General features: G+C 28.9%; 112 protein-coding genes, 1 tRNA gene, 1 other RNA gene and 1 riboswitch (1 of these 115 running past the window's edge). Of the genes, 19 read left to right on the top strand and 95 right to left on the bottom strand.

Annotation, left to right across the window (positions count from 1 at the left end):
- The 6 genes from T369_RS0100570 to T369_RS0100545 form a co-directional block, all read right to left on the bottom strand.
- Positions 1–153, bottom strand: the 5' portion of a protein-coding gene (locus T369_RS0100570) for a YggT family protein (RefSeq protein ID WP_031550293.1). The gene continues 123 nt to the left of window position 1, outside the view; the window shows 153 of its 276 coding nt (coding positions 1–153); it begins with the start codon at positions 151–153; its stop codon lies beyond the left edge, outside the window.
- 2 nt (positions 154–155) lie between these two features.
- Entirely contained in the window at positions 156–575 is a 420-nt protein-coding gene (locus tag T369_RS0100565; protein WP_006364345.1) for a cell division protein SepF, read from the bottom strand.
- A 355-nt stretch (positions 576–930) separates the two neighbouring features.
- Positions 931–2091, bottom strand: a complete 1161-nt coding sequence (locus T369_RS0100560) for an AI-2E family transporter (protein ID WP_031550288.1) — start codon at positions 2089–2091, stop codon at positions 931–933.
- Positions 2092–2109: 18 nt separating this feature from the next.
- A complete protein-coding gene (locus T369_RS0100555; RefSeq protein WP_031550285.1) occupies positions 2110–2316 on the bottom strand; it encodes a DUF1146 family protein in 207 nt (68 codons plus the stop codon).
- Positions 2317–2339: 23 nt separating this feature from the next.
- Complete coding sequence (gene corA / locus T369_RS0100550) at positions 2340–3293, bottom strand: magnesium/cobalt transporter CorA (RefSeq protein WP_031550282.1); 954 nt, start codon at positions 3291–3293, stop codon at positions 2340–2342.
- Between the two features lie 71 nt (positions 3294–3364).
- Entirely contained in the window at positions 3365–4120 is a 756-nt protein-coding gene (locus T369_RS0100545) for a TrmH family RNA methyltransferase (protein ID WP_031550279.1), read from the bottom strand.
- Positions 4121–4262: 142 nt separating this feature from the next.
- Between T369_RS0100545 and T369_RS0100540 the strand changes: the two genes are divergently transcribed.
- Positions 4263–4649 carry a rhodanese-like domain-containing protein gene (locus T369_RS0100540; protein ID WP_031550276.1) on the top strand — a complete coding sequence of 129 codons (387 nt, stop codon included), beginning with the start codon at positions 4263–4265 and terminating at the stop codon, positions 4647–4649.
- A gap of 112 nt (positions 4650–4761) precedes the next feature.
- On the opposite strand, the gene T369_RS0100535 is transcribed toward T369_RS0100540, so the two are convergent.
- The 3 genes from T369_RS0100535 to dnaG all read right to left on the bottom strand — a co-directional run bounded on the left by T369_RS0100535 (position 4762) and on the right by dnaG (position 8186).
- A complete protein-coding gene (locus tag T369_RS0100535; protein ID WP_031550274.1) occupies positions 4762–4947 on the bottom strand; it encodes a hypothetical protein in 186 nt (61 codons plus the stop codon).
- A 340-nt stretch (positions 4948–5287) separates the two neighbouring features.
- A complete protein-coding gene (gene rpoD / locus T369_RS0100530; RefSeq protein WP_031550272.1) occupies positions 5288–6376 on the bottom strand; it encodes an RNA polymerase sigma factor RpoD in 1089 nt (362 codons plus the stop codon).
- A gap of 10 nt (positions 6377–6386) precedes the next feature.
- Positions 6387–8186 (bottom strand): DNA primase, encoded by a 1800-nt coding sequence (gene dnaG / locus T369_RS0100525; RefSeq protein ID WP_031550267.1) that lies wholly within the window; start codon positions 8184–8186, stop codon positions 6387–6389.
- A 228-nt stretch (positions 8187–8414) separates the two neighbouring features.
- On the opposite strand from dnaG, the gene trkA reads away from it, so the two are divergent.
- On the top strand, positions 8415–9785 hold the full coding sequence (gene trkA / locus T369_RS0100520) for a Trk system potassium transporter TrkA (protein ID WP_031550264.1): 1371 nt from the start codon (positions 8415–8417) through the stop codon (positions 9783–9785).
- Between the two features lie 2 nt (positions 9786–9787).
- Entirely contained in the window at positions 9788–11260 is a 1473-nt protein-coding gene (locus tag T369_RS0100515; RefSeq protein ID WP_031550261.1) for a TrkH family potassium uptake protein, read from the top strand.
- Between the two features lie 24 nt (positions 11261–11284).
- Here T369_RS0100515 and T369_RS0100510 read toward each other — a convergent pair whose 3' ends face one another.
- From T369_RS0100510 to T369_RS0100480, 7 genes are read right to left on the bottom strand one after another with little or no spacing between them, the layout of a single operon-like run.
- The gene (locus T369_RS0100510) at positions 11285–11602 is read right to left on the bottom strand and encodes a hypothetical protein (protein WP_231124678.1); all 318 of its coding nucleotides are present in this window, start codon (positions 11600–11602) and stop codon (positions 11285–11287) included.
- Positions 11595–12425, bottom strand: a complete 831-nt coding sequence (gene rsmI / locus T369_RS0100505; protein WP_031550257.1) for a 16S rRNA (cytidine(1402)-2'-O)-methyltransferase — start codon at positions 12423–12425, stop codon at positions 11595–11597. The genes T369_RS0100510 and rsmI overlap by 8 nt, the downstream gene beginning before the upstream one ends.
- Positions 12425–12739: a GIY-YIG nuclease family protein gene (locus T369_RS0100500; protein ID WP_031550254.1), complete on the bottom strand. Its 315-nt coding sequence runs from the start codon at positions 12737–12739 to the stop codon at positions 12425–12427. The genes rsmI and T369_RS0100500 overlap by 1 nt, the downstream gene beginning before the upstream one ends.
- On the bottom strand, positions 12726–13460 hold the full coding sequence (locus T369_RS0100495; protein WP_031550252.1) for a tRNA1(Val) (adenine(37)-N6)-methyltransferase: 735 nt from the start codon (positions 13458–13460) through the stop codon (positions 12726–12728). Before T369_RS0100495 ends, T369_RS0100500 begins: the two co-directional genes overlap by 14 nt.
- Position 13461: 1 nt before the next feature.
- The gene (locus T369_RS0100490) at positions 13462–14301 is read right to left on the bottom strand and encodes a DNA polymerase III subunit delta' (RefSeq protein WP_031550249.1); all 840 of its coding nucleotides are present in this window, start codon (positions 14299–14301) and stop codon (positions 13462–13464) included.
- Positions 14291–14917, bottom strand: a complete 627-nt coding sequence (tmk, locus tag T369_RS0100485; RefSeq protein WP_031550246.1) for a dTMP kinase — start codon at positions 14915–14917, stop codon at positions 14291–14293. The genes T369_RS0100490 and tmk overlap by 11 nt, the downstream gene beginning before the upstream one ends.
- A 12-nt stretch (positions 14918–14929) precedes the next feature.
- Positions 14930–16108, bottom strand: coding sequence for an aminotransferase class I/II-fold pyridoxal phosphate-dependent enzyme (locus tag T369_RS0100480; protein ID WP_031550243.1), 1179 nt, complete (start codon positions 16106–16108; stop codon positions 14930–14932).
- A 263-nt stretch (positions 16109–16371) separates the two neighbouring features.
- On the opposite strand from T369_RS0100480, the gene T369_RS0100475 reads away from it, so the two are divergent.
- Positions 16372–17457 carry a branched-chain amino acid aminotransferase gene (locus T369_RS0100475; RefSeq protein WP_031550241.1) on the top strand — a complete coding sequence of 362 codons (1086 nt, stop codon included), beginning with the start codon at positions 16372–16374 and terminating at the stop codon, positions 17455–17457.
- A 50-nt stretch (positions 17458–17507) separates the two neighbouring features.
- Here T369_RS0100475 and T369_RS0100470 read toward each other — a convergent pair whose 3' ends face one another.
- From T369_RS0100470 to rny, 3 genes are all read right to left on the bottom strand, one after another.
- The gene (locus tag T369_RS0100470) at positions 17508–18299 is read right to left on the bottom strand and encodes a formate/nitrite transporter family protein (protein ID WP_031550238.1); all 792 of its coding nucleotides are present in this window, start codon (positions 18297–18299) and stop codon (positions 17508–17510) included.
- Between the two features lie 230 nt (positions 18300–18529).
- Positions 18530–19315 carry a formate/nitrite transporter family protein gene (locus T369_RS0100465; RefSeq protein WP_006364365.1) on the bottom strand — a complete coding sequence of 262 codons (786 nt, stop codon included), beginning with the start codon at positions 19313–19315 and terminating at the stop codon, positions 18530–18532.
- A gap of 223 nt (positions 19316–19538) precedes the next feature.
- Entirely contained in the window at positions 19539–21092 is a 1554-nt protein-coding gene (gene rny / locus T369_RS0100460) for a ribonuclease Y (RefSeq protein WP_031550235.1), read from the bottom strand.
- 436 nt (positions 21093–21528) lie between these two features.
- On the opposite strand from rny, the gene rplK reads away from it, so the two are divergent.
- Together rplK and rplA are read left to right on the top strand one after the other, a co-directional pair.
- Positions 21529–21954 (top strand): 50S ribosomal protein L11, encoded by a 426-nt coding sequence (gene rplK, locus T369_RS0100455; RefSeq protein ID WP_006364367.1) that lies wholly within the window; start codon positions 21529–21531, stop codon positions 21952–21954.
- 13 nt (positions 21955–21967) lie between these two features.
- A complete protein-coding gene (gene rplA / locus T369_RS0100450) occupies positions 21968–22660 on the top strand; it encodes a 50S ribosomal protein L1 (RefSeq protein ID WP_003144761.1) in 693 nt (230 codons plus the stop codon).
- Between the two features lie 114 nt (positions 22661–22774).
- Here rplA and T369_RS0100445 read toward each other — a convergent pair whose 3' ends face one another.
- Genes T369_RS0100445 through T369_RS0100435 form a run of 3 tightly spaced genes read right to left on the bottom strand, consistent with a single transcriptional unit; the run spans position 22775 to position 24588 of the window.
- A complete protein-coding gene (locus T369_RS0100445; protein WP_031550229.1) occupies positions 22775–23503 on the bottom strand; it encodes a hypothetical protein in 729 nt (242 codons plus the stop codon).
- Positions 23496–24212 (bottom strand): ATP-binding cassette domain-containing protein, encoded by a 717-nt coding sequence (locus tag T369_RS0100440; protein WP_031550227.1) that lies wholly within the window; start codon positions 24210–24212, stop codon positions 23496–23498. The genes T369_RS0100445 and T369_RS0100440 overlap by 8 nt, the downstream gene beginning before the upstream one ends.
- A complete protein-coding gene (locus T369_RS0100435; protein WP_031550224.1) occupies positions 24193–24588 on the bottom strand; it encodes a GntR family transcriptional regulator in 396 nt (131 codons plus the stop codon). Before T369_RS0100435 ends, T369_RS0100440 begins: the two co-directional genes overlap by 20 nt.
- A 160-nt stretch (positions 24589–24748) precedes the next feature.
- Here T369_RS0100435 and T369_RS0100430 point away from each other — a divergent pair, with 160 nt between their 5' ends.
- The 3 genes from T369_RS0100430 (at position 24749) to arsS (ending at position 26843) form a co-directional block, all read left to right on the top strand.
- Positions 24749–25432, top strand: coding sequence for a TIGR04283 family arsenosugar biosynthesis glycosyltransferase (locus T369_RS0100430; protein ID WP_031550221.1), 684 nt, complete (start codon positions 24749–24751; stop codon positions 25430–25432).
- A gap of 119 nt (positions 25433–25551) precedes the next feature.
- Positions 25552–25890, top strand: coding sequence for an arsenosugar biosynthesis-associated peroxidase-like protein (locus tag T369_RS0100425; RefSeq protein ID WP_006364372.1), 339 nt, complete (start codon positions 25552–25554; stop codon positions 25888–25890).
- Positions 25891–25898: 8 nt separating this feature from the next.
- Entirely contained in the window at positions 25899–26843 is a 945-nt protein-coding gene (gene arsS / locus T369_RS0100420; RefSeq protein ID WP_031550218.1) for an arsenosugar biosynthesis radical SAM (seleno)protein ArsS, read from the top strand.
- A 134-nt stretch (positions 26844–26977) separates the two neighbouring features.
- Here the strand turns inward: arsS and T369_RS0100415 are convergent, their stop codons facing one another.
- The 11 genes from T369_RS0100415 to T369_RS0100365 form a co-directional block, all read right to left on the bottom strand.
- On the bottom strand, positions 26978–27208 hold the full coding sequence (locus T369_RS0100415; RefSeq protein ID WP_006364374.1) for an acyl carrier protein: 231 nt from the start codon (positions 27206–27208) through the stop codon (positions 26978–26980).
- Complete coding sequence (gene plsX / locus T369_RS0100410) at positions 27208–28200, bottom strand: phosphate acyltransferase PlsX (RefSeq protein ID WP_031550214.1); 993 nt, start codon at positions 28198–28200, stop codon at positions 27208–27210. Before plsX ends, T369_RS0100415 begins: the two co-directional genes overlap by 1 nt.
- On the bottom strand, positions 28193–28828 hold the full coding sequence (locus T369_RS0100405; protein ID WP_031550211.1) for a class A sortase: 636 nt from the start codon (positions 28826–28828) through the stop codon (positions 28193–28195). The genes plsX and T369_RS0100405 overlap by 8 nt, the downstream gene beginning before the upstream one ends.
- Positions 28829–28839: 11 nt before the next feature.
- Positions 28840–30852, bottom strand: a complete 2013-nt coding sequence (recG, locus tag T369_RS0100400) for an ATP-dependent DNA helicase RecG (RefSeq protein WP_031550208.1) — start codon at positions 30850–30852, stop codon at positions 28840–28842.
- Positions 30845–31717, bottom strand: a complete 873-nt coding sequence (sdaAA, locus tag T369_RS0100395; protein WP_031550205.1) for an L-serine ammonia-lyase, iron-sulfur-dependent, subunit alpha — start codon at positions 31715–31717, stop codon at positions 30845–30847. The genes recG and sdaAA overlap by 8 nt, the downstream gene beginning before the upstream one ends.
- 18 nt (positions 31718–31735) lie before the next feature.
- Positions 31736–32404 carry an L-serine ammonia-lyase, iron-sulfur-dependent subunit beta gene (gene sdaAB / locus T369_RS0100390; protein WP_006364379.1) on the bottom strand — a complete coding sequence of 223 codons (669 nt, stop codon included), beginning with the start codon at positions 32402–32404 and terminating at the stop codon, positions 31736–31738.
- A 2-nt stretch (positions 32405–32406) separates the two neighbouring features.
- Positions 32407–34077 carry a ribonuclease J1 gene (gene rnjA / locus T369_RS0100385; protein ID WP_006364380.1) on the bottom strand — a complete coding sequence of 557 codons (1671 nt, stop codon included), beginning with the start codon at positions 34075–34077 and terminating at the stop codon, positions 32407–32409.
- Complete coding sequence (locus T369_RS0100380) at positions 34070–34288, bottom strand: DNA-dependent RNA polymerase subunit epsilon (protein WP_006364381.1); 219 nt, start codon at positions 34286–34288, stop codon at positions 34070–34072. The genes rnjA and T369_RS0100380 overlap by 8 nt, the downstream gene beginning before the upstream one ends.
- Positions 34288–35862 (bottom strand): aminotransferase class V-fold PLP-dependent enzyme, encoded by a 1575-nt coding sequence (locus tag T369_RS0100375; RefSeq protein WP_031550202.1) that lies wholly within the window; start codon positions 35860–35862, stop codon positions 34288–34290. Before T369_RS0100375 ends, T369_RS0100380 begins: the two co-directional genes overlap by 1 nt.
- Positions 35863–36126: 264 nt before the next feature.
- Positions 36127–37317: an NAD(P)/FAD-dependent oxidoreductase gene (locus T369_RS0100370; protein WP_031550199.1), complete on the bottom strand. Its 1191-nt coding sequence runs from the start codon at positions 37315–37317 to the stop codon at positions 36127–36129.
- Positions 37318–37358: 41 nt separating this feature from the next.
- The gene (locus T369_RS0100365; RefSeq protein WP_006364384.1) at positions 37359–37721 is read right to left on the bottom strand and encodes a HesB/IscA family protein; all 363 of its coding nucleotides are present in this window, start codon (positions 37719–37721) and stop codon (positions 37359–37361) included.
- A 168-nt stretch (positions 37722–37889) separates the two neighbouring features.
- On the opposite strand from T369_RS0100365, the gene T369_RS0100360 reads away from it, so the two are divergent.
- Positions 37890–38144 carry a NifU family protein gene (locus T369_RS0100360; RefSeq protein ID WP_006364385.1) on the top strand — a complete coding sequence of 85 codons (255 nt, stop codon included), beginning with the start codon at positions 37890–37892 and terminating at the stop codon, positions 38142–38144.
- Positions 38145–38310: 166 nt separating this feature from the next.
- Here T369_RS0100360 and T369_RS0100355 read toward each other — a convergent pair.
- The 19 genes from T369_RS0100355 to ssrA form a co-directional block, all read right to left on the bottom strand.
- Positions 38311–38384: transfer RNA gene (locus T369_RS0100355), tRNA-Arg, on the bottom strand.
- Positions 38385–38521: 137 nt separating this feature from the next.
- A complete protein-coding gene (rpsO, locus tag T369_RS0100350; RefSeq protein WP_003146386.1) occupies positions 38522–38794 on the bottom strand; it encodes a 30S ribosomal protein S15 in 273 nt (90 codons plus the stop codon).
- Between the two features lie 155 nt (positions 38795–38949).
- Positions 38950–39867, bottom strand: a complete 918-nt coding sequence (locus T369_RS0100345; RefSeq protein ID WP_051618944.1) for a bifunctional riboflavin kinase/FAD synthetase — start codon at positions 39865–39867, stop codon at positions 38950–38952.
- A gap of 16 nt (positions 39868–39883) precedes the next feature.
- A complete protein-coding gene (gene truB, locus T369_RS0100340) occupies positions 39884–40807 on the bottom strand; it encodes a tRNA pseudouridine(55) synthase TruB (RefSeq protein ID WP_031550193.1) in 924 nt (307 codons plus the stop codon).
- Positions 40807–41256 (bottom strand): Fur family transcriptional regulator, encoded by a 450-nt coding sequence (locus tag T369_RS0100335; protein WP_031550190.1) that lies wholly within the window; start codon positions 41254–41256, stop codon positions 40807–40809. Before T369_RS0100335 ends, truB begins: the two co-directional genes overlap by 1 nt.
- Before the next feature lie 18 nt (positions 41257–41274).
- Complete coding sequence (locus tag T369_RS0100330; protein ID WP_031550188.1) at positions 41275–42150, bottom strand: deoxyribonuclease IV; 876 nt, start codon at positions 42148–42150, stop codon at positions 41275–41277.
- Complete coding sequence (locus tag T369_RS0100325; protein WP_031550185.1) at positions 42150–43481, bottom strand: DEAD/DEAH box helicase; 1332 nt, start codon at positions 43479–43481, stop codon at positions 42150–42152. Before T369_RS0100325 ends, T369_RS0100330 begins: the two co-directional genes overlap by 1 nt.
- A 296-nt stretch (positions 43482–43777) precedes the next feature.
- On the bottom strand, positions 43778–45379 hold the full coding sequence (locus T369_RS0100320; protein ID WP_031550183.1) for a phospholipase A2 family protein: 1602 nt from the start codon (positions 45377–45379) through the stop codon (positions 43778–43780).
- A 748-nt stretch (positions 45380–46127) separates the two neighbouring features.
- Positions 46128–47822 (bottom strand): phospholipase A2 family protein, encoded by a 1695-nt coding sequence (locus T369_RS0100310; RefSeq protein ID WP_031550180.1) that lies wholly within the window; start codon positions 47820–47822, stop codon positions 46128–46130.
- Positions 47823–48228: 406 nt separating this feature from the next.
- Positions 48229–48867, bottom strand: a complete 639-nt coding sequence (gene deoC / locus T369_RS0100305) for a deoxyribose-phosphate aldolase (protein WP_006364392.1) — start codon at positions 48865–48867, stop codon at positions 48229–48231.
- Positions 48868–48876: 9 nt separating this feature from the next.
- Positions 48877–50181 carry a thymidine phosphorylase gene (locus T369_RS0100300; protein ID WP_031550175.1) on the bottom strand — a complete coding sequence of 435 codons (1305 nt, stop codon included), beginning with the start codon at positions 50179–50181 and terminating at the stop codon, positions 48877–48879.
- A 58-nt stretch (positions 50182–50239) separates the two neighbouring features.
- Positions 50240–50788 carry a hypothetical protein gene (locus T369_RS0100295; RefSeq protein ID WP_006364394.1) on the bottom strand — a complete coding sequence of 183 codons (549 nt, stop codon included), beginning with the start codon at positions 50786–50788 and terminating at the stop codon, positions 50240–50242.
- Between the two features lie 17 nt (positions 50789–50805).
- Positions 50806–51150, bottom strand: a complete 345-nt coding sequence (locus tag T369_RS0100290) for a hypothetical protein (RefSeq protein WP_031550172.1) — start codon at positions 51148–51150, stop codon at positions 50806–50808.
- Positions 51150–51620, bottom strand: a complete 471-nt coding sequence (locus tag T369_RS0100285; RefSeq protein WP_031550169.1) for a crotonobetainyl-CoA--carnitine CoA-transferase — start codon at positions 51618–51620, stop codon at positions 51150–51152. The genes T369_RS0100290 and T369_RS0100285 overlap by 1 nt, the downstream gene beginning before the upstream one ends.
- 22 nt (positions 51621–51642) lie before the next feature.
- Positions 51643–52632 carry a flotillin-like protein FloA gene (floA, locus tag T369_RS0100280; protein ID WP_006364397.1) on the bottom strand — a complete coding sequence of 330 codons (990 nt, stop codon included), beginning with the start codon at positions 52630–52632 and terminating at the stop codon, positions 51643–51645.
- A gap of 16 nt (positions 52633–52648) precedes the next feature.
- On the bottom strand, positions 52649–53275 hold the full coding sequence (locus tag T369_RS0100275; protein WP_031550155.1) for an NfeD family protein: 627 nt from the start codon (positions 53273–53275) through the stop codon (positions 52649–52651).
- 4 nt (positions 53276–53279) lie between these two features.
- Positions 53280–53999, bottom strand: a complete 720-nt coding sequence (locus T369_RS0100270; protein ID WP_031550151.1) for an MBL fold metallo-hydrolase — start codon at positions 53997–53999, stop codon at positions 53280–53282.
- A gap of 139 nt (positions 54000–54138) precedes the next feature.
- Positions 54139–54384, bottom strand: coding sequence for a hypothetical protein (locus T369_RS0100265; RefSeq protein ID WP_031550147.1), 246 nt, complete (start codon positions 54382–54384; stop codon positions 54139–54141).
- A 142-nt stretch (positions 54385–54526) separates the two neighbouring features.
- Positions 54527–54884: a transfer-messenger RNA gene (ssrA, locus tag T369_RS09055) on the bottom strand.
- A gap of 191 nt (positions 54885–55075) precedes the next feature.
- On the opposite strand from ssrA, the gene T369_RS0100260 reads away from it, so the two are divergent.
- The gene (locus T369_RS0100260) at positions 55076–56323 is read left to right on the top strand and encodes a replication-associated recombination protein A (RefSeq protein WP_031550143.1); all 1248 of its coding nucleotides are present in this window, start codon (positions 55076–55078) and stop codon (positions 56321–56323) included.
- 39 nt (positions 56324–56362) lie between these two features.
- On the opposite strand, the gene murB is transcribed toward T369_RS0100260, so the two are convergent.
- The 6 genes from murB to T369_RS0100230 form a co-directional block, all read right to left on the bottom strand.
- Positions 56363–57265 carry a UDP-N-acetylmuramate dehydrogenase gene (murB, locus tag T369_RS0100255; RefSeq protein ID WP_031550129.1) on the bottom strand — a complete coding sequence of 301 codons (903 nt, stop codon included), beginning with the start codon at positions 57263–57265 and terminating at the stop codon, positions 56363–56365.
- The gene (locus T369_RS0100250; RefSeq protein WP_031550126.1) at positions 57258–57779 is read right to left on the bottom strand and encodes a GrpB family protein; all 522 of its coding nucleotides are present in this window, start codon (positions 57777–57779) and stop codon (positions 57258–57260) included. Before T369_RS0100250 ends, murB begins: the two co-directional genes overlap by 8 nt.
- Positions 57780–57862: 83 nt before the next feature.
- A complete protein-coding gene (locus tag T369_RS0100245) occupies positions 57863–58429 on the bottom strand; it encodes a DNA-3-methyladenine glycosylase I (protein WP_031550124.1) in 567 nt (188 codons plus the stop codon).
- Positions 58422–61973: a transcription-repair coupling factor gene (gene mfd / locus T369_RS0100240; RefSeq protein ID WP_031550122.1), complete on the bottom strand. Its 3552-nt coding sequence runs from the start codon at positions 61971–61973 to the stop codon at positions 58422–58424. The genes T369_RS0100245 and mfd overlap by 8 nt, the downstream gene beginning before the upstream one ends.
- Before the next feature lie 80 nt (positions 61974–62053).
- Positions 62054–62611, bottom strand: coding sequence for an aminoacyl-tRNA hydrolase (gene pth / locus T369_RS0100235; RefSeq protein WP_031550120.1), 558 nt, complete (start codon positions 62609–62611; stop codon positions 62054–62056).
- 85 nt (positions 62612–62696) lie between these two features.
- Positions 62697–63647, bottom strand: a complete 951-nt coding sequence (locus T369_RS0100230) for a ribose-phosphate diphosphokinase (protein ID WP_031550119.1) — start codon at positions 63645–63647, stop codon at positions 62697–62699.
- Positions 63648–63918: 271 nt separating this feature from the next.
- On the opposite strand from T369_RS0100230, the gene glyA reads away from it, so the two are divergent.
- Together glyA and T369_RS0100220 are read left to right on the top strand one after the other, a co-directional pair.
- Positions 63919–65136: a serine hydroxymethyltransferase gene (gene glyA / locus T369_RS0100225; protein ID WP_031550118.1), complete on the top strand. Its 1218-nt coding sequence runs from the start codon at positions 63919–63921 to the stop codon at positions 65134–65136.
- A gap of 205 nt (positions 65137–65341) precedes the next feature.
- A complete protein-coding gene (locus T369_RS0100220) occupies positions 65342–65812 on the top strand; it encodes an S-ribosylhomocysteine lyase (RefSeq protein WP_031550116.1) in 471 nt (156 codons plus the stop codon).
- Between the two features lie 214 nt (positions 65813–66026).
- Here the strand turns inward: T369_RS0100220 and T369_RS0100215 are convergent, their stop codons facing one another.
- The 11 genes from T369_RS0100215 to lysS form a co-directional block, all read right to left on the bottom strand.
- Complete coding sequence (locus T369_RS0100215) at positions 66027–68471, bottom strand: YSIRK-type signal peptide-containing protein (RefSeq protein ID WP_051618943.1); 2445 nt, start codon at positions 68469–68471, stop codon at positions 66027–66029.
- A gap of 380 nt (positions 68472–68851) precedes the next feature.
- Entirely contained in the window at positions 68852–69115 is a 264-nt protein-coding gene (gene yajC / locus T369_RS0100210; protein ID WP_006364412.1) for a preprotein translocase subunit YajC, read from the bottom strand.
- A 75-nt stretch (positions 69116–69190) separates the two neighbouring features.
- Positions 69191–70345 (bottom strand): tRNA guanosine(34) transglycosylase Tgt, encoded by a 1155-nt coding sequence (gene tgt, locus T369_RS0100205; RefSeq protein ID WP_031550112.1) that lies wholly within the window; start codon positions 70343–70345, stop codon positions 69191–69193.
- Between the two features lie 22 nt (positions 70346–70367).
- Positions 70368–71396, bottom strand: a complete 1029-nt coding sequence (queA, locus tag T369_RS0100200; RefSeq protein ID WP_031550110.1) for a tRNA preQ1(34) S-adenosylmethionine ribosyltransferase-isomerase QueA — start codon at positions 71394–71396, stop codon at positions 70368–70370.
- Positions 71397–71547: 151 nt separating this feature from the next.
- The gene (locus T369_RS0100195) at positions 71548–72753 is read right to left on the bottom strand and encodes an FtsW/RodA/SpoVE family cell cycle protein (protein WP_031550108.1); all 1206 of its coding nucleotides are present in this window, start codon (positions 72751–72753) and stop codon (positions 71548–71550) included.
- Positions 72754–72755: 2 nt separating this feature from the next.
- Positions 72756–73037: a DUF1507 family protein gene (locus T369_RS0100190; protein WP_006364416.1), complete on the bottom strand. Its 282-nt coding sequence runs from the start codon at positions 73035–73037 to the stop codon at positions 72756–72758.
- A gap of 9 nt (positions 73038–73046) precedes the next feature.
- Positions 73047–73247 (bottom strand): YqgQ family protein, encoded by a 201-nt coding sequence (locus tag T369_RS0100185; protein WP_031550106.1) that lies wholly within the window; start codon positions 73245–73247, stop codon positions 73047–73049.
- Between the two features lie 11 nt (positions 73248–73258).
- A complete protein-coding gene (locus tag T369_RS0100180) occupies positions 73259–74698 on the bottom strand; it encodes a tetratricopeptide repeat protein (protein WP_031550104.1) in 1440 nt (479 codons plus the stop codon).
- 39 nt (positions 74699–74737) lie between these two features.
- Positions 74738–75241 (bottom strand): PTS sugar transporter subunit IIA, encoded by a 504-nt coding sequence (locus T369_RS0100175; protein WP_031550102.1) that lies wholly within the window; start codon positions 75239–75241, stop codon positions 74738–74740.
- A 146-nt stretch (positions 75242–75387) separates the two neighbouring features.
- Positions 75388–76446, bottom strand: coding sequence for a signal recognition particle-docking protein FtsY (ftsY, locus tag T369_RS0100170; protein WP_031550099.1), 1059 nt, complete (start codon positions 76444–76446; stop codon positions 75388–75390).
- A gap of 108 nt (positions 76447–76554) precedes the next feature.
- Positions 76555–78057 carry a lysine--tRNA ligase gene (lysS, locus tag T369_RS0100165; protein ID WP_006364421.1) on the bottom strand — a complete coding sequence of 501 codons (1503 nt, stop codon included), beginning with the start codon at positions 78055–78057 and terminating at the stop codon, positions 76555–76557.
- Between the two features lie 405 nt (positions 78058–78462).
- Here lysS and T369_RS0100160 point away from each other — a divergent pair, with 405 nt between their 5' ends.
- Both T369_RS0100160 and T369_RS0100155 read left to right on the top strand, forming a co-directional pair.
- Entirely contained in the window at positions 78463–79785 is a 1323-nt protein-coding gene (locus tag T369_RS0100160; RefSeq protein WP_031550097.1) for an APC family permease, read from the top strand.
- Positions 79786–79916: 131 nt separating this feature from the next.
- Positions 79917–80807, top strand: coding sequence for a hypothetical protein (locus tag T369_RS0100155; RefSeq protein ID WP_051618942.1), 891 nt, complete (start codon positions 79917–79919; stop codon positions 80805–80807).
- Between the two features lie 27 nt (positions 80808–80834).
- On the opposite strand, the gene T369_RS0100150 is transcribed toward T369_RS0100155, so the two are convergent.
- Positions 80835–81482, bottom strand: coding sequence for a GDSL-type esterase/lipase family protein (locus tag T369_RS0100150; RefSeq protein WP_006364424.1), 648 nt, complete (start codon positions 81480–81482; stop codon positions 80835–80837).
- A gap of 194 nt (positions 81483–81676) precedes the next feature.
- On the opposite strand from T369_RS0100150, the gene T369_RS0100145 reads away from it, so the two are divergent.
- Complete coding sequence (locus T369_RS0100145) at positions 81677–82576, top strand: cation diffusion facilitator family transporter (protein ID WP_035496228.1); 900 nt, start codon at positions 81677–81679, stop codon at positions 82574–82576.
- 44 nt (positions 82577–82620) lie between these two features.
- On the opposite strand, the gene T369_RS0100140 is transcribed toward T369_RS0100145, so the two are convergent.
- The 22 genes from T369_RS0100140 to T369_RS0100040 all read right to left on the bottom strand — a co-directional run bounded on the left by T369_RS0100140 (position 82621) and on the right by T369_RS0100040 (position 111864).
- Positions 82621–83301 carry a YjjG family noncanonical pyrimidine nucleotidase gene (locus tag T369_RS0100140; protein ID WP_031550087.1) on the bottom strand — a complete coding sequence of 227 codons (681 nt, stop codon included), beginning with the start codon at positions 83299–83301 and terminating at the stop codon, positions 82621–82623.
- Between the two features lie 93 nt (positions 83302–83394).
- Positions 83395–83913 carry an HdeD family acid-resistance protein gene (locus T369_RS0100135; protein ID WP_031550083.1) on the bottom strand — a complete coding sequence of 173 codons (519 nt, stop codon included), beginning with the start codon at positions 83911–83913 and terminating at the stop codon, positions 83395–83397.
- 181 nt (positions 83914–84094) lie between these two features.
- Positions 84095–84355 (bottom strand): hypothetical protein, encoded by a 261-nt coding sequence (locus T369_RS0100130; protein ID WP_031550080.1) that lies wholly within the window; start codon positions 84353–84355, stop codon positions 84095–84097.
- 150 nt (positions 84356–84505) lie between these two features.
- Complete coding sequence (locus tag T369_RS0100125; RefSeq protein WP_031550077.1) at positions 84506–85552, bottom strand: LLM class flavin-dependent oxidoreductase; 1047 nt, start codon at positions 85550–85552, stop codon at positions 84506–84508.
- 86 nt (positions 85553–85638) lie between these two features.
- Positions 85639–86049 (bottom strand): MarR family winged helix-turn-helix transcriptional regulator, encoded by a 411-nt coding sequence (locus T369_RS0100120; protein ID WP_031550075.1) that lies wholly within the window; start codon positions 86047–86049, stop codon positions 85639–85641.
- 238 nt (positions 86050–86287) lie between these two features.
- A complete protein-coding gene (locus T369_RS0100115; RefSeq protein ID WP_031550072.1) occupies positions 86288–86836 on the bottom strand; it encodes a DUF6609 family protein in 549 nt (182 codons plus the stop codon).
- 197 nt (positions 86837–87033) lie between these two features.
- On the bottom strand, positions 87034–88824 hold the full coding sequence (locus tag T369_RS0100110) for an ABC transporter ATP-binding protein (protein ID WP_031550069.1): 1791 nt from the start codon (positions 88822–88824) through the stop codon (positions 87034–87036).
- Positions 88817–90967: an ABC transporter ATP-binding protein gene (locus T369_RS0100105; protein ID WP_031550066.1), complete on the bottom strand. Its 2151-nt coding sequence runs from the start codon at positions 90965–90967 to the stop codon at positions 88817–88819. The genes T369_RS0100110 and T369_RS0100105 overlap by 8 nt, the downstream gene beginning before the upstream one ends.
- Before the next feature lies 1 nt (position 90968).
- A complete protein-coding gene (locus T369_RS0100100) occupies positions 90969–91421 on the bottom strand; it encodes a MarR family winged helix-turn-helix transcriptional regulator (RefSeq protein ID WP_031550063.1) in 453 nt (150 codons plus the stop codon).
- 199 nt (positions 91422–91620) lie between these two features.
- Entirely contained in the window at positions 91621–91851 is a 231-nt protein-coding gene (locus T369_RS09490; RefSeq protein WP_233417868.1) for a TipC family immunity protein, read from the bottom strand.
- 116 nt (positions 91852–91967) lie between these two features.
- Positions 91968–92210: a hypothetical protein gene (locus T369_RS09485; protein ID WP_233417867.1), complete on the bottom strand. Its 243-nt coding sequence runs from the start codon at positions 92208–92210 to the stop codon at positions 91968–91970.
- Between the two features lie 277 nt (positions 92211–92487).
- The gene (locus T369_RS0100090; RefSeq protein WP_081821885.1) at positions 92488–93942 is read right to left on the bottom strand and encodes an N-acetylmuramoyl-L-alanine amidase; all 1455 of its coding nucleotides are present in this window, start codon (positions 93940–93942) and stop codon (positions 92488–92490) included.
- Positions 93943–93944: 2 nt separating this feature from the next.
- Positions 93945–94397, bottom strand: a complete 453-nt coding sequence (gene dtd / locus T369_RS0100085) for a D-aminoacyl-tRNA deacylase (RefSeq protein ID WP_031550057.1) — start codon at positions 94395–94397, stop codon at positions 93945–93947.
- Between the two features lie 7 nt (positions 94398–94404).
- Positions 94405–96582, bottom strand: a complete 2178-nt coding sequence (locus tag T369_RS0100080) for a RelA/SpoT family protein (RefSeq protein WP_031550054.1) — start codon at positions 96580–96582, stop codon at positions 94405–94407.
- A 146-nt stretch (positions 96583–96728) separates the two neighbouring features.
- Entirely contained in the window at positions 96729–98222 is a 1494-nt protein-coding gene (locus T369_RS0100075) for an amino acid permease (RefSeq protein ID WP_031550051.1), read from the bottom strand.
- A gap of 90 nt (positions 98223–98312) precedes the next feature.
- Positions 98313–98490, bottom strand: a riboswitch (Lysine riboswitch).
- Between the two features lie 212 nt (positions 98491–98702).
- Positions 98703–100649: a fructose-bisphosphatase class III gene (locus T369_RS0100070; RefSeq protein ID WP_031550047.1), complete on the bottom strand. Its 1947-nt coding sequence runs from the start codon at positions 100647–100649 to the stop codon at positions 98703–98705.
- Positions 100650–100770: 121 nt separating this feature from the next.
- On the bottom strand, positions 100771–101934 hold the full coding sequence (locus T369_RS0100065; protein WP_031550044.1) for an ATP-grasp domain-containing protein: 1164 nt from the start codon (positions 101932–101934) through the stop codon (positions 100771–100773).
- 41 nt (positions 101935–101975) lie between these two features.
- Positions 101976–102716: an esterase family protein gene (locus T369_RS0100060; protein WP_031550042.1), complete on the bottom strand. Its 741-nt coding sequence runs from the start codon at positions 102714–102716 to the stop codon at positions 101976–101978.
- Positions 102717–102745: 29 nt separating this feature from the next.
- Positions 102746–103576: an alpha/beta hydrolase gene (locus T369_RS0100055; RefSeq protein ID WP_031550039.1), complete on the bottom strand. Its 831-nt coding sequence runs from the start codon at positions 103574–103576 to the stop codon at positions 102746–102748.
- Between the two features lie 192 nt (positions 103577–103768).
- Positions 103769–107620 (bottom strand): PD-(D/E)XK nuclease family protein, encoded by a 3852-nt coding sequence (locus tag T369_RS0100050; protein WP_031550036.1) that lies wholly within the window; start codon positions 107618–107620, stop codon positions 103769–103771.
- Between the two features lie 91 nt (positions 107621–107711).
- Entirely contained in the window at positions 107712–110741 is a 3030-nt protein-coding gene (locus T369_RS0100045; RefSeq protein ID WP_031550033.1) for an AAA family ATPase, read from the bottom strand.
- Positions 110728–111864, bottom strand: coding sequence for an exonuclease SbcCD subunit D (locus T369_RS0100040; protein ID WP_031550030.1), 1137 nt, complete (start codon positions 111862–111864; stop codon positions 110728–110730). The genes T369_RS0100045 and T369_RS0100040 overlap by 14 nt, the downstream gene beginning before the upstream one ends.
- 151 nt (positions 111865–112015) lie before the next feature.
- Here T369_RS0100040 and T369_RS0100035 point away from each other — a divergent pair, with 151 nt between their 5' ends.
- From T369_RS0100035 to T369_RS0100025, 3 genes are read left to right on the top strand one after another with little or no spacing between them, the layout of a single operon-like run.
- Positions 112016–112222 carry a hypothetical protein gene (locus T369_RS0100035; protein WP_006364449.1) on the top strand — a complete coding sequence of 69 codons (207 nt, stop codon included), beginning with the start codon at positions 112016–112018 and terminating at the stop codon, positions 112220–112222.
- Between the two features lies 1 nt (position 112223).
- Positions 112224–112562 carry a hypothetical protein gene (locus T369_RS09380; protein ID WP_210727746.1) on the top strand — a complete coding sequence of 113 codons (339 nt, stop codon included), beginning with the start codon at positions 112224–112226 and terminating at the stop codon, positions 112560–112562.
- Positions 112563–112588: 26 nt separating this feature from the next.
- Positions 112589–113215: a hypothetical protein gene (locus T369_RS0100025; RefSeq protein WP_031550021.1), complete on the top strand. Its 627-nt coding sequence runs from the start codon at positions 112589–112591 to the stop codon at positions 113213–113215.
- Between the two features lie 43 nt (positions 113216–113258).
- Here the strand turns inward: T369_RS0100025 and T369_RS09545 are convergent, their stop codons facing one another.
- The 3 genes from T369_RS09545 to T369_RS09355 form a co-directional block, all read right to left on the bottom strand.
- Complete coding sequence (locus T369_RS09545; RefSeq protein WP_267878956.1) at positions 113259–114449, bottom strand: cobalamin-independent methionine synthase II family protein; 1191 nt, start codon at positions 114447–114449, stop codon at positions 113259–113261.
- Positions 114450–114514: 65 nt separating this feature from the next.
- Complete coding sequence (gene yedF, locus T369_RS0100010; RefSeq protein WP_031550012.1) at positions 114515–114856, bottom strand: sulfurtransferase-like selenium metabolism protein YedF; 342 nt, start codon at positions 114854–114856, stop codon at positions 114515–114517.
- Between the two features lie 342 nt (positions 114857–115198).
- Complete coding sequence (locus T369_RS09355; protein WP_411431471.1) at positions 115199–115339, bottom strand: transposase; 141 nt, start codon at positions 115337–115339, stop codon at positions 115199–115201.
- Positions 115340–115343: the final 4 nt, after the last annotated feature.

Below are 115343 nucleotides of genomic sequence, written 5' to 3'. Positions count from 1 at the left end.
TTCACAAATAGCAGTTAAAAACTCTCCGATAAAAGTATTTCTAACTTGTGGCACCCAAGACATTATTACATACGCAAAAATAGCATAATAGTAAAATGAAAAGAGATAAGATACAAATTTATATACCCAATAATATTCTGCTATATTTAACAATATTAGTACTCTCCTTCGTAAAAGTCTCCAGAAACTTCTACACCGTTAGGAACACAAAGATAAATATCTTCTCCAATAGTTTTTAATCTAGCATCTAGAGCATATATTCCACCTGAAATAAAGTCTAATAATCTATCTGCTGTTTCAATATCTAACTTAGCTAGATTAATAATTACTACTTTATTTTTTTTGATATCATCAACAATATCTTTACTATCAGCAAAAACAAGTGGTTCTGTTAATACTACATTGTTTCCTCTGTTTAAAATTGGATTTACTGGTTGTTTACTGCTCACTGGCTTCTCCTTTGAAACTCTTTTTCTTGGTTCTTCTTGTACTTCTGGTGTGTTTTCAACTATTTCTTCATCTTCAAAATCTTCTTCGCTTACAAATAAATTATTAAATTTTTTCATCATACTCATAATTATCAAACCTCATTACTTTATATTTAACTACATAATTATATCATATTTACAGTAGTTTTTAAACTAATATACAGCTTTTTATACTATAAAAAATCATAATTTTAAAGTTTTTTTAACTTTTAAGTTATTTTTATTTTTTTACACAATTTTTACTATAAAATTTTATAGTATTTTTCATTTTGTGCAATTCAAAATTTCATATTCCTATTTTATTTTACAATTATTTTATAATAAATTTAGATTATTATTTGTATTTATTATTTAATAATGGTATACTAAGTATATTAATTTTTTTCTTTTGTTCACTAAACATTAAAAAACCTTAGAACTCTTTGTTCTAAGGTTTTTTCTTTTAATCATAATATTTGTTATATCTTTCTGTTACAGCCTCTTGGATTTTAGAACCAAGCACTTTTAAGATTGAGTATACTGGAATACCTAAGATTGCTCCAACTACCCCTGCAATATTAACACCAATTAAAATTACAAAAATAACTGTAAGTGGGTGCATATCCATGCTTTTACCCATAATATTTGGAGAAATAATATTTGCTTCTAGGAATTGAACTATCCCCCAAACTACAAGCATTTTTACAACCATTACCCAACTTGTTGATGCAGCAACTAACATTGCCGGTGTTATAGCTATAATTGGCCCTATATAAGGTACTATACTTAAGAATGCTGCAATCGTTGCTAATGAGAAACCGTAGTGTAGCCCTATGATAGTATAACCAATATATAACATTACTCCTATACAAAGTGATACTAGCATTTGCCCTTGAATATAAGACCCGACTTTATTATCTATTTGATCAATAGTATCAGCAACTGGTTTTTTTAATCTTTTCGGTAATAAACTAACTAAATATTCATTGAAATTAGATGCATCTTTTAGTAAGAAGAATAATACAAAAGGCATTGTCATTAATATAGTCGCTGTAGCTGATAATGATGAAGCAACTCCCTGTGCAACCGATGTTGCAATAGTTACAGCTTCAGAACTCATTTTTGAAGTATTTAAATTATTATTTATATACTCTATAACTACTTGCATATATGCATTATCTGAATATGCATCTAAATAATCTCTAACCATCTCTATATATTTAGGTATTGAAATGATCAATGTTTGTGTTTGTTCTACAATTATAGGTACCATACCTATAATAACTACTAGTATAACAACAAACCCTACTAACATAGCAAGTAAGCTACTAGCAAATCTAGGTAGTTTTTTCGAAAATAGATTAACTAATGGATTTAATATATAGTAAAATACATAAGCTAGGATAACAGGTGCAATAATACTAGAAACTATTGCATTTATCGGTGTAAATATATATGAAATCTCAGTATATAAATATATAGCGATACCTAGTAAAATAACTATAGTTAAAATATATAAAATTAACTTCCCGCCAATAAATTCTAGAAACTTGTCTTCTCTAGAATCTTCTAATTCTATAAGCTTTTTATTCTTTTCTAATTCTTTTTTTATTTTTTCTGACATATGTACTCCTCTCTACTTTTACTTAAATAGATTCAGTGACAATTCATAGATAGTTATAATTGTCATATAGCTAACAAATCCCAAAGCTAGAGACAGTATGCTTACAAAAATCTTTATTTCTTTTGTACTATTTTTTTTGAAAAATTTTCCAAAATCAACTTTTAATAAAGCAAAATTAGAAAGAAGTATCATTATAAATAGTACTGTTAGTTTGAATATATTCATATATCTTCCTTTTGGTCAATATGTTATTTAAACATATCCAACCATCCTTTTTTCTTAAATACCCACAACATACCTATTGCAATTAGAAGCATTATTGCACAGATTAAGAAATATCCGTATTCCCATTCTAATTCAGGCATATATTTAAAGTTCATTCCATAAAGTCCAACTATGAAGGTTAATGGAAGAAAAATAGTAGATATAACCGTTAGGGTCATCATAATATTATTAGACTTCAATGAGTTATATGTCATAAAGTTCTCTCTGATATCACTGGCTAATTCCCTATTTGCTTCAATAATCTCAGTCTGTTGAACTAAGTCATCATAAATATCATGGAAATATTTTCTATCGTTATCAGTCATTTCTACACGTCTTGAGACTAAAAATCTATGTATTACTTCTCGCATTGGACGTAGTCCACGTCTTAATTTTAATAGATCTCCTCTTAGCTCAAAAACCTCATCCATAATCTTACTTCCTGATTTATAGAAGTCAGATTCTTCAATCTCATCAAGACGATTTTCGATTTTAGAAATGATTGGAATATATCCTTCTACTATTTCTGAAACTAGCATATGCATAACGTGAAGGGGTGAATATTGTGATCCACGTTGTAAAATTTTTGGGACAATTTTGTTAACATATCTTATGTGAGAGAGGTGGAATGTTACAATATAATTTTTTCCAACAAACATATTAATAGTTTCGTAGTCATCATCAAGATTTTTTAATACATGTGACACTAAGAATATTTGTTGTCTAGAAATTTCTATTTTAGGTCTTTGTAAAAGTGTTAAACAGTCTTCAATTAAAAGTTCGTGGAACTTGAAGAATGTTGAAAGTAGATTAATTTCGCTACGTGTTGGTTGGTCAAAGTCGACCCAGAACCATGCTATATCTTGATCTTTGAGCCTTTGCAGACTTACATCAGTTAGAATATCTCCTCTTTTATCTACTGCTATTGTTTTTATCATTATTCTTCACCTCTCTTAATATTTTTCTCACAACTACAATGATAACATACTTAGAGAAATTAGTAAATTTTTTATTCGCATTTAGTTGCAATATAATGCATGACTATACCTGCTGCCACTGCCACATTTAAACTTTCTGCTTTACCTGTCATGTTTATTTTGAGTAAATTATTTACTTTATCAAGTATGTCTTCTGATACTCCAGAACCCTCATTACCAAAAATAACAGCTACTTTTTCCCCTACATTATCTATTTGTTCTAAATATTTATCACCTTTTAACGAAGTAGCGTATAAATCAAAGTCTTCCATTTCTGGAATAACATCCAATATATCTATATTATCAAAGCAATCTATATGAAAGTTACTTCCCTGTGTACTGCGTATAACTTTTTGTCCATAAATACTAGTTGTACCTTTACCTAAAATAATACAATCAAAAGAAAATGCATCTGCAGTCCTAATTATTGTTCCTAAGTTACCTGGATCTTGTACTTGATCTAATATTAGAACTCTACTATATTTAGAAATATCTAGTTGTTTATTCTCTATTTTACATACCGCTATTACTCCTTGTGTAGTTACTGTATCAGTAAGTGATTTAAAGACATTTTCTGATACTATAGTTACTTCACCATAGAAGTTGTCAAATACTTTTGAGTTAGTAAAGTTCTCTGATACTACTATCTCTTCTACTAAATCTGACTTTAATGCTTCTTCTACTAGATGTATACCTTCTATTAAATACTTCTTGTATTTTTTTATGTTTCTGTTTTCTTTTAATTTATGAATCTCTTTTATTTTTTTATTAGTTACTGATGTTATCATTTTTTCTCAACTTTCTTATTATATTATTATGTAAATGTTATAAGTAAAGATTTCTTCTATCATATTATAATCAATATTGAATAAAATTACAAATTATGGTATAATTCTGTTATTATAAACAATATTAGCAAAGGAGTATACCATGTCATCATTTTTAGTATCAAGTTTAATAATACTAGCTATTTTTGGGGCAGTTGGATTATTTAATTATTTCAGAATTAGAAATGCCGTTACTAAACTGCCATATGAAGAATTTAGAAAAAATCTTAGAAAAGTTCAATTAATCGATGTTAGAGAAAAAGAAGATTTCAAATATGCACATATTAATGGAGCTAGAAATATGCCTAGTTCACAATTTAACTTCCTTTACTCTTCATTAAGAAAAGACCAACCTATTTATCTTTGCGATAAAAACGGAACATTAGCTCCTAGAGCTGCATTAACTCTTAAGAAAAATGGTTATACTAACATTTACATGTTAAAAAATGGTCTTCAAGATTGGAAAGAAAATCTTAAAACAAAAAAATAATTTATTTTACCAGTATCAATCTGATACTGGGTTTTTTATTATTGTCATATCTTAATAACTATAAAAAAAGAGATGGTTAATAAACCATCTCCTTTAATCTTATCTTAAATTGCTATTTTAAACTTTTTGCATATTCAAATAGTTTTTTTGCAGTTTTTAGCGTCATATTTTCAATCTTTCTACTGCCGATTCTATAATTTTGAATCATACTTAAAGCAATACCAGTATCTTTTGCAATTCGATAGTCAGTTAAGTTACTATTAAATAAATCTTCTATTTCTTTAATTATCTTCTCCATTACGCTTCCTTTATACAAACATTAGAATTATTGAGATTATAGTAGCTATAATTCCTAGAATTAGTATTGTCTCTTGTATTTTTTCACTTCTCATAATATATAATATGAATAAAAGAAAGTTACTTATTTTTCTATTAAATCTGTTCCTTTTATTCACTTCCTCACTTTCTTTCTTTGTTATATATATTTATACCACAATTATCATAAAAAATCTATATTTATGCTAATATAAATACAATAAAAAATATATAATTAAAGAAGATATATAATATAAAATAAAATAATTATATTTAGAATAATAACCACCCCTTTTCTGGGATGGTCATTATTCTTTAAAATCCTATTCCATGAAACCTTTTAGCTTATTAAGCTTAGATGGGTGTTTTAGTTTTCTAATTGCTTTTGCTTCGATTTGACGTATTCTCTCACGAGTAACTCCAAATGCACTACCTACTTCTTCTAAAGTATGAGTTTTTCCATCTTTAAGACCAAAACGTAGTTTTAATACATTTTCCTCACGGTCTGTTAGAGTTTCAAGAATTTCTTCTAATTGTTCTTTTAATAACTCGTTTGCTGCATGTTCTACTGGAGATTGTGCTTCTTTATCTTCGATGAAATCTCCTAAGTGTGAATCATCTTCTTCACCGATTGGTGTTTCTAATGAAACTGGTTCTTGAGCAATTTTTAGAATTTCTCTTACTTTATCTGGTGTCATATTCATTTTCTTAGCAATTTCTTCTGGTTTAGGTTCACGACCTAAATCTTGAAGTAATTGTCTTTGAACACGGATAAGACGGTTAATAGTTTCTACCATGTGTACTGGAATACGAATAGTTCTAGCTTGGTCCGCAATAGCACGAGTTATTGCTTGACGAATCCACCATGTAGCATATGTACTAAATTTAAATCCTTTTTCATAGTCGAATTTTTCTACGGCTTTGATTAATCCCATATTACCTTCTTGGATTAAGTCTAGGAATAACATTCCACGACCAACATATCTTTTTGCGATACTTACAACAAGACGTAGGTTTGCTTCTGCTAAATCTTTTTTAGCTTGCTCTTTTTCTTCTTCAGTACCATTTTCTATTATTTTAGATAATTCTAATTCTTTTTCTTTTGATAAAAGTGGTACTTTACCAATTTCTTTAAGGTACATTCTTACAGGGTCATTAGTACGAATACCTGCTGGTACAGATAAATCTTCTAAGTCTAATTCTTCCTCTTCCTCTTCAACTTGGTCAACATTTATTAGGATAATATCTTCACGATTTAGTTCTTCGTAAAAATCGTCTACTGCTTCAGAAGAAACGTCTAATTTTGATAAAGCATCTAGTATTTCCTCTTGAGTAAGCTCACCTTGTTTTTTACCTTTTTCTATAAATTCTTTTTTTATAGTTTCAAAATCTTTTACCTTTTTATTAGCCATTCGTTTCTCCTTATTTCTTATATTTCTTTAATTGTTCTAATAGTTGTTTTTGGGCTTCTACGTCCATTTCTTGAATAGCAATCTTCAACATTTCTTTTAATTTTTCCAATGAAATCTCACGTTTTTTAAAATAATCTATATAATCTCTAATGACTTCTTTAGGTGGTTCATCTTCAATCAAAAAGTCTGTTTCATCTATATATGTTGCTAGTCTGACAACTTCTTCGTCTTCTGTATTTTCTATACTGTGAATAAAATTATGAATTCTGAAATCTAAGTTATTATTATAATATATAATTAAATAATCTATTAGTCTTTCAAATACTTCTTGATCAAACTTACATTGTTCTAGCTCTGTAAAATTATCAATAAATGCTGCACGGCTCACAAAAAAGTATTTAAATAACCTACATACTTTTTTATCATAATTTGTAGTTTTAAATAAATTAAGTGGTTTTTCCGGTGCAGTCCACTCTTGAGTAGTTCTTAACTTACGAGTTGGGAACTTGTTTAATTCTCTAGTTAAAACTTGTCTATCTATATCAAACTCTTCTGAAAGATATGTAAGAAGTATATATTTTAGTGACTCATCACCGATAAATGCAATATTTTTTAATATTTCATTTTTAAATTTTATTTTTTGTTCGATATTTGATTTTGATTCATTGTTACAATAATCTATTTTAAACTTTATAAAATGGTCTTTATTATTAGCTACGTAACTTTGTGTATCAAACTCACTATTTTTTGATGTTTTTTCAGTTAAAAATTCATCTAAGTCTTTAGCACCAGTAAACTTTAGCTTATACACATTATCAATTTTTTGGATAATTCTATTCCCAATATCTATTTGTGCTTCTGTTCCTGCTTTATCATTATCAAGACTAAGTGTTACTTTATCAACTAAATTTAACACTTCAACTAATTTGTTATTATCAATATTTGTTCCCATTAAAGCAACTACATTTTTTACTCCATTTTGATGAGCTTTTATTACGTCCATATATCCTTCACAGAGAACAATTTCTCTCTCTTTTGCGATAAAAGCACGAGCATCAGAAAAGTTATATAATACAGTTCTTTTTTCAAATATTTTAGTTTCGTGGGTGTTGTAGTATTTAGCTACTTGCTTATCCTGTGACATCGTTCTTCCCGAAAATGCTACAACTTGATTTTGATTGTTTTTAATTGGAAACATAATTCTATCTTTAAAAACATCGTAGTAATCATTATTATCGTTTTTTCCTAGTAGTCCCGCTTCAACCATTGCATCTAGATTTAAATTATTAGACTTAAAAAAGTTTAATGCAATATTATTATCTCTAGGTGCGTATCCAATATTAAAATGCTTAATTGTTTCTATTGACAGGCCTCTATCTATTAAATAGTTTAAAGCCCCTTGTGCTTCTTTTGTATTTAATAAAATATAATTATAATAGTCAGCTAATAATAAGTGACCATAATACATAGAATCTAGCTTATTGTTTAAATCATAACTTACTTCTTTATTATCATTTGACTCTAAGTTAAGTCCCAACCTTGTACCTAATTTAACAATAGCTTGATTATATGTTATATTTTCTATTAATGATACAAATTGAAATATATTTCCACCCTTTCCGCATCCGAAACAGTGGGCAATCTTTTTGTCAGGAGATACAGTAAAAGATGGAGTTTTTTCATTATGAAAAGGACACAAACCTAAATAGTTTTGTCCACGTTTTTCCAGTTTTATATACTCACTAACTAAACTGACTATATCTATATTCTCAAAAATATAATCTATATCTTGTTTAGAAATTTTTGCCACTTTACTCCTCCTTTAAACCAAAAATTATTAACTACAAGATGGAAAAGCGATAAAATTTCCCTTTTATAATTATATCACAAGAAGCCTATTTTTTCTATAGTTATAACTAATTATTTTGTTGTTAAAAAAGTTAATTTTCTACCTTTTATTTTGATTATTTTCCTATACGTTGACTTTATCTCATAATAATTCTATAATATTCATATCTATAAAAAAGGAGTTTTTTTTGTGAAAGTAGTAATTGTTGGTGGAGGAAAAGTTGGAGAATTATTATGTGCCGATTTTTCTAACACATTTGAAGAAGTAACATTAATCGATACTAATGAACAAAGAGTAGAAAAACTCGTAGAAACTTATGATATAAATGGACTTTTAGGTAATGGAGCAAACTATGATAACCTTGTTGAAGCAAGTGCTGGAGAAGCTGATATGTTTATCTCTGTTACTACTAGCGATGAAATTAATATGATTTCTTGTATTGCTGCTAAACAAATGGGTGCAAAACATACAGTAGCTCGTATAAGAAATCCGGAATATTCTAAAACGAAAGAATTCATTAAAAATTCGCTTGGGATTGATTTAATGGTTAATCCTGAATTTGAAGCTGCTAAACAGATTGTTTATATGCTTAGGTATCCTACAGCTACAAAAGTAGAGAGTTTTTCTGCTAATAAATTTAATATTCTAGAAGTTGTCATTCATCAAAATAGCATATTAAAAGGTGTTTCTTTAATCGATAGTAAAAAAATAATAGACTTCCCTTCTCTAGTTTGTCTAGTTGAAAGTAATGGGAAAGTTTTTGTGCCTCGAGGAGATTATATTTTCGAAGTCGGAGATAAGGTGCATATAACTGCAGCTAATAAAGATCTAAAAAGATTCTATAAATTATTAGGAAATAAAGATAATCTTGAGAAGAAAATAACATCTTCTTTAATTATTGGAGCAGGTAAAATCGCTCACTATCTTATCGAGTTCTTTATTAAAGCTAATATTTACACTAAAGTAATAGAAATAAACAAAGATAAAGCTATTGAACTTAGTGAAACTTATCCAGAAATAGATGTTATTTGGGCTGACGGTAGTGATCGTGACACTCTAATCGAAGAAGGTATTCAAACATTTGATAGTTGTATTTCACTTACTGGTCTTGATGAAGAAAATATAATTATTAACCTTTATGCGGATAAACTTGGAATTAAGAAAACAGTAGCAAAGGTAAACCGTGCTTCTCTTAAACAAATAGCTGAAGACATCGGGCAATATTCATATATTACTCCAAAAGAAATAGTTGGTAATATTATTGCGAAATACAGTAAATCTCTACAATGTAGTAAGGATTCTGAAATTGAAAACTTCTATCGTATTGCGAATAATCAAGCAGAAGTTATTGAATTTAAAGTTTCGCAAAATAATCTTAAGGTGCTTGGTACCAAACTTAAAGATATGAATATTCATTCGAATATGCTTATTGCTTTTATTGTTAGAAATAATAAACAAATATTCCCAAATGGTAATGATGAAATTAAACTTGGAGATAACGTCGTTATAGTTAGTTACAAACAAAAAATTGAACATATCGATGATATTCTTAGGGGGTAATTATGAATTATAAAATGATTTTTTATGTCCTAGGTAAAATGTTAAAACTTTTATCTGGTCTACTACTATTACCTACTTTATGTTCACTAATTTATAAAGAATCACGACACATAACATCTGCATTTATAATTACTATTATTATTTCATTTTCAGCATACTGCATAATTAATTTCTTTACTGATAAAGATGGCGATCGTGATTTTTATAAAAGAGAAGGTTACGTAATAGTTACGCTAACTTGGATAGTATTCTCATTACTTGGTGCCCTTCCTTTTTACATATCTGGTGAAATACCAAGTTACATAGATAGTTTATTTGAAACTGTTAGTGGTTTTACAACAACTGGTTCTACTATTCTTACAGATATAGAATCTATAGAAAAAAGTTTATTATTATGGAGAAGTTTCACTCACTTTATAGGTGGTATGGGGGTTATTGTCTTTGCGGTTGCTATACTACCTAGATCTCCACATACTATCCATATAGCTAAGGCAGAAGTTCCTGGACCATATTTTGGTAAAGTAGTATCATCAATGAAACAAACAGCAATATATTTATATTCTATATATATATTGCTTACTGTTATTCTGTTTGTTTTACTACTATTTGGAGGAATTGGAATTTTTGATAGTATAAATATTGCATTTTCTACAGCGGGAACTGGTGGTTTTTCAGTAAGAAATGCTGGAATAGCCTACTACAATAGTAAATATATTACTATTGTAGTTGCAACATTTATGTTGATTTTCTCTATGAATCTTAGCTTAATATACTTTTTAATATTTAAAAAATATTTTAAAATTCTAAAAAGTGAAGAACTACGTTGGTTTTTTGGAATGATTTCTATTCTATCAATAATCATGTTTTTAGATATTTATCGTTCTTACGACACACCAAATCATAGTTTACTAGATGTATTCTTTACAGTAGCTTCAGTTGTTTCAACAACTGGATTTACATATAATGACTTTAATATTTGGCCTGTATTTTCTAAAATGATAATACTTATTCTTATGATTGTTGGTGGTTGTACAGGAGGTACCGCAGGTGGTATAAAAATACCAAGGTTAATATTCTTTATAAAGAATGCTAAAAAATCAATTAGTAAGGCTCTTAATCCTAGAAAAATTATTATGTTAAAAATCGATGGGAAAGTTATCAAGGATACTACCCCTTTAGCAAACTACTTACTTTTATTTGGTTTTATCTTTGTAATAATATTATTCTTAGTTACATTCCAAATAAATGATTTTGAAGATGCAATATCATTAACCGTAACTTCAATAAGTAATGCTGGTCCAGCATTCAATCACTTTGGACCTATGAGTAACTTTTCTACTATACCAGATTTTACAAAAGTTATTTTGTCATTTTCTATGTTATTAGGAAGGCTAGAATTAGTACCACTAATTGTATTCTTCTCAGCTAAAACATGGAAAAAACGTAGAAAAATAGAAAGAAGTTCTACTAATTAAATAATACAAAAAGATGAGTTATACTTACTTGTATATCTCATCTTTTATTATATTTACTATTTCTTCGATTTCTTCATTTACATGTTTATCAAATTCTTCTTTAGTTATTAATTCATCTGAATGAGCTTCTGAGTAACCCATAATAACTGATAATGAATTTTTTACTTTATGAAGCATTATTTTTTTCTTTTGTTCATTTTTATCAAGAGCAGTACTTTTTATATATATTAGTAAAATATTAACTGGTAATAAGATAAATAATGGTATAAGTGAAATTTTATACCATAGTGAAAGAATTAAAAATATTATAATAAGTGCATTTACAATAAATAAACTAGTCATACTTTTCATGATATAAACTATAAACCTCTTTTTTATTTATTCCAAATTCTTTTGCAGTATTTTTTATCGCCTCAGATTTTTTTTCACCATTTTGCACTTTATTATAAATAATCTCTACTATGTCTTCTAGATTTATTTCTTTATCTTCTTCTACTTTGTTTGGTGAGATTATAACAACAAATTCACCTTTTTCTTTAATATCCTCACCTAGTCTATCTAATATATTTTCAGCTGATTGTGTTTCTATTTGCTCAAACATTTTTGTTATTTCACGAGCTACAGAAATTTCACGTGTTGGTTCAATTTTTGTTATTTCTGTTACTAGATTTTTAATTCTATGTGGAGATTCATAAATAATACTAGTAGTTTTTTCTTTTAAAATAAATTCTAGCTTTTGTTTTAAATCTTTTGATTTTCTTGGTAAGAATCCATAAAAAGTATAGTTATATGACTCTATACCACTTGAAACTAATGCTGTTAATCCCGCATTTGCTCCTGGTAATGCTGTTACTGATAATCCTTGTTCTTTTATCTTTCTTACTAGTGTATATCCTGGATCAGAAATACATGGCATTCCTGCATCAGTAACAAGTGCTACTTCTAGATTTTCCTGTAGATATTCAATTATTTTATCACTCATCTTATCTTCATTATGTTCATGATAACTTATTAATTTTTTTCCAGTTATTTCATAATGATTTAATAACTTTTGTGTATTTCTAGTATCTTCACAAGCTATTATATCAGCATTTTTTAATATTTTTAATGCTCTTAATGTAATATCCTCTAAGTTTCCTATAGGAGTAGCTACTAAATATAACATTACTTTTTCTCCTTTATTTTTTTATTTAATTCTTTAATTTTATCTTTTTTGTCATCTTTTAATTTTTCTTTTATATATTGCTCTTTTTGCAGACGAGTGAACTTTTTAAATGCACTCTCTGCTTTCGTCGCTTCACTTTTTGATATAAATTCTTCATAATAAACCAGCGATACAGGTACTCGTACTCGAGTATACTTAGCACCTTTTTTATTATTGTGCGCTTTAATTCTTCTTACTAAGTCTGTTGTATACCCTGTATAAAGTGTATTATCTATACATTTTACAACATACATATAACTATTAGTCAATTCCATATACCCTTTCCATCTCTTTAGTATAACTACCATCTTCATTATAAATATAAAATGGCTGTTCTACTTTAATATCACTTACTTTTGAAATACTTCCTTCTACTAAAACAATCTTACTATTTTCACTAGCTTTATTACTATACACAAAGCGTATTCTCTTTATTGCAAGTCCATTTTTTTCACATTCTGATATTATATCAGATATACGATAGGTTCTATGAACTAAAGAGAATTTTCCATTTTGTTTTAATAAGTACTTAATAGATTTAATAACATCACTAAGATTACATAATATTTCATGACGTGAAATATTATGATTATTTTTTTCACGCTGATTTGGCATATTTTCTACTGGAAAATATGGTGGATTACATATTACATAATCATATGATGAAGGTTTATAATAGTTTTTCACTTCTTTTATATCTCCACATTTCACATCAATATTATCAGCGATATCATTTAACTCTAGGCTTTTTTTAGTTAATTCAACTAAGTCTTCTTGTATCTCCAACATACTAATTTGAGCTCCACTTCTTTCACGTAAGATAATAGAGATCCCACCATTTCCGCTACATAATTCTATTATATTCTTCTTAGGACTAAGTGGCACATTTGCAAAATATGGTAATAAAAATGAGTCTGTTGACATACTATAGTGATCTTTTTTTTGAAGTATTTTATAATTTTTTGATACTGTATCTATTCTTAAATCTTCATTCATATTAACCCTCTTTTAAAAATTCTAAACTATTATTATCTAACACAACAGAAAAGAGGAATTTTTCTAACACAAGGACTGCCGAAACATTACCTTTAATATCATTTATCGCAAGTAATACTTTTTCTTGTACCGAACTAATATTTTTTACATCTTTGAATTTATCTTTAGATAAGTAACTTAGAGTAATTTTTTTATTTAGTAATATAAAGTATGATAAAATATCTTCTTTAGTCTTTAATTTTTCTAATAAATATATATTGGCAAGATGCGGTTTTCTAGAAAATCTTTTTAAAAATTCATTATGATATTCTAATAAATTCTCATCAATTTCCTCGGTAATTTCTTCACTACTACCTATTAATTTAACTTGTTGGCAACGTGATATTATTGTTGGCAGTACAGCACTAATATTTTTACAACTTAGAATAGCTATAATATCATCTTCTGGCTCTTCTAAAAATTTTAGCAAGCTATTTGAAGCTTGTTCTGTCATTTTTTCAATACCTTTTATCCAATAAATCTTTCTACCATAGAAAGATTTAACGCTAAGTTCTGATTTTAAGTTTTGAATCTCTTCTTTTTTTATAGAAGTCTCACTTTCTATAATATAAAAATCAACATAGTTATTATGCTCTATACTTTGACAAGCTTTACATTCTCCACAGTTGTAGAATTCTTTATCATTATTTTCTAAACAAAAAATAGATTTAACAAATTGCAAAATGAATTCATCACAATATAAACTATCCTCGCCTACCATTAGGTAAGCATGGGATAGTTTATTTGTTTTTAATGCATTTGTTAAAGATTTTATCGCAATACTATCTTTACTAAAGTTCATTTTTTAAAAATCCTTCCACTATTTCAAGTGCATCTTTTTCTACATTTTCATATGTTTGATTAGCATCAACTACTTTTATTCGATTACTATATTCTTCAGAAAGTTCATCATAACCATGTTTCACGCTCTTATAGAAACTTAAATCTTCTTGGTCCATTCTATTATTTTCATCTCTACCTTTTGTTCGACTTAAACCAACTTCTACATCGACTTTAAAATATAATGTTAAATCTGGTTCTAATCCATCTGTAGCGTATTTATTAATATCAATAATATCTTGTTTACTTAATCCTCTTCCATAAGATTGATATGCAATTGAACTATCAACAAATCTATCACAAATTACAATATAGCCATCTTCAACATAAGGAATAATTTTTTTTATTATATGATCTCTTCGACTTACACAAAATAATAAACTTTCAGTTTTAGCATCTATTTCATAAGTTTTATCAAAAAGTAACTCTCTTACTTTTTCACTAAATTCTGTTCCTCCTGGTTCACGTGTAGTTATAACTTTATATCCTTTATCCTTTAAATATTGTGTTAAAAAGTTTATAAAAGTCGTTTTCCCTGAACCGTCAGACCCCTCTACAGTTATGAATTTTCCTCTCATAAAATAACCTTTCTATTTATTTATAAACTGCGATATTCTTTCTACAGCTTCTTTTATATTTTCTATGCTTGTTGCATAACTAATTCTAAAATAATTGTCATAAGCTTTACCAAAAGCAGTACCTGGAATAACTCCTACGCGTGCTTCTTTAGCTAATAATTTACAAAATTCCATAGCTCCTAGATGTTGATATTTTGCAGGGATTTTGGCAAAGATATAAAATGCCCCGTCAATCTCTGGTATTTCAAAACCTAATTCTCTTAATCTAGGTACCATATAATCTTTTCTTTCTCTATATGTTTCAATCATATAATTATTATACTTGTCTACATTTTCATCCGATAATGCAATTACCGCAGCATCTTGAATAAATGTAGCAGCTCCAGAAACTGTAAACAAGTGGAATACTCCAATTTTTCTAATCATTGCTTGTGGTGCAGCGATAAATCCTACTCTCCACCCTGTCATAGCATGTGATTTTGATAATCCACTTATTAGGATAGTTTGTTCCGGAATAAATTCAGCTAATGAAGTATGCTTATAATTATATGTAATATCTCCATAGATTTCATCACTAATTACAAAAATATCATATTTAGCTAATACATCAGCAATAGCTTTCACTTCATCTCTAGTGTATGATACACCACTTGGATTATTTGGATAATTTATTAAAATTGCTTTTGTATCTTTATTTTTTTCTAAAGCTTTTTCAAGGACATCTGGTTGTAATTTGAACCCACTATCTACTGTATCAATAAATTCAATATTACATTTATTTAATATCCCTACCCCTTCATATGCAGAAAAGTATGGAGTAACTACTAAAATTTTATCACCTTCATTAGTAACTGCAGAAATAGAGTGTTCAATTGCTGCAGATGCTCCAATAGTAACAATTATTTCATCAGATGAATAATCTAAATTATATCTATCTTTTAAATTTTTTGCCCATGCACTACGCAGTGGTTCAATTCCATTATTTACTGAATAATGAGTTCTATTATTATCTAATGCACGTTTTGCAGCATCTTTAATTTCCTCAGCAGTATCAAAATCTGGTTCCCCTAATGTAAGTTTTATAATACCATCTATGCTAGAAGCAAATCTATCAAATTCACGAATTGGTGATCCTGTTAAATTTGCTAAAGATGTATTAAATTTATTTTCTAGTGATTTCTTAATTTCCATACTTAATGCCTTCTTCCTATATAAATTTTCTTTTTATAATTGTAACATATTTTATATTAAATTAAAAATACTATTTCAACGAACTTACTCTAATTGTACTTAATTTCACTATTTCAAGACATTATACAAAGAAGTATTCCGATTTTTGATATAAAATTTCAGAAAATTTAACTAAAAGTATTGAAAAAAACTTTTATTAATATTATAATGTACTGTATAGTAAAAAATATAAAACTATTAGATTATTCGAAGGAGATTTTAAAATGAGTAAATTAACAGTTAACGATATCAGAGTTGAACTTACATCAACACCAAAAGAAAAAACACCAGACGATAAATTAGGTTTTGGTACAGTATTTACAGACCATATGTTTGTTATGGATTGGACTAGCGAAAAAGGATGGTATGATCCTCGTATTGTTCCTTATGGTCCTATTGAAGTAGCACCTTCACTTAACGTGTTCCACTATGCACAAAGTATTTTTGAAGGTATGAAAGCATACAATGCTAATGGAGAAGCAGTTTTATTTAGACCTGAACAAAACTTCAAACGTTTAAATAAATCAGCAGATCGTATTGCTTTACCTGAATTAGATGAAGAATTTGCACTTGCTGCACTTAAAAAATTAATTTCTATCGATAAAGACTGGATTCCTAAATCAGAAGGTACTTCATTATATGTAAGACCATTTTTATATGGTGCTGAAGAAGCATTAGGAGTTCACCCAAATAATGTTGTTAAATTCTTTATTATCCTATCTCCTTCTGGAAGTTACTTTAAAGCTGGATTACAACCAAATAAAATCTATGTAGAGCATGAATATGTTCGTGCTGTTCGTGGTGGATTTGGATTTGCTAAAACTGCTGGTAACTACGCTGGATCTCTTAAAGGTCAGAAAAAAGCTCAAGCACTTGGATATTCTCAATCTCTATGGTTAGATGGAGTTGAACAAAAATATATTGAAGAAGGTGGAGCAATGAATATCTTCTTCAAAATTGATGGAACATTCGTTACTCCTGAGTTAAATGGTTCTATCTTACCAGGTATTACTCGTGCTTCTGTAATTGAATTACTTAAATCACTAGGTGAAAAAGTAGAAGAAAGAAAACTTCCATTAGAAGAAGTATACGAAGCTTACGATAATGGAAAACTTGAAGAAGTATTCTTATGTGGTACTGCAGCTGTAATTGCACCTGTAGGAGAATTATTCGATGGTACTAAAAAATTAGAGATCATTAAAGATGATAAACCAGGTGAATGGACTCAAAAACTTTACAACTTACTAACTGGTATCCAACTTGGTAAAGTTGAAGATAAATTTGGTTGGGTTGTAAAAGTAGAAGACTAATAAATACTAAAGAGAAAAGCTTGAAGTAAAAATACTTCAAGCTTTTTTAATTAATTTTTCTTTTTATAAGCAAGTGTGTAAAGACCTGCAACTAAAGTTACTGCACCAATAAAATTACCTAAGAATACAATTCCCATATTCTCAATAAATTGTAATACGGATATATTAGCACCTTCTAGCATAGCAGCTGGTATTGCAAACATATTCGCAACTAAGTGTTGGAATCCAATAGCAACGAATGTCATAATTGGGAACCATACACCAAACATTTTACCACCTACATCTTTTGCGCAAAAATTTAACCATACTGCCATACCTACTAACCAGTTACACCCTACTGCAGAGAACAATACTTGCCAAAATGATAAGTATATTTTTGATTCTCCTGCAGCTATTGTTTTCGCAGCAATAGCTCCTCCTGTTAAACCTGTAAGATGACCTAAGAAATAAGCAGCGAACAATGAACCGACTAAGTTTGCTAAAGTTATTATAAATAAGTTTTTAGCTAATAATTTCAAACTAACTTTTTTATTTAAATATGCGACCGTTACAGCCATCATATTACCTGTAACTAGTTCTCCTCCACCTACTAAAATACAAATAAGACCAATTGGGAAAACAGATGCTCCAAGTAATGATGCAATACCACCAAATTCTTTAGGTATAGATCCAGAAACACGAAGTAATGCTAAAAATCCTACTCCTATAAATGCTCCTCCTAAGAAGCCTAAACTTAGCATATATTTAAGATTTGCTTTAGCTTTTGCCTCACCTTTTTTACAGGCTAATTCATATATTTCTGGTGGCTCTAAATATGCTTTAGATTCTACAGTGTTTGACATAGTTAATTCTCCTTAATTTTTATTGAATTATTATTAGAAAAAATTATACTATAACAACTTCTTTTTTTCAATATAAATCATATACATATACAATATAAACACTATTATAAACTAAATCTCCTTAGTTAAAAAAATATTAATTAAATAAATTATCTTCTATTATTAAATTTCCTAACATTAATAATCGTGAGTATCAGACAAATACTCACGATTATCTATAATCTTATTTTTTAATCTTTCTTTTTATAAGCAAGTGTATAAAGACCTGCTACTAAAAGAGCACCACCTAGGTAGTTACCTAAGAATACACCTACCATATTATTTAGAAATTGGGCAAATGTTATATTAGCTCCACCAAACATAGCCGCTGGAATTACAAACATATTTGCAACAACGTGCTGGAATCCAATAGCAACAAATGTCATAATTGGGAACCATGTTCCTAATATTTTCCCGCTCACATCTTTTGCGCAAAACGCTAACCATGCTCCCATACCTACTAACCAGTTACATCCTATTCCTGAAAAAATCATTTCAGAGAAAGTAGCATTAATTTTAGCTTCTGCAGTGTGAACTGTTTTTTCAAAGACAACCCCTTCTGTAAGTCCTGTTAGATGTCCTAAACAGTATGCTACGAATACTGCTCCTACTAAGTTAGCTAATGTTATAATTACTAAGTTTTTCAATAATAACGCTGGTTTTAATTTCTTATCAAACACTGCTAACGTAACTGCCATCATATTACTAGTAATCAATTCTCCACCACCAACTAAAATACAGATAAGTCCTATTGGGAAAACTGCTGCTCCTAAAAGAGTTCCAAGGCCACCCCATTCATGAGGCATTGTTCCCGCTACTCTAATATAAGCAAGGTATCCTACCGAAATAAAAGCTCCACCTAGAAAACCTAAGCTTAGCATATATTTTAAATTAGCTGTAGCTTTTGCAACTCCTTTTTTACTAGTATATTCATAAAGTTCTTGTGGCTCAAGATATGCTTTTGTCATATTTGCCATAATATTTTCTCTCCTTATAGTTGTATTACTGATAATTATACATCATTAAAACGCTTTTTTCAATCTGTTTTATAATAACATTTTTTTACTTATACTCTGAAATCCTACAGTTATAGCAATAATTAAATATATAAAATAATATAAATAAATTTTTATAAACCTCTATGTTCTACAGTTTATTACAGAAAAAGAGTGATTAACTTTTGTTAATCACTCTTTTATCTTATCTTGCGAACTTAACTGCTCTTACCTCACGAATAACATTGACTTTAATGTTACCTGGGTATTGCATCGTTTCTTCGATTTTATTTTTAACTTCTTTGGCAATTTTATAAGTTTTTGTATCATCTACTTCCTCAGGATTTACTATTACCCTGATTTCACGACCAGCTTGAATTGCAAATGTTTTTTCAACACCTTTGTGTTCATTTGCGATTTCTTCAAGTTTTTGTAGACGTTTAATGTAATTTTCCAATGATTCTCTTCTTGCACCAGGACGTGACGCAGAAAGAGCATCTGCTGTGGCAACAATAACAGAAATAGGGTTAGTAGGTTCAGTATCACCATGGTGGGAAGCTATTGCATTAACTACTGTAGCATTTTCTTTATATTTAAGTGCTAGTGCTACACCAATTTCAACATGTGACCCTTCTACTTCATGGTCTAGTGCTTTACCTATATCATGTAATAACCCTGCTCTACGAGCTAAAGCTACATCAAGGTCTAATTCAGCGGCTATAAGCCCTGAAATATAAGCAACTTCCATAGAGTGTTGTAGTCCGTTTTGACCATAACTTGTTCTATATTTCAATTTACCTACTATTTTCACTAAATCAGGATGCATATTATGAATACCTAAATCAAATGTGGCTTGTTCACCGGCATCTCTAATAACCTGATCTATATTTCTACGTGCTTTATCAACAGCTTCTTCAATTTTCGATGGATGAATACGTCCATCATCAATAAGTGATTTAATAGCAGTTTTTGCTATTTCTCTTCTTATTGGATCATATCCAGAAAGAATAACTGCTTCTGGTGTATCATCAATAATTAAGTCTACACCTGTTAGAGTTTCTAGTGTACGAATATTTCTTCCTTCACGACCGATAATACGACCTTTCATATCATCACTAGGAAGATCAACAACAGAAACAGTAGTTTCACTTACTACATCTGTTGCAAAACGTTGTAATGATTGAACAATAAGTTCTTTTGCTCTTTTATCTACAACATTTTTCGCTTCTAATTCTTTATTTCTTATATATATTGCCATATCTTTAGCCATATCAGTTTCTACTGAGGCCATAATCTCTTCACGAGCTTGTTGTTCGGTTAAGTTTGCAATTCTTTGCAACTCCGTTTCTTGTTGAATTTTTAGCTGATTCACTTCATTACTTCGTTCATCAAGTAATTGTGATTTTTCTTCTAATTTCATCTCTCTAGAACTTAGTAATTCATCTTTTTTATTTAAAAGTTCCGTTTGACGTTCTAATGAAGATTCTTTTTGAAGAATTCTATCTTCTTGTCTTTGAATATCTTGCTTTTTAAATTCTGCTTCTTTATTTGCAATATTAATTATTTCTTCCGCCTCTTTTTTAGCGATGCTAGTCTCTTTATCAACTATATATCTCGCTTCTTTTCTTGCTTCCCCAATAATATGATCTGCATCTTGTTTAGATAGCTCTAATTTTTTTTGAATTGAATTTTTTGAAATAATATATCCAAATAAAAGTCCAACAAGCAAAGCTGCAACACTGATTATTCCATAAATCATCTTGCAACCTCTTTCTATATTTAAGTAATTTCTTTATGATAAGTTACATAAAACTAATACAAACATTAGTAAAATAAGCACTATATCATAAATATAATTCTACACCACTAGCGGTAAAAAGTCAATAGCAGTCTTGCCCTAACGAAACTTTAATTCTACAATTTTTAATAAAAAAATTTGTACTATTTTATATTTAAAAATTTGTTAATAATATCCTCTATTTCATTATAGTTGACATTGGTTTTAAAAAGATATATTATGAACAAATACATATTAATAATTTTTTTGAATTTATTTATTAAAATACTTGCAATCTAGTTATTGGTATGTTATCATAATCAAGTATGTAAAAATACAAAACATGTTTGAGTGGGAGAGCGAAAATTTTAATACGCTCAAATGACCACATCACGAAAAATAAATAGGAGGTTTTATCGTGGCTAAAAAAATAGTAAAAGTTGTTAAATTACAAGTACCAGCAGGTAAAGCTAACCCAGCTCCACCAGTTGGTCCAGCGTTAGGTCAAGCTGGTGTAAACATCATGGGATTCTGTAAAGAATTCAATGCTCGTACACAAGACCAAGCAGGATTAATCATTCCAGTAGTGATTTCAGTATATGAGGACCGTTCATTTACATTCATTACTAAAACACCACCTGCACCAGTATTACTTAAAAAAGCAGCTAAAATTGATAAAGCATCTGCGGTACCTAACCGTGACAAAGTTGCTACAGTATCAAAAGCACAAGTTCAAGAAATCGCTGAACTTAAAATGGCTGACTTAAACGCAGCTTCTCTAGAAGCAGCTATGCGTATGATTGAAGGTACTGCAAGAAGTATGGGTATCTTAATAGGAGAATAGGAGGATAATTATAATGGCAAAAAAAGGTAAAAAATATCTTGAAGCAGCTAAATTAGTAGATTCTTCTAGTCTATACTCTGTAGTAGAAGCAATCGAATTAGCTAAAAAAACAAGCACAGTAAATTTTGACGCAACTGTAGAAGTTGCATTCCGTTTAGGAGTTGACACTCGTAAAAATGACCAACAAGTACGTGGAGCAGTAGTTCTTCCAAAAGGAACTGGTAAAACTGCTAAAGTTTTAGTTTTCGCTAAAGGTGATAAAGCAGCAGAAGCTGAAGCAGCAGGAGCTGACTACGTAGGACAAGGTGAATACATCACTAAAATCCAACAAGGTTGGTTTGATTTTGACGTAATCGTAGCTACTCCAGACATGATGGGAGAAGTTGGTAAAATCGGTCGTGTATTAGGACCTAAAGGTTTAATGCCAAACCCTAAAACTGGAACAGTAACTATGGACGTTACTAAAGCAGTAAATGAAATTAAAGCTGGTAAAGTTGAATACCGTGCTGAAAAAGCTGGTGTTGTTCACACTCCAATCGGTAAAGTTTCATTCTCTACTGAAGATTTAGTAGAAAACTTCAACGCTGTTCAAGACGCTTTAGCAAAAGCTAAACCAGCTGCTGCTAAAGGAACTTACTTCAAATCTGTAGCTGTAACTACAACTATGGGACCTGGAGTTCGTGTTAACACAGCAGAATTCAAATAAGAATTTTAATTAAAAGAGTATTTCTTCGGAAGTACTCTTTTTTCTTTGTCTACAATTTCTGAAATAAAAAAGTAGAATAAGCTATTTTTTACAATACCTTACTCTACTATTTTATTATTTAACCCAATACATACCTTGATAAAACTGTAATGCCGTCGCTAGTGTTATTGCAATAATAAATATTGTTTGATAAACTTTACTTATTTCTTCTTTTCTTCTTGAATCAATTATTAATTTTGTACTAGATACTTGAAATATTATTGCTAGTATTATTAACATAATTATCTTCAATAAATTAAATTTTGTATTATCAAAAGTTGTTAGATATAATCCATTTAAAACTATTGAAATTATTTTTACTGCCAATGCATATATTAGTACATCTAGAGCTATGAAATTCCAAAATGAACGTCTAGTTAAAATCATTTGAATTATAGCTAAATTTGAAATTATTATTATTGTTAGCAATACATAAAGATATTCAATTATATTTGCTTGATAATAAATATACCTAAACGTAAAATCTAGTATTACAGATGGAAGTAAAAATATATATGTCGTTAAATATATTTGTCTTACTCTTTCTTTAAATAAAATAGGTAAGTATTCTGTTATAAGCCATTCCTTATCTTCATATTTTCTTCCATTTAAAACAAATACTATAGCTGATAATACCGATGCTACTATATAATTTTTATCGAAAAGTACTGAAAGTGCTATTAGGATTGTAAAAAAATAGTATCCAAAATAGAATATTTTATAAATTTGTGGTGTTGAATAATTTCTATTTGAAATAATATTTAACAAAGCTCCCCATTTAGTTTTATATTGTTCATTATTCATGTTTTCCCTCTCCTTTTAATATAGAAACCAATATTTCTTCAACATTTTTATTTTCGTATCTAGTTTGTAAGTTTACTACATCTTCACTTATTTCAACTTGTCCATTATTTAGTACAATTACGTAATCTGCTAAATTTTTAATTACATTTGGTTCTTCAGTCACTATTATAGTAATTTTATTCTCATCCATATATTCCCTTATCATTGATAGCATCTCTCTTTTAGCTATTAAGCCTACTCCAGCTAATGGATTATCTAAAACTAAAATATTAGAGTGTGTAGTAATACCAATGCCAAATAGTAAAATTTTTCTTTCACCTTGTGATAGCTCATATATTTTTTTATGTTTATATATATTGTATTTCTTTATATATTCATAGCAAGAACTTATATCAAATCTAGAGTCTAACTTCGAAATTTTATTTAATATAGTTTCTACACTTAGTTTATCAGAAAATAATGGTCTATCTGCTATATATGAGTAACTAGATTTTATCTCTACTTCATTATCGTAAAAATTAAATTCATCATATAGTACCATTTGTTTTTCAATATCTATACTTCCTAAAATACTTTGTAAAAATAATGTTTTACCACAAGCGCTATTCCCTGTTATGGCATATACATAACCTTCATCAAATGTATAATTTATTGGTCCTAGTTTAAAATTATCTTTATCTACCTGTAATTTATTTACTTTGATTCTCATAGTCTTTCTCCCCCAATACTATTTTTAATATCTCATTTATATCCCCTTTTGTTAAACCATCATCAGTCGCTTTTTCTATCATTTGTTTAAATTCAACAATATATTCTCTTTTTTTTATTAATAAAATTTCTTCAGTATTTACTTCATTTACAAAGTATCCTACAGCCCCTTTTGAATAAACAAGATTCTCCTGTAATAGTACTTCATAAGCTTTTTTTACTGTAATTATGCCTACTTCTAATTCTTTAGCCAAAGATCTAATAGATGGCAACTGTGTATTAGAAATATATTCTCTTGATAAAATTTTATTTTTTATGCTATTGGCTATTTGCTGATAGATAGGTGTTGATGATATATTAGAAATTTTAATTTCCATTAACTTCACCTCTTTTGTATCTACTGTTATTATACAATAGATACAGTATACAGTCAAGTAATCTTATAATAATATATTAAATATCTTTTCCTATGTTTTATTTTATAATTATAAATCAAAATGCTATAATAGAGATAACTTATTTTTTAGGAGTAATTTTATGATTTCTATTATTGTACCTATTTATAATGAAGAAAAAACAATTCGTGATTTTATATACAATTTATACTGTCTTCATGATATAGATAAGAACGAAGTCTTATTTATTGATGGTGGTTCTAGTGATAAAACTCATGAAATTTTAGATGAGCTTTCATATTTTGGTTACTCTTATCATATTTCTGATAAAAAAGGTCGAGCTAATCAAATGAACTATGGAGCCAAAATTTCTAAAGGAGATATATTATGGTTTGTTCATGCCGATAGCGTCCTTCAAAAGGATGTTATTCAAAAGATACTGAACTGCCCTACTCCTGTTGGTTGTTTAAAGATTAGATTTTATCCAAATAGTATAAAGATGAGAATGAATGCCTTAGTCTCAAATATGCGTGCTAGTATTACGAATCTTGCATTTGGAGATCAAGCTATTTTTATAAAAAGAGAGGTCTTCGAAGAAATTGGTGGATACAAGGATATGCCTTTAATGGAGGACTATAGAATATCTGAAGATTTAAGTGCAAAATCATATAAAATTACTGTAATTGATTCACCTATTACCGCATCTACTAGACGTTATAAAGGAAAACCATTATCAACAATGTGGCAAATGCAGAAATTCCAAAGAATGTATCGTCAAGGAGTTCCTGTTGAAGAATTAGCTAAGTTATATAAAGACATACGCTAAAATAACAATTTACTATTTTTTAGTAAATTGTTATTTTTTTCTAAACACTCTTTTATTGATTATTTACAGAAACTAATTTATAATAGTTTTAATACAGTTTAATAAAGGAGAGAAATATTATGGCTGATTATTTTAAAAAGAAACATTTAGTAGAATTTGGTGAAGGAAAATTTGGAGAAGATGCTCCTGAATATTGGAAAAACTTTATGAATTATTATGGTAATGTAATGGCGGAAGGAGAGCTTACTACTCGCGAAAAAGCTCTAATTGCTTTAGCTGTAGCTCACTCTGAAGCTTGTCCTTACTGCATAGATGCATATACAAGTACATGTTTAGAAGAAGGATGCGACCAAGATCAAATAGCAGAAGCAATCCATGTTGCAGCTGCAATGAAAGCAGGTATTACTTTAGTACACGGTCTTCAAAGTAAAGAATTATCTGATAAACTTTCTAACTAGGATGTATTATGACAGAACTTAATATTCCTAAATTTTTTGATCAAGTAGAAGAAAAACAATATCTACTTACTGAAGAATATCCAGAAGTTATGCAAATCAACGTAGGAAGCTTATGTAATATTACTTGTAGTCACTGTCACGTCGATGGTGGACCACATAGAAAAAATAATATGGTTAAAGAAACGTTTGAACAAATTATTGAAGCTTTCAAAGTTGGTAAGTATAAGACTATGGATATTACCGGTGGAGCCCCAGAAATGAATCCTAACTTTAGATGGTTTTTAAAAGAAATTTCTCAATATGCTGAAACTATCATTGTGAGAACTAACTTAATTATTCTGGCTGTTCCTGCGTATCGTGATATACCTGAGCTTTACCGTGATTTAAAAGTTCAAGTGGTAGCATCATTACCATACTACAATGAAAAAGTTGTTGCTAAACAACGTGGAAAAGGTGTTTTTCCAAAGTCTATAGAAGTACTTAGAAGACTAAATGAGCTTGGTTATGGTAAAGAAGATGATCTTGTTCTTAACTTAGTTTATAATCCAAATGGAGCTTATTTACCACCAAAACAAGAAGCATTAGAAAAAACATATAAAAAGAAACTTTATGATAATTTTGAAGTTGTCTTTAATAACCTATTTACAATTACTAATAATCCAATTGGTCGTTTTTCTGAGTTTCTTCATAGAGAGGATCTTTATGAAGGCTATATGAATAAGCTACATAAAGCATATAATCCAGCTACTCTACCTGGTTTAATGTGCAGAAATATGATATCTGTTGGCCCAGATGGAACTCTTTATGATTGCGACTTTAATATGATAGAAAAACTTCCAGTATCTGGTAAAGTAAAACATGTTAGTGAGCTTGCAAATGAACATACTGGAGTAAGGAGAATAGTTACTGGTATCCATTGTTATGGGTGTACTGCAGGAGCTGGTTCTTCTTGAGGTGGCGAAACTTGTTAGTATAGGTTATGCTAATTAATTACAAATTAAAGAAATACTAAGTTAAAATTATTTAGCTTAGTATTTCTTATATTAAAAAATCTCGAGGAGAACTTTTTCCTCGAGATTCTTATTTATTATTTTCTATCTTCTATAACTTTTACTAAGTCTTTGATTGCTACGATGTTCTCAGCATCTTCATCTGAAAATTCAAATCCGTATTTTTCTTCGATATCCATTACTACATCAGCAATATCAATAGAATCCGCATCTAAATCTTCATTTAATCTTGATTCTAAAGTTATTCTTTCTGGATCGATTTTAATATATTTTGTTATAATTTCTTTTACTTCTTCTAAAATAGCCATTATTTTTGTTCTCCTTTTTCCATTGTTTCTATCATTATATCATAAAGTTTAGTTTTGTGTATTTGTTTTGCTTGTTGAACTGCATAATAAAGTGCATTTTCATCTGAAGAACCGTGTACTTTTATACTTGGTTTTTTAATCCCTAGTAAAAATGCTCCGCCATATTCGCTATAATCAAATTTTTTCCTAAAAGCATTAATTCCTGACTTCACTAATAAGCCACCAATTTTTGTTTTAAGGTTTTGCATAAAAATACCTTTAATCATTTTTCCTAGTGAACCAGCTACACCTTCTATAGTTTTAAGCATTACATTACCTGCAAATCCTTCTGATACAACTATATCATTAGTGTGTTCAAGTATATTTCTTGATTCAATATTACCGTTGAAATTAGATATATTTGATTTTAAAAGTTGATGTGCTTCTTTGTATACCTTATTACCCTTTGTTTCTTCTACACCAACATTTAGTAAGGCAACACTCGGAGTTTCTATATTATATATATATTTCATATATAATTGACCAAGTTTAGCATAGTTTAGTATATCTTCCGGTCTAGCTTCAACATTAGCACCTAAATCAGTTAGTAAGAATTTATGATCTGAACGAGTTGGAAGTAATGATGCTAATCCAGGTTTTGATACACCTTCTATACGACCTAACATAAATATTGAGCTCGCCATAAATGCTCCAGTACTACCACCAGAAATGGCTACATCAATTACATCGTTTTTAAGATCTTCTAATAATCTAATCATTGAAGCATCTTTTTTCTTTCTATGCACACGAGCTGAATCGTCTTCCATAAAAACTTGTTCTGTACAAAGATTTTTTACAACATTTTCTGTCTTAGTAACCTTTGCTAGCTCTTTTTCCATACCATATACATATAATTCTACTTCATCATCTTTGTATGTATTAATGAAATTTATTATTTTTTCAGGAGTGTCTACTCCTAGTATATCTATTCCTATTTTCATAATTCTATGCACTTTCCTCTCCTATTAGTTTTGCTTCTACTACAAAGCGGCTATCCCACTCTCCTGTTTGAGGATTATAGTTATCACAAGTAAACAATGTTAGTATTTTATCTTTTCCTTCATGTTGATCAAGAATCTCTACTTGAGTCGGCATTACATCGTATATTCTACTAACTTCATAAGTTCGTAGTTTATCTTTTGAAATAATTTGTACTTTTGTACCCATTTTTATTTTATTTAGATTGTTAAATCTTATTCCAACACCTTGAACACTATGCCCTGCTATTACAACATTTTGAGCGTCTAATGTTGATGGTTCTTGTGCAGTTGCTACACCATTAATTAAATTAATTTCCGTAACATCTTGGAATATTGGTTCTTGTATATCGATATCATCGATTTTTAGAACTCCTAACATAGAATCTGTTAATTTAATTTTTGAATCATTATCTGTAAACATTTTTTTCCACCAAGGTACATCTACTTCACCTTGATTATTTCGATAAGCTGTTATAATTTTATCATTTACATCATTTGTAAAATATTCTCTAATTTGATTTTTAAATATTAATACAACTGATGTTGCTAATAATACTACTATTAGAATATTTATTAGCCAATTTTTTAGCTTTTTATTCATCTATATCCTCCTTAAATTATAGTTTCATTTAACCCAACGTATTGTAATAAACGCTGTTTATTATCTGTAACTTCAATAATTTTTAAAGCTAATTTTTTAGCTAAATACATAAGATCAACATCATTAATTAGATCTGCTACTTTAAAACTTGGTACTCCACTTTGTTTTGTACCAAAGAAATCACCAGGACCTCGCTGTTTTAAATCAAACTCCGCTATTTTAAAACCGTCATTTTCTAAACACATTATATCAATTCTTTCACTCTTAGAATCAGTTACTAATATACAATATGACTGGTAATTACTTCTACCTACTCTCCCTCTAAGTTGATGTAAAGTTGCTAATCCAAATCTATGAGCATCCACGATAATCATAAATGTTGCATTAGCTACATTAACACCCACTTCAATGACTGTAGTTGATATTAATATATGTATTTCTTTTTTTAAAAACTTCTCAACAATTTCATCCTTCTCCTTATTAGACATTTTACCATGAAGTACTGCAATTTGGTACTCATCCGGTAAATATTCTCTAATATTTTCATAAGTTTCTTCAACATTTTGAAGATCCATTTTTTCAGATTCTTCTATCAAAGGACAAACTACATAGCCTTGACGTCCATTATCTAGTTCCATTCTAATATTATCTAATACTTTATAAAAACTTTTATTATTTGCTTTATATGTTTTTACCTTCTTACGCCCTGCAGGTAGTTCATCTATTGTAGAAACTTTAATATCCGTTATTAATGTAATTGCCAGACTTCTAGGTATAGGGGTTGCCGTCATCATTAATGAGTTAACTGCTTCTCCTTTATTACTAAGAATCTGTCTTTGCTTTACCCCAAATCGATGTTGTTCATCAGTTATTACGTACTTTAAATTACTGAATTTAACATCTTCTTGAATAAGTGAATGAGTTCCAACAATTAATTCTATCTCTCCTGATTCAAGCAGACTTAAGATAATATTTCTTTCTTTCTTAGGTGTACTACTAGTTAGTAGTGCAACAGAGATATTTAAATCTTTAAAGAACTCAAAAAATGTCTCAAAGTGTTGGTTAGCCAATATTTCTGTAGGGGCCATTATTGCTGTTTGATAACCTGATTTTATTGCACCATATAAGGTTGCTGCTGCAACAGCAGTCTTACCACTTCCGACATCACCTTGTAAAAGACGATCCATCTTATATGGTTGCTCTAAATCATCAACTATCTCATCTATAACTCTATTTTGTGCTGAAGTTAGACTAAATGGTAAGCTTTCTTTAAACTCTTTGATATCCTGGTTAGATATTGAAATAGCATACCTATTATCTTCTACTCTGCTATTTATATTTTGTAATTGAAGTTTTAACTGATAATCAAACAATTCATGAAAAGCAAACATCTTTCTTGCTTTATCAAACTCTTCAGCGTTTTTAGGAAAATGTAATGTATGAAGAATTCTATCTAATTTCCAAATCCCTTTAAAATTTTCAGGAACTAAATCTAATATCACATTTTCATGATCTATCATATTAAAAGCTTCATCAACTAGTTTAGCAAATCTCTTTTGAGTTATGCCTTGTTTTAAATGATAAAAAACTTCTATTTTATCACCTGAAATCTGTTTTTTTTCATCAGTGTTAAAGGATATACTAGAAGCAGTTATAGTATTATTAGCAGAATTATATGTACCTTTAACTACTATTTCTCTTCCCTCAATAATATTTTTCTTTAAGTACATTTGGTTAAAGTATACTATTTTCACACTTCCTGATGGTGTTGCTAGCGAGAAAAAAGATCTACTTCTTCTATTCCCATAAAACTGAGTACTTACTCTTGTTTCAACTTTTCCAGTTGTTACTACTTTCTCATTATCTTTAACAGATAAAGAAAAATCAGTAGAACTAGACACTCTATAAGGAATATTATATAGAACATCACGAATAGTATAAATATCTAATTCGTTCAATGTCTTCAAATATTTAGCTCCCACGCCTTTTATAGTTCCTACTGATTTTTCTAATATATTAATCATTACCGAATAATAAACTCCTATATTTTTCTCCAGTTTTTGTTATTGCCAGACCACCTTTAGCTGTTTCTTTAAGTGTAGTTGACATTTCTAAACCTATTCTATACATTGATTCTAATACTTCATCCGCAGGAATACGGCTCTTAATTCCTGCTAAAGCCATGTCCGCAGCCATTAGCGCTATTGACGAACCTGCTGCATTTCTCTTAACACATGGCACTTCTACTAATCCTGCTACTGGGTCACATACTAGACCTAACATATTTTTCATTGCAATTGAGAAAGCATGAGCAGACATTTCTGCATCTCCTCCACGAGCTTCTACAATTGCGGCTGCAGCCATTGCACTTGCTGAACCTATTTCAGCTTGACAACCACCTTCTGCCCCTGCACACGAGGCATTATTAGCAACTACAAATCCAAATGCTCCTGCAGTAAATAGCATTCGTAGTTGAGTTTCTTCATCAATATCAAATTTTTGTTTTAATGCATGAACACATCCTGGTAATACCCCTGCTGATCCAGCAGTAGGAGTTGCACAAATTAATCCAAGTGAAGCATTTACTTCATTTGTAGCTATTGCTGCAGCAACACCTGTTAAGAAGTCGGCTCCTGTTATAGAGTTACCACTATCAATATACTCCTTTAACTTTTTAGCATCTCCGCCTGTTAATCCTGTTTTAGAACTAACTCCTGCTAATCCTTCTTCTACTGCTTGCATCATTACAGCTAAATTTCTTTTCATCAACTTTTCTACTGCAGCGCGGCTAACTCCATTGAGTTCTATTTCCTGCTCAATCATTAATTCAGAAACTGGTTTTTTCTCTCTTTTCGATTTTTCTACAATATCCTCTAAACTAGTAAACATATCCTAGTTCCTCCCTATCTACAATCTATTTGCAAATTTTATTTCATTAATATATTCTAGTTTATCAAATTTATTTAACGTTTCTTTATCAAGTTCGTCTAAAGCTTCAACAACTGCTAAGTTTGCTCCTTCTAAAATAGAACTTGAATAATTAACACTTACTTTTTTCTCACCGAAAATTTCATCAATATTTTTTGATAAATCTTCTTTATTTTTTTCATTGAAATTATAAAAAATAAAATAACTAGGGAAATCTCCGGAAATATTTACATCGAATCCTAATAATTCAAATATTACCATTTTCCCACCACCTATTGATTTTCCTACTAAATCAAGACTATGGCGACCAGTTTCCACCTCAATCATTGCAGTGTTAGGATGAATATGTTCTATTTCACTTTCAATAAATTCAAAATCTATTCCTTTTTCTTTAGCATCTTCCATACTAGTTCTAATTCTCTTATCAGAAGTATCATAACCTAGTAATCCCCCAATAAGTGCAATATCTGTTCCGTGTCCCTTATACGTTTCTTTAAATGATCCATATAAGGTAATCTTTATCTTTTCGGGTTCCATACCAAAGATATGTCTTGTAAATAACCCTATTCTAACAGCTCCAGCCGTATGAGAACTAGAAGGACCAACCATTACTGGTCCTATAATATCAAAAACACTTCTATATTTCATAATTATACCTCCAATATTGTTGGTAATATCACAGGTTTTCTGCCTATTTCATTTTCCAGAAATTCACCTAAAGATTCCACAATACATTGTCTCATGTGATAAACTCCAGTGTTTTCCTCTTTTAGAGCATCTAAAACTGCTGTTTTTATAATTGCTTTACATTCAGCAAATAGTTCCATTGATTCGTTTATATTTACGAATCCACGGCTAATAACATCAGGATTATTTAACAACTTTCTATTAGCAAAATCAATAGCTACAGAAACTACTACAACACCTTCTTCAGAAAGTTCTTTTCTATCTTTAATTACTACACTTCCAATATCACCGATACCTAAACCATCTACATAGACGTCTGAAGCATCGAATTTACCTGCTATTCTTGCACTATCACTAGTTAAAGCTAGAACGTCACCGTTTTCCATAATAAATGAATTTTCTAATGGAATATCACACTCTGCCGCAGTTTGTGCATGAATAACTTGCATTCTATACTCACCGTGAATTGGCATAAAGTATTTAGGTTTTATTAATCTAAACATTAATTTTTGTTCTTCTTTAGAACCGTGACCTGAAGTATGCACATTATTTACACTTGATGTAATAACATTTGCACCAAGTTTTGATAATAAATCTATATTTTTATTAATAGATAATGTATTACCTGGTATTGCAGAACTTGCGAAGATTACTGTATCAGTTGGCATTATAGTTATTTTTTTGTGTGTACCATTTGCTATTCTACTAAGAGCAGCTAGTTCTTCACCTTGTGTCCCTGTACATAAAATAAGTAATTTATTTGGATCTACTTGATTCAAGTATTTACTATTAACAAAAGTGTCTTTTGGAGCTTTAATATATCCAAGCTCAGTTCCTATTTTAATAGCTTTTTCCATTGAACGACCAAATACAACTATTTTTCTTCCATGTTCGATACAAGCTTCAACAACTTGTTTAACACGATAAACGTTAGATGCGAATGTAGCAAATATTACTCTGTGTTTTTCTTTACGAAGAATATTTGAAATAGTTTTACCTACTTCTTTTTCACTTTGAGTAAACTCTGATCTTTCTGAGTTTGTTGAGTCAGAAAGAAGACATAATACTCCTTTATCTCCTATAGCAGCCATCTTATGTAAGTTTGTACCTTGTCCAACTGGAGTAAAGTCAAATTTAAAATCTCCTGTATGAACAATATTACCTTGTGGAGTACCAACTATTACACCATATGAATCTGGTATAGAGTGCGTTGTATTATGGAATGATACTTTAAGATATTTATATTCTAAAACAGTATCTTCATCAATAACGTTTAATTCTGCTCTTCCTAATAAGTTATGCTCTTCTAATTTTGATCTAATCAAACCAATAGCCAGAGGACCACCATAAATTGGAAGACTAACTTTTCTTAATAAGAATGGTAACCCTCCAATGTGATCTTCGTGACCGTGTGTTATTATCAACGCTTTTATCTTATCTATATTTTTCTCAATATATGAATAATCAGGAATAACATAGTCGATTCCTAATATATTATCACCTGGGAATTTAACCCCTGCATCGATAATAACTATTTCATCCCTATATTGAATTGCATAGGTATTTTTACCGATTTCACCAAGTCCACCGATAGCAGCAACACCTACTTCATTTTTTTTAATGATCTTATCCATTAACTTTCTCCACTTTAAAGTCCTCAGATTGTTTTTCAAATTCTAAGTACGCTTCACTTAACTCTTGAACAAGTTCAACATTGTAGTTTCTATCATCTAGATATTTTCTAACTGCTGGAACTCCATCTGCTTCAACATACACTACTTGTGTATTCTCCCTTACTGGAATTTCTTTTGCATTTTCTTGATAAAATACTTTAAATACTGGCATTAGTTATCTCCTATCATTTTTTTTAATATATTTAATGTGTAATCAATTTCTTCTTTTGTTGTATTAATGTTAATGAAAGAAAATTGAATAATATTTCTTTCTACTAAGTATGAACTCTTATAGTGAATAAATATATTATTTATAGCTAAAGATGCTCCTACATTAAGTGAGGAAATATTCTCTGGAAGTTCAACTGTTATTATTACAGGAGAAACTTCTTTTTCCTTAATTTTCATTATAGGTAAATTAAGAGCTTTTAGCCCCTCTTTCATATATGTATATTTACCATAAATATTTTCGTATCTTTCATCTGTTTTAAAAGCATCTAACGCAGTGTTTAGAGCTTCCATTAAAATAGATGGTTGAGTAAAAGGTATTGATGTCATTTTGTTAGCATAATGTAAATCAAGATATAGAGGTGTATGTTCTAATGAAACTAGTTCACAATTAGAACCGACTATAGCTAATCCTGCTACAGAGCAAAATGCTTTACCTGATGAACAAGCGACATAGTCAACATTTCTATAACTATATTTAACTGCACCAACTGATGATACGGCATCAACAGCTAATACTAAACCTTTACTTTTAACAATTTTAGTAATTGAATCTAAATCGTTTAAAATCCCAACACTTGTTTCATTATGAACTAAATAAACAAAATCATAATTTCCTTCAGATAATTTTTTATCTAATAGCTCTAAATCAAAACTTTCCCCAAAGCCAACTTGATAATTATCAACATTCAAGTTGTGTCTTTTTGTTTCTCTTACCAACCTATTTCCAAACTCACCATTTGAAAGAACTAACCCATTGTTAAGCCCTCTTCCTTTTAGTTGAGCCATTATTGCCTCATTTGCTAATGTAGCTGAACCATGTAATATTGTAGCAGTTTTAACATCAAGGATTCTTTCTAATTTTGATAATGTATTTTTAGTTAAACTAACAAATTCATTACTTCTATGTGAGTAAAGCTGTTTAGTTAATTTTTCTTTAACATCATCTGCTAAATCTACCGGTCCAGGTAAGAAGTTAATTCTTTTTGCACGCGCTAATCTATTAAGAACCTTATTATCAGAATTCAAGTCAAGATACATCGGAATGTATTCAGCATCTTTTGTGCCTACATTTTCATGGAATCTAGTAAAACCAATATGTTTATATAATTTTTCTTGACGAGTAGTTCCTGAAATAAAGGCTATATCATATGCATTTTGAATAATATAGTTAAATGTTCTTTGAATTAATTCCGTAAAAACTTTAGTTTGTCTATATTTATGTTTAATAGACAATAATCTAATCTCAATCGGCTTTTTATAACTACCTTTATAGTATTTGTCAATATCATTAAGTTTTAAATCTAATGAAAATGGTCGTTCATCTGATAAAGCCATCATTCCGACCACTTCACCTTCTTTTTTAGCTATTATATAAATATTTTTATCGTGAAATTTGTCTTTTAATTTTTTAGTTTCATTTTTTTCGTGCTGAGGAATTTCGTCAACAAATGTTTCATAATTCAATTTGAAAATTTGTTCATATTCTTCTGCTGTATTTGCTATTTTATAAATCATAATATTTCCTCATAACTAATTTTAATTATATTTTCTCTACCCTATATCTTACCATAATTACATATTTTTTTCAATTACACGCGCTAGAAATCTTATGAAATAAAAAAAAGTAACTAATTTTTCTTTTATTTTCTAGTTTCAAGTACCTAGAAATATAATATCACTAGTTATATTTACCCAAAGTATCGAATAATATTTTTTTATATAGATTATATAAAAATAAGAGACTTAGTTATCCTAAGTCTCTTATAAGTTATGTAAATATTAAAGTACTCGTTGATTTTTTAATGCAGTTAAGAAGTCTGTTAATTCATAAATTGCTTTAGCTTCAATTATTTTTTTAAGTTTAGCAGCTTTGAATCCTTTAGCTTTCTTACCACCCATTACATTAGCGATACCGTCTTTTGATCCTAGAGAACAAACTACACCACGGTTAACATATTTGAAGTCTCCACTTTCTTTTCCACTAATTCTAGCTCCTACATAAGCACCCATTTGGTTTGCGATTTGAGCTGTTGTTGGATATGGTCTTTCTTGTCCTGTTTCGATAAACGCTGCACAGTCTCCAACGATATAAATATCATCGTGACCTGGTACAGTTAATTGTTGTGTTGTAACTAGACGACCACGTTTTGATAATTCTGGGAAAGTTTCATCCATAAGTTTGTTACCACGTACCCCTGCAGTCCATACTAAAGTACTAGCTCTTAATTCTTTTCTTTCTCCATCTACTTCGATAGTGAAGCTATCTTTAGTTGCACCTTTAATACCGGCACCTAAGATAATTTCAATTCCATTATCTTCCAAGTATTTTCTTGCATAATCACTATACTCTTTATCAAACATTGGTAATAATGTTGGAGCTGCATCTAATCCATAGATTTTAACTAATTTTTCATCAATTCCATATTTATTACATAATTCTTTTTTACGGTGTACTAATTCACCAAGAAATTCCATACCGGCTAATCCTGTTCCACCTACGATAACAGAAATATCTTTAACATCTTTTTCTTCGATAGTTGCATATTTTCTGAAGTTATCTTCTAAAGTAGTAGCAATTTTTTCAGCTGCTAATACGTCAGCGATTGGTAATGCATTTTCAGCCATTCCTTCAATTCCAAATGTTTCAGGTTGGAATCCTAAACCAATTACTAATACATCATAATCAAGTTCATGTTTTTTAGTTAATACTAATTTTTTCTCAGTATCAATTTTAATTACTTCATCTTGAACAAATTCTACCCCAGGTACTACTACATCTTTAATATCAATACAGATATCTTTTGCAGGAATATTACCTGCTGATACTTCATGTAAGTTTACTGTATCATAGTGATAAGAATTTTTATTAACTAATGTTACTTTAACCTCTCCTGCTTTTACTGCCTTTTTAAGACCTTTTAATGTTGTTAGTCCAGCATAACCTGCACCTAAAATTACTACATTTTTCATCGTAATCATTCTCCTTTATTTGTTATTTTTAAATAATGAAATTATCTACAACAGCAACCGCCACCACAGCAGCCACCATCTTCTTCATCATACATTTCTATCATATTTGGGTTATGTAGCGTAAATTCACTACCAAATTCATCTTGTACATAGTCTATTTCAAGACCTTTTAATAAAAGTTCATCTTCTTCGTTTACAAGAACTTTAAGGTCACCAAAGTTATATACTTTGTCACCTTCTTCTAATTCATCTTTAATATCAATAGCATAATGCATTTCTGTTCCCTCTAATGCAATAGATATTTTTAAATAACTATCCTTTTTATCAGCATCAAAAAGCATTTCTTGGAATTTTCCAACAGCTACATCTGTAATTAAGATTAGTTGTTCATTTGTATTTGCCATAAAATATTTCCCTCGTTTATATATTTATTTTCTTATTTTATTATAACTGTTTTTCTTTTAAATTAATAGTAGAATGCTTACATTTTAATAAATTATTTATAAACTTTTTGTGAAAGTTGATTTTTAAGAAATTTACAGGTATAATATCTATAGCGAGGTGTGGAAATTTTGAGTAAAGAATATTATGAGACAATTTCGAAAATTAAGATAGAACTAGAAAAAATTAGACCTAAGTTAATTATGGATGGCGGGGATATAGAATTTGTAAATTTCAAAGATGGAATTTTAAAATTAAGATTTAAAGGGGAATGTGCGCATTGTGAATTATCGCATATTACTATGAAGTTCGCTATTGAAAAAAATATATTAGAAAAAATTCCTGAAGTGAAAAAAGTAACTGAAGTTAAGATGAGTGTAATTTAGTTTACACTCATCTTTTTTATAAAGTTAAAGTTAAATTTAATTTTTACTTTTATAAAAAAAATATATATAAACTAATATTTCAGATAAAAAATATCTCTTATTATTTAGATAATACAAAATTATTTAAAACAAAAAAAGAGTAGAAATAAATTTCTACTCCTTATGACGTCCCAGAAGGGATTCGAACCCCTGACCGACGGCTTAGAAGGCCGTTGCTCTATCCTGCTGAGCTACTGAGACATTATATAAATGCTACTTGCAAAGTACTTTACTAGTATAACAATATTTTATTAGTATGTCAATACCTTTTCTAAAAAAAATTAGGAGTGGATACTAAACCACACGAATGGTTTTATTTCCACTCCTATAAAGCTAAATTATCTTCTTAATCCTAGAGCTTTAATTAATTCACGGTATCTTTGGATATCTTTTTTAATTAAATAGTCTAGTAAGTGACGACGACGGAAAACTTTTTTAAGTAATCCACGACGACCTGCGTGATCTTTTTTGTGAGTGTTTAAGTGCTCAGTTAAAGCATCGATTTCTGCAGTTAATACTGCGATTTGTACTTCTGGAGAACCAGTATCTGATTCATGAGTACGGAATTTAGCGATAATTTCTTGTTTTCTTTCTTGACTAATTGCTGCCATTGTAATTTCCTCCATATAATTTTATTTTGTGACCTTAATCCTAGTGAAGAATCTGGAGTGTTTCTATACCACGAATAAGGAACATTAGTTATTTTACACTATTTTTAAGAATAATTCAAGGAAAACAGAGCTAATATTATATTTTTTCCTAAAAATTATATATCTTTCTCTTCACATTTCTTTTTATCTTTTTGTAATTGCTCTTTTAAGTGATTAAAACTCTCAAATTTTTGCTCTTTTCGTAAAAACTCATAGAAAAACACTTCTATCTTTTCATCATAAATATCTTCATCGAAGTCTAGAATATGTGTTTCTATAAACTTCTTATCTTTCCCATCTGATACTGTAGGATTGTACCCAATATTAGTGATTGATTTATATACTTTCCCTTTCACTTTTGTTTTAGTTATATAAACTCCGTTTATATCAGGCAATAAATATTTTTCATCTAATTTTAAATTAGCAGTCGGAAAATTAATAGTTCTTCCTAATTGTCTTCCTTTTACTACTATACCAGTGATTGAATAATGTCTGTTTGAAAGATTATAATATTCTGTGAAGTTCCCTTCTTGAACTGCTTTTTTTAAAGCAGTTGTTGAAATTTTACCATCATTTAACTCTTTTTTTTCAAGAATATCAACTTCTATTCCACTATCTTTTATCAATTGTGGTGTCCCTATTCCTTTATTACCAAATCTGTAGTCATAACCACAGAATACCATTTCTACATTTAATTTTTTTAAGATCTCATTAATAAAATCTTCTGCAGATAATGTTTGTAATTTTTCATTAAACTCTAAATAATAAACTTCATCTACACCTAACTCTTCTAATAACTCGGATTTTTTATTTATTGGTGTTATTGCTTCTTCTGTTGTTTTTCCAAAGTACTCTTTTGGACTTTTATCGAATGTAATAACTATCGATAAAGCATCATTCTGCGATTTATCGATTGCACCTTTAATTATTTCTTGATGCGCTGTATGTAAGCCATCAAAAAATCCTAAGGCAGCTATTCTTCTCTTGCTATCTTTTTCTATTTCATTTATTTTAGAAATATTAAAAATTCTCATCGTTTTCTCTTACCTACTACTCTAATATTTTAGGAAATGTTGTTTTTACTGACAATAATTCATCATCCTTATCTTTTAAATAATAAATTGCTATTGCTTCATTATTATATGTAAAAACTATTCCATTCGAAAAATCATAATCTGGAAATTGATTTCTTCTAAACCTTAATCCATTCATAACCTGCTTTGCTCTAAATAATGGAACCTCCACAAATTGATATTCTTCTAATGCATATTCTTTCTTTAGTATTTTATTTTCTAAAGCATTTTCTTCAAGGCATTTTTCTACATCAGCTAGCTTCAAGCAATGATCTATTGTTATTTTACCACTACTTGTTCGTGTTAGCTTACTCATAGTACTTGGAATATTTAGCTTCTCTCCTATACTAGTTGCTATCGTTCTAACATAAGTACCTTTACCACAGTTTATATCTATTGTGAAATAGAATTTACCATCCTTGTAATACTCACTATTATCTATAAACTCTATATTATAAATATTAACTTTCCTCGAAGGTATTTCTACATCAAACTGTCCGCGTCGTGCATATTCATATAGTTTTCTACCATTTACTTTAACAGCTGAATAAATTGGTGGGGTTTGCTCTATTTCACCGACCATAGTTTTTAAAATACCTTTTATCTCAGATATATCAATACCTTCTACTGTTCTTTCTTCAAGGATTTCTCCTGTTAAATCTTCTGTTGTTGTCTTTATTCCTAAACACACTTCTGCTCGATAACTTTTGCCTAAATCCATGGCATAATCACTTACCTTAGTTGCTCCACCTAAAAGAAGTAACAATACTCCATCGACCTCGGGATCAAGTGTTCCCGAATGACCAATTTTTTTCATTTTAAGTATCTTTCTTGCTTTAAAAACAACATCATGACTAGTCATACCTCGTTCTTTATATATTGGCAAAATCCCATCAAACATTATTTAGTTTCCTCTTTTCTTAAGCAATCAGGGCATAGTCCATATACTTCAAACTTATGTCCATCTATTCTATACCCTTTAAGCTCTTCTATTTCTAAATTACCACATACATTAACATGGATAATTTTTGCTTTTCCACACTTCAAACAAATATGATGATGGTGGTGATGATCAGTTTCCAAACACCCTATTTTGAAATATTTTTCTCCCTTAATCTCTGTTGTCTCTAAAATACCTAACTCTTCATAGGTACTTAGATTTCTATAGATTGTATCAAAACTTAATCCTGGATAAACTTTATTAAGTGTTTCTGATACATATCTAGCATTTATATATCTATCTTCAGTCACTAGTAGTTCTACCATCGATTTTCTTTTATCGGTATATTTATAACCTTTTTCTTTTAAAAGTTTCATTATTTTATCAACTTTTTCTTCTACTAATTTCATAAGCAGCCTCCTAGATTATTAGTTTTTAAAATCTACAAATTCCTCTTTTCTTAGCATAGCTATTTCATCTTTGTATGGAGCTATATCTTTTTTCTCACCATACCAAGGTGTTTCTAAAATTTTAGGTAAATCAGCAAATTCTTTAAGATGTACTATACGGTTAATCGCATCAAAGCCAATTCCACCATAACCAATATTTTCATGGCGATCTTTATGAGCACCTAGAGTATTTTTACTATCGTTAATATGTAAAACTTGAATTCTATCTAAACCAACTATTTTGTCAAATTCTGTTAATACTCCGTCTAAATCATTTACGATGTCATATCCACCTTCAAATACGTGACAAGTATCAAATGTAACAGTTAATTTCTCATTTAGATTTACACCATCTATAATTTTTGCTATTTCATCAAAAGTTCTACCACATTCACTACCTTTTCCTGCCATAACTTCAAGAGCTATATTAGGTTTCATATCTTTTGTTAGTACTTCATTTAAACCTTTAACTATACTAGCTATACCAACATCTGCTCCCGCTTTAACATGTGAACCTGGGTGAAGCACTATATTTTTTGCTCCAATTTTTTCTGTTCTTTCTATTTCTAAACGTAAGAAATCTACAGCTAGTTGATAAATCTCTGGTTTAATAGTGTTAGCTAAATTAATAATATATGGAGCATGAACTACTATATCACTTATATTGTTTTCAGCCATAAGCTTATGAGCCTCATCTATTCTCAATTCTTCGATTAGCTTTCTACGAGTATTTTGAGGTGCTCCAGTATAAATCATAAATGTATCACTATTATAGCTAGCCGCTTCTTTTACAGATCCTAGCATCATCTCTTTCCCTGACATTGATACATGAGAACCAATTTTTAAATTTTTCATTACTTACCTCTATTTGCTCTATTAGTTCGCTTAGCAAATTTTCTTCTTTCTTTTTGTTTAAGTTTATCCATTTTATATTTATATTTTTTCTTATATCCTGGTTTAACTTTTTTAGACACTCTAACTTTAGATTTTAATTTTTCAGTTAAGTTGTGATCAGCTACAACTTTCTTTCTACTTTGACGTTTATTTCTATCTTTTACTTCAATAAACTCTCCGTTACGAATATCTTTGTGATTAAATTCTATACCGCGACTTTCAAGTGCTTGTAGTTTTTCTTCATCTTTATTATTGTATATAGTAATACAGTCCCCACTTAACCCGGCACGACCAGTTCTTCCAGCACGGTGAACAAAGAAATCTAGATCATTAGGTATATTGAAGTTAATAACATGACTAACACCTTCAATATCAATACCTCGACTCATTAAATCACTAGCAACAACATAAGTAAAATCTAAATTATTAATTCTACGTTGCATTTGTTTTCTTTCACGTGGAGTTAAATCACCATGAAGCACTCCTACATTTAGTCCTTGAGAAATTAAATATCTACTAATCTCCTCAACTTCTGTTTTTTTGTTAGCAAATATAAGTGCTAAATATGGATTAATAACTGTAGTTATCTCATATAATTTTTCTAGTCTTGTAGAACTTTTTTCTGGAATTAATATATATTCTATTTTCCCAAATTTTGCATTGTCAATTTCTATATATTGTGCATTTTTTAAATATTTTTTTAAGAAATGACTCATTTGAGTAGGGATTGTTGCCGAGAATACTAAGAACTGACAATTCTCTGCAGCTCTTTTTGAAATCTTATCTACATCTTCCATAAATCCAAGATCAATCATCATATCACATTCATCAATTACTAAAGATTCTACTTCTTTTATTGATAAGGCACTAGCTCTATCTAATTCAAGAACACGTGTTGGTGTTCCAATGATTAAATGTGGTGCATTTGATACTCTTTCAATATCACGATTTAAGTCTTGTCCACCAATACATAGCGTTATTTTTATATCTTCTTCGCTAAATTCAGCTATTTGTAGAGCCATATCATAAAGTTGACGAGATAATTCTCTAGTCGGCGCTAATATAATGCTTTGAGTTTTCTTTTTACTTAAATCTAATTTACTAAATATTGGTAATAAGAAAGAATGACTTTTCCCACTTCCTGTCTGTGATTTAGCTACAATATTCTTACCTTTTAAAACAGGAGAAAATACTCTCTCTTGAATTTTTGTAGGATTAGAGAATCCTAAGTCTACTATTGCATTATTTACAAATTCATTAAATTTATATTGTTCAAATGACTTTGGTAACATTAATAATCTCCTTTAAATTATTTTTACACTTTTTTTAATAACTTTCTATTAAAAATTTCTATTATCTACAAATCAATGACATGGTCAAAAATTCTTATTTCATGTCATAATAAACCATTCTCTATTATACTATAAATACCGTTATTTATCTATTAAAATTATTCTTGTATATGCTGCATAAAATATTATAAATACTTAGATTATATATATATAATTAATTGAATATAAAAAAAGTCTTTGATTCTATATTCAATTTGAATCAAAGACTTTTTTTATTTATAAATTTAACAAAGAAATTAACGAGCTAATCTAGGTTTTTTAAGCCATGGATATGAATCTTTACCATTGCTTCCTCCTCTATCAAAATTATTACTATTTTTATTTATTGTAGAAGTTCTATTACCATTAAATAAGTTACCAATAGATTTAGCTCCATTTGAGATGAAATTTGCAACAGCACTAAATGGTTTACTTGCTAGATTAAATGCTTTTGCTACTTCCTGTAAAGGAGTGTTATTCATACGTTTAAAACCTTCAGCAAAATAATAAGCTTTTTCTCTTTCTGCTGGTTTCATTTTAGATGCATATTTGTTTACTCCTGCTATGAATTCATTATTAACTTGTCTATTAAAATATCCTTTTTTCTCATAGCCAATATCATGTTGTCTACATAATCTATCTAGTATATCTACTGGTTTTGGACCTTTTTTAGTATCCCCAAAAAATGGTCCGCAGTAACATCCATGCAATTCATTAATCTTACTACCATTTCTATGTTGGTATACATATTTTAAAATAGACCAAGTTGACAACTTACTGATTTCTTGTTTTGTTTTATATTTTTTAGTAGCCACTTTTGGTGATAAGTTAGGTTTCTTTTTGGGATTTACAACTTTTCCTTTAGTTGCTAAATTATTATTTTTATAATTCTTTTTATTATTCTTTTTAGAATTTACGACTGTACCTTTTTTATTTTGATTTCGTTTCGATACCAAATTAGTTTTACTTGGGTTTTTTTTGTTATTTTTAGTCACTTTATTTGTTTTACTATTATTTCCTTTTTTAGAAGTTAATGACTGATTTTTATGATTTGTTGCTTTACCTTTAATATTTGCCTTATTATTTAAAGCATTTGATTTTTTATTATTATTTTTAGCTGAATTATTTTTAGCTGTATTTAATTTATTATTTTTATTGTTAACAGCTGTCTTTGCATTTGTACCTCTACCTTTAGTTGCTACATTACTAGGTTTTGAATTTCTATTACCTTTTGTATTTTTTCCTTTTGAATTAGATTTATTGCTTACAACAGCACCATGTCCTTTTGTATTTGAACTTCTTCCTGTAGTTGCATTATGCCCTTTTGAACTTGAATTTTTTCCAGTAGTTGCGCTATGCCCTTTTGAACTTGAATTTTTTCCTGCTGTTGCACTATGTCCTTTTGAACTTGTACTTTTTCCTACTGTTGCACTATGTCCTTTTGAGTGTGAGTTTTTCCCTGAGTTTGAACTATGTACACTTGAATGTGAACTTCTTCCAGAGCTTGCACTGTGTCCGCTTGAATGTGAACTTCTTCCTGAACTTGCACTGTGTCCACTTGAATGTGAACTTCTTCCAGAGCTTGCACTATGTCCACTTGAGTGTGAGCTCCTTCCTGAGTTTGCACTATGTCCGCTTGAATGTGAGCTTCTTCCCGAACTTGCACTATGTCCACTTGAATGTGAACTTCTTCCAGAGCTTGCACTATGTCCGCTTGAGTGTGAACTTCTTCCAGAGCTTGCACTATGTCCGCTTGAGTGCGATCCACTTCTAGCAAATGCTTGATTATGATTTTCTGTAATAGCTGCTGCACCACATAATATTGTTGTTAATGCAAATATTGTCATTCCTTTTTTCATACCAGAAATCTCCTTTAAGATAAATTAAAAATTAACCAAGTTAGTTAACTTTATATTACACTATATCAAAACAATATTCTTTTTTCAAGTATAAATTTAAAGGATTTCCTTGTTATTAATAACAATATTTTTATTAAATATACTATTGATATCTACATAATATATTTATATTTTTTAAATAAATATATATTTTAATCTTTAATTTTATTCTATATTAATTCTAAAGCTATTTACTGACAAATATCATTTAATATTTTTTTATAACACTTATGTTTTAACTCAGACTTCTTAATTTACATAATAATAATTATCTAAACAACAAAATAAAAAAACTTTTAAAATTTTTATAATTTTTGATTAACTAACTTGAAAAAATATTAATATAAATTATATTTATGATGCAAAATTAATCAAGGCATAATCATATTCTTAATCTTTCAGCTTAGCAACATTGATTACCATATCAATCTCACTAGCACTATTTTCTATTGCTTCTTTAGCTTCGAATACTTTTGATGTAGTAGTCATAGCTCTTAACGGAAAACCTTCTACAGCAGCTACTTTAAAATCAGATCTTTCTAATAAAATTATTCTTATCCATTAGCCAAAAGCACCTTTATTATCATAAATTTTAAAAAGCTTTGTTTCTATTTTTACTTAGAATCAAAGCTTTTTAAATTAATAAATATTAAGTTTTAAACATAGAGTACACTTCTTTTATTATAGTTATAAAATAATACCTTATAAACTAACGAGCTCTTCTTGGTTGATTTTGTAATAGAAATGGATTATTCCCACTTCCTCTGTCTCCTGCTCGTTCTATATTTCTATGCGGAACAGTTCCAAATGAAATAATTCTATTTGAATTAAAAAGACTTCCTATCGCCTTAACTCCTTTCGAAATTAAATTTACAGTTCCCTTAACTCCATCAGAAATTAAATTATACGCCATTCTTACTGGAGCGCTAATAACACTAGCTACTTTAGCTATTTCTTGTAAAGGAGTTTTATTCATACGTTTAAAACCTTCAGCGTAATAATAGGCTTTTTCTCTTTCTGCTGGTTTCATTTTAGAAGCATTTTTATTAACAAATTCAATAAATCTATTGTTTGCGTCTCTGTTAAAATATCCCTTTTGATCATAATCCTCGTCATGTATTTTGCAGCCTAAATCTAATAAATCTACAGGAGGAGGACCATTTTTTATATCCCCATGCCCTGGGCCACAATAATGTCCATGCAATTGAGTAATACCTTTACCTTCTCTATTTTTAATTATATCCTTTATTAATTGGCTGTTAGATAATTTACTAATTTCTTCTTTAGTTTTATATTTTTTAGTATCAACAACAGTCTCATTATTAGCTGTTAGTTTTGGATCTACCGCTTTTTCTTTATTAACTAAATTAACTTTTTCCGCGTTTTTATCAGTATTTTTTTTAGTAGATACAGCTTTAGAATTTAATGTTTTTGATATAAAAGCTTTGTCATGTTCTGCAACTATAGTATCTAAATTTGAAATTGCTATATTTTTAGAATTAGTTTGCTTTGTTGTTTTTTTTGTGAAAGCTTTGTTATGCCCTGCAACTATAGCATCTAAATGTGAATTTATTAGATTTTTAGAGGTAGTTGGTTTTGTTGATTTTTTTATAAAAGCTTTGTCATGTTCTGCAACTATAGCATCTAAATGTGAAATTGCTATATTTTTAGAGTTAGTTGGCTTTGTTGTTTTTTTTGTGAAAGCTTTGTTATGCCCTGCAACTAAAGTATCTAAATGAGAATTTGCTATATTTTTAGAGTTAGTTGGCTCGTTAGATTTTTTATTATAAGCTTTATTATGATTAGCAACTAGAGAAGTGGCACTATTTTTAGAATTAGCTACGTTTTTTGTGTTAACATTTTTCCCCTTTGTAGCTGCATTAGTAGTTTTTAAATTTGAATTTCTTCCTACTACTGTAGTATGTCCTTCTGTTGCACTATGTCCTTTTGAGTGTGAGTTTTTCCCTGAGTTTGCACTGTGTGCACTTGAATGTGAGTTTTTCCCTGAGTTTGCACTATGTCCACTTGAATGTGAACTTCTTCCTGAGCTTACACTATGTCCACTTGAGTGTGAGCTTCTTCCTGAACTTGCACTATGGCCACTTGAGTGTGAACTTCTTCCTGAACTTGCACTATGGCCACTTGAATGTGAACTTCTTCCTGAGCTTGCACTATGTGCACTTGAATGTGAACTTCTTCCCGAGCTTGCACTATGTCCACTTGAGTGTGAGCTTCTTCCCGAGCTTGCACTGTGTCCGCTTGAATGTGAGCTTCTTCCCGAACTTGCACTATGGCCACTTGAGTGCGATCCACTTCTAGCAAAAGCTTGATTATGATTTTCTGTAATAGCTGCTGCACCACATAATATTGTCGTTAATGCAAATATTGTCATTCCTTTTTTCATACCAGAATCCTCCTTTAATCCGATTTTATAACTATATATTAGTTAACTTTATATTTCACTATATCAGAATACTTTTCTTTTTTCAAGTAAAATTTTAGGATACTTTCTTGCGATATTTAATAATGTTCTTACTATATCTACTATAAATATCTAGATAATATATTTCTATTTTTAAAATAAATATATATTTTAACTTTTTCACATTTTTATTTTGAATTTATATTATTATACTAATATTTGTAAACATATTATTTTTAATATTCTTTTATAACACTTATATTTTAAATCTTACTTTTTTATTAATAATTAAATAAGTTTCTAAATAATAATTTAAAAATAATTTCTGTTTTTATTTAAACAAAATAAAAAAGAGGTATAAAATTTATACCTCCATTTAATTTTTTATCTATTCCATTATTGCAATACCTGAGCTTGTACCTAATCTGTCAGCACCAAGTTCTATATATTTTTCAGCAGTCTCTTTATCTTTTACTCCACCACTTGCTTTTACTTTTGCATTATTACCAACAGTTTCTTTCATTAGCTTAACATCTTCAAACGTTGCACCACCTGTTCCAAAACCAGTTGAAGTTTTTACAAAATCAGCCTTTGCAGCTAAAGCTAATTCACAAGCTTTAACTTTTTCTTCATCAGTCAGATAACAAGTTTCAATAATTACTTTAAGAACATTTTCACCAATTACCTCTTTAATTTGACGAATTTCTTCTCTTACATAATCATATTCTTGATCTTTTAATTTAGCAACATTGATTACCATATCAATTTCACTAGCTCCATTTTCTATTGCTTCTTTAGCTTCGAATACTTTTGATGTAGTAGTCATAGCACCTAGCGGAAAACCAACTACAGCAGCTACTTTCACATCTGTTCCTTCTAAGTAATTTTTAGCATCATTTACATAACATCCATTAACACATACGCTATAAAAATTATATTCTCTTGCTTCTTCACATAATTTTCTAATATCTTCTTTATTAGCTGTTGCTTTTAATACAGTGTGATCAATATATTTATTTAATTCCATTTTATACCTCTATTCTATTATTTCTAAAATATTTTTAATGTTTTCTACTTTATTTTTACCAACTACAAACGCATCTAAAATCATATTTTTACTAGATTCTATATTTTTTGAATCATTATAATGTATTTCAGCTATTAAATCACCTACTTGCACTTTATCCCCTACTTTTTTCTTAAGTATCAAACCTACTGCATGATCCACTTCATCTTCTTTTGTAGCTCGACCTGCTCCTATAACCATAGCCGCTTTACCAATCTCTTCAGCCTTTATCTTTGTAATATAACCTTCCTCATTTGAATAAACTTCTAAAACTGATTTTGGTGTAGGTAATAGGCTATAATCATTTACAACTTCACCATTACCACCGCTTAATTCAATAAATTCTTTAAGTAGTTCTAAAGCTTTTCCATTAGCTATTACATTATCAATTATTTTACTAGCTTGTTCAAATGTTTCTACTTCACCTTTATGTTTTAAAGCAAGATAGACAATTTCATAAACTACTTCTTTTAAATCGTTCGACCAGTTCCCTTTTAAGGCCTCTATCCCTTCAATTATTTCGTTGGCATTTCCAATACTATAACCTAATGGTTCTTCCATATTAGTTAGTACTGCTATAGTTTTTCTACCTACGCTATTACCAATCTCAACCATCCTTCTAGATAATTCTCTAGCATCTTCGATAGTTTTCATAAAAGCACCGTCTCCAACCTTAACATCTAAAATAATAAGGTTTGATTGAATAGCTAGTTTTTTACTCATAATACTACTTGCTATTAAAGGAATACTATCTACTGTTGCAGTAACATCACGAAGTGCATATATCTTTTTATCTAATGGTACTATATTATCACTATATCCCATTAAACCTACACCTGTTTTGTTAGCAATCTCTACTAATTCTTCTTTTGTTACACTAAATCTGAAGTTCTCTATAGATTCAAACTTATCTATCGTTCCTCCTGTATGTCCTAAACCTTTCCCTGATAATTTAGTTGTTGCCATACCTACTGCTGATAAAATTGGTCCAAGAACAACGGTAACTTTATCTCCTACTCCTCCTGTTGAGTGTTTATCAACAAGATAATAATCTAAATTATCGAAGAAAATTGTATCTCCAGAATCTCTCATTTTCAAGGTGAAATACGTCAACTCTTCTTTAGTCATATTATTAAAATATACAGCCATTAAAAATGAACTCATTTGATAATCAGGAATTTCTCCTTTTAAGTATCCTTCTAAAAGAAAGTCTATTTCTTCCTTAGTCAACTCCTGATTTTTCTTCTTCTTTTCAATTATATCGACAGCCCTCATGCTATATTCTCCTTAAAATTATCATATTAATTACTTTTTTATTATAAATATACTTAGTTTAAAAATCTTTACAATAAAAGTTAGTAATTGTATATTTTTCATTTTCTATATATATATTATCGTTTATCTCAATAATTTGAAGATATTTTTTACTTTTTAATATCTTATATAATTCGCTTTCAGTTTTTTTGCTATATACTATTTTATCACGAATTGTATACATTTGATAGCCTAATATTATTAAAGTATAACTTTTATATTTAAATGAAGTTTTATATAAAATTAAAAATATTATTAATAAGAACGCTACTTTGTATATAAATATTATCTTTTCATTAATAATTAGAAAAGTCAATATTATCATTAAAACTAAATAAATATAATCTATACCTTTTGTTTTTACTACTTCTTCTTTTGAACATACAAAAATATTAGTTGGACGTGTATTGCTTAAAGCTATCAAAGAAAAAATAGAACTTAGTATTAATATAAGAACTAAAATTACATCCTCGTTATCTTGCCTTACTAAAGTATAACCTAGTAAAGCAAAATAAAGAGGTATAAATGAATAAATGCAATAACTTATATAGTTAAAAGTCTTTTTCATCTTATACCTCCTATTATTTATCTCTTACTTTTTGGTTTCGATAATATTTCTGAAAAAATTATATCATTAACAATTTTATCTTTATCTACTATTTTCGAGTTAGAGTATATTTCTTGTTCTCTATCTACTATTTTTCTAGTTGTCTGTCTTACATAATTTTGTTTTTTCGCCTGTGGTCTTTGATAAGTATGCACAGTTTCAGTAACTTGCTTTTGATTTTGCTTTTTAATCGGCCCTAACTTAACCTTTGGTGTTTTTTTAATAGTTTTAGCTGGATCTTTTTTCTGATTTTTCTTTTTCTTATTGTCTAATAAAAAAGATGCTACAGTTATTATTATAAATATTATGGCTGAAGTACTCATTATTTTCTACCACCATATTTTTTATTTAAATATTCTTTAGCAATTAAACCTCTCACTAAATTTTCTTTTGAGAAAACTAAAGTTGGAGTATCTCCTGCTGCACTATTATTTATATTTTGAAAATTACGTTGTTGTCTAAACTTACTAGTACCTCTATTATAATGTTTATTATAATATTCTTGGTATGTATTTAAAGTAGATTGATTATTTTGTTCAGAAACAGTTTGAACTGATGTTCTAACCGTAGAACTTGCTGTAGAAGAAGTTCCATTAGAATAATTAGATTCATTTTTATTTCTTCTAATTTTTTCAACTGCCTTCAAAGCATTTTCTCGGGCTTCATCTAGTTGCATCTGTTTATTATTATCTAGATTTCTTCTATATTTTTTGCTATCAGAAGAAAATACTGCTATGAAGATAACAAAAATTATGATAAATATTATTGGTGCTGCGAAAATAAGAAATGACATTTCACATCCTCCTTTTATCTAATTATTTGTTTTCTCCTGCTTCTGGTTGAGACATACGTTTAATTGAATCTCTCATTCCTGTATCTGCTTCTAAGTTTTTATAGTTCATATAATCCATAACACCAAGATTTCCGTCTTGGAATGCTTTTGCCATAGCAAGTGGTAATTCAGCCTCTGCTTCTACTACTTTAGCACGCATTTCTTGGATTCTTGCTTTCATCTCTTGTTCAGCAGCTACAGCCATTGCACGACGTTGCTCTGCTTTAGCTTGAGCGATATTTTTATCGGCAATTGCTTGTTCAGTTTGTAGATTTGCACCAATGTTTTGGCCGATGTCTACATCAAGAATATCAATCGATAGAATTTCAAATGCAGTACCTGCATCTAATCCTTTATCTAAAATTGTTTTAGAAATTCTATCTGGGTTTTCTAATACTACTGTATGTGATTCAGAAGAACCAATTGTAGAAACAATCCCTTCACCTACACGGGCGATAACTGTCTCTTCTCCAGCTCCCCCTACTAAACGTTCAATATTAGCACGAACTGTGATTCTTGCTTTAGCTTTAACTTCGATACCGTTGATTGCAACCCCAGCAATGTATGGAGTTTCAATAACTTTTGGATTTACACTCATTTGAACCGCTTGAAGAACATCACGACCAGCTAAGTCGATAGCCGCACAACGTTCAAAAGTTAAACTTACTATATTAGCACGATGAGCTGCAATAAGAGCGTTAATAACTCTGTCTACGTTCCCTCCTGCTAAATAGTGACTTTCTAATTGGTTGATACTTACATCTAATCCAGCTTTATGAGCTTTAATCATTGGATTAATAACTCTACTTGGAATAACACGTCTTAAACGCATACCCACTAATGTAAAAATACTAACTTTTACACCAGCAGCAATAGCACTAATCCATAATCCAAGTGGGAAGAATGTAAAGAATACTGAAATAAGTATTAATACTACAACCAATGTAATACCTGAGAATACTAATTCTGGCATATCATTTCCTCCTTAATTATATTTTTCTAACTACTATACGCATACCTTCTACACGTACAACCTCAATTTTATTACCTTTTTCTATAAAATCTCCATCAGTAACTACATCAAACTTTTCTTCGTTTAATACAGCTACACCGGCTGGTCTAAGGTCAGTATAAGACATCATAATACTGCCTACCAGATCACTTCTACTTTCACTAGCAACATAGCCATCTTCAGTAGAAATTGCATCATTTAAAACTAATTGATTTAAAAAGTTTAATTTTTTATTTAGCACTTTTCTATTGAATAAAAATAAAGCCACTGAAAGCATAAATGAAATTATAATTATAAATGCAATATTATATGTTGATTCATTTACATATATGATTGCATAGACTAAGGTAATCACCCCTACAGTTCCTACTATACCTCCAGGTATAAACATCTCTAGTGCTATAAGAGATACTCCACCAACAAATAGCAAGAATACAAAAATACTTATCCCTGTTTTGTAAGAATGTAAGGCAATATATATCGCTAAACTGATTATTGACGTTATTCCAAAGAAACCAAATTTCTTAAAAAATAACTGTTGACAAAATGCCAGCGACAATATTAATAAAAGAATCCAATCGAGATATAAATATAAATCAGTCATTTTATCACCTCATTTTTGCATATTCTTTTTCTAAATAAGTTAGCAATTCATCTCTTGTAAAAATATTCCCATGACCTGGGATAGCATACTCAAAATCAATTTGCGTTATCTTATCGATATAATCACGAAGCTTAACTTTATCGTAGCTCATAGGTTTAGTATAATAATTTTTAGCATGGCTATCTCCTAAAAATAATACTTTCTCCTCAGCTATATAAATTAAAAATGCATCATCAGAATGTGAATTATCACTAGCTATGCAATTCAACTTTATCCCACCTAAATTCAAAGTAATATCACCTACTTTAGGCATATCAGGAATTCTTATTTTGATATCATGATTTTCATAAACCTTTTTTAGTACATCCGCACTATATTTAATTTCAGAACCTTCTTCAACTCTTTTGTATAAACTTTCATCATCCCATTTTAAATTAGAAAATTCAACAAGGGCATCTCTTGCTCGTTGCGTTGATATAATCGGAATATCCAAATATCCTGCTCCAAAACTGTGATCCCAGTGATGATGAGTAAGTATTATATAGCTAGGTAATGGTAATTCATTTTCTTTTAATTCATCAAGAAATTGTTTAACTTGTTCAGGTCCATTTCCTGCATCAAGCATAACAGAAAAATATTTACCTTTTACATAACCTATTGCAGGTTCTAGATACATATAACGCTGTTTTGTATAATATAGATTTTCTGAAAATTTAATTAGCATTTATTTTACTTCCTTTTGATTATAGGTATATTATAGCATAATTAATAATTATTTACAAACTAGCTTTCTTTATAAAAAACAGCTGTAAAAGAGTGTTTGTAGACTCTATTACAGCTGTTTTTATTATAATATGTATTACTTAAAATAGTGCCATTGCTACTTGATAAATATAGTAACCTAAAAGTCCTATTCCTACTAATACAAATATAAAATAGATTAACCAAGTTACTAAATATAAAGTATACCCTAATGCTTTAACAATATTAGTAACACTTAACCACAAGTGTCTACCTATCGCTACAAGTATAGTAGGTACTCCACCTTTATAGACTTCATCTTGATTATCTAAATCCCCAAATTTAAATATTGACATTAATTTCATCATAATTATCTCCTCCCAAAATAATTATTCTTTTTTCATCTTCATTATACTATATATATATATATATATATATGCAAGCAATTACAATATACTTTTTTAATGCCAATTATAAAAAAAATACTAGAGTATTACTACTCTAGCATCGATATGGAGATGGCGGGATTTGAACCCGCGTCCAGAAATACCTCCCCTTAGCTTCTACATGTTTAGTTTACCTATTAAATTTAATTTTTCACTTAAGCCGATAAACAGGCAATGAAAAACGAGTTTGATTAATCTCTTATTTTTCTCTACAAACGGAAGAGAAAAATCGTAGACTGCTAATTAATGAACCGATTAGCTTTGTCACAGTCAAACAAAGTAATCAGCCTTTAGCTTATTAAGCTGCTAAAGCGTAATTTGTATTTTCGCCAGTTATATTTAACTGATGTGTTGTTAAAGGAGCCAACCCTCCTACATGCCACTAAGAAGACTAGTATCCCTGTCGAATCCTAAACATCCCCTTAATTTATTATTTATTTAGTTTATCATATTTTCATCATTATGTAAAATTTTACAATTAATTCTAAAAGTTGTTCTTATACTAAAAATTTAGTGTTTTATACCTTTTACTTGAAGATGTTATCTTAATTCCCAAGTATAGCATAAATATGTTATAATCTATGTACTGAATAAATTTTACGGTGGAGGTTATATGGAAACTCTTATTAATAGACTACGTCCTAAAAAAATAGATGATATTATAGGTCAACATCATCTTATAGGAGAAAATAAAGTATTAACGAAAATAGTTACAAGCAAAAAAATGTTTTCTTTTATTTTATACGGACCTCCTGGTACTGGAAAAACATCAATTGCAAATGCACTTGCGAATGAACTAGATTATAAGTTTAAAATATTAAATGCAGTAAATTGTACTAAAAAAGATCTTACTACTGTAATCGAGGAGTCTAAAAGATTCAAAAAAGTTATTTTATTACTAGATGAATTTCATAGACTTACGAAACCTATGCAAGATATTCTACTACCTGAAATAGAATACGATAATATATATGTTATAGGGTGTACAACGAATAATCCCTATCATACTGTTAATCCTGCAATTAGATCAAGATTAATAATATTTGAATTAAAACAAGTATCAGAAAATGATATTTATGAATATCTTAAAAAAATATCAAAAAATAATGAAATATTCCCTAAAAATCTAACTATCGATGATGATGCACTTAAAACTATAGCATTAAATTCATCTGGAGACCTAAGATTTTCACTTAATACATTTGAAATTTTATACAATCTTTCTAATGAAGGTGAACATATAACTAAAGAAAAACTTTTAAGCCTATCTTTAGGAAACTTTAAAAACTATGATAAAGATGGCGATGCTTTTTACGATATCATTAGTGCTTTTCAAAAATCAATTAGAGGAAGTGATGTTGATGCATCCCTTTATTACTTGGCTCTTCTTATTGATAGCGGTGATTTAGATACTATATATCGTCGTATGAGTGTAATTGCTTATGAAGATATTGGACTAGCTAATCCTAATATTGGTCCTTTTGTACATGCAGCTATAGAATCTGCAAAAATGCTCGGACTACCTGAAGCACGTATACCATTAGCTAATGCAGTAATACAGTTAGCTCTTTCAGTAAAATCTAATACTGCAATCACGGCTATAGATTCTGCACTTAGTGAAATAAAAACAAATCCTAAATTTGTTATCCCTGATCACCTTCGTGATAGTCATTACTACGGAGCTGATAAGCTTAATAGAGGTGTTGGGTATAAGTACCCTCACAGTCACCCAAGTGGTTATATAAAACAACAATATTTACCTGATAATCTAGTGGGAAGAGCATTCTATACTCCAAAAACAAATAATAAAAACGAACAAAACCTTGCTCAATATAAAAAATTTGTAGACAATTCTAAATAACAAAAAAAGTTAGTTACAAAAGCGTAACTAACTTTTTTATTATTCTCCTAGAATTTTAACTTCACATTCAAGCTCGACACCTGAGTTTTCTAGTACTCTTTCTTGAACTTTTTTAATTAGATTTTTATAATCTTCACAAGTTGCATTGTTAACATTAACCATAAAACCAGCATGTTTTTTAGAAACTTGTGCTCCACCTACTGTTAAACCTTGTAATCCAGCATCTTGAATTAATTTGCCAGCAAAGTAACCTTCTGGTCTTTTGAACACTGAACCACATGAAGGATACTCTAAAGGTTGTTTATCTGAACGTTGTTTATTTAAGTCTTCTACTTTAGCAACTATTTCTTCTTTATTACCTTTATCCATTTCAAAATAAACTTTTGAGATAATTTCTTTTGTTTCTTGTATTACTGAATGACGGTATGAAAATTGCATTTCCTCATTTGTATATGTTTTCTTTTCACCACTTCTAGTAAATACTTCTACTTTTTGAACAACATCTTTCATTTCTCCACCATAGGCACCAGCATTCATAAATATTGCTCCACCTACACTTCCAGGTATACCACATGAAAATTCAAGATTTGTTAAACTATTTTCTATACAAAAATCAGCTAATTCTTCTAAAGTTGTTCCTGCATAACAAGTTAGTACATTATCTTCAGATAAAGTAATATCGTTTAATTCACTTGTAATTACTACAATTCCTCTAATACCAGCATCTGAAATTAAAACGTTAGAACCATTACCTAGTATAGTTAAATCTATATTATTATCATTACTGTACTTGATAATGTTTTGGAAATCTTCTTCTGATTTTACTCTTACTAGTATATCAGCATTTCCTCCTGTTTTTGTATAACTATATTGTTTTAGAGCTTCATTCTCTAAAACATCACTATTTTTTAAAATATTTTTTATAGCTTCTACTTTAGACATCTTCCTCAATCCTCTTTATCATTTTGTTTATAAATTCTAATTTATTAAGTGAATACTCCTTGTAAGAACTATCACAGTTTTCACTTTTAAATTTATTGTATTCTTTTATTAAATTTTCGTTATTAAATACTTCCTTGAATTTCAAGAAATCTTGATGAATATCAGTCCCTCTTTGAACAATATACAATACCACATCATAACTCATTGAAAAATAATCTGTTAATCTTGCATACTTGATTATACCTTTTGTTCCATTATGAGCAATTCTATGATAATTAATATTATTAAGTCTTTTTTCATCAAATGTTGTTATTTCATGTAAGTTCTCTACAACGACAAGAATATCTAATATTTTTTCTCCATATAATCCTTCTTTACTTGTAGCACCAATATGGGTAAATTCACAATTAGGCATTTTAGGAATTTCTTGTATTTTCTTTATTTCATTCTCAAAAGTATTAACATACTCATTTATATTAATAATCTTTTCAATTTTAATTGTTCTCTTATTCATTTAAAAAATCCAATCATTAAATTAAATATCTTTTATATTATAGACGTTATTCGTTATAAAGTAAAGTATTTATAGTATTCTATTTATTCACAACATTCTTTATGACAAAAACAATCTATAGTATGATCATTTATCATACCAATTGCTTGCATGTAGCTATAAATAATTGTACTGCCTACAAAGGTAAATCCTCGCTTTTTCATATCTTTACTAATAGCATCTAACAATTCGGTTTTGCTTGGGACATCTGAAGAAGTTTTATGATTTAAATTTATAGTTTTATAGTTTGTAAAATTCCATATATATTTATCGAACGATCCAAATTCTTCTTGTATTTTTATAAAAGCTTTAGCATTCTTTCTTACACCATATATTTTTAATTTATTTCTTATAATACCTTTATCACTACGTAATGATTCTAAGTATTCATCACTATAATTAGCACAAATATTATAATCAAAATTATCAAAGGCTCTTTTAAAGTTCTCTCTTTTCTTTAAAATTAATGACCAGCTTAATCCTGCTTGCATTCCTTCTAAAATTAGGTACTCAAACAATTCTCGTTCATCATGAGTTTTTCTTCCCCACTCTGTATCGTGATATGCTATATCTAATTCACCTTTTGCCCATGAACATCTCACTTTATTCATCAACTTCCTCCATATTTTCATTTACAATAGCGATCATATCACGTATTCTTCTAATACTATATTTTTCTTTTTTATCTATTTCTAAGTAGAATCCATCTTTAGCAACTATTCTAACATCTTTATGTGGTGTTAATGCTGCGAATAATTCTTTACCTTTCAACCTTGAAAGTATAGTTTTATCGAAACTAACAACTACCTTATTGGCCAGCTCTTTAACACTTTCTACTTGTGTATTTTTGGCCATAACTTTTAAATAACAAATATCTACTAAATTATTAACTTCTTGTCCAAAATCAGAAAATCTATCAATTAAATCTTCTACAATAATATCTATTTCCTCATCCGTTGTAGCATTATTGAATCTCTTATAAAAGTCAATTTTATCCGCATCACTGCTGATATAGTCTTTTGGAATAAATGCATCAACATTTAACTTAATTTCTAAAGTTTCTTCTTCTACTTCAAAAACATCTTTAGTTAGTTTTGGAGCTACTTCTTTAATAATATTTTCGTAGTATGATATATCTTGAGTTTTGTCTTTTTCTAGTATAGGTTCTAAAACACCTTTTTTAGCTTGTATTTCTTGTTCCAACATTTGTGAGTACAGAGTGTATCCAACTGAATCAATAAACCCATGCTGTCTACCTCCTAATACATCACCAGCTCCACGAATTGACAAATCTTGCATTGCAATTTTAAATCCACTTCCTAATGTAGTGAAGTTTTTTATCGCAGATAATCTTTTTTCCGAGTTTTCTGTTAACGACTTGAATGGTTTATACATTAAATATGCATATGCTTCTCGACTACTACGACCTACACGACCTCTTAGTTGATAAAGCTGACTAAGCCCGAATTTATCCGCATCTTCAACAATAAGTGTATTAACATTAGATATATCTATTCCTGTTTCTATAATTGTTGTTGTAATCAACATATCGTATTTTCTATCAATAACATCCGTCATAATATTTTCTAATTCACGTTGTGTCATTCTTCCATGAGCATAAGCTATATTTACATCTGGTAAAAGTTTTTTTAGTTCTAAATATTTTTCATCTATACTTTCTACCTTATTGTATACATAAAATACTTGACCTCCACGAGCTACTTCATTCATTACCGCTTCTTTAATTACCATATTATTTTGTGAAGTCACAAATGTTTGAATAGGCTGACGCTCTTTAGGTGGTGTTTCAATTACTGATAAATCTCTAATTCCTATTAAACTCATATGCAACGTTCTAGGAATTGGTGTTGCACTTAGTGTTAAGACATCTACTGTATTTTTTAGATGTTTAATTTTTTCCTTATGTTTAACACCAAAACGCTGTTCCTCATCAATTATTAGTAAACCTAAATCATTGTACACAAACTTATCATTTAGTAGTTTATGTGTCCCAATCATAATATCGATTTTACCTTCTTTAAGACGTTTACATATATTGGTAATATCCTTAGCTGTATTGAACCTACTAACTACTTCTATGTTAATAGGGAAATTTTCAAAACGACTAACAAAATTATCATAGTGTTGTTCAGCTAAAAGAGTAGTTGGCACAAGTACGGCTACTTGCTTACCATCCATAACTGCTTTAAAGGCAACACGCATAGCCACTTCTGTTTTACCAAAACCTACATCTCCACACAATAAACGATCCATCGGACGCTCTTTTTCCATATCTCGTTTAATCTCTTCTGTAGCTTTCAATTGATCATCTGTTGGAACAAATGGAAAGTCCGCTTCAAATTCATACTGCATACTTCCATCTTGGCTATATGCATACCCTGAACTAAGTTCTCTTTTTATATATAACTTAATTAAATCTTCTGAAATATCTTCAATTTCTCGGCGAACTTTATTTTTAACCTGTTGCCATTTTTTAGTACCAAGCTTATTTAAAGCAGGTTTTCTGTTATCTGTAGAAGCAGTGTATTTTTGAATATAGTTCATATTATTTATATCAACATAAATAATATCTCCACCGTCATAAACTATTTTTAAAAAGTCTTTATATACTCCTCCTACTTCTACATTTTCAATTCCTTCGTATAAACCAATACCATGACTAACGTGAACAATATAGTCACCTACATTTAATTCTTGATAATTTCTAATTTTTTCAGAGTTAGTATATTTAAAATTTAAACGACGTTTTTTTCGCTCTTCTTTTGTAAATAGTTCTCTAGGTGTTAATAAAAATATTTTATTTTTCTTATCTTCAAATCCTTTTAAACGGAATTTATTGATATCAATAAATATTTTCCCTTCTTTAATACCATAGTAAATATCATCATAAAAATAATTATCAAACAGTATTTTCTCTACATAATCTTTTTGTTTTTGAGTATTCAGAGAAATAAGCACCTTATAATTTTCATTTAATTTTTCTCTTATTTCTTTTGCTAAAAATTCTTCACTAGAATAATATGCTAAATCTCTAATATCTAAATTATAGTTTTTTTCTATTATTTTTTCATTTAATTTTAACGTTGATAAATAGTACTTAACGGTATTTATATTTTGAAGTTTTTCAAAAGCGTGACTATCAATTACTTCTTGGAATATATAATTTCTATTAATCTCCTGCAAATTAGTTAAGAAATATTCTCGAAGCCCTTCTATTTTCTCCAATATTTTATGGTAATTATCAAAGAAAATAATTGTATTCTCATCAAGATAATCAATTATACTAAATGGTGATTTATATATTAAATTAGAAAAACTCTCTAGACTACTAAAGTCACCTGTAGCATGATATAATTCAATCTTTTCCTTTAAATACTGATTAATATCTTGATAATTTTCTAATTCCTTGAGTTTTTCATCATTAAGTTTTTCTTGTAATTTTTCTACAACTACATCTTTTTCCTCATTAGTTAAGAAAAAGTCACTTGTAGGATATATTTCTATCTTATCTACTTTTTTTAATGACTTCTGAGTACTTTCATCAAATAGTCTTATACTGTCAAGCTCATCATCAAAAAAGTCTAATCTAACTGGTTTTTCACTTAACGGGCTGAAAATATCAACAATACTTCCTCGTTTAGAAAACTCACCTACTACATCAACACTCTCAACCTTTTTATATCCCATATTTACAAGTTTCTTTTGTAAGTCATTAAAACTAATTTCCGTATCTAAATTAATCTCAAAACTATTATCTTTAAAGTCTTTAGGATTTTTTACAGTTCTATAAATAGCTTCAATTGGAATAATTATAATACTAGGTGTTTTAGATACAATATTTTCTAAAACTTTTATTGAGTTTTGCATTAAATCATTACTTTTTGTAGTATATCGTTTTAATATATCTATTTCAGGATATATATATGTCTCTTCTTCAAATTCGCATATAATAGAAAATAATTCTTCTGCTTCTGCCTTGTTTTGTGTAAATACTGTAGTGATTTTATTATTTTTCTTAAATTCATTATAGATTTCTAAAGCACGTGTAGTAATATTTTGCCCAAAAACTCCTATATTTTTTAATTTTTTATCAAAATTTAAATCAACTATATTTAATAGAGTTTCTTTTAACATGATACCTCCTCTTTCCAACGACAAATAGCAGGAATAAACCTCTACTAGATAGTATTAGTTTATTCGCTGCATTGTCCATATTAATTATATTTATTCATTAATTCCACGAAGTTCATTTTTGAAAAGTCTTCGATACAATTAATACTCTTTGAATATATTTTTTCGATTTCAGCCATTTCATCTTTCGAAAAGCGACCAAGTACATAGTCAACTACTTTCATCGGTGGAGTTGGTCTATCTATTCCAATTTTTAAACGATTGAACTTCTCTGTTCCAAGATGACTAATAATACTCTTAATACCATTATGTCCTCCACTACTTCCTTTTGCTTTTAACTTGAAGTTTGCAGTTTTTGTATCTAAATCATCATATATTACTAAAATATCGTCAATATCTATCTCAAAATAATCGTAAAACTTTCTTAATGCTTCACCAGATAGGTTCATATATGTAGTTGGTTTAACTAATATATATTTTTCCCCATTATAGTGTGTCATAGCATACTCAGCATTAAACTTATTTTTATCAAAACTTACACCCCATGATTTTGCTAATTCATCAAGAATCATAAAACCTATGTTATGTCTAGTATTCTCATATTGCTTACCGGGATTACCTAACCCTACTATTAGTTTCATTTAATTCCTCTTTTCCTTTACTATCGAATATAAACAGAAGGCAACGACCTCGCTGCCTTCTTATATAATATATTAATTTTAAGTATTACTCAAATAGAACACTTACTGGCTCATTGTGGTGAATTCTATAGATAGCTTTAGCTATTAGATCTCCTACACATAATGGAACCATTTTATCTAATTTTTTCTCCTCTGGGATATGAATAGTATTAGCGTAAACTAATTCTTTAATTGGAGATTCTTCAATTCTTTCTAATGCTTGTCCACTTAATACAGCATGTGAGCAACTAGCGTAAACTTCTTTCGCTCCTCTTTCTTTAAGAGCTTTTGCTCCAAGAGTTATTGTTCCTGCTGTGTCGATTATGTCGTCGATAAGAATACAAGTTTTCCCTTCAATGTTACCAACAATATTCATTACTTCGGCTACATTTGGTTTTGGTCTTCTCTTATCGATAATAGCGATTGGCGTATTTAACGCATCTGCTAATTTTCTCGCACGTGTAACACCACCATGGTCTGGTGAAACAACTACTACATCTTCCATATCAGGAATTTTGTTTTTAAAGTAGTTCGCAATAATAGGTGCTGCCATTAAATGATCTACTGGTATATCAAAGAATCCTTGAATTTGAAGTGCGTGAAGATCAAGTGCAATTATTCTATCTGCACCTGCAACTTGTAATAAGTTAGCAATTAGTTTAGCAGTAATTGGCTCACGGCTTCTTGCTTTTCTATCTTGACGAGCATATCCATAGTAAGGGATAACTACGTTAATTGTATCTACAGATGCACGTCTTAATGCATCAATCATAATTAATAAAGTCATTAAATTGTCATTAACTGGATCACTAGTTGATTGAATTACGAAAACTTCGCATCCACGAACACTTTCCTCTATATTGATAGAAACTTCGCCATCACTGAACTTTTTAACGCTACATTTGCTAAGTTCTACACCTAATGATTTTGCTACTTCTTTAGCTAACGGGATATTAGCATTTAATGAAAACAGCTTTAATGGTTTATCTACAAGCATATTAAATTTTCTCCTTAAAATTTGGTTCGATAGTAATACATGTGTATTCCGTTAATAATTATAGCATAAAACGTTGTAAATATCTACTATGTACACTAAAGTGTCAATAAATATGTAAAAATTTTTTTCTTATTTTTTATATAACTTCACTATATTATAAATTTATCTTTTATTTTGTTTTAATATTATATCTATGATATTATATACAAAATGAGAATTATTAAATCAAACTTTACTTTTTCTCTAAATTATAATTTAAGGAGTGGGTTTTATGGATAAAATTTTTGAACTTATTAAAAAAGAAAAGCATAGACAAGACACAAATATAGAACTTATCGCCAGTGAAAACTTCGTTTCAGAAGATATATTAAAAGCTTCTGGAAGTATTTTAACAAATAAATACGCTGAAGGGTATCCTGGAAAAAGATATTATGATGGTTGTGAAGTAGTTGATGAAATAGAAAGTATTGCTATCGATAGATTAAAAGAACTATTTGATGCAAAATTTGTTAACGTCCAAGCACACTCTGGTTCTAGTGCAAATATTGCTGTGTATATGGCTTTACTTACGCCTGGTGATACTGTATTAGGTATGAGTATGGATGCCGGCGGACACTTGACACATGGAAGTAAAGTTAACTTCTCTGGAAAGCTTTTTAACGCTGTTTCATACGGTGTAACAAAAGATACGCACACTATAGACTACAATGAAGTTTTACGACTTGCTAGAGAATATAAACCTAAAATGATTATAGCTGGAGCTAGTGCTTATTCTAGAATCATTGATTTTGCTAAATTTAGAGAAATTGCAGATGAAGTTGATGCATATCTAATGGTTGATATGGCGCATATTGCTGGATTAGTTGCTGCAGGATATCATCCGAATCCCCTACCTTATGCTGATGTGGTGACATCAACAACTCATAAAACTCTAAGAGGTCCGCGTGGAGGTATTATCCTAACTAACAATGAGATAATCGCTACTAAAATCAATAAAATGATTTTCCCCGGTGCTCAAGGTGGCCCACTAGAACATATTGTAGCTGCAAAAGCTATTTGTTTTGGTGAAGCTCTAAAACCTGAATTTAAAATTTACCAAGAACAAGTATTAAAAAATATGCAAGCTATGGTAAAAACATTTAAAGAAAATAATATTCCTGTAATAAGTAATGGAACGGATAATCACCTATGCCTTATTGATACTTATACTACATATAATGTTACTGGACATGATGCCAGTAACATACTAAGTAAAGCGCAAATTACATGTAATAAAAACGGAATTCCTTTTGACACTTTACCTCCAATGAAAACTAGTGGTCTTCGACTTGGTGCTGCTGCCATGACTACTAAAGGATATATTGAAGAAGATTTTGTAGAAATTACAAATATTATTTGCGATTTATTAAAACAAGGTGAAGAATACTTGCCTACTGCAAAATCACGTGTTAATACATTAGTTTCTAAAAATAGAAAAGAGTTTAGATAATATTTTTTTAAAAAGCAATAAAGTTAATTTTGTTTTCTTTATTGCTTTTTCGCTATTACAGAAAATCTCTAAAAATTTAATTTACTTTTCCGCTTATCGTCACAGTGTAATAGTTCGATAGAAATATTTTCTTCTTCTTTTATATTTCAATTAAATATAGTATAATATGAATAAATAATTTAATTTAAAGAATTGAGGTATATCAATGACTGAGAAAAAAATGAATGTAGAAAGCTTTAACTTAGATCATACAAAAGTTGTTGCACCATATATTAGATTAGTTGGTGTATATTCAGGAGAAAATGGGGATGAAATTTATAAATACGATATTAGATTTTGTCAACCTAATAAAGAGCACTTAGAAATGCCTAGTCTTCACTCGCTTGAACACCTAATTGCTGAACTTATTAGAAATCATCTTGATAATGTTCTTGACTTCGGTCCAATGGGATGTCAAACAGGATTTTATTTATCTGTAATTAATAATGATAGTTATGAAAGTGTTGAAGAAGCTCTTGCAAAAACTCTAGAAGATGTTCTAGTTGCAACAGAAGTTCCAGCATGTAATGAAGTTCAATGTGGATGGGCAGCCTCTCACTCGTTAGAAGGAGCGAAAAAAGAAGCGAAAAAATTCCTTGACAAACGCAGTGAATGGAAGAATGTATTTAGTAAATAATATAAAAATAACACCTAGTTCATATATACTAGGTGTTATTTTTAACTTTATAAACTTCTCCGTAATATCAGAGGTTTTATTTTCATATTTACATATATTATTTCTTTTTTTGAAAATCGAAATTTTATAATTTCTTTATGTAAGGTACTTTCTTAATTTCCTTACAATACAACCTCTTCAATAGTTATATTTCCTTCATAATACTTACTATATCTTATAGTAAATCTCCATATCCTCTTCTAATTAATATTGTTGCTAGAACATCTGATAATTTATTACTATCACTAACTTTTGTTTCAGCTAATTCAGATCTTTTAACACGTTTTCTATATCTTTTTTTTCTTCTTTCTTCAGCTTGTTTTGCTTTTTCATCTTGAGTATTTGTTTGTTCAGTTTTTTTATCTTCCACAGGCTTTGTAGTTCCTTCGTGTGAATTTTGTTGATCTTGCTTGTTTCCTTCTACTGGTTTAGTTGCTTCTTCTTTTACAGTAGAGTTTGTTTCGTTATTATCAGTTGGAACAGTAGTTACTGTATCTCCTAAGACCAATCTACTATCAATTAAATTAATTCCAAGATTAGCTAATTTATTAGTAATTTCATTTACTGTATTTTGGAATGCTAATTTATTTTCTAACAAGCTATTTGCTTCATTTAGAACTTTTAAGATTTCTTCTTTATTTTGTGTATAAGATTTAACTGAAGCTTCATTTTTTCCATTTAAATCTACTGATGCATTAACTAATTTTGTTGCTGCATTTACTACAGATGTTAACTGTAATTTATTTGCTTCATTTACTAAAATAGGTACAGTTATATTATTTGTAGTATTATCATCTAAATATAAAACTTTAACTACCGCTTGTTTTGAACCTAACCCAGATAGTAAATCATCTTTAGATACAATTGATAATTTAACATTAACTGGAAGTTTTGAAGTATCAACACGTCTTAAAATTTCGCTATCAGTGACACTATTTCCAAACATTACTGATAGTGGTTTATTATCAACCAATGTAGGTAAGAATGTAGCACTTAGAGTACCCTTCTCTGCTGATACTAGTTTTAATTTTTTCTGTAATGGATCAATATAACCAACTCCACTCATTCCTTGACGTTTCCCAAAGTTAAAGTCTTTGTGATTATCCATTCGTTTCTCAAAGTAAGAACTATTTGCGTGTGCTCCAAAGCTATTTCCAATATTTATATTATGCTTAGTTTGTAAAAATTTAGGAACTACATTATCGTTATTAGTTACGTAGTTTGTTATTTCATGATTTAATGTCATTTTATCAGTTAAATCACTAGCTTTCCCCATCTTACCTCCACCGAAGAAATTAAATAATCCAGTGTAGATTCTTGGAGCATTAAACGTATAGCTTCCTCTATAGGCTTCAAAATTCTTTTGTCTTGCTTCAGCAGTTGCACGTAAAGTCAGATATCCACCTAGTGAATGTCCAGTAATATATAGATTAGTTATACTTTTATCGTTTCTTAATGAATTTAATAAGTCTAATGTTGCTATACTTTCGTTTGATTCATTTCCTAATACTAATGCAGCATCAGCTTTTAAGTCACCTGCTTGTGTTACGTTAGTTCCCGCTATAGCTAAAACTTGAATTTTTTCTCCATTTAAAAATGGAAGATTATTTTTTGTTTCGAATAATGCAGCATCTAATCCATTGTCTTGGTGATATGTTTTCTTAAGAGACCAGAATGGGGCTAATTCATTATTCATCATTTTATGTAGATTAGATTTTAATGCTCCTTCAGGAAGATCTTTTGTTAATATATTTTCTATATTATTATCATTTTCATAAACTAAACTCATAAACATTGCCATATCACGAGCTGATACATTCCAAAGTAGTTTATCTTTATCTTCATTATCTGCAATACCATCTCCATCAGTATCAGCAAGTTTTGGGTGTACATTATATCCTAAATATGTTTTACCATCTTTTTTATAAATATATAATTCATCTTTATTTAAAATACCATCTCCATCATCGTCTGCATCTGGATTTAAAACAGCATTTTTATAAAGTAAATTATCATACTTTCCACCTTCTAAACCAATATATCCTTTAGAGATTGCTTCTGCATATTCGGGCGTTAATTTAGAAATAATTTGAACACCTTTTTCAACATTCTCAGCTTCTACTTCTACCTTATTTGTAGCTTGTTTAGCATTCTCTTCTTCATTTTTCTTAATGATATTAGTTAATAAGTCTTTAATATTACTACTATCTGTAGTACGTTTATCTAATACATTTAGTCCAGATGCTGTTGTTCTTTCTTTTTTATTAGATTCTACTTCTTTAGTAACCGTAGTATCTTTCTTAGTTACTTCTTCTTTTTTATTAGTATTAGCTGGTTGAACTGCTTCTACTTTTTTCTCTACTGTATTATTAGAATTTGTAGTTAAGCTATTTTCGTTAGTATTTTGTTGTTTATTCACTTCTACTTTATTTGTAGGAACAGCAGCAGTCGTTGGCTGAGCATTGTTTACTGTAGTAGCTACTTCTGTTTTATTTTCCTCTACTTTATCGCTGGCTTGCGCATTAGACCCTAAGAAAAGTATAGACCCAATAGCTACAGAGGCAATTCCTACTGTAAATTTTTTGATTGAGTACTTCATAATTCTATCTTTTTTGAACATATATTTCTCCTTGATTTTTATCTTCTATTTTTATTCAATTTCAACAAATAGTTATTTATACATATTATATTTTTACATTTTTATAAATAACTTTTCTTATTATACATAAATACATAATATTTTACAAACTAATTTTTGAAATATATTTTCATTATAAAGAAGAAGATGATATGTTTTTTTCAAAAAAACTTTTATTCAATATATATAAAATACTTTATTTATCTCTAATAGACTATAAATTTACTTAAAACTTAATTTTAACTTAATTTTTAGTATATTAAAATTCTAAAATAATTCTCTTCTAATGGATTTATAAAAACTCTCTAATTTTTTTAAAAAAATTTAAAAAAGCAGATTGAAAAATTTCAATCTGCCTTTTATTATTTAGTCGCTAAGCTACGAATTGCGTTTCTATCTAATTCGATTTCTACTTTTGGTGCTATTCTTACTTTTACAGTTACAGTTCCTACTTCTACGATATCACCATAAATCCCTGCAAAAGTTACTATTCTATCTCCTTCTTTTAAAGAGTCTTGAAGAAGTTTTAATTCTTTATTTCTTTTAGATTGTGGTCTAATAATCATGAAGTACATGAATCCAAAAAGAAATACTATCATTAATATATTAATGTATTGTGCTTGCATATTCTACCTCCTATAATTCTATAATATTAATTCTACTATATACTAGCTAAAAAATAAACCGTTTTAAATAATTTATTAGAAATTTTTAGGATTTTCTTTGTTTAATCCATATTTTTCAAAGAATTCTTCTTTATAATCTAATAATCTATCTTCCATTATTGCTTGACGTATATTTTTCATCATATTGATTAAGAAATGAATATTATGAGTTGTTGCTAAACGAGCTCCAAATACTTCATCTGCCTTAAATAGATGGCGAAGATAAGCCCTTGTATAATTTTTACAACAATAACAAGAACACTCAGGGTCTAATGGAGTAAAGTCTTCTGCGTATTTAGCATTTTTAATTACAACACGTCCTTCTGATGTCATACATGTTCCGTTACGTGCTATACGAGTAGGTAATACACAGTCAAACATATCAATACCTCTTAATACCCCTTCGAATAAGGCATCCGGTGAACCTACTCCCATTAAATATCTAGCTTTGTTTGCTGGTAATAATGGCGTTACATGCTCTAAAACTCTGTACATCTCATGTTTCGGTTCTCCAACGGATAATCCACCTATAGCGTAACCTGGAAAGTCCATACTTACTAAATCTTTAGCACTTTGTTCACGTAAATCATTGTATCCTGCTCCTTGAACTATCCCAAAGATACTTTGTGTTTTTGGATTTTTATGAGCCTCTAAACATCTTTCAGCCCAACGACTAGTTCTTTCTACAGATTGACGAATATATTTATAATCATGGTTAAAATCAGGACATTCATCGAATGCCATCATAATATCTGAACCTAATGAATTTTGAATGTGCATTGCTTTTTCTGGTGATAAAAATAATTTTTCTCCTGAAAGGTGGTTTTTAAAATGCACACCCTCTTCTTCAATTTTTCTAAAATCACTTAAAGAGAATACTTGGAATCCTCCCGAATCAGTTAGGATGCTTCCATTCCAATTCATAAATTTGTGCAATCCACCAGCTTTTTCTACTATCTTTTCTCCTGGACGTAACCATAAATGGTAAGTGTTTGATAAGATTATATCTGCCCCCATAGCTTTTACTTCTTCTGGTGACATTGTTTTAACAGTCGCTTGAGTTCCAACAGGCATAAATACTGGTGTCTCAAAACTACCATGCGGCGTATGAACAATTCCTAATCTTGCACCAGATTGCTTACAAGTTTTTATATGTTCATACCATACTGCATTTTCTTTTACATCTCTCATATAAAATTTTTCCTTTCTTTTACTAAATTATTATCATTGCGTCTCCAAAACTGAAGAATCTATATTTATTTTCTACTGCAATTTTATATAGTTCTAGTACTTTTTCTCTATTATAAAAAGCACTCACTAACATTATTAATGATGATTTTGGTAGATGGAAGTTTGTTATTAAACCATCTACACATTTAAATTCAAAACCTGGATAAATAAAAATATTTGTCCAACCCGATACAGAAACTATTTCCCCATCATTATCTCTTGCAATTGTCTCTAATGTTCTTGTAGAAGTCGTACCTACAGAAAATACTCTTCCACCATTCTTCTTAGTTTCATTTATAACATTAGCAGTTTCTTCATCAAGCGTATAATATTCAGAATGCATATCATGATCTTCTATATTTTCAACAGAAACTGGTCTAAATGTACCTAATCCAACATGAAGAGTAAGATATACTATATTAACACCTTTTTGTTTTATTTTATCTAATAATTCATTTGTAAAATGTAATCCGGCTGTTGGAGCAGCAGAGCTTCCTACTTCTTTTGAATAAACTGTTTGATAACGTTCTTTATCAGTTAGTCTTTCTTTAATATATGGTGGTAAGGGCATTGTTCCTAATTCATCTAAACGCTCTTGGAAAATTCCTTCATACTTGAATTCAAAATATCTAAAGCCATCGTCAAGAACTTTAACACATTCAGCCTCCATAATACCGTCACCAAATGATACAATACTTCCTACTTTTATTCTTTTAGCAGGTTTTACTAAGCATTCCCACATATTATGTTCTTTATTTTTTAAGAGCAGTACCTCTATAGCAGCTCCTGTATCTTTTTTTTGCCCATATAAACGTGCTGGCATAACTCTAGTATTATTTAAAACTAAAGTATCTCCTGGATTGAAATAATCAATAATATCAGAGAATACTTTATGCTCATATGTATTTTCTTTTCTATTTATCGTAAGCAACTTACTAGTATCTCTTTTTAACAAAGGTGTTTGAGCTATAAGTTCCTCAGGTAAATAAAAGTCAAATTCTTCTAATTTCATTTATAATCTCCTTTAAAAGTTACCTTTAATATTATAGCTTGAATATCAAAACTTAGCAAGTTAACAGTTGAATTTTATTAATATTTTCTATGCTTTATTATAATAAAAAAGAGATACCTTCAATAAATGAAGAATACCTCTCTAAAATCTTTTATTTATTTCCTCTTATATATTTCACATGAGCTAATACATTAGTTGCTATCCCTAATCCTATACTCAATATAAACATCGAACTTCCCCCATTACTTACAAATGGTAAAGGAACCCCCGTCATTGGTATAGAAGCTGTAACCCCACCAATATTTACTACTGATTGAACAACTAATAAGCTAGCAAATCCTATACAATACATAGCAGCAAACGTATTGCGCGATTTCGTTCCTGCAATAATAACGCGACATATAAGCGCTGTTAAAAGCCCTATTACGAATAATACTCCTACAAGACCTAGCTCTTCAGCTATAATAGCTAAGATAAAGTCTGTATGCGCCTCTGGCAAGTATCCTAGTTTTTGTATCGAGTTTCCTAACCCTCTACCAAATAATCCACCATTACCAAAAGCAATATAAGAGTTTATAACTTGATCAGCTGCTGCACTTAAATCTTCTGAGAATGGATTTAAGAATACTTTTATACGATTTGTTCTATATGAAGAACCACTAGAAAACGCACTTTTTACAAAAAGTAAAGCAACAACAATAACTATTGCCATAACTGCTAAAGTTAGCAATCTTTTTATATTTTTAAAATGCATATTAGAACATAGTGTCATAATTCCTACTACTGATAACGTGATTAACATCATACCTGTATCATTCTGGAAGAAAATTATCGCTATTAAAAATAACGGAATCCAGAAAATATTTATTAATTCATTACTTGTACAAACTTTTCTAAGTTTATCTTTTCTGGTTTCTAATATGAACGCCATGTATATTATAATAAATAATTGTGCCAATGTAGACGGCTGGAAACTAAGAGCTCCTAACCTTATCCATGATCTAGCACCGTTAATTGATGAAGATGCAAATGGAATAACTAATAATATAACCATTGCAAAAAATCCATATTGTAGAATGTTTTTATCTCTAAAAACTTCAAATGGAATTGCAACAGAGATAAATATAAATGTTATAAATGATAATACAGCCCATATTGCTTGTCGTTTTAAAAAATAAGTAGTTTCAACTGGAACTGAAGATGTAAAAATTCCATACTTATTTCCTATCATACTAGCACTATAAACCATTATACAACTTAATGTTAGTAAAACTAACAACACTAGTGTATTGGTAATATCTAACTTAGTATGTCTTTTTTCATGTTTTACTGATTTTAATGCTTTTCTATATACCATTATTAGTTCACTTTACTCTGTAAGTCAGTAGAATAGATTAAGCTTGCTTTTTCTTCTAACTCTGCAAGGATTTCTTTTCCTGCTTCATTAGTCATACATCCGATTTCTACCGCCAAATTTATCTCCTTAGATAAACCATATATTTGCGTATCAATTACGTCTTGGTATAACGGGCATTTTTTATCACCTTTTATTGATAAACATGCTAATATCATTTCTTCAATTTTCATAACATCTTCTTCTATTCTTTTTCGAACTTTCAAAAATATAAGACTGTTGTCCATTCTTATCTCCTACCCTTCTACTAGTTCCAGATTAATTTCATGTTTAATTATTACCATAGCTCTTAGAAATTCTTCTTTAGAAATTAATTCTAGTCGTCTTAATTCTCTTACTTCATATTCTACCATACTTAACGTATGTTTTCTATCTTTCATGTATATTAATATACCAAAAGATTTTAAAAATTGTTGTAAATCATAAAAAGTTTGCATAATCTTCACCCTTAATATTTACTTAACTCATCCACTAAGTTTTTATATTTATCAATTTTATTTAGTTCATAAGCTTTTTGAGCATACTCTTTAGCACTATTATAATTACCACCTTGACGCTCTATAAGACTTAGATTGTAATAAAATGGTGCAAAAGTATTATCGAAATCTTTACCTTCATTAAAAACTTTCTTGGCATCTTGAACAGATGATTGAGACATTTTTATCATACCTAATTCATAGTAAGTCAGTGCTGACCTGTTTTTTGAATCAAGTTCTTTTTCTAGACTAAAAATTTGCTCATCTGTATAAGTATTTTGCAATCTCTTTTCTATTCTTCCTAATCTATAATTATTTATTGCATTCTTTGTATTTACGCCTGCTAAATTTAAGCCAAGCCCTAAAATGCAAATACCTAAAGCACTTGCTAGTATTATATAGAGATTACGTTTTTTCATTAGTGCTAGCTGTATAAATACCCCTATTATAAATGCTAAAAGACTTAAAACTATTGATATTCTAAACAGCGCAACCATACAGGCTATATATACTATTGATATTGCACTTACATACATAAACTTCTTATTGTCATTTTTCTCACTTAGTTGACTAATAAATAAAGAACCTAATGCCCCAAAATAAGAAACTACTGCTATATTAACATCAACAGAGAATCCTATTATTAGGAATAAATTAAGTATTAGTGATACTACTAAAATCGTAATTACCGAATTTAATAAATTTAATGATTTGTTCAACAATACTGAACATACCGCAGTTATAAGGACAATCAATCCAAGGCTTTTTATATCATCTATTACAAATGCACTTGTAAAAACTCTATAAAACTGTCCACTTATGATATTTTGATATCTATATTCTAAATATTTATAAATTGATTTTTCACCATGAGTTACATAAAGTAAAAAATAATGTAATATAAAGAATAGTAAATATATTCCAGTTAAAATATTGTATTTTAAATTAAATACACTCCTATTTACTGTATTTCTTTTATATAACTCTATAACTCTAGTTTTATATCTTTCAGTATCAGGAGTCTCATCAATAAATTGTAAATCTTTTTCTTGAACAAAAATTTTCTTGTTTTTATCATTATATAAAAATCTTTCAATAAACAATTTACTAGATATTCTATATTTTTTATAGTCAAGAACTATATCGTCAAATTCTGGGGAAACACATAGAACTTTTATCTTCAAACTATTTAGTTTAAACATTTTTTTCAAGCGTTCATCATTTCTAATTATGTTTGATATAACACTATCTATTTCTGTTGATCTAAAGTATTCGCTATAAATAAATCTTATTATTTCATTATCTTCATTAATAAGCCAAACATCTTTTTTTTCAGGTCTATAGTATAAAATACTGTACCTATACTTTGTAATATAAAGATAAATTATCTTCCAAAATTTCTTGTCATTCATAATTTCATACTAATATTTAAAACTTAAATAGACGAAAGTCTATTTAAGTTTTAAATTTGCTACTTCTTGTGAAAAGTCTACATTTTCATTAAGTTTTAAAACATTGATACTTTCTATTGCATCCATATTTGTAACAACACAAGGAGTAATAATATCCTTAGCTTTTTCTTTTACTAATTCTAAATCATAAGTTAGTAATGTTTGACCTACTTCAATTTTATCCCCAGCAGATACTTTTACATCGAAACCTTCACCTTTCATTGCTACAGTTTCTAATCCAACGTGAATAAGTAATTCAATATCTCCTGATTTAATACCAAATGCGTGTTTAGTTGGGAATACTTGAATGATTTCTCCAGCTACAGGTGATACTAGTGTTCCTTCTTCAGGAATAATAGCAAATCCATCTCCCATCATTTTTTGAGCAAATACTGGGTCTGGTACTTCAGTAATATCAACTACTTTCCCTTTCATATAAGCTTTAAGTACTAACTCTTCTACTTTTTCTTCTTTATTTCCAAATAATTTTGATAAAAATCCCATTTTAATCCTCCATTTATATATACCTTCTTGATATTACTATTATATACTTTTATTACGCTTTTTTCAATTATTTTTCTCAAATTATTACATATTAATATAAAAATATCTTTACAAAAAAAGTCGCAGATAAATCTACGACTTTTATATTATACTTCATTATTTTTTTCTTCTTCAGATTTTTCTTTATAGAATAATCCATAGATATATTGTTCAGGATCAAACACTTCTAAATCATCAATATTTTCACCTAATCCTACTAGTTTTACTGGGATATCTAATTCCTTCTTAATTGCTATAACTATACCACCTTTTGCAGTACCATCAAGCTTAGTTAATATAACTCCTGTAACATCACTAACTTCTTTAAATGTTTTTGCCTGAAGAATACCATTCTGTCCTGTTGTAGCATCAATCGTTAACAATACTTCATGTGGACCTTCTGGAACTTCTCTTTTTATTACTCGAACTATTTTTTCAAGCTCTTTCATTAAATGATCTTTATTTTGTAATCGCCCTGCTGTATCACATAATAGTACATCATATCCTTTAGCTTTTGCTGATTGTATTGCATCAAAAATAATTGCGGCAGAATCAGCACCTTCATGTGATTTTACAATATCAGCACCACTTCTTTTTGCCCAAACATCTAATTGATCAATAGCACCAGCTCTAAATGTATCACCAGCAGCTATAAGGACTTTTTTCCCTTCTTTCTTTAAGTTATGAGCTAACTTACCTATTGAAGTTGTTTTACCTACCCCATTTACTCCAACAAATAAGAATATTGATAACTCTTTATCAGGTGCATAATTTAATTCAGATTTAACAGTTCCCTCCATATACACTTCTACTAATTTATCAATAATCATATCTTGAAGTTCACTAGGTTCTTTTAAGTTTTGACGTTGAGATTCTTCTTTTAAATAATCAACTAACTCCAATACCGTATTATAACTTACATCTGACTGAATAAGTAGTTCTTCTAAATCCTCAAAAAATTCTTCATTAATTTCTCTATATGAACTAATTAAGTTATTAAGTGCATTTGAAAAATTATCACGTGATTTTTTAAGACCTTTTTTAAATTTCTCTGTTACAAACTGACTTTCGACAAACTCCTCATATTCATCAAGGGAAATTAATTCAGTGTTTAACTCTTCTTTAGCCGAAAATTTTTCTTTTAATTTATCAAAAAAACTTGCCATTATGTACTCCTTACATCACTTTATTTTTCCATAGAAAAAGGGAGAAACTTCTCCCTTTTAATTAAATTATCAAAGCTTCCTAATAATTAGGGAGTTTTTTCTAATATTTTATTTATGCTTCATGTATGGGAATAGTAGAACGTCACGAATTGAAGCTGAATTAGTAAGTAACATTACTAATCTATCAATTCCTATTCCTAATCCACCTGTAGGTGGCATACCATATTCAAGAGCTTCTACGAAATCTTCATCCATTTCGTAAACTTCTTCATTTCCTGCATCTTTCTCATCCATTTGAGCTAAGAAACGTTCTTTTTGATCGATTGGGTCATTTAACTCACTGAATGCATTAGCATGTTCACGTCTTACGATAAATAATTCAAAGCGATCAGTAAATCTCTTATCTTCAGCATTAGTTTTAGCTAATGGAGATACTTCTACTGGATGACCATATATAAATGTTGGTTGTACTAATGTTTCTTCTACAAACACTTCGAAGAATTCATTAATAATATGACCAACTTTCATATCTTTTCTTACAGGAACATTGTGTTCTTTCGCTAAAGCATGAGCTTGTTCATCTGTCATTTCTTGCCAAAAATCAACACCAGTTACATCTTTAATTGCATCTACCATATGGATACGAGCCCATTTTGGTGTTAAATCAATTTCATCTTCACCGTACATGATTTTTGTTGTTCCATGAATCTCATTACAAATATAAGCAATCATAGATTCTGTTAAGTCCATAATATCATTATAATCAGCATATGCTTCATATAGCTCAATCATTGTGAATTCCGGATTGTGTCGTGTTGATACACCTTCGTTTCGGAAAGCACGACCAATTTCATAAACTTTTTCTAAACCACCAACTATTAGACGTTTTAATGGTAATTCAAGAGCGATACGCATAAATAATTCCATATCTAACGCATTATGGTGAGTTACAAATGGACGAGCAGCAGCACCACCTGCAATAGTATGCATCATTGGAGTTTCCACTTCTAAATATCCACGCTCATTTAGGTAACTACGCATTATTTGAATAATTTTTGAACGAAGGATAAATGTTTCTTTACTATCTTCATTCATTATTAAATCAACATATCTTCTTCTGTATCTTTCTTCTACATCTTTAAGACCATGGAACTTATCTGGAAGTGGTCTTAATGCTTTTGTTAAAATTTCAAATTTATCTGCTTTTACTGATAATTCTCCTACATTTGTTTTAAATAGAACTCCAGTAACACCTACTATATCTCCTAAGTCAAGAGTTTTGAAATATTCATATGAATCTCCTACTCTATCTTGACGAACATAAATTTGAATTTGTCCACCTAAATCTTGAACATGAGCAAAACCTGCTTTTCCCTTTCCACGTTTTGTCATTATACGTCCTGCAATTGTAACAGTTACAGATTTTTCTTCTAATTCTTCTTTACTAAATTTATCGAATTCTTCTACTAATTCATTAGAAAGATGTGTTCTTTCAAATTTTGTACCAAATGGATCTAGTCCATGCTCACGCATAGATTCCATTTTTTCACGACGAACAAGCATCTGATCGTTAAGTTCTTGTACATCATTAACTTTAATTTCTTCTGTCATGTTGTTTTCCTCTCTAGTTTTATCTAGTATTTTTCACATACACAATATTATATCATATTTATCAGTTTTTTGTTAAATCTTTATTTAGTTTTTTAAAAATTTTTTCTTTTAGCTTAAATTTGAAAATAGTATATCTCCAGTAGATTTATACTATTTTTATGATTCTATAAAATTAGAAAATAATTACATTTGAATTTTTAATATTTTTTTGTCAAATTTACGTTAGAAAATTTAACATTTTTTTACTGAAAACTATTGTTAATTCAATTAAAATAATATATAATAAGAATGCAAGAAAACATTTTCAAAGTAGAATGCATTAGTGTAAAGGGTAATATACTTTACACTATTATATTCTCAAAAAAGTTTTTATATACGCATTATTATATTAAAGGAGTTATTATTATGCATGGTTTAAAAAAAGAAATCGGCTTTTTTGGAGCCTTCTCTACTGTAGTAGGGGTAGTAATTGGTTCGGGTGTATTTTTTAAAGCTGCAGTAATTTATAAAACAACTGGTAATGTAAGCCTAGGTCTATTAGCATGGGTATTAGCAGGTGTTATTAGTATTTGCGCAGGTTTGACGACTGCTGAATTAGCAGCTGCAATCCCAGAAACTGGTGGTATGATAGTTTGGGTAGAAAGAGCATATGGAAAAACAGCCTCATTCTTACTTGGATGGGCACAAGCTGTTATTTATTATCCAGCTAGTATTGCCGCTGCTGCTGCAATCTTCGCAACACAATTCACTAACCTTTTCCAAATAGATAAAAAATATTCTATTTTAGTTGGTGCTTGTGGTGCAGCAACAGTAACTGGTTTAAACTTACTTGGTAGTAAGGCAAGTGGTCGTATTCAAACATTTGCTACAATTTGTAAATTAATACCTATTATAGCAATTATTCTATTCGGGTTAATTCAACCAAATCCGACTACAATTGAACTATTCCCTTCATCTGGAAGTACTTCTACTGCTAGTGGCTCTGCTTTAGCGGCCTTAGGTACTGCTATGTTAGCTGCAATGTATGGTTACGATGGATGGATTAATGTTGGTACAATTGCTGGAGAAATGAAAAATCCTAAACGTGATTTACCTAGAGCAATCTTATACGGTCTTTTATTCATCACAGCTGTTTACTTACTAATAAACGTAGCTTACCTTATGACAATGCCTATGGAACAAATAGCTGGTAACGGAAATGTTCCAAATGATGTTGCTAGAAAATTATTTGGACCTAATGGTGGAAAAATTGTTACTATAGGTATCATGATAAGTGTTTATGGTACAATGAACGGATTTACAATGACTGCTATGCGTGTTCCTTATGCAATGGCAGCAAAAGATCAAATACCATTTAAAAATGCTTGGATGAAATTAAATAGCTTCCACGTACCTTACGTATCTGCTATTGCTACATTAGTTCTTTCAATCGCAATGATGTTTACTGGAGAATTCGATACATTAACTGACTTCTTATTATTCACTATCTGGATCTTCTTCATCTTAACATTCTTTGCAGTATTTGTTCTTAGAAAGAAAGAGCCAAACTTACAAAGACCATATAAAGTACCTTTATATCCAGTAGTTCCATTAATCGCTATTATTGGTGGTGCTTATATAGTATTCGCTGCTATTATTACTCAATTTGTATTAGCAATAAGTGGTGTAGCACTTACATTAGTAGGATTACTTTTCTACACAGAAACACACAAAAAGTTTAAAAAATAACAAAATATAATTAAATATAGAGATGCATTTATATGCATCTCATATTTTATCTATTTACATATACATATTTATTTATTTTATTTTTAATTTATGATAATATGTATTTATAGTTAAAAGATAGGAGATAATTTATGGTTAATTTAAAAAATAATAGATTAAATATTTCCATCGTTATTTATAGCTGTATATTTGCAATGGTTATTTGTAAGACAATGTTCTTTTATTTCAGCAGTAAATTTTCTTTTGTAAATTTCATTCACACTGCTTTAGTCTTTATGATTTTATTCAATAGTTGGAATATACAATTAATGCATATAAATAGATACGGTCGAGATAGTTTAGTCAATCTTATATTTGTTTGGTTACAAATAATTCCACTAGCTGGCTTTTTTGTATATAGACCACTTAAATTAAAGTTCTTATTAGGACTTTTAACAATTTTAGCGGTACTATTAGCTATTCAACATATTGTTGAATACTTTGCTACAAAAAATGAAGATCTTATGATTAAAAAATTAACAGAGCCTTTCTGTTATATTCTTCTAGGTAGAGCAGCTGCGTTGGCATTAGGTTTTGTATTTACAAAATGGGCTTTTTGGTTTATTTTCCTAGCTCTTATTGTAAGTCAATTACTACCAAGCTTTATTTCTAGAAGTTTACATGTGAAAGATATCAACTTCTCACATTTAGTTGCTAACACTCATGTAATGATTATTATATCTGTAATAGCTATTATTATTGGAAACTTTTTATACTTTGGTTTCGCAATTAAAACATTACTTTTAGATATAATGGTGATAGCTTTACTTTACATCTTCAACAAAAAAATTCTTACTGTTGATATAGGAATCAATAAACAATCAGGTAATGATTTTATTTTAGGTTCTTATTGTATTATATTTGGTATATATCTAGTGAACTTTTCACTTGGATATAGTCATTTAATACTATATGTAATCATTGCAATTATTTCATTAGTTGTTGGACGTAGAAAATATGATATATACAAAATAGAAGACTAGTTTAAAACTAGCCTTCTATTTTTTTTATTATCTTGCTTCTTGATAATCTAGAATTTCTGAAATTTTACTAGAAATATAACGTCCCAGTAATTCATGATTTTTTTCATCTATATGGATGCAATCGACCACTGAAGTTTCTGCTACTCTAGAAGCATTTAAGAAATCAACTCCATATTTATCTGTTACTTCTTTATAAGTTTGAGCTAAGAATCTAGATTGTCTTAAGCTGTTTTCATCATATTCACCAAATGAATTCTGTCTTTCTAAAATTTCATCACGAAGGTGAACTGGTGATACTACAAGAATTTTAGGAGTTTTATAGTTCTCTACTAAGTGAGGGTTTCTAATATATTTTATAAACTCTTCAATTCCTCTTGCCAAATGTTTTGCACTTGGATTAAATTGTTTTTTCAAATCATTTGTTCCTAGCATAATTATTACTAAATCCACTGGAACATGACTTAACATTAATAGTGGAAGTGTATCTACTCCACAACGAACAGGTACAATAGTATCTTTTGCAGTAATTGTTCTTCCGCTCAACCCTTCTTCGATTATTTCATCATTTGGACGTAATTCTTGAAGAACTTTTGTCCAACGTCTCTCCAATCTTAAACTGTCTTCACCTGGAGTTGCCCCCCATGTATTGCTATCTCCTATACACAAAATTCTCATTATTATCTCCACCTTTAAGTTTTCTTATATATTTTTATATTAATTTTATCAAATAGCTAGTTAAAAATCAATAATAAGCCTATAGTAAAAACCTAATAAAAATAATAAGAATTACTATCAGTGCATATGTTTTGTAAATATATTTTCTGTAACATATAATTAGTAAGTCAATATAAAGGAGGTATTTAATAAAATTGATTAAAGCAGATTTTCATCATAAACAACACTATAAAATTCAAGCTTATTCAAAAAAAATACTTTATATCACTCTATTTTTAACATTAAGTTTTGCCTTAATAGAGTATATTGGAGGTATACTTTCCAATTCATTAGCACTATTAGGAGATTCATTCCATATGTTTTCTGATGTAATTGCTCTTGGATTTAGTTTGATAGCTCTTATTTTTAGTTCAAAAAAACCTAATCAAAAATATACATTTGGCTATGTTAGACTAGAAATCATTGCTGCTTTTATTAACGGGTTAATGTTATTAAGTATTTCAATTTACTTAATATTCGAAGGAATTATGAGATTTTTAAACCCCAGAGATATAGATTTCAAATCAATGTTTTTAATAGCAACCATAGGACTTATTTTCAATATTATTATTACTATTATTTTAACTAAAAGCTTAAAAGAAGAAGATAATCTAAATATACAAAGTGCTTTATGGCATTTTCTAGGAGATTTAATTAGTTCAATCGGTATTATAATATCATCAACTATAATATATTTTACAAATTATCAAATAGTAGATGTTATTATGAGTATTTTTATAAGTATTATCCTATTTAGAGGTGGTTATAAAATAACTAAGTCTTCATTCATTATCTTAATGGAAGCTACAACACTTAATACTGAAGAAATCTATAAAGAAATAGAAGCGATTGAAGGAATTAAAAATATACATGAATTTCATGTTTGGCACACAGATACTAATGAAACAAATGCAGCAATGCACATACTATTAGATGAGTATCACGTTACAAAAGATTATACGATAGTAGAAAATGTGAAAACACTACTAAAAGAAAAATATGATATTGAACATTGTTTTGTCGCATTAGAAAATATTAAATACAATAATCATTAAAAAATATAGAGACTTCTTAATATATTTTAAGAAGTCTCTTTTTATTAAACTAAGTCTGTTACTTTTTTCACAACGTATGTAGGCTTAATATTATTATCAATAGGTAGCCCTTTAGGATTTATCCAGCAAGTATCTATTCCACTATTTATTCCCCCTAGTATATCAGACATTAAGTTATCACCAACAATTATTATTTCTTTTTTATCTATATTCCCTAACTTTTCAAATATTGCATTAAAGAATTCAACATCTGGTTTTTGATATCCTACTTCTTCTGAAATAAAAATATGTTTAAAGTACTTATTCAAATCATTATTTTTTAGACGAGTGTGTTGTGTCACTCCTACACCATTTGAAGCTATACAAAGAATATGTGTTTCAGATAGTTTTTCCAATAATTCTATAACTCCATCAAATAATTGATTTCCCATTGCTAAATAACTACGAAAACTAACGTCATACTCTCTTCCATCAACTTTTTTTCCTAAAAGATTAAAAAATTCTTCAAATCGTAGCTTTGTAACTTCTTTATTAGACATTTCACCTAGTTCAAACCTTCTCCATAAACCTTTATTAATTTCTTTATACTTATTAAATAGCTCTTCATTAAATTGAATATCACAATCTTCTAAAAGTTTATTAAATGCTATATGTTCTGCTTTTTCAAAATCTAATAATGTATCGTCTAAATCAAATAATATATACTTATACTTTTCTAAAATCATTATTTTTCTCCTTAATTACTATACACCTTATTCTACCATAAAAAAAATAAGCATGAAATACATTTATAAATATTTCATACTTATTAATTAAATTTATTTTATAACCATATATGTACTGATAAACAGTATTCCTTGGAAAATGAAAATAGCTGCTATTAGTATTGTTAGTAAAGTTGCAACTATTCCAGGAACAATCCATAAGATTATTCCTAATACTATTCCAGTAGTTCCAAATGTTACTAATCTCTTCGTTAAATTAGTTTCTCTTTGTAATGTTTTCTTCAAAGCAAGTCCATCAATTAATCTTGCTATACCAGAACAAAAGATCCATAGAGCTAATAAATTTGGAATTAAAGTAGCCTTACTTACATCATCAGCACTTAATAACCAAATTGCCAAAATTACAGTAATCACACCATTTAGTAAGTACCAAAGTTCTCTTCTATTTGAGTTAAAATATCCAACTATTTCCGAAATACCAGCTAATAGCATAACAATAGAAAATAATACACTCAAAGTAATCATATTTCCTACAGGATTTGCGAGTATATATATTCCAAGGACTAAGAAAATAATCCCTACGATTAATGAAAAATATTTAGTATTATTCATTATATCATCTCCTCATCTAAAATAATATGTTATTTATTATAGCATAGTTCCAGAGGATTTTCATATTTTATTTAAACTTTTATTAAAATGTGCTCTTACTTTTAAAGCTTTTTCGACACCTTCAATTTTGTAGTTTCTCCTTAGTTAAATTATTTATTATACCATAGAAAATAATTTATACTTATCTATCTCTTTTATTATTTTTTTCTTTTATAAAAAGTATAACATCAACGATTAGAAAGATAAGAACTATCTTAATTAATTCTGGAAATAATATGCACAATAGTATAATTATCAAATAGTGAATAATTAATCCTACTTTACTAAAACTGCTGAAAATACTTTTCTTACTAAGTAAATAATATGAAACACCTACCATTATAGAAGCTACTACAATACCTGATATACTATCTATATCAGCTACTATATTTAAAAACATCATAACATCTTACCTCCATAATATTAAAACTTATATTTAAGATATATCCCTTTAAGTTAATTATACTTTATATGTATTTTATTAGTAAAGTAATTATGTTATTTTCTCTTACAAAAAAACTCTTGATTCTATTCGTATTATTATCAATAAAAATTATTTACATCTATTAAAATGTGCTCTTACTCTTGGTGCTACTTCTTCACCAAATAGTTTTATAGCTTTCATAATATCTTCGTGTGGCATTGAGCCTAACGGAAGATGTAATAAGAATCTATCTAAGTTCAATGTTTCTATCATATCGATAAGTTTATTTGCTACAGTTTCAGGACTACCTACTAACATACTCCCTTCTGGACCTACACTATTTAAATATTGTTCAAATGTAAGTGGTCTCCAAAACGGTCTATCTTTTGATATTGCATCTACTACTTGTTTTGTTGGATGGAAATATTTATTTATAGCTTCTTCATCAGAATCAGCGATGAATCCCCAAGAGTGTGAAGCAACTTTTAGTTTATCTTCACTATAACCTGCATTTCGTCCAACGGCTTTATAGTAATCTATTAACCCTTTAAATCTTCTATACTCACCACCTATAATGGCATAAGCTATTGGAAAACCTTTTTGAGCAATTTTTACTGTAGACTCCACATTACCGCCAGTGGCAACCCAAATTGGAAAATCCTCTTGAATAGCTCGAGGATATACTCCTTTATCTAATACAGATTGAGTATGTTTTCCTTCCCAAGTTAACTTCTCATTATTTTTAATTTTATCAAGCATTTCTAATTTTTCATCAAATAACTCTTCATAATCAGCTAAATCATAACCAAATAAAGGAAATGACTCAGTAAATGAACCTCGCCCAACCATTATTTCACTTCGACCATTTGATATTGCATCGATTGTTGCATATTGTTGATATACTCTAACTGGATCTGAAGATGATAGTACTGTTACTGCTGAACTTAATTTTATATTTTTAGTTATGGATGCACCTGCAGCAAGTAATATCTCTGGTGCTGAAACTGCAAAGTCTTCTCTATGATGTTCTCCAATAGCATACATATCTAGCCCTACTTCATCAGCTAGTTTCATTTCTTCTATCATATCGCGTATACGTTGATCGTGTTTTGGAGCTACTCCAGTTCCTTCAATTTCTGTTGTTTCTCCAAATGTACTAATACCTAATTCTATCATTATTTTTCCTCCTAAATAATTTTAATTTAATCTCGAATTTGAGATATATTATGATTTTTAAAGAGAGTTTTATCTCTCTTATTGATTTACCTTTTTATTTTTAATAATATGTTCTTTAGAGTCTTGATTTCTTCATCCGTAAGTTCTGAGAATATTTCTTTTGTATTTTCTTTATGAATTGGAAAGATTTCAGTCATTAAGTCCTCTCCTTTTTTTGTTAACTTAATTAATGTAACTCTCTTATCACTATCACATACTTTTCGTACTACATAACCTTTTTTTTCAAGGTTATCTACAACGTAAGTTGCACTTCCACTAGCAAGTAGGATTCTATCCCTAATTTCTTGAATATTCTTTTCCCCTTTACTATAAAGAAATTCTAACACTGAAAACTCTGTTGAATTAATTGGATATTGTTTTAAAGTTCTTTTTAAATCGTCTACAAGTATATTACTTGTTCTCATTATTCCTATTACAGCTTTTAGTTCATTACTCATAATAACACTCCTACCATTAATCAAATATCTCAGTTTCTAGAAATTATTATATCGAATTCGAGATATTCTGTCAAAGAAAAAAACTATGGATAAATTTTATATTCATAGTTCTCTTTAATTATTCTGCAAATTGGCTTTGATACAATTCTGAATAGAAACCAAAAACAATACCTCTATTATTTTGTTAATCCTTCATATCTCCCTAGTAATCATGAAGCAGTTCACTATACAATGTATATTATTTTTGTTTCGATGGTTTTGAAAAAAATAGTAAATATATTCCAAATACTAGTTTAATCAATGAGTCAATGTACGCTATTACCTCTAATGGAATATTAGTAAAAAAATATCCTGCAAAAATATTAATGGCACAGATAATACCTAAATATATCATTGATTTTCCATGTACAAAATAATATGGAAAGAAGTGGAGTGCAGTTGCCATTAATGCCCCTAACCAAATTAATCTCCAATTTTCAGTTGCAAAAAAAGGTCCACCTAGTAAAAACATTAAAATAAATAATAAGATAATAGCATATGAGGCTACTTTATTTTGAAATTCATTTGAAGAACCACTCGATAATCTATTCAATACTTTTTTATTCATATTGATTGAGAAAAAACTAATAACATATCCAATACTAAACACTTGCATATTTATTATTTGTTTTCCTCCTATTAAGGTAGCTACTGAGATAACCAATGCTACTACAATTAGCCATAGCCCACATGCTCTCTTATAATTAAATTCTAACTTTTCATCTTTATTATAATTTAAAAAAGCCATAAATACCTCCAACAATCTATAATAAAATTATTCTCTTATTATACCACTAAATTGTTACTATTTAAAATAAGTTTTGTATTTCTTCCGACGTTTTTCTAAATACTAGGTTAATTTTTTCAAAGACTTCGCTTACCAACTCACTTATCACATTAAAATAAAAAAAACTATGGATAAATTTATATCCATAGTTCTCTTAATTATTCTGCAAATTGGCTTTGATAAAGTTCTGAATAGAAACCTTTTTGTTCTAGTAATTCATCATGGTTACCTTGTTCAATAATATCTCCATCTTTTAGAACAAGAATTTTATCTGCATTTCTAATTGTTGATAAACGGTGCGCTATTACGAATGTTGTACGACCTTCCATTAGCTTATTCATAGCTTTTTGGATTAGTACCTCTGTACGTGTATCAACACTTGAAGTTGCTTCATCCAAGATTAAAATTGGTTTATCTGCTAAAATAGCACGAGCAATTGTTAACAATTGTTTTTGACCCTGAGAAATGTTTGAAGCATCTTCATTAAGCTCCATATCATAACCACCAGGTAATGTTTTAATAAAATGATGAATATGTGCAGCTTTAGCAGCTTCGATTACCTCTTCGTCTGTTGCATCTAATCTACCGTATCTTAGATTTTCCATTATAGTTCCTTTAAATAACCAAGTATCTTGAAGAACCATTGTAAAGTATGAACGTAATTCTTCTTTACTTAATTTAGAAATATCTTTACCATCTATTGAAATACTACCACCATTAAGCTCGTAGAATCTCATAAGTAGTTTTACCATTGTAGTTTTACCTGCACCAGTTGGTCCAACAATAGCAACCATCTCACCTTTTTTAACATCACTAGTAAAGTTTTTGATAATAATTTGGTCTTCTACATATCCAAATCTTACATGATCAAATATTACATTACCTTCTTTATTTTCAATAACTTCAGTAGTTCCTACTACTTCTTCATCTTTTGCGTCTAAGAATTCAAATACTCTTTCTCCTGCAGCTGCCATTTTTTGAATTTCAGTCATAGATTGAGCTATTTGACCAATAGGTTGAGTAAAGTTACGGATGTATTGGATAAATGCTTGGATATCCCCTACTCCAATAGTTCCTTTAGCAACCAATAATCCACCTGAAAATACTATACCAACATAACCTAAGTTACCTACAAAGTTTATTACAGGGAACATTAATCCAGAGAAAAAGTTTGCTTTCCAAGATGTTGCATATAATTCACCATTTTTAGCGTTAAATTCTTTAATACTTTTATCTTTATGATTGAAAGCAGCAATAATATTTTGACCCGCATAACTTTCCTCAACTTGACCATTAACATCAGATAAAGATTTTTGTTGACCAGAAAAATATTTTTGACTAGCTTTTGTTAATAATCCTAATAGTACACCTGATACCGGCAAGATTACTATAGCTATTAATGTCATTAGAGGACTAATAGTAAACATCATTACTAGTACACCTAATACCATAGTAGTATTAGCTATTATTTGAGTAAAACTTTGGTTTAGTGATTGACCTAGAGTATCTACATCGTTAGTTACTCTTGATAAAGTTTCACCAACTGTACGTTGTTCAAAATATCCCATTGGTAAAGTATTTATCTTCTTACTAATATCTTTTCTTATATCATATGTTAAGTTTTGAGAAATATTACTCATTAACCAACCTTCGATAAACATAAACAAGGCTGATAATAAATATAGACCCAATACAGTTAATAGAATTCCTGCAATTTTTTCGAAGTTTATACTTCCAGTATTATTAATTTTTGCTACTAAACCTTCAAATAGTTCAGTTGTAGCACGTCCCATTATTTTAGGACCAACAATACCAAAAATTGTACTTACTAAGGCAAACACTACAACAAGAATTGTTGAAACTGTGTATTTTTTAAATAATAGTTTAATTATTCTTCTAAGAGTTTTTCCAAAATTATCTGATTTTTTTATCGCTTTTTGTCTACTCATTGTGCTTACCTCCTTTTGCCAATTCTTCTTCACTTAATTGACTTTCTGCAATTTCTAAATATGTTGGACAAGTTTTTAGTAATTCTTGGTGCTTACCAATACCTACTACTTCTCCTTCATTCATTACTATAATCTTATCTGCATTAAGAATAGTTGCAATACGTTGTGCTACAATAATAGTTGTAGTATCTTGCATTTTTTCTCTTAATGTTTTTCTTAATTTAACGTCTGTTTTATAATCAAGTGCTGAGAAACTATCATCAAAAAGAAGAATTTTAGGATTTTTAGCTAAAGCTCTTGCTATTGATAGACGTTGTTTTTGTCCACCAGATACATTAGACCCACCTTGTGATATCTCACTATCAAACTTATCTTCTTTTCCTTCAATAAACTCTAAAGCTTGAGCTATTTCTGCAGCTTTATACATATCTTCATCACTTATATTTTCATCACCAAATTTAATATTTGATGCGATAGTTCCACTAAATAACACACCTTTTTGTGGTACGAAACCTAGCATATCTCTTAATTTACTTAAGCTAATATCTTTAATATTAGTTCCATCTATTGTAATTTGACCCTCAGTTGCATCAAAGTATCTTGGAATTAAATGAAGTAATGTTGATTTACCACTACCTGTACTTCCGATAATTGCAGTAGTTTTTCCGGCTTCAGCTTCAAAACTAATATTACTTAATACTGGGCTATCAGCTCCATCAAATGTAAAGCTAACATTTTCAAATTTTAATGTTCCTTTAACATCTTTTATTTTGTCATCTTGTAAATCATTTCCATCTACAACCGTAACAGGCGCTTCTAATACTTCGTTAATACGCCCTGCAGCAACCTCTGCACGTGGAAGTTGCATCATTAAGAATGTAAAGAATAAGAATGACATAACTATTTGCATAGTGTAAGTAATAAACGCCATCATATCCCCTACTTGAATGCTACCAGCATCAATATTTTTTCCACCAATCCAAATAATTAATAATGATATACCATTCATTATAAGCATAATCATTGGCATTAGGGCAGACATTGTTCTATTAACAAACAGTTGATTATCTCTTAATATTACATTTTCTTTATCGAATCTTTTTTCTTCATGTTTTTCACGACCAAATACTCGAATAACTGAAATACCTGTAAGTAATTCACGTGTCACTAAGTTAACTTTGTCAATTAATTTTTGCATTATTTTAAACTTAGGCATTACTAAGAATGTAATAACGGCAAGAACCAGTGCTAAAATACCAACACCTAGCGCTATTATCCACGTCATTCCTGTATCTGTTTGAGTAACTTTATAAATACCCCACATTGCCATCATTGGCGCGAAGAATGCGATAAATAAAAACATATTTAAGGCATTTTGAATCTGTTGAATATCATTTGTACTACGAGTTATTAATGAAGCTGTTGAAAATTTATCAACGTCTTCCTTAGAAAATGATAGTACTTTATTATAAAGTTTTTCACGTAAATTGTATGCAACTTTTGCTGATACACGACTCGCAATAAAGTTTGAAATAATACTGGCAATACCTGAAATTAATGTAACGATTATCATCATGAATCCTACTTCTTTTAGATAATTACTTCGAATCTCATTAGTATTAATTCCAATCTGTTTATATTCTTCTTTTACAAACCTTATTCCACCCTGTTTGGTCATCATATCAGCTGAATTTCCTAAATCACTAACAGCTTTTTTTCTTTGCTCTGTTAATGTATCTTTTGAAACAACACCAGCCTGTACACCTTGAGCAACTTGATCTAAATCAGTATTATTAGATTTTGCTCCAAGAACAACAGTCGTTGTTTCTTTAAAGATGTCATTTAATTTAATACGAGTTTCATCAGAAACATTTTTTAAGATATAAGTATCCCCATCTTTTGTATAATTTTCTGTAACTTGTTTTATTTCATCGTCTGACATAAACAGCTCCAGAGTATTTAGTGATTTTTCACTAATTTTACTAGGTACAGCATCTTCAATACCACTTTGTTGAATACCTGTATCTACTATATTACTGGTATAAGTTGGTAGTGCTAATTCTGCAACAACACGTACACCTAAAATTACTACTAGACTTAGTATTGCAATTTTAAAGCCTTTTAAATATTTTAGTAATTTCACTCTATTCTTCCTCCTTTTCCTCTACTTCTTCTTTTAATATTTGACTCATCTTAGTTAGAGTTATATTAAATGCTTCTTTTTCCTTATTATCAAGCTTACTCCATAGACTTTCTACCCATTCCTCATGTCTTCTACGATGTTCTTCTATATAGTCAACACCTTTTGGAGCTAATGTTAGAAACTTTTTACGCTTATCTTTCTTATCTACAGTTTGTTTAATAAAATCATTATTTACTAACTCTGTAACTAAAGCAGTGACTCTAGGTTTGGTTACACATAATTCTTCGCCTAGTTCTTGCATAGTTACTTTATTTTTTTCTGAAATCAGCATCATAGCCTGAAATCCTGGTTTTCTATAAGGAACATCACTTTTTTTATGTACCCTCTTCATTATTAATCTAAGTTCTTCTAACTTATCAATCGCATCTAAATACGTTATACCTTCAGCATTCATTTTCTCACCTCCAACAAAAAAATAGTTCACAACATTAACTTTTTAGTTAACCATGTGAACTATTATATTCCAAATATTAGTGAATGTCAATAATATTTTTATATTTTTTTAATAAATATTATCTATATTCTTTCTTTTCTTTTTAAAAAATAGAGGTAGTAAATAAATTACCACCCTTATCTTTTATTCTTGCTATATATTAACTTAAAAATTCATCTTTCTCAATCGTTAGTCTTCCCATATTATCTTTTGAATATGAGCTGCTACAATAGTTCTTCCAATCTGTCAATACAATATCTAATAGTTTATCTGATTTTTCTTGTAAATATTCTTTTGAGATATTATATTTTTCTAGTAACTCTCTTGTTTGTTTTTGATCATCTTCTACTGTAGGAACATTTTCACCACGGAAAGTCACAGTATTCCGCAATTCATGATTATCCATATCATATAGGTAGTTTATTTCTAAATATACCCCTTCGGTGATTAATGATTAGCTAATTATAAATATTTTCTTTTCATCATCAAAGTTTATTAAAGAAAATTCTATATTACTTCCATTAACTTGTTCTTTATAGTAAAATTTTTTACATCGAAGCCTTGATCATCTCTGTGTATAGGTTTTAACTGTCCCATATTATCTATAGCTCTAAGTGATAATACGTTAAAATACGAATTATACATCTCCTCAAAAACATTTTTTATAATTACTTTATGATAAGTATAATAACCAGCTACTTTAGTCACTATTACTATTAAAGTTACACAATATGTGTTTAGCTTTTTCATACTATCACCTACTATTTCTCTAGTTTTTGATACTTAATTTTCAAATCTTCTTCAACTTTAACTAATGAAAATTAGTTTCTTTTATATATTGCTTTTTGTATATTATCCTATAGATTATAATTTTTATCAAAATTAAATTATATTATATTATATTCTTAATAATTGTACCGATTTTTTAATTATAATTTCAATTATTAAGGAAGGTTGTTTACTATTTTTGTTGCTAATTAAAAAAAGAACTTTAAAGTAGTACAATACTACTTTAAAGTTCTTCATATTATTTACTTATTGCCCAAGCTTGTGCAATATTATTTTTAACATCATTTTCTGTGAAACCATTGTAACTAGTTAACTTAACATCATCGTCATTTGGATCATTAATGTAGAATTTCTCATCCTCGTAACCACGTATTACCTTATAAGTTACTTTATCTCCAAACAATCCAGATTTTAGTCTTATTAGTACTGGTTTATTTTCTTTTAAGGCTTTTTCAATATTTTGAACAGTATTATCTGTATCTATCTCATCAGCTTTTACATTATATTTTTTAGCAAAGGCAGAAACAATTGTTGGTTGAGTACCTTGGTTTTTAATATAATACTTACTTCCTGCCCAAGATGCAATGTCCTCAACACTTGCCCCTTCTAGTCCAAGATAGTTAGAAATCATAGCTAATGATACTATTGCATCACCATTTTCTTCTATTGTTTTCTTACCGTCTGTACCGTAACTTATATTTTTATAAGCATCTTGCTTCATATAATACATAGGAATTGTTAATCCTTTTTGAGGTAAGTTTAATAACTGTTCTTTACGTTTTGCATTATAGTTATCAATATTAATTTGATAATATAGGTAACCTTCTATTCCTTCTTTTAATGCAGAAATATATTGTTTTTGAGCCACACTATCATTTAATATATCAACATCTACTTTATCATGTATATTACCTGATACTACTCTAACTTGTGGAAGCTTATCACTCAATTGACTAAAGTTTCCTTGTTTTTCTGAAGCAGATACTTTTGATATGTAATTATTAGAAAGATGTTTTTCGATACTTTTAGCTATAATCGCTGACTCTGTAGTACTATAGTATACTTTAGCACCAAAGGTACCTTTAGTATCTGTATTAACAACATCAAGATCAACTAACATCTCTGCTTTATTATCAGCAACAAGTTTTTTTATAGAATCTTGTGAAGGGATATTTTCATCATTATCTCTTGTTAAAAATACCTTTATTCCATCCGCTTCTAGTTTTTGTTTCAACTCTTTAGCAATTCTAAGATTGTAAGTTTTAGGATAGACACCTTTATAATCCGGTGTTTCATTTTGCTTCATTACAGGATTTAGAACTACTGCATATGATGATAGTTTTTCTTTATTTTGGTCTTCTGGATTTTTTTGACCACTACCTAAAATACTCCATCCTGGAACCCAACCAACATAGTTATCACTCGTTTCAATTTCATACCATGAATCAGTTTTACTTAATACTTCTATTACATCCCCTGCAGGAACTTTTTTCAAAACTGGATATGAATCGTCCGGTCCTGTTCTAACCTCTACTTCTTTAGAGATTGTCATTTGGTCGTCAGCATTTGCAGATGGATTAATCTTAGAATTAATATAGTACATACCACCTGCTAAAACGAATAATACTAACATAGTTGAGATAAGCCATAATATTGTATTATCACTTCTTTTTCTCTTTATTCTCATATTCATTTCTATTTTCTCACTGATATTTTTTCATAAATTATTGTAACTGGTCCATCGTTAACTATATTTACTTTCATCATAGTTTGGAATATTCCAGTTTCTACTTTAATACCTTCTTCTCTAAGGTGTTCATTAAATTCTTCGTATAACCTGTTTGCATCTTCTGGTCGAGCTGCACTAGTAAAGCTAGGTCTTTTACCTTTTTTAGTATCAGCATATAATGTAAATTGAGAAACCGATAATATACTACCACCTACATCTTTTAATCCTAGGTTAAGTTTACCATTTTCATCTTCAAACAGTCTTGCTTCAGCAATTTTCTTTGCCAAGTATTTAGCATCTTCGCTTGTAGAATCTTTATGAACTCCAACAAGAAGGCAATAACCTTTATCTATTTCACCAACTATTTTGTTATCTACACTAACACTAGCTTTTTTTACTTTTTGTAATACTACTTTCATACTTCACCTATTTCACTATTCTTTCTACACTATATACATCAGGAATTTGACGTAATTTCTTAATCATAAAGTCACATTCACTGACATTTTTAACATATATACCTATTGTAGTCACACTAGTTTTATCTGACTTAGCTTCTGAATGTAATTTTTTAATTTCTACTCTACTTTCACTAAGTGTTAACAGTATATTTTGAAGAAGTAATTCTCTGTCAAATGCATGTAATTGCAATGTAACGCTATATCTTCTAGCATTCAAGCTTTGTACCCATTCAACATCTAATAGTCTTGCTTTATCTTCCTCACTTAAGTTAGGACAATTACTTCTGTGTACAGTAACTCCTCTACCTTTTGTAATAAATCCTACTATATCATCACCAGGAATTGGTTGACAACATTTTGATAATCTTACAAGAATATTATCAACACCTTTAACATAGACACCAGTTTCTGTGACTATTTTTTTCTCTTCTTCAGCATTAACTAGTTTTTCAAGTTTTTCTTGTGTTTGTTTTTCTTTTCTTATTTTTTCTGTAAGACGAGCAAATACTTTGTTTGCTGAAATTCCACCATAACCGATTGAAACATATAGCTCCTCTAGAGTGGCAAATTTATATCTATTTAATGCTATTTCGATATTTTCTTCAGTCAAAACTTCATCAATATCAAAGTTATTAGCTTTTATCTCATCTTTTAAGAGAATTTCACCTTTAATTAAGTTTTCTTCTCTAGCTGCTTTTTTGAAGAATGCTTTTATTTTCGATTTAGTTTGTGATGATCGTGCTATGTCTAGCCATGAACGTTTTGGTCCTGTAGAATTTTTACTAGTTCTTATATCACAAATTTCGCCAGTTGATAACTTATAATCAAAAGCTTCTATCTTATCATTTACAGTAGCCCCTATCATTTTATTACCAACTTCTGAGTGAATAGCATAAGCAAAATCGACTATACATGAACCTTTAGGTAATTCTATAATATCACTATTTGGTGTAAATACATAGATTTTATCACTTAATAAATCTACTTTAAGAGATTCCATGAAACTTTCTGCGGTTGCTTCAGTTTCATCATTTTCTGCAATTTTTTGGAACCAGTTAAGTTTTTCATAAAAATTATTATCTTTATTTACTTTTTTACCTTCTTTATATGCCCAGTGTGCTGCGATACCTTTTTCTGCAATTTCATGCATCTCGTATGTTCTTATTTGAACTTCTAAAGTTTGCCCATCTGGTGCAATAACTGTTGTATGTAATGATTGATACATATTAGGTTTTGGCATTGCAATATAGTCTTTTATACGACCTGGAATTGGAACCCATAAATTATTTACAAGCCCTAATGTTGCGTAACAATCAGCAACAGAGTCTACAAGAACACGTACAGCTAGTAAATCATATATTTGGTCAAAAGTTTTATTTTGCTTAACCATTTTTTTATAGATACTATAAATATGTTTTGGTCTACCATTAACCTGTGCTTTAATATTATTTTCACCTAATAATGCAGTAATACTTTCACAAGCTTCTTTTATACTTTCTTCACGAGCACTTCGTTTTTGTTTCATCATACCAACAATAGAAAAATATTGTGCTGGATGTAAATATCTAAGCGAAGTATCTTCTAACTCCCATTTTACAGAACTAATCCCAAGTCTGTGAGCTAGCGGTGCATATATTTCCAAAGTTTCACTAGCTATTTCTCTTTGTTTTTCTTCTCTCATATACTTCATAGTTCTCATATTATGAAGTCTATCGGCTAATTTTACGAATATAACACGTAAGTCTTTCGCAATTGAAACAAATAATTTTCTATGATTTTCTGCTTGTGATTGTTTTTTAGAACGGAATTTTACTTTATCTAACTTTGTAACACCATCTACAATCACAGCAATATCATCGCCAAATCTCTCTTTTATATCTTCAAGTGTATATTTTGTATCTTCTACTACATCATGTAGAAAACCTGCACAAATAGTGGCATAATCTAATTTAAGCTCAGTTAAAATTCCTGCAACTTGAATTGGATGTAATATGTATGGTTCCCCAGATTTTCTAAATTGTCCTTCATGTGCATCTTTTGCCAACTCATAAGATTCTTTTATAATCTTAATCTGTTCTTCTGGTAAATATTTACTAGCCATATCTTCTACATTTTGATAATTATATGGATATTCAAGATTCACAGAAATTCCTCCTTTTTATAAATTTTACTCTACCCTTTATAATACCACAAAATACAGAAAATTTCTTGTATTTTATATAATTTATTAATATGAAATATCAATTCATAAAAAAATCCTAGCTCAATAATGAACTAGGATTTTTTATATTATTTTACATCCACATCTTGAGATAAATCAACTTTATCTAATGGGATTAATTTTGTTTTATATCTAATTTTGTGATATAGGTAGAAGAATAAGAATATTGGTACTCCCATGTAAGTAGTTAATACTCCACTCCAATTTACTATACCTTTAGTTATAAGTTCTGTATCTTGACCGATAATTACAATAATACATAACACTAACGCAATAATTGGGCCTACTGGGAACCATTTAGCACGATATTTAAGATCGTTTAAATCTTTACCTTGTGCTACATAAGCTCTTCTAAATCTGTAGTGGCTTAGTGCGATACCTAACCATGCGATAAATCCAGTTAATCCACTTGCTGCAACTATATAAGTATATGCGTTAGCACTTGTTAGCTGAATTAAGAAGATTAAAAATACTACTACTGAAGTCGCTATTAATGAAACAACAGGTGTTCCATATTTTGTTACACGTCCAAAGATTGGATATGCTAATTTCTCTTTACTCATAGCGTATAGCATTCTTGTTGAAGCATATAAACCAGAGTTACCAGCTGATAATATTGAAGTTAAGATTACTGCATTCATAACACTAGCTGCTAAAGCAAATCCAGCATTTTTAAATACTATTGTAAATGGTGATTTAGCAATTTCTTCGGCACTTTCAGCTCCTAATAAATCTGGAGAAGTGTAAGGAATTAATAACCCAATTACTAAGATAGCAAGTACGTAGAAAATTAAAATTCTCCAGAAAACTTGTTTAACAGCTTTTGGAATACTTTTTTCTGGTTCTTCACTTTCCCCAGCAGTAATACCAATTAATTCAGTACCTTGGAATGAATATCCAGCGATTAAGAATACTCCTAAAGTCGCAAGTATTTGACTTGATAATGAAGTATCTTCACCTATGAATGGTGCATCTCCAACTGTTAAGTTTTTAAATCCAATATATTCTCCACCTAGGATACCAAAGATAGTTAAGCATCCAACAATTAGGAAAATTATAACAACTACTACTTTGATAAGAGCAAACCAATATTCACTCTCACCATAAACTTTAACACTAAGTGCGTTTAATCCGATAATAATAACTAAGAATAATAAACTCCAAGCCCAGTGTGGTAAAACGCGCATTGGCTCCCAGTAACTAATAGCTAGTGCAGATAATTCTACGTCCGCAGCTACTGTAATTACCCAGTTAAACCAATAGTTCCATCCAAGAGCAAATCCAAGTGACGGATCCACATATCTAGATGCATATGTACTAAATGAACCTGACGTTGGAAGATATGTTGCCATCTCCCCAAGAGATGTCATTAAGAAATATACCATAAGTCCTATACATAGATAAGCAACAATTGCTCCTCCTGGTCCTGCACTATGAATTGCTTGACCACTGGTCATGAATAATCCACTACCGATACATCCACCAATCGCTATCATACTAATATGACGCGATCTTAAATTTCTTTTTACTTCATTTGCATTGTTATTGCTATTATTTGTCATAATAAAAACCTCCTCGAAAAAAATAAAAAAGCATAACATCTACCATATTTTGTACAGTGAGTCATACTCTGACATACTCATCCAAAACAAGATATTAGTAGCGCAACATAGCCTTACGACTATGACAGTCCTATACTTATTCAATATAGTCCCAACAATATTAACATAGGATTAATACTGTTTCGGCGACGTTTCCTTTCAGGTAACATCATTAAGCCCTATACTCTCCATTACCCTACTATTAAAAATCGCAACCTCTACCTCACTTATTTTTTTGTGAGGTATTTATTAAATTTACTGTTTTCAGTATAATACACTTTTTTTAGAATGTCAATAATTTTAATTATAATTAATTTATTTTTTTATTATATTCTAAAGACTGGCTTAAAACTCTTTCCTTCTAACATACATCTATTATTTTATATACTATTAAGTATGAAAAAGGGTTAAGAATAAACTCTTAACCCTTTTCATGGAATACTAATATCGCTCTACTATCGTACCTTTTCTGTATTCGTCTAACAATAATTTAAGTAAATCTATTTGTTTTTTAATTTTTACACCATTATCTGTATCAGCTACTTTTTTTCTTGTTAATTTATCTACAACTCTACGTGTTGATACAATATCAGTTTCGTCTTTAAGTGCTTTTTTCTTACTTTGGAAAATATCATGGCTCATTATTTGTAATCCATAAGAATTATATGTCAATGTATAGCCACCATGACCTGTTGTTTTATGATATGCTCTTGACATTCCACCATCAATAACAATCGTACGACCATTGGCTTTTATTGGATCTTCACCTTTTGTTTCCTTGACTGGAGTATGACCATTAATTATATGTCCGTCTTCTTTTAATCCAAATTCTTTTAATAGTTTTACACAAAATTCTTCATTATCTCGTAATTTGTAATATGCATTTTTTACTTCTTCATGAGTTGCTTTATCTTCAATAAAGTATCTTTCAAAAGTAGTCATATCACGTTTCCCAAATAATGGTGAAAATTCACCTTGCCATAGGTAGAAGAATAATCCATTATCTTCTCTTTCTTCACTATAAAAAATACTACGAATTTTTCTATCAAAAAAGTCTAATAAAGCTTTACCCTCATATTGTTTATTTTCATATGTGAATTTTTGGAAATTACCTTCACTATCTACCGGCATACAACCGTGAATTAGAAGATTACCATTATAACAACTATACATTGCACCTTTATTAATAAATAGTTCGATATGTTTTTTTAATTTTTCACTTGTAACAAATGACTCTCTTAATTTATTTACTACTTTTTCTTCATCTTTCGTTAACTTAAATGGATTTTTTCTATCGATTGTTGGGAAATCACATGATTTCATTGGATGTACTTTACCACGTATAACAACCGTCTTTTTATCAAAATCAATTTTATCTAATAAAGCTCTAGTTTGTAGATTAAACTCTGGATTTTTATCAATTACTTGTTTTTCTAATTTAAACTGAATTATAGCCATAGCTTTGTGCATTCTAGCAATTTGTAAAATCTCATGTTCACTATATTTTAATTCATCGTCTTTAGAAAGTTTTGGTAAAAATTCCTTACAAGGATCCTCTTTATAATATTTCTCACTTAAATTCAGTAATCCTCTTAAAGAAATACCATATCTATCTTCAACAATATCTAAATTATCATATCTTGCACAAATACGAATAACATTTGCCATAGATATTCTATCACCTAGATATGCTCCTATCCATAACATATCGTGATTTCCCCATTGAATATCTAATGAGTGATAATTAAGCAATCTATCCATTATTTTATCAGGTAAAGGTCCTCTATCATACACATCTCCCACAATATGTAGATGATCTATAATAAGTTTATGAATACTTAAAGATAACTCTATAATAAACTTATCTCCCGCACCTAATTCAATAATATTTTCTAAGATTTTTTCATAATAATCTTCTTTATCACGAGTTTGCATTTTGTACAATAACTCTTCAATAATATAATCAAAGTCTTTTGGTAATAACTTTCTTACTTTAGAACGTGTATATTTTCTTGCTGCTACTTGCGTTACCTCTAAAAGTCTTAATAATAGAATCTTTTGGTATTCTTTATATTCTGCAGTTGAAAATTCTTTTTTTAAAAGATTTAATTTTTCTTCTGGATAATATATTATAGTAGCCAGCAAGTTAAGCTCTTTTTTAGGAAGTCTATTCCCAAATACCTCCTTCAACTTTTCTTTTATTACACCAGATCCATTTCGTAGTATGTGATCAAAAGCTTCATATTCACCATGAATATCACTTAAAAAATGTTCTGTTCCCTTTGGTAATGATAGAATTGCTTCTAAATTAATTATTTCTTTCGTTGTTTCATCTATATTTCTAAAATTTTCTGATAAAAGTTCTAGATGTTCCCTAGATATATTCATAATGTTCTCCTTGAAATCGTTTTATATTTTTAATTCTACCACTTTTTTTCTTTTTATTCAAATAGAAAATACACTTTTATTCCGCAAAAACAGAATAAAAGTGTATCATATCTATATTGTATTATCGTAATTTTTCAACGTATTCTTTCATTTCGTTCATTTCTTCTAGAGTATCCGCAACTAAAACATACATTGTATTACCTTGTAATTCAGCAAAAGCTTCTGGCATTCTAAGAACAGCTTTTAACTTATCTTGATATTTATTTCTAATATCATCTTCTGAATATAGATAATCTTTGTAATCACGTCTTGTAGAAGCTAATCCGTATTTAGAATCAAGGTTTAATTCTCCATTAGTTCCTTTTACAACTTCAGCATATAGTTTAAAGAAGTCAAAAGAATGAGCGTAGTTATATACGTCAATAGCAAAAGCACCCGCTGGACGGTTATTATATTCAATCGCTATATAATCATCTTCAGTTTTGAAAAATTCAATATGGAAGAATCTTTCTTTCATACCAAATGCTTTTACTGCTTTTTCACCATACTCTACTAATTTAGGATCAAGTTCTTTATCAATATAGTATACCCAATCAATTGTATTATTATTTAATAATTCTAGTGGAGTATAGTAGTATACAATACTAGTTGAAAAAACAATATTTCCTTTAGCATCAACAATACCATCAAATGTTACAATATCAGAAGCACTAACAAATGGTTCTAAGAAATAAGCTGTTTTTCCATCCCATTCTTTTTTGAAGTTTTCTACATCTTTTTTATCTTGTAGTTTAAATGTAGCTGCTGCTCCTACTCCATTATCAGGTTTAGCAATTAAAGGTAATTTTAATTTCTTAACACCTTTGTCTATATCTTTTTCTTTTTTCACTAAGAAACCAGGTACGACAGGTACCCCTGCTTTTTCAAAGTATTTTTTCATCTCAGATTTGTGTTTAGTTTTCTTCAAATCACGTTCTTTTAGACCATAAACATTAAACTGTGTACGTAAAGCAGCATCTAATTCCATCCAGTGCTCATTTTGTGATTCAATTCTATCAATTGGTCCATGTTTGTGGAATAAAAATGCTACCGCTCTTTTTACTTCCTCAACATCATCTAAACTGTTAACTCTAAAATACTCTGTTAAAGCATCTTTTAATCTATCATCAAGTTGATCATATGGTTCCTCTCCTATACCAAGTACATTGAACCCTTGATTTTTCAACTCAATTGAAAATTTTTGAAAATTATGTGGATAATATGGTGATATAACTATATAGTTCATAACTGTGTCCTCTTTTCTTTCTTAGTATTGTAAATTATAGATTATAGATTTAACTTTTCTAAAAAGTATGGCATTTGAATTCTCCACCATGGCCAATCGTGGGCAACATCTTCACCCCATACATCAAACCATGCAGGAATATTTTTTTCTTCAAATGCTTTTTTCAGACTATAAAATGATGGTAGTCCATCTTGTTCCCAAGGTCCTAGTCCAGTACATACAATAATGTCTGCAGCACGATAGTGATCAATAAACCAACCATCATTTTGCATCCAAATATTATCACTTGGTGAGTTACGGAAAATTAATTCGTCATTTCCATATTCACCTACAAAGAATCTTGCATCATATACACCACTAAGTGCTATTACTTTTCCAAATACATCTGGATGTTGTAAGAAGATATTAAATGAATGATAACCTCCCATACTACATCCTGTAGCCATCATTGGTCCAAACCAACCTGTTTTATGTTTAATAAATGGGATAGCTTCTTCTATAACATATTTTTCATATTGTGTGTGTGCTAAGGCTCTATCGTGACCAGCTTTCCAATCACATAACCATGATTCACTATCTACACTAGATAATGTGAAAAACTGAACCTTACCTTGATTAATAAATTCTGCACAAGCATCAATCATACCAAAATCATAGTACTCGTTATGCGTTCCTCCTGATGAAGGGAATACTACTATTGGTAACCCTGCATGCCCATACCTATTTAATGCCATTTCTCTTCCTAAATTACCACTATAGTGGCTTAAATGTTCTATATTCAAATTCTATTCTCCTATTCTTAATTATATTTTTACCAATCTTCACTAATAAATCTTAGGCACTCTGGTAAATATTTTGCCCAACATTCTTCACTATGTTCACCATCGGCTACTACATTTAATTTAATATCTTTTGTAGACAATCCCGCTTCTATAAGTTGACGGTAATAATCCAACGTGGTACTAATATATGACTGTTTTATATTTCCATACGTCAATTCTCTATCAGTATCATCACCTTCATTAGTACCAACTTCTATATATACTTTTTGATTTTCTAACTTATGTTTTGCGATATATCTATCAAATTCTACCTTATTAAGCCAGTTAGCTGATGAAAAAATTCCTAAAGCTCCGACTTTATCTTTATGTTCTAGTCCAATATATTGTGCTATATTTGCACCTAATGAACTTCCTATCATAGCAGTGTACTCTCTTTCAGGTTTAGTACGATATGTTTTATCAATAAAAGGCTTAACTACCTTAATAAAGAAATCTGCATATTCACTTCCCAAACCACCTAATGTTAGCCCAAATGACAGTAATGGAGCATTTGAAAACTTCCACGGTGCATATTCATTCATTCGGCCATCATTATCGTTATCTATTCCGACAATAATCATACGCGGCATATCAGGATTTCTCTTAATAGCCGGTATAACCTTCCATGAATGTCCACTAAAAGATTCACCACTATAAAAAACATTTTGTCCATCGTTCATATAGACAACTGGGTAACTTCTATCTAAATCTTCTGCATATCCTTTAGGTAATAAAACTCTAATTCTTCTATTTTTCCCAGTATAAGGAACTTTTAGATGATGTTCCTTCATTTCTAAATAAAAATACGAATGTTTTTTCATTAATAATGTCCTTTTTTTTATTTTATAATTTATTAATATCAATTCTACAATAATATTTTTTAAAAAGCAAGTAATAGTATGTTTTTTTTAATTAATTTTCTGAAAATTTTCAGTTAAATATTTTCTTTACTTTATACTATTAAACAAAAATAAAAGCTACTATATTGAAAATCTAGTAGCTTTTATTTAGAACTATTTACCTAATATTTTTTGTCTTAACTCTTTACCTTTAGATTCAACTTTAACCTTTGGTGTAAGTCGTGTATCTGTTCCTGACGCATAATTAAAAAGAGTTTGTCTTTCTGCATAATATTCGTTATATTCTATTTCATATTTTTCTAATGAAAAATCAAAGTTATATATTTCTTCAAGTAAAGTTAATACATTATGTAAGTTTTTTTCTACTAAAGTATCTAATTCTTTACTAGTATATGCTTTAGTTACATCAGCACCATGAATAGCTGTCCCTTTTTTAGTTGTTCTTAAAAACATGACTTCACTAGTTGCTTCAGAAAAGTCACTTTGTAATATTAAATCACTATTACCTAATCCACGAAGACGATAATCTTTTATAGTTTTTCCTAATTTTGCGATTTCTCGATAAAATATTCCTAATATATCTTCACTTTTTTTATTAAATAACATTTCACATGCTAAAGAATAAGTTAAAATTTGAGAAATAAAACCTAATTCCAAACTTTCTAAAGAGAAATCTGTTTTACTACTCTTATAATCAATAACCGATATATTTTTTTCTAAGGCATCTACTCTATCAATAAAACCAACAAAGTTAATAGGTGGAATGTTATATTTTTTACTTAAACTCTTCTCTACTACTTTATTACTTTCCAATTCACGACATCTAATAACATCATTATGTATTTCTAATGAAAACTCTTTTTCTAAAAATGTCGGAGTAAATTTAGTTATTGCATAATATTTTATTTCAACAGAAATAGCTATAGTTAATCGATTTATCATATTTTGTAATATATAGTCGTGAGTATTAAGCAGGCTCATTATATTTAAGACATCTACTATGTCTCTACTAGTATTATTATATATTACTTCATTTACAACTTGTCTTATATTAAATCTAGATACAATATCTTCATCACTAATAATATCTATATCAATCTTACTACCACTTCTTACAATGAAGTTTACAACTCTGTCATCTGACATAACAGCGTGGAAAAATCTACCCATTAATAAGCTATCTATTTCCACCTTTGTCTCTTCCTTGATACCTAGTATTCTTTTCACGAAGAATAAATATGGATTTTTCTCATAATCTGAAACTTTAGAAATGCTAAACTTAGAAAAATTATTATTTTTAATTGATAAGAAATCTTGAATATTATTTTCCGATAATTCAAATTTATAGTCCTTAATTACTTTCTCTAAATAGTTTATTACTATATCATCTTTATCTATATAAATTTTATCAGTTAATTCACCATGAACCATATAATCCAAATTAGCATTAACTTTTCTTATAGAAATATAATTTTCTAAAAACTTAGCTAATACTTTTGATAGCTTTTCTACCTCTTCTGTTCCACTATCTTTAATATCCATGAATCGTCGATATAATTTAGAAAATAAATAGTTAAATTCTTTAATTGTCAGTATTTCTTCTATATTATCTAAATAGTAATCATAATATGATAAATTAAACTCTAAAATTTTATCTGTATTCTTTTCTTCTATTCCACTAAGTAAATTTTTCACAACTGCTAAATATGGTGAAGGAAAACTCTCCTTAAAGCTTTTATCTAATAAACTATATGAAATATAGGTCTTCGTTGTTGCTCTAGTTAAAGCAATATAAGCTACAAATTCTTCATCTATAAGAGCACTTCCTGTTGTTGGGGATAAGAATATGCTATTATCAATAAATTGTTCTTTATCATTATCATCTAATAATCCATCTTGCTTTGTAGCTGGTAAAACATCTTTATTAAATCCAATTACAAAAACATATTTTTTATTTTCTACCTTAGCTAAATCCATAGTAGACATTATTATTGAGTCGCTTATTTCTGGAATCGAACGATATTTAATTGATTTCAATCCTATTATTAATAACTCTACAAACTTGTTGTATGTAATATTTTCTGAACCAAATCTTTCTAAGATATTATTCAAAAATTCTAATGTTTTCTTATATACTTGTCGATCAATACTATCAACTTTTAGCTCTTCAATATCGTCATATTCCCCGTCTTCTTTATCTAAATACATTCTGATATTACAATAATTAAAGAGTTCTTCAATTCTCTTTATATATCTTTTTATTTGAAGATTTTTACTTTTAGAAATCGCCTCTATCTTTTCATAAAGATTAATTAATAACTCCTTTAATATTTCTAGCTGTTTTGTTGAATATAAAGAGCTACCTTTTGTAAAGTACTCTTTATTTAAATCTTCTTTATTAACTACTAATCTTTCTTCCAAGATATTTTCTAAATCGGCTGTAGTAATTGTTTTTACACTATTTAAAATTTCATTAAAAGTATATTCTTTAAAATGGTGGTTAATTAAATTTTCTTCAAGTGCTAATTTACCAATTAGTTCTTCCTTTTCTAGGCTCTTATAATTTTTATAGAAATCTTTTTCAGTAATTTTATTATCACCAAACAATACATATGACAGAACACTTAGTTTATACAAATACTCGAAATTAGTTAAATTTGTTTTAATAATATTTAAAATTCCATCTCTAAAATTAAATCTTTCAATATTTAAAGCTTGATCCAAAAATTTAATTAGTCTATGATTACTCACATCAATATCTCTATCAAGATGTATTTCTAATCCATAGTCTCTAAATATATATTCGTAGTTTTCATAAATACTATCTCTATATAAAATTGCGATATCTTCATTATTTACTTCTTTGTATTTTTTTAATCTCAAGATTTCACGAGAAATAGTCTTAACTTCTAATTCTTTATTTTTAGAACGAATAATTTCAAAACTATTATCAACATCATTAGCCGATTTAAAAGCTCTATAATACTTATCCGCTAAAGTTAATATTGATTTACCTTGAAATCTGTTACTATATTCATCTAGTATATTATAATTTACTACTTTATTTTCCGAGATTTCCAAATTAATAGTATAAGTTTCTCCATTATTTATTATAGCTATTACTGAGAAGTCAATTTCACTATTTCTTCTTAGAACTTCATTGATGCTAGCTACCATTTCATGAGATTTTCTAAATACATCTAATTTATATTTTTCGTATTTATAAAGGTCAGCCAAATAAAATCTGTTATATTCTAATTTATCTAAATCATAACCAGCTGCAATTTGTGTTATATCAAAATTAAAATATCTATTGGCGTCACTAACAACACTTAGTACTACTTTTTTTGATTTTAAAATTAGCTTTTCTATATAGCTGTATTCTTGTGCTGTGAAATTATAATATGCATCTATATAAAATATATACTCACTTAAATCCAGATATTCACTATACAGTAGCAATTCATTTATATAATCTTGCTTATCAAATATACTGTCTTCTTTAGATAGTCTTGTATACTCTGTATATATTTCTAGTATTGCAGTTAATTTTTCTCTTCTTGCATTATCTAGAGAAATATTCTTTTCTAAAAACTCTTCTAGAACATTTATACTAACTTGATATTCCTTTAACTCACGAAGAATATCTGATACTACTCCTATAAAAGAACTATCTTGTAAAATTCTTTTTACAAGGAAATTATTTCTATTTTCCAAATTTTTTGCAGCTTTATAAAAATAAAAAGGTTTAATATCTTCCCCTATACTTTTGAAGTAATCTACACCTAGCATACCGCTAAATTTTCTAGATAAACTTGAGAAATTCATAACATCTATATCAAATGTACCACCAAATTTTTCACAAAGTATTTTTTCAAAATTAAAACTGTTTTGTTCCGGGGTTAAAACTATAATTTTACTATTGAATCTATTTTTTTCGATATCATTAACTATAAAGTGGGTCTTCCCAAAACCGCTAGGAGATATTATTAATTCTAACTTCATTATTTCCTCCATCTTATAACATATCAATTTAGTTTTGAAGTTTGCGATAAGTAAAATATCACAAACTTCAAAAACTTTCTATTCTACTTTATTATACACCAGTTATTCTAACTTTTGCATAGTTATTTTCTGAATAAACTTCAACTTTAGATCTTATTCTATCTTTTAATTCACTTACATGAGAGATAATTCCTATATTTCTACCATATGATTGTAAATCTATCAATGTAGTTATTGCCATATCTAATGTTTCACTATCTAATGAACCAAACCCTTCATCAATAAATATAGTTTCTAGAGATATTCCGCCACTTTCATTTTGGATAACTTCCGCTAATCCTAAAGCAAGTGAAAGTGAAGCTAAAAATAATTCTCCTCCTGATAGTGAATTAACAATTCTATTACTATTTAAATATACATCATATATTTCTATATCTAAACCTTGTAATCCTCCACCTTTGGCTTTTTCTATTCTACGCTCAAATCTATATCTATCATTCGACATCTGTAACAATCTCTTAGATCCCGCTTCTAATATTAAATCAAGGTAATACCCCTGAACATAAGTTTCTAGTGATTTCTTACTTTCAGTTTTTCCAGATAATACATTACTTAATGTAATAATTTCTCTTACTTCTTTAATATTACTTTCCCAAACTTTGAACTCATTGTATAACTCAGAATAAAGTTCTTTGTTTGTATTGTATGTATTTTTTTGAACAGCTAATTGTTTACCAAAGTCGCTTACTTTTTCTTCTTGTAATTGTACTCTCTCTTTAATTTCTTCTAAATTAGGCTTAACTTCTTTTGATAATTCTTTTTCTAATTTTTTAATATTATTAGTTAAAGATTTTTTAGCTAGATTATATGCATCAACTTTTTCCTTATAATCTTTTAAATCTTTTAGATCTTCTAATGCTTCATGCGCTTCTTTAAAATCACTATAATATTCTTTAAGTTTAGAATTATTAAATTTATCTAGTAACTCTTCTAAATCAGAATTTATAGAAATTATGCGTTCTTTATTATTTTTAATATCAATTTCTAGCTCTTTTTCTTTTAATTGAAGTTGTGATTTTTCTTCAGTATACTTCTCGAAATTATTATTAAATTCAGTTACTTGTTGTTCTTGTCCCTTATAATATTCTTTAAAGTCTATTATATCTTGTTGGACTTTTTTGTTATATTCCTCTATTTTAGCATTAGCCAATGAAAGTTTTTCTTTTAAGTCACCTTCACTCTCAATAATCTTCTCAAGTTCTATAACTTTACTATTAAGTTTATCCAGCTGAATTTGGTTTTCTTCAATAGCTTTTTGACTAACTCTTAATAGTTTTTCATTTTCATCTTTTTCTTTTTTAATACTTTCTAATTCTGATTCCGAATCAAAATTGATTACTTTTTCTTGCTCATTCAATTGAAGTTGTAATTTTTTATAATCATCTTGTTCATTTGAAATAATAGTTTCTAATCTAATAATTTCTTTATTAGTATCTTCATACTCTTTATTGATTAAAGTGTCTTCTTCATGTTTTACATCTATTACTTCAGGAACATGAATAATTTTTTGTTGACATAATGGACAATTATCACCATCATGCAATTTTTCTAAAAAAGTATTTAAGATTTCTTTTTCTTTATTTTTCTCTAACTCTTCAACTTTATTTTTTAGGTCACTTTGTTTTTGTCGTAGTAGGTTTAGCTTATCTATTTTAGCTTCTAACTCTACTTTATTTTTTTCTAGTGATGACTTATCATTTTTATATTCTTCTAATTTTTCAACTTCTACTTCTTTTTTTACAATAGATAAATCAATTTTACTTATATTAGTTTTCAAACTTTCACTCTTCTCAAGTTCTTGTTTGTTACTTTGTTCCAATTTAAGTATGTTTTCTTTATACTTAGATAACTCTAATTTATTTTTGTCAAACTCTTTAAGCTTAGTTTCGCATTCTTTTTTTTCTTTAAATGCAAGTTCAAATGCAGAAATATTATCATAGAAATATTTAACTTCAGCTAATTTATTTTTAATTACTTCTATTTCTTTTTTCTCTACTTCTAGTTGCTCTCCTAGTTTTACGTTACTATCTCGTTTATTACTATAATCTTCAAAATCTTTTTCCAGATCTTCTTTCTTCTTAACAAGTTCATTTTCTTTCGTTATCAGTTTATTATATTCAGAAATTCTATCTATATTTTTTTCTAGCTCTTCTAGTTTTTTTATAATATTTTGTATTTCTATTATATTATTTTCTTCTTTAATTATCTCTTCATATTTTTCCTTTAATTCATCAAACTCAACAAACTTATCATTTAATTTAGTTATTTTCGCATGTTCTTCTCTTAAATTTTCTAGTTCTTTATTTAAATTAGTAAGCACATTTTCTTTTTCAGAAATTATATTTCCTTGGTTATTTATTTGAATATTTACATTTTCAAAATTTTCTTCTTTTAAAAATTCGAATTTATCCAATTTTTCATCGAATATAAATTGATCAAACTTCGTAATCAATTCACGTTCTTTAAGTTTATAGTCATTATCCTGTTCTTTTGCATAAGCCGAAAGTTTATCGATAAATTTTTGATAAAAGAATGTATTAAATAACGAACGAAGTGTTTCCTTTTTCTCACTAGATTTAGATAATAGAAAATCTTTAAACTTACCTTGTGGTAAAATTATTAATTGGCAAAACTGTTTATCATCTAATCCTATTATTTGTTCTATCTTTTCTTTTACATCTTGTTCTTTTGTTGCAAGTACATTCTCGTTATTATCTACTATTTCTGTTAGGGCTACTTTCCCTGAAGTTTGATTTTTATTTCCTTTTTTAGTGTAAGCTAGTGTTCTTTCTACCCTATATAGTTTGTTTTTTAATTCAAAATCAAATATAACTGTTGTTCTTGTTTTATCGTCAGCTGTTTTTGTTCTTAAACTAGCTATATCTTTTCCACTAGTAGTTTTGTTATATAAGGCATAAACAAATGCATCAAATAAGGTTGATTTTCCAGATCCTGTTTTCCCTGTTATTAAAAATATAGGTTCATTAATAATTTTATCCCATTCAACTATCTCATGTTTATATGGGCCAAATTCTTTTAATTCTAACCTAATTGGTTTCATCTGCTTCCACCTCCTTAACTATACTAACTAAAGTATCTCGTTGTTTTTTTGAAAGTTCTTCTCCTATTTCATCTTTATAAAAACCTTCAATCAGTTCTAATGGAGACTTTGTAAGAATTTCTTTTTTATCATAATTTTTATCACTATTTTCTTTTTTTGTTTTCGATTTTAGCTGTAAGGTATTAGGATAGTATTCTTTTATTCTAGGCATTGGATCAGTAACACCTTCTAGTCCGCCAAGCTCCATACTAAAGAAATCTTCTTTATTGTTATATTTCTCCTGAAATTCTTTTGAGAATATGTCATTATAATCAGCTACTACATTATGCATTTTTCTTTTTTGTTTTAGCTCTATAAATTCTTCATTTAGACTGTCTTTTGAAATATCAACTAATCTATAACCTTTAGTATTTTTTGCTTCTGAAAATGAGTAAGCTAACGGGCTACCGCTGTATTTAATTTTCTCATTATTTAAAGCATTTGGATTATGTAAGTGACCAAGTGCAACATAATCAAATTTTTCAAAAATCTCTATTGCCACATTTTCTACTGTTCCTACCGATATTTCTCTTTCAGAATCAGTCTCTAATCCTCCAGCAACAAATGTGTGAGCCACAAGAATATTTACCCTTGTTTCATCTAAATTTTTATATATTTCATCAATAATTCTTTTAGTAGCACTATTATGTGTTGTTAGACTATCATCATCAAAATAAGCTCTAGCTTCGTATGGTTCAAAATATGGTAATAAATATATGTCAGCATCTTTAAATTCAATTTTTTTAAACGCTTGTTTTAATTCAGTATGTAGATAAAAATCATGTTTACTAAACCATGCTTCACCTACTGCCAATCTTTCCCTACTATCATGATTTCCACTAATCGCAAAAATAGGTATATTATTTTCTATATTTAGTTCTACTAGTAATTCTTGTAATAAAATGGTAGCCTCTTTACTAGGTACACTTCTATCATATAAATCCCCAGCAATAATAATGAAATCTATATTATCTTTTTTTATATCAGCTATTAAATTTTCTAATACAAACTTTTGATCCAAAAGAAGATCAACTCCTTGTAACTTTCTTCCAATATGCCAGTCAGCTGTATGAATAAATTTCACTCTTATCACCTCCAATAATTTTATTGTTCGCCTATATATTATATCAAAATTTACACTATATGTATTCACATATTAATTAACTTTTATTGCAAAATGATTTTTTTTTCAAAATATGATATAATTATAAATATTTATATAAGGAGGTACTTTTATGAATTGGTTTGAAATTGTCTTAATAGATGGTAACCGTGGTTTAATAAATTTAAATAATGTAATTGATGTTTGGAAAGATCTTAATGCTGACTATGCAACAATCTTACAGGTAAATGGTGATGAACTTGAAATACCTGCTTCTGAATATGATAGATTGAAAAATGTATTAAACCTTAAAGGATATGTTTTAGGCGGTGGTTTCTAATATGGGTAGATTCTTAAAAATCTTTTTATCACTTACTGCAATTAGCTACGTTCTTTATTTTGGATATAATTACTACCAAAATAAAACTAACAACAATCAAGGTGATGAAGACAAAACTAATATAGAAAATATTGTGAAAAACGAAAATAATTCACAAGAAGATATTGAAGGTACTGTTGTAGCTAAACGTAGTACTGAAAATAACTCTAATAATAATAATAATAATAACAATAATAGTACTAATAAGGATAACAAAAATACTAATAACGAGAATAAGAACACAAATGGTGATAACAACACTAACAGTGAAAATAGTACTAATGAAAATAATAAAAATTAATTTATAAAGTACTAGGAGGATATTGTATGAAAAAGAAAACATTGAAAAAAATAATAGGTATATTTTTATCAACTTCATTAATATTTACTACTGTTGGTGCAGCAAATCTTGACTTTGCAGTAGCAAAATCACGTTCTTCATCTCATTCATCATCTAGAAGCTCGAAACCTAGCAGCAGTAAATCTAGTTCAAAACCGAAATCTTCAAGTAGCAAATCGTCAGATTCTAGCTCTTCTAGTTCGTCTAGTTCTAGTACAACTCGAACAAGACACTTTAGCAGCGGATCACGTTATAATTCAAATTACAACAGTTATAACAACGAAGATTATAAGAAAAAATATATGAATTATCTAAACAATAACTACCGTACAAGTGGATTCTTCACTAGAAGTAGTATTGTAAATGGTATGCTATGGGGATTATTATTCAATAGTTTATCTACTCATAGCTTTGCTAATGCTTCTAACGAACAAAAAGAACTAGCTGAGAATATTAAAGCTAGTAAAGTTCCAGTTTACATGATAGAAGTAAAAACTAAAAATGGTGAAACTAAATATGCGACTGTTACAAAAGAACAGTATGATAAAATTAAAGAAGGCGATGAAATTTCTCTAAAAAATGGAAATTTAGAAATTAAATCTTCTAAACAATAATAAATAGTGGATTAATATTATTTAGTATTAATCCACTATTTTTTTATTTACAATACTTTTCTCTAAGTATTTTTGATGCTGCAACCATATTCTCTAATTTTTTTTGAATTATTGGATAAGGATTAAGTGGTCTCTTAGCAAATGTTGCAAATCCACAGTCTGGATTTAACCAAATTCTTTCTGGTGGTAAAAATTGAAGTACTTCTTCTACTCTAGCAACTATTTCTTCTGGAGTTTCTATTACTTCACTTCTGGGATTAACGCAACCAAACCCTAACATAACTCTTGTATCTAAAAAATTATTAGAAAACAGTTTTTCCACTTCTCCTGCCCTAGGTGTAGAAAATTCGAGAGCTAACATATCTAAATCAAGTGCATCAAAAAACTTACCTAATTTATCATATGCTCCTTGTAACAATACACTCTCATCAGTAGTCCAGTTACCTCTACATACATGCATGATACTTAATACCCCATCATGTTTTCTTATTTCTTCCAACACTGGCTCCAGCAACTCTCTAGCAAATTTTAATTCTTTGTCAACCTTGACTTTCTCTGATAAAGCACCTCAGTAGAAAGAATTATCAGCTTTTTCATTTGTAAAAACAACTTCTGACAATATAGGTTCATCTATTTGAATTATATTTACACCTTCTTGAACAAGATGTCTTATTTCATTTTTCAGTAACTCTACTACATCATGTCCTAGCTCTTTTCTTCCTTCATAGACTTTACCTGTAATTTCTCTTAGCCACATTGATCTAGTTAGCAAATACGGACTTGGTAAAGTGACCTTATAATCTCTATCAATAAATTTTTGAAAATTATGTACTTCTAATTCATTTAGTCTACGTGTAGTATCTATTTTAGAATAACAAATTGGACTATTCATTGTATTATCTGCTGCATCCATTTCTTCTAAACTTTTATTAAAGCTTTCAAGATTAGTAGTAATTTCTTTTAAGTCATTCATACTTAATAACTTAATTCCATCAACCATTTCTGCAACATAGCTCATATAGTTATCCCTATTTAATTCTCCACTAACTAATACATCAATTCCGCAATCCTTTTGCAACTCTACCACTTTTTGTGTCTCTTCTAACAATTTTTCACTATAAAGTGATTTAAATTTATCATAATTATTACTGCTTTCCTTTAGCGATAATAATTCTTTAGACCTTGGTAAACTTCCAATTAATGTGGTAGAAAAAGGTTTAAATTTTCCTTTCATAACTCTACCTCCTAATATAAGTATTAAGGGGTTAATAATTCTTATTTACTAACCCCTAGAAATTATTATGGTTCTACTACTAATTCACTATTTGATAGTATATCAACAACTTCTGACATTGTTGTAATTCCACCTACTTTTAGGTAATCAGTTAAATCATAATAATCTACACAAATACCGCAAGAAAGTACTTTAACACCACGTGATTCTAATTCTACTAAATCTTCTAGCGACTCTGAACCTTTAGTTGTTAATTTTACCCCTTCTCCATAGAAAATTATATGTTGAGGTACGTGTTCTTTTTGAGTAAGAGTATGAATAAATCCTTTCATAAGGTTATCAATTAGAACTTGTTCTCCACTTCCCATTCCTGTTGATTTAATAACAACATCATATGTTTTAGCCATTTTAAAGCCTCCCTTTTTGAAATAATTTTATATATTAATTATAACATCGTTGTAAAATAAAGTCTACAAATTATAAAATACATATATTTTTTTATATTTTAAAATATAGAGTTTAATTTAAAATATTTAAAGTAAATTTGTTATATTATTAGAATTCACCTTCAGTTTTTAAAAAAATATTTTATTTTTATTTCTTATACAAAAAAAGCTCAGTTAATATTCTTAACTGAGCTTCCAGATTGTTGACAAAAATACCGAAATATCAAGCTAGTATTGATGTTATGGTATTTTTTTTCAAAAAAAATAAGCCTAAAGGCAAAAATTCAGTAGTATTAAGAGGTTTTATACCTCTCTTAATGCTATTGTTTTCATATTTTGAACGCAACAAGACAGCCAAGCGTACGACTGTACTTTGGCTTTTCCTCTATATTGTGCATACCTGTATCCGTGATTTTGTTTAGAATCCGCAAAGCTACGTTCTATTGTT

Source organism: Gemella sanguinis ATCC 700632 (genome assembly GCF_000701685.1).
Classification (GTDB): domain Bacteria; phylum Bacillota; class Bacilli; order Staphylococcales; family Gemellaceae; genus Gemella; species Gemella sanguinis.
The sequence above is the reverse complement of the archived record's forward strand: the minus strand, read 5'-3'. Positions and strand labels throughout refer to the sequence as shown.

Bases quoted from the DNA above. Each gene is read 5' to 3' on its own strand.
- T369_RS0100365 (WP_006364384.1), bottom strand. From the start codon at position 37,721: ATGGCAAATACAAATGAACAACTAATCTTAATTACAGATGTAGCTGTT.
- T369_RS0100375 (WP_031550202.1), bottom strand. From the start codon at position 35,862: ATGATTTATAAAATAGCAAATACAGCAGAAGAATATGAACAAATTTTC.
- T369_RS0100050 (WP_031550036.1), bottom strand. From the start codon at position 107,620: ATGAAGTTAGAATTAATAATATCTCCTAGCGGTTTTGGGAAGACCCAC.
- T369_RS0100490 (WP_031550249.1), bottom strand. From the start codon at position 14,301: ATGAACTTTAGTAAAGATAGTATTGCGATAAAATCTTTAACAAATGCA.
- ftsY (WP_031550099.1), bottom strand. From the start codon at position 76,446: ATGGCAAGTTTTTTTGATAAATTAAAAGAAAAATTTTCGGCTAAAGAA.
- arsS (WP_031550218.1), top strand. From the start codon at position 25,899: ATGACAGAACTTAATATTCCTAAATTTTTTGATCAAGTAGAAGAAAAA.
- mfd (WP_031550122.1), bottom strand. From the start codon at position 61,973: ATGTTAAAAGAAACTCTATTAAATATAGTTGATTTAAATTTTGATAAA.
- T369_RS09485 (WP_233417867.1), bottom strand. From the start codon at position 92,210: ATGAAAAAGCTAAACACATATTGTGTAACTTTAATAGTAATAGTGACT.
- T369_RS0100065 (WP_031550044.1), bottom strand. From the start codon at position 101,934: ATGAACTATATAGTTATATCACCATATTATCCACATAATTTTCAAAAA.
- dtd (WP_031550057.1), bottom strand. From the start codon at position 94,397: ATGAAAGTAGTATTACAAAAAGTAAAAAAAGCTAGTGTTAGTGTAGAT.
- T369_RS0100075 (WP_031550051.1), bottom strand. From the start codon at position 98,222: ATGACAAATAATAGCAATAACAATGCAAATGAAGTAAAAAGAAATTTA.
- T369_RS0100220 (WP_031550116.1), top strand. From the start codon at position 65,342: ATGACTGAGAAAAAAATGAATGTAGAAAGCTTTAACTTAGATCATACA.
- T369_RS0100260 (WP_031550143.1), top strand. From the start codon at position 55,076: ATGGAAACTCTTATTAATAGACTACGTCCTAAAAAAATAGATGATATT.
- T369_RS0100175 (WP_031550102.1), bottom strand. From the start codon at position 75,241: ATGGGATTTTTATCAAAATTATTTGGAAATAAAGAAGAAAAAGTAGAA.
- T369_RS0100025 (WP_031550021.1), top strand. From the start codon at position 112,589: ATGAAAAAGAAAACATTGAAAAAAATAATAGGTATATTTTTATCAACT.
- T369_RS0100335 (WP_031550190.1), bottom strand. From the start codon at position 41,256: ATGAAATTAGTAGAAGAAAAAGTTGATAAAATAATGAAACTTTTAAAA.
- T369_RS0100185 (WP_031550106.1), bottom strand. From the start codon at position 73,247: ATGCAAACTTTTTATGATTTACAACAATTTTTAAAATCTTTTGGTATA.
- T369_RS0100245 (WP_031550124.1), bottom strand. From the start codon at position 58,429: ATGAATAAAGTGAGATGTTCATGGGCAAAAGGTGAATTAGATATAGCA.
- T369_RS0100560 (WP_031550288.1), bottom strand. From the start codon at position 2,091: ATGTCAGAAAAAATAAAAAAAGAATTAGAAAAGAATAAAAAGCTTATA.
- rny (WP_031550235.1), bottom strand. From the start codon at position 21,092: ATGATTTATGGAATAATCAGTGTTGCAGCTTTGCTTGTTGGACTTTTA.
- corA (WP_031550282.1), bottom strand. From the start codon at position 3,293: ATGATAAAAACAATAGCAGTAGATAAAAGAGGAGATATTCTAACTGAT.
- T369_RS0100195 (WP_031550108.1), bottom strand. From the start codon at position 72,753: ATGGTATATAGAAAAGCATTAAAATCAGTAAAACATGAAAAAAGACAT.
- T369_RS0100265 (WP_031550147.1), bottom strand. From the start codon at position 54,384: ATGATGAAATTAATGTCAATATTTAAATTTGGGGATTTAGATAATCAA.
- T369_RS0100230 (WP_031550119.1), bottom strand. From the start codon at position 63,647: ATGCTTGTAGATAAACCATTAAAGCTGTTTTCATTAAATGCTAATATC.
- pth (WP_031550120.1), bottom strand. From the start codon at position 62,611: ATGAAACTAATAGTAGGGTTAGGTAATCCCGGTAAGCAATATGAGAAT.
- rpoD (WP_031550272.1), bottom strand. From the start codon at position 6,376: ATGGCTAATAAAAAGGTAAAAGATTTTGAAACTATAAAAAAAGAATTT.
- T369_RS0100300 (WP_031550175.1), bottom strand. From the start codon at position 50,181: ATGAGGGCTGTCGATATAATTGAAAAGAAGAAGAAAAATCAGGAGTTG.
- T369_RS0100465 (WP_006364365.1), bottom strand. From the start codon at position 19,315: ATGGCAAATATGACAAAAGCATATCTTGAGCCACAAGAACTTTATGAA.
- sdaAB (WP_006364379.1), bottom strand. From the start codon at position 32,404: ATGAAATATAGAAGTGTTTTTGATATTATAGGACCAGTAATGGTTGGT.
- tgt (WP_031550112.1), bottom strand. From the start codon at position 70,345: ATGAGAGATGTAAAAGAAAATGCAGTATGGTATGAACATATAAAAACT.
- T369_RS0100515 (WP_031550261.1), top strand. From the start codon at position 9,788: ATGAATTATAAAATGATTTTTTATGTCCTAGGTAAAATGTTAAAACTT.
- sdaAA (WP_031550205.1), bottom strand. From the start codon at position 31,717: ATGTTTACTAGTTTAGAGGATATTGTAGAAAAATCGAAAAGAGAGAAA.
- T369_RS0100495 (WP_031550252.1), bottom strand. From the start codon at position 13,460: ATGAATGAAGATTTAAGAATAGATACAGTATCAAAAAATTATAAAATA.
- rplA (WP_003144761.1), top strand. From the start codon at position 21,968: ATGGCAAAAAAAGGTAAAAAATATCTTGAAGCAGCTAAATTAGTAGAT.
- T369_RS0100215 (WP_051618943.1), bottom strand. From the start codon at position 68,471: ATGTTCAAAAAAGATAGAATTATGAAGTACTCAATCAAAAAATTTACA.
- T369_RS0100345 (WP_051618944.1), bottom strand. From the start codon at position 39,867: ATGAGAATTTTTAATATTTCTAAAATAAATGAAATAGAAAAAGATAGC.
- T369_RS0100470 (WP_031550238.1), bottom strand. From the start codon at position 18,299: ATGTCAAACACTGTAGAATCTAAAGCATATTTAGAGCCACCAGAAATA.
- T369_RS0100425 (WP_006364372.1), top strand. From the start codon at position 25,552: ATGGCTGATTATTTTAAAAAGAAACATTTAGTAGAATTTGGTGAAGGA.
- T369_RS0100180 (WP_031550104.1), bottom strand. From the start codon at position 74,698: ATGAATGACAAGAAATTTTGGAAGATAATTTATCTTTATATTACAAAG.
- T369_RS0100295 (WP_006364394.1), bottom strand. From the start codon at position 50,788: ATGAAAAAGACTTTTAACTATATAAGTTATTGCATTTATTCATTTATA.
- T369_RS0100325 (WP_031550185.1), bottom strand. From the start codon at position 43,481: ATGTTACCAAAGTCATTTGAACAATATAAATTTAATGAATTTGTAAAT.
- yajC (WP_006364412.1), bottom strand. From the start codon at position 69,115: ATGCAAGCACAATACATTAATATATTAATGATAGTATTTCTTTTTGGA.
- T369_RS0100380 (WP_006364381.1), bottom strand. From the start codon at position 34,288: ATGCCAGTATTTAAAGTATTTTATCAAGAAAATGCAAAAGAAATTCCA.
- T369_RS0100270 (WP_031550151.1), bottom strand. From the start codon at position 53,999: ATGCTAATTAAATTTTCAGAAAATCTATATTATACAAAACAGCGTTAT.
- tmk (WP_031550246.1), bottom strand. From the start codon at position 14,917: ATGAGAGGAAAATTCATAACTGTAGAGGGGTCTGACGGTTCAGGGAAA.
- T369_RS0100370 (WP_031550199.1), bottom strand. From the start codon at position 37,317: ATGAAAAATGTAGTAATTTTAGGTGCAGGTTATGCTGGACTAACAACA.
- T369_RS0100130 (WP_031550080.1), bottom strand. From the start codon at position 84,355: ATGATGTTTTTAAATATAGTAGCTGATATAGATAGTATATCAGGTATT.
- rnjA (WP_006364380.1), bottom strand. From the start codon at position 34,077: ATGGATAAGATCATTAAAAAAAATGAAGTAGGTGTTGCTGCTATCGGT.
- truB (WP_031550193.1), bottom strand. From the start codon at position 40,807: ATGTTTGATGGGATTTTGCCAATATATAAAGAACGAGGTATGACTAGT.
- T369_RS0100430 (WP_031550221.1), top strand. From the start codon at position 24,749: ATGATTTCTATTATTGTACCTATTTATAATGAAGAAAAAACAATTCGT.
- T369_RS0100285 (WP_031550169.1), bottom strand. From the start codon at position 51,620: ATGTCATTTCTTATTTTCGCAGCACCAATAATATTTATCATAATTTTT.
- queA (WP_031550110.1), bottom strand. From the start codon at position 71,396: ATGAAATTAGAAGAATTTGACTTTTATTTACCTGAGGAACTTATAGCT.
- T369_RS0100190 (WP_006364416.1), bottom strand. From the start codon at position 73,037: ATGGACAACAGTCTTATATTTTTGAAAGTTCGAAAAAGAATAGAAGAA.
- T369_RS09380 (WP_210727746.1), top strand. From the start codon at position 112,224: ATGGGTAGATTCTTAAAAATCTTTTTATCACTTACTGCAATTAGCTAC.
- T369_RS0100440 (WP_031550227.1), bottom strand. From the start codon at position 24,212: ATGAGAATCAAAGTAAATAAATTACAGGTAGATAAAGATAATTTTAAA.
- T369_RS0100140 (WP_031550087.1), bottom strand. From the start codon at position 83,301: ATGATTTTAGAAAAGTATAAGTATATATTATTTGATTTAGACGATACA.
- yedF (WP_031550012.1), bottom strand. From the start codon at position 114,856: ATGGCTAAAACATATGATGTTGTTATTAAATCAACAGGAATGGGAAGT.
- floA (WP_006364397.1), bottom strand. From the start codon at position 52,632: ATGCCAGAATTAGTATTCTCAGGTATTACATTGGTTGTAGTATTAATA.
- T369_RS0100125 (WP_031550077.1), bottom strand. From the start codon at position 85,552: ATGATAGAATTAGGTATTAGTACATTTGGAGAAACAACAGAAATTGAA.
- T369_RS0100475 (WP_031550241.1), top strand. From the start codon at position 16,372: ATGAGTAAATTAACAGTTAACGATATCAGAGTTGAACTTACATCAACA.
- T369_RS0100540 (WP_031550276.1), top strand. From the start codon at position 4,263: ATGTCATCATTTTTAGTATCAAGTTTAATAATACTAGCTATTTTTGGG.
- T369_RS0100055 (WP_031550039.1), bottom strand. From the start codon at position 103,576: ATGAAAAAACATTCGTATTTTTATTTAGAAATGAAGGAACATCATCTA.
- T369_RS0100275 (WP_031550155.1), bottom strand. From the start codon at position 53,275: ATGACTGATTTATATTTATATCTCGATTGGATTCTTTTATTAATATTG.
- T369_RS0100435 (WP_031550224.1), bottom strand. From the start codon at position 24,588: ATGGAAATTAAAATTTCTAATATATCATCAACACCTATCTATCAGCAA.
- deoC (WP_006364392.1), bottom strand. From the start codon at position 48,867: ATGGAATTAAATAAATATATTGATCACACTGTATTAAAAGCAACAGCT.
- murB (WP_031550129.1), bottom strand. From the start codon at position 57,265: ATGTCTAAAGTAGAAGCTATAAAAAATATTTTAAAAAATAGTGATGTT.
- rpsO (WP_003146386.1), bottom strand. From the start codon at position 38,794: ATGGCAGCAATTAGTCAAGAAAGAAAACAAGAAATTATCGCTAAATTC.
- T369_RS0100115 (WP_031550072.1), bottom strand. From the start codon at position 86,836: ATGGCTTTTTTAAATTATAATAAAGATGAAAAGTTAGAATTTAATTAT.
- T369_RS0100100 (WP_031550063.1), bottom strand. From the start codon at position 91,421: ATGAATGCTGAAGGTATAACGTATTTAGATGCGATTGATAAGTTAGAA.
- rsmI (WP_031550257.1), bottom strand. From the start codon at position 12,425: ATGTTATATTTAGTAGCTACTCCTATAGGAAACTTAGAGGATATTACA.
- T369_RS0100310 (WP_031550180.1), bottom strand. From the start codon at position 47,822: ATGAAAAAAGGAATGACAATATTTGCATTAACGACAATATTATGTGGT.
- T369_RS0100290 (WP_031550172.1), bottom strand. From the start codon at position 51,150: ATGAGTACTTCAGCCATAATATTTATAATAATAACTGTAGCATCTTTT.
- T369_RS0100510 (WP_231124678.1), bottom strand. From the start codon at position 11,602: ATGACTAGTTTATTTATTGTAAATGCACTTATTATAATATTTTTAATT.
- T369_RS0100500 (WP_031550254.1), bottom strand. From the start codon at position 12,739: ATGGAATTGACTAATAGTTATATGTATGTTGTAAAATGTATAGATAAT.
- lysS (WP_006364421.1), bottom strand. From the start codon at position 78,057: ATGACAGAAGAAATTAAAGTTAATGATGTACAAGAACTTAACGATCAG.
- T369_RS0100035 (WP_006364449.1), top strand. From the start codon at position 112,016: ATGAATTGGTTTGAAATTGTCTTAATAGATGGTAACCGTGGTTTAATA.
- T369_RS0100150 (WP_006364424.1), bottom strand. From the start codon at position 81,482: ATGAGAATTTTGTGTATAGGAGATAGCAATACATGGGGGGCAACTCCA.
- T369_RS0100415 (WP_006364374.1), bottom strand. From the start codon at position 27,208: ATGGCTATTTTAGAAGAAGTAAAAGAAATTATAACAAAATATATTAAA.
- T369_RS0100120 (WP_031550075.1), bottom strand. From the start codon at position 86,049: ATGAGTAATGAACTAAAAGCTGTAATAGGAATAATGAGAACAAGTAAT.
- T369_RS0100535 (WP_031550274.1), bottom strand. From the start codon at position 4,947: ATGGAGAAGATAATTAAAGAAATAGAAGATTTATTTAATAGTAACTTA.
- T369_RS0100545 (WP_031550279.1), bottom strand. From the start codon at position 4,120: ATGATAACATCAGTAACTAATAAAAAAATAAAAGAGATTCATAAATTA.
- T369_RS0100405 (WP_031550211.1), bottom strand. From the start codon at position 28,828: ATGAATAAAAAGCTAAAAAATTGGCTAATAAATATTCTAATAGTAGTA.
- T369_RS0100110 (WP_031550069.1), bottom strand. From the start codon at position 88,824: ATGAGTAGACAAAAAGCGATAAAAAAATCAGATAATTTTGGAAAAACT.
- T369_RS0100090 (WP_081821885.1), bottom strand. From the start codon at position 93,942: ATGAATATGAGAATAAAGAGAAAAAGAAGTGATAATACAATATTATGG.
- T369_RS0100070 (WP_031550047.1), bottom strand. From the start codon at position 100,649: ATGAATATATCTAGGGAACATCTAGAACTTTTATCAGAAAATTTTAGA.
- T369_RS0100045 (WP_031550033.1), bottom strand. From the start codon at position 110,741: ATGAAACCAATTAGGTTAGAATTAAAAGAATTTGGCCCATATAAACAT.
- T369_RS0100250 (WP_031550126.1), bottom strand. From the start codon at position 57,779: ATGAATAAGAGAACAATTAAAATTGAAAAGATTATTAATATAAATGAG.
- recG (WP_031550208.1), bottom strand. From the start codon at position 30,852: ATGATTAATATATTAGAAAAATCAGTAGGAACTATAAAAGGCGTGGGA.
- T369_RS0100320 (WP_031550183.1), bottom strand. From the start codon at position 45,379: ATGAAAAAAGGAATGACAATATTTGCATTAACAACAATATTATGTGGT.
- T369_RS0100135 (WP_031550083.1), bottom strand. From the start codon at position 83,913: ATGAATAATACTAAATATTTTTCATTAATCGTAGGGATTATTTTCTTA.
- T369_RS0100565 (WP_006364345.1), bottom strand. From the start codon at position 575: ATGAGTATGATGAAAAAATTTAATAATTTATTTGTAAGCGAAGAAGAT.
- T369_RS0100480 (WP_031550243.1), bottom strand. From the start codon at position 16,108: ATGGAAATTAAGAAATCACTAGAAAATAAATTTAATACATCTTTAGCA.
- T369_RS0100555 (WP_031550285.1), bottom strand. From the start codon at position 2,316: ATGAATATATTCAAACTAACAGTACTATTTATAATGATACTTCTTTCT.
- T369_RS0100160 (WP_031550097.1), top strand. From the start codon at position 78,463: ATGCATGGTTTAAAAAAAGAAATCGGCTTTTTTGGAGCCTTCTCTACT.
- T369_RS0100445 (WP_031550229.1), bottom strand. From the start codon at position 23,503: ATGAATAATGAACAATATAAAACTAAATGGGGAGCTTTGTTAAATATT.
- T369_RS0100330 (WP_031550188.1), bottom strand. From the start codon at position 42,150: ATGAAAAATTTAAAAATTGGTTCTCATGTATCAATGTCAGGGAAAGAG.
- glyA (WP_031550118.1), top strand. From the start codon at position 63,919: ATGGATAAAATTTTTGAACTTATTAAAAAAGAAAAGCATAGACAAGAC.
- T369_RS0100155 (WP_051618942.1), top strand. From the start codon at position 79,917: ATGGTTAATTTAAAAAATAATAGATTAAATATTTCCATCGTTATTTAT.